The sequence below is a fragment of the Geotalea toluenoxydans JCM 15764 genome, from assembly GCF_001311985.1.
GTDB classification, from domain to species: Bacteria; Desulfobacterota; Desulfuromonadia; order Geobacterales; family Geobacteraceae; genus Geotalea; species Geotalea toluenoxydans.
On the sequence record NZ_BBCJ01000010.1, the window covers coordinates 1 to 115343 of the forward strand.

General features: G+C 50.8%; 109 protein-coding genes, 2 tRNA genes and 16 pseudogenes (1 of these 127 running past the window's edge). 97 read left to right on the top strand and 30 right to left on the bottom strand.

The annotated features are described in order from the left end of the window. Together JCM15764_RS07925 and JCM15764_RS07930 are read right to left on the bottom strand one after the other, a co-directional pair. Positions 1 to 750: CARDB domain-containing protein (locus tag JCM15764_RS07925; RefSeq protein ID WP_369412283.1), on the bottom strand; the 750-nt coding region annotated here is incomplete at its 3' end. Between the two features lie 271 nt (positions 751 to 1021). Further along, the gene (locus JCM15764_RS07930; protein WP_054694378.1) at positions 1022 to 3421 is read right to left on the bottom strand and encodes a S8 family serine peptidase; all 2400 of its coding nucleotides are present in this window, start codon (positions 3419 to 3421) and stop codon (positions 1022 to 1024) included. 371 nt (positions 3422 to 3792) lie between these two features. On the opposite strand from JCM15764_RS07930, the gene JCM15764_RS07935 reads away from it, so the two are divergent. The 31 genes and pseudogenes from JCM15764_RS07935 to JCM15764_RS08080 all read left to right on the top strand — a co-directional run bounded on the left by JCM15764_RS07935 (position 3793) and on the right by JCM15764_RS08080 (position 31612). Beyond that, on the top strand, positions 3793 to 3978 hold the full coding sequence (locus JCM15764_RS07935; RefSeq protein WP_243688580.1) for a hypothetical protein: 186 nt from the start codon (positions 3793 to 3795) through the stop codon (positions 3976 to 3978). Then, on the top strand, positions 3969 to 4226 hold the full coding sequence (locus JCM15764_RS07940) for a hypothetical protein (RefSeq protein ID WP_054694382.1): 258 nt from the start codon (positions 3969 to 3971) through the stop codon (positions 4224 to 4226). The genes JCM15764_RS07935 and JCM15764_RS07940 overlap by 10 nt, the downstream gene beginning before the upstream one ends. A gap of 48 nt (positions 4227 to 4274) precedes the next feature. Next, on the top strand, positions 4275 to 4772 hold the full coding sequence (locus JCM15764_RS07945) for a DUF3124 domain-containing protein (protein WP_054694385.1): 498 nt from the start codon (positions 4275 to 4277) through the stop codon (positions 4770 to 4772). 379 nt (positions 4773 to 5151) lie between these two features. Beyond that, a complete protein-coding gene (locus JCM15764_RS07950; RefSeq protein WP_243688581.1) occupies positions 5152 to 6816 on the top strand; it encodes a tetratricopeptide repeat protein in 1665 nt (554 codons plus the stop codon). A gap of 136 nt (positions 6817 to 6952) precedes the next feature. After that, positions 6953 to 8314: a TIGR03013 family XrtA/PEP-CTERM system glycosyltransferase gene (locus tag JCM15764_RS07955; RefSeq protein WP_054694392.1), complete on the top strand. Its 1362-nt coding sequence runs from the start codon at positions 6953 to 6955 to the stop codon at positions 8312 to 8314. 11 nt (positions 8315 to 8325) lie between these two features. Further along, entirely contained in the window at positions 8326 to 9192 is an 867-nt protein-coding gene (locus JCM15764_RS07960; RefSeq protein ID WP_054694395.1) for a polysaccharide biosynthesis/export family protein, read from the top strand. An 89-nt stretch (positions 9193 to 9281) separates the two neighbouring features. Next, on the top strand, positions 9282 to 10403 hold the full coding sequence (locus JCM15764_RS07965; RefSeq protein WP_243688583.1) for a Wzz/FepE/Etk N-terminal domain-containing protein: 1122 nt from the start codon (positions 9282 to 9284) through the stop codon (positions 10401 to 10403). After that, positions 10286 to 10783, top strand: a complete 498-nt coding sequence (locus tag JCM15764_RS22425) for a GNVR domain-containing protein (RefSeq protein WP_243688617.1) — start codon at positions 10286 to 10288, stop codon at positions 10781 to 10783. The genes JCM15764_RS07965 and JCM15764_RS22425 overlap by 118 nt, the downstream gene beginning before the upstream one ends. 45 nt (positions 10784 to 10828) lie before the next feature. Beyond that, a complete protein-coding gene (locus tag JCM15764_RS07970) occupies positions 10829 to 11392 on the top strand; it encodes a P-loop NTPase family protein (RefSeq protein ID WP_243688584.1) in 564 nt (187 codons plus the stop codon). Further along, entirely contained in the window at positions 11353 to 11673 is a 321-nt protein-coding gene (locus JCM15764_RS22430) for a P-loop NTPase family protein (protein ID WP_243688585.1), read from the top strand. Before JCM15764_RS07970 ends, JCM15764_RS22430 begins: the two co-directional genes overlap by 40 nt. Further along, on the top strand, positions 11670 to 12689 hold the full coding sequence (locus JCM15764_RS07975; RefSeq protein ID WP_243688586.1) for an XrtA/PEP-CTERM system-associated ATPase: 1020 nt from the start codon (positions 11670 to 11672) through the stop codon (positions 12687 to 12689). Before JCM15764_RS22430 ends, JCM15764_RS07975 begins: the two co-directional genes overlap by 4 nt. After that, complete coding sequence (locus JCM15764_RS22435) at positions 12683 to 12880, top strand: hypothetical protein (RefSeq protein WP_243688587.1); 198 nt, start codon at positions 12683 to 12685, stop codon at positions 12878 to 12880. Before JCM15764_RS07975 ends, JCM15764_RS22435 begins: the two co-directional genes overlap by 7 nt. A 1-nt stretch (position 12881) precedes the next feature. Next, positions 12882 to 14180, top strand: coding sequence for a TIGR03016 family PEP-CTERM system-associated outer membrane protein (locus JCM15764_RS07980; RefSeq protein ID WP_243688588.1), 1299 nt, complete (start codon positions 12882 to 12884; stop codon positions 14178 to 14180). A gap of 16 nt (positions 14181 to 14196) precedes the next feature. Further along, on the top strand, positions 14197 to 15126 hold the full coding sequence (locus JCM15764_RS07985) for an XrtA system polysaccharide deacetylase (protein WP_054694401.1): 930 nt from the start codon (positions 14197 to 14199) through the stop codon (positions 15124 to 15126). Continuing rightward, positions 15111 to 16145 (top strand): FemAB family XrtA/PEP-CTERM system-associated protein, encoded by a 1035-nt coding sequence (locus JCM15764_RS07990; protein WP_054694404.1) that lies wholly within the window; start codon positions 15111 to 15113, stop codon positions 16143 to 16145. Before JCM15764_RS07985 ends, JCM15764_RS07990 begins: the two co-directional genes overlap by 16 nt. Next, the gene (locus tag JCM15764_RS07995; protein ID WP_054694408.1) at positions 16142 to 17341 is read left to right on the top strand and encodes a DegT/DnrJ/EryC1/StrS family aminotransferase; all 1200 of its coding nucleotides are present in this window, start codon (positions 16142 to 16144) and stop codon (positions 17339 to 17341) included. The genes JCM15764_RS07990 and JCM15764_RS07995 overlap by 4 nt, the downstream gene beginning before the upstream one ends. A 34-nt stretch (positions 17342 to 17375) precedes the next feature. After that, on the top strand, positions 17376 to 17801 hold the full coding sequence (locus JCM15764_RS08000; RefSeq protein WP_054694412.1) for a hypothetical protein: 426 nt from the start codon (positions 17376 to 17378) through the stop codon (positions 17799 to 17801). Between the two features lie 71 nt (positions 17802 to 17872). Further along, positions 17873 to 18598, top strand: a complete 726-nt coding sequence (locus JCM15764_RS08005) for a glycosyltransferase (RefSeq protein ID WP_243688589.1) — start codon at positions 17873 to 17875, stop codon at positions 18596 to 18598. Positions 18599 to 18684: 86 nt separating this feature from the next. Beyond that, a pseudogene (locus tag JCM15764_RS22440) lies at positions 18685 to 19259 on the top strand (exosortase C-terminal domain/associated protein EpsI). A 64-nt stretch (positions 19260 to 19323) separates the two neighbouring features. Further along, entirely contained in the window at positions 19324 to 20142 is an 819-nt protein-coding gene (locus tag JCM15764_RS08020; protein ID WP_500778427.1) for an exosortase/archaeosortase family protein, read from the top strand. A 97-nt stretch (positions 20143 to 20239) separates the two neighbouring features. Then, complete coding sequence (locus JCM15764_RS08025) at positions 20240 to 21319, top strand: carboxylate--amine ligase (protein ID WP_243688590.1); 1080 nt, start codon at positions 20240 to 20242, stop codon at positions 21317 to 21319. Between the two features lie 15 nt (positions 21320 to 21334). After that, entirely contained in the window at positions 21335 to 22288 is a 954-nt protein-coding gene (locus JCM15764_RS08030) for a glycosyltransferase family 2 protein (RefSeq protein ID WP_054694433.1), read from the top strand. Next, positions 22285 to 23406, top strand: coding sequence for a glycosyltransferase (locus JCM15764_RS08035; protein WP_054694436.1), 1122 nt, complete (start codon positions 22285 to 22287; stop codon positions 23404 to 23406). The genes JCM15764_RS08030 and JCM15764_RS08035 overlap by 4 nt, the downstream gene beginning before the upstream one ends. 15 nt (positions 23407 to 23421) lie before the next feature. After that, complete coding sequence (locus JCM15764_RS08040) at positions 23422 to 24345, top strand: glycosyltransferase family 2 protein (RefSeq protein ID WP_054694439.1); 924 nt, start codon at positions 23422 to 23424, stop codon at positions 24343 to 24345. Between the two features lie 5 nt (positions 24346 to 24350). Further along, positions 24351 to 24563, top strand: coding sequence for a hypothetical protein (locus tag JCM15764_RS08045; protein ID WP_054694441.1), 213 nt, complete (start codon positions 24351 to 24353; stop codon positions 24561 to 24563). 81 nt (positions 24564 to 24644) lie between these two features. Continuing rightward, a complete protein-coding gene (locus JCM15764_RS08050) occupies positions 24645 to 25919 on the top strand; it encodes an O-antigen ligase family protein (protein WP_054694444.1) in 1275 nt (424 codons plus the stop codon). Positions 25920 to 25952: 33 nt separating this feature from the next. Then, a pseudogene (locus tag JCM15764_RS29450) lies at positions 25953 to 27112 on the top strand (glycosyltransferase). 42 nt (positions 27113 to 27154) lie between these two features. Beyond that, a complete protein-coding gene (locus JCM15764_RS08065; RefSeq protein ID WP_054694452.1) occupies positions 27155 to 28264 on the top strand; it encodes a glycosyltransferase family 4 protein in 1110 nt (369 codons plus the stop codon). 341 nt (positions 28265 to 28605) lie between these two features. Continuing rightward, a complete protein-coding gene (locus tag JCM15764_RS08070; protein ID WP_054694455.1) occupies positions 28606 to 29004 on the top strand; it encodes a hypothetical protein in 399 nt (132 codons plus the stop codon). 2 nt (positions 29005 to 29006) lie between these two features. Further along, a complete protein-coding gene (locus JCM15764_RS08075; RefSeq protein WP_054694458.1) occupies positions 29007 to 29753 on the top strand; it encodes a fibronectin type III domain-containing protein in 747 nt (248 codons plus the stop codon). 86 nt (positions 29754 to 29839) lie between these two features. Further along, the gene (locus JCM15764_RS08080) at positions 29840 to 31612 is read left to right on the top strand and encodes a hypothetical protein (RefSeq protein WP_054694461.1); all 1773 of its coding nucleotides are present in this window, start codon (positions 29840 to 29842) and stop codon (positions 31610 to 31612) included. A gap of 129 nt (positions 31613 to 31741) precedes the next feature. On the opposite strand, the gene JCM15764_RS08085 is transcribed toward JCM15764_RS08080, so the two are convergent. The 17 genes from JCM15764_RS08085 to asnB form a co-directional block, all read right to left on the bottom strand. Beyond that, a complete protein-coding gene (locus JCM15764_RS08085; protein WP_243688591.1) occupies positions 31742 to 32479 on the bottom strand; it encodes a glycosyltransferase family 4 protein in 738 nt (245 codons plus the stop codon). Beyond that, the gene (locus tag JCM15764_RS08090) at positions 32445 to 32720 is read right to left on the bottom strand and encodes a hypothetical protein (RefSeq protein WP_054694466.1); all 276 of its coding nucleotides are present in this window, start codon (positions 32718 to 32720) and stop codon (positions 32445 to 32447) included. Before JCM15764_RS08090 ends, JCM15764_RS08085 begins: the two co-directional genes overlap by 35 nt. A gap of 2 nt (positions 32721 to 32722) precedes the next feature. Then, positions 32723 to 32935, bottom strand: coding sequence for a hypothetical protein (locus JCM15764_RS08095; RefSeq protein ID WP_054694469.1), 213 nt, complete (start codon positions 32933 to 32935; stop codon positions 32723 to 32725). Next, positions 32925 to 33335, bottom strand: a complete 411-nt coding sequence (locus JCM15764_RS08100; protein WP_054694472.1) for a hypothetical protein — start codon at positions 33333 to 33335, stop codon at positions 32925 to 32927. Before JCM15764_RS08100 ends, JCM15764_RS08095 begins: the two co-directional genes overlap by 11 nt. After that, entirely contained in the window at positions 33332 to 33916 is a 585-nt protein-coding gene (locus JCM15764_RS08105) for a glycosyltransferase family 2 protein (RefSeq protein ID WP_054694475.1), read from the bottom strand. The genes JCM15764_RS08100 and JCM15764_RS08105 overlap by 4 nt, the downstream gene beginning before the upstream one ends. Positions 33917 to 33922: 6 nt before the next feature. Further along, positions 33923 to 34909: a glycosyltransferase family 2 protein gene (locus JCM15764_RS08110; protein ID WP_054694479.1), complete on the bottom strand. Its 987-nt coding sequence runs from the start codon at positions 34907 to 34909 to the stop codon at positions 33923 to 33925. A 76-nt stretch (positions 34910 to 34985) separates the two neighbouring features. Then, on the bottom strand, positions 34986 to 35981 hold the full coding sequence (locus tag JCM15764_RS08115; RefSeq protein ID WP_243688592.1) for a glycosyltransferase family 2 protein: 996 nt from the start codon (positions 35979 to 35981) through the stop codon (positions 34986 to 34988). Further along, positions 35963 to 36865 carry an ABC transporter ATP-binding protein gene (locus tag JCM15764_RS08120; RefSeq protein WP_054694486.1) on the bottom strand — a complete coding sequence of 301 codons (903 nt, stop codon included), beginning with the start codon at positions 36863 to 36865 and terminating at the stop codon, positions 35963 to 35965. Before JCM15764_RS08120 ends, JCM15764_RS08115 begins: the two co-directional genes overlap by 19 nt. Further along, the gene (locus tag JCM15764_RS08125) at positions 36838 to 37176 is read right to left on the bottom strand and encodes an ATP-binding cassette domain-containing protein (protein WP_054694489.1); all 339 of its coding nucleotides are present in this window, start codon (positions 37174 to 37176) and stop codon (positions 36838 to 36840) included. The genes JCM15764_RS08120 and JCM15764_RS08125 overlap by 28 nt, the downstream gene beginning before the upstream one ends. Before the next feature lie 20 nt (positions 37177 to 37196). Then, positions 37197 to 37982 (bottom strand): ABC transporter permease, encoded by a 786-nt coding sequence (locus JCM15764_RS08130; protein WP_054694492.1) that lies wholly within the window; start codon positions 37980 to 37982, stop codon positions 37197 to 37199. 22 nt (positions 37983 to 38004) lie between these two features. Continuing rightward, positions 38005 to 38976 carry a polysaccharide deacetylase family protein gene (locus tag JCM15764_RS08135; protein ID WP_054694495.1) on the bottom strand — a complete coding sequence of 324 codons (972 nt, stop codon included), beginning with the start codon at positions 38974 to 38976 and terminating at the stop codon, positions 38005 to 38007. Between the two features lie 14 nt (positions 38977 to 38990). Next, the gene (locus JCM15764_RS08140; protein WP_500778426.1) at positions 38991 to 39860 is read right to left on the bottom strand and encodes a hypothetical protein; all 870 of its coding nucleotides are present in this window, start codon (positions 39858 to 39860) and stop codon (positions 38991 to 38993) included. Positions 39861 to 40050: 190 nt separating this feature from the next. Beyond that, complete coding sequence (locus tag JCM15764_RS22445; protein ID WP_243688593.1) at positions 40051 to 40296, bottom strand: AMP-binding enzyme; 246 nt, start codon at positions 40294 to 40296, stop codon at positions 40051 to 40053. Positions 40297 to 40385: 89 nt separating this feature from the next. Next, complete coding sequence (locus JCM15764_RS08145; protein ID WP_243688594.1) at positions 40386 to 41663, bottom strand: class I adenylate-forming enzyme family protein; 1278 nt, start codon at positions 41661 to 41663, stop codon at positions 40386 to 40388. Positions 41664 to 41719: 56 nt separating this feature from the next. Then, complete coding sequence (locus JCM15764_RS08150) at positions 41720 to 42007, bottom strand: acyl carrier protein (protein ID WP_054694500.1); 288 nt, start codon at positions 42005 to 42007, stop codon at positions 41720 to 41722. Between the two features lie 42 nt (positions 42008 to 42049). After that, on the bottom strand, positions 42050 to 43051 hold the full coding sequence (gene nadE / locus JCM15764_RS08155; protein ID WP_279384331.1) for an NAD(+) synthase: 1002 nt from the start codon (positions 43049 to 43051) through the stop codon (positions 42050 to 42052). 24 nt (positions 43052 to 43075) lie between these two features. Then, the gene (gene asnB, locus JCM15764_RS08160) at positions 43076 to 45046 is read right to left on the bottom strand and encodes an asparagine synthase (glutamine-hydrolyzing) (protein ID WP_054694507.1); all 1971 of its coding nucleotides are present in this window, start codon (positions 45044 to 45046) and stop codon (positions 43076 to 43078) included. 411 nt (positions 45047 to 45457) lie between these two features. On the opposite strand from asnB, the gene JCM15764_RS08165 reads away from it, so the two are divergent. The 27 genes and pseudogenes from JCM15764_RS08165 to gltX all read left to right on the top strand — a co-directional run bounded on the left by JCM15764_RS08165 (position 45458) and on the right by gltX (position 69593). Then, a complete protein-coding gene (locus tag JCM15764_RS08165; protein WP_054694509.1) occupies positions 45458 to 45661 on the top strand; it encodes a hypothetical protein in 204 nt (67 codons plus the stop codon). After that, entirely contained in the window at positions 45658 to 46035 is a 378-nt protein-coding gene (locus JCM15764_RS08170) for a dockerin type I repeat-containing protein (protein WP_054694512.1), read from the top strand. Before JCM15764_RS08165 ends, JCM15764_RS08170 begins: the two co-directional genes overlap by 4 nt. 228 nt (positions 46036 to 46263) lie before the next feature. Then, positions 46264 to 47688 (top strand): PEP-CTERM-box response regulator transcription factor, encoded by a 1425-nt coding sequence (prsR, locus tag JCM15764_RS08175; protein WP_054694516.1) that lies wholly within the window; start codon positions 46264 to 46266, stop codon positions 47686 to 47688. Then, a complete protein-coding gene (locus JCM15764_RS08180) occupies positions 47660 to 48370 on the top strand; it encodes a Crp/Fnr family transcriptional regulator (protein ID WP_243688595.1) in 711 nt (236 codons plus the stop codon). Before prsR ends, JCM15764_RS08180 begins: the two co-directional genes overlap by 29 nt. Before the next feature lie 123 nt (positions 48371 to 48493). Continuing rightward, entirely contained in the window at positions 48494 to 48928 is a 435-nt protein-coding gene (locus tag JCM15764_RS08185; RefSeq protein WP_054694519.1) for a hypothetical protein, read from the top strand. Beyond that, positions 48925 to 49302 carry a holo-[acyl-carrier-protein] synthase gene (locus JCM15764_RS08190; RefSeq protein ID WP_054694522.1) on the top strand — a complete coding sequence of 126 codons (378 nt, stop codon included), beginning with the start codon at positions 48925 to 48927 and terminating at the stop codon, positions 49300 to 49302. The genes JCM15764_RS08185 and JCM15764_RS08190 overlap by 4 nt, the downstream gene beginning before the upstream one ends. Continuing rightward, the gene (locus JCM15764_RS08195) at positions 49303 to 50862 is read left to right on the top strand and encodes a bifunctional ADP-dependent NAD(P)H-hydrate dehydratase/NAD(P)H-hydrate epimerase (RefSeq protein ID WP_054694524.1); all 1560 of its coding nucleotides are present in this window, start codon (positions 49303 to 49305) and stop codon (positions 50860 to 50862) included. 16 nt (positions 50863 to 50878) lie between these two features. Then, positions 50879 to 51334 carry a CBS domain-containing protein gene (locus JCM15764_RS08200; protein WP_054694530.1) on the top strand — a complete coding sequence of 152 codons (456 nt, stop codon included), beginning with the start codon at positions 50879 to 50881 and terminating at the stop codon, positions 51332 to 51334. After that, a complete protein-coding gene (gene tsaE / locus JCM15764_RS08205) occupies positions 51331 to 51816 on the top strand; it encodes a tRNA (adenosine(37)-N6)-threonylcarbamoyltransferase complex ATPase subunit type 1 TsaE (RefSeq protein WP_054694533.1) in 486 nt (161 codons plus the stop codon). Before JCM15764_RS08200 ends, tsaE begins: the two co-directional genes overlap by 4 nt. A gap of 81 nt (positions 51817 to 51897) precedes the next feature. Beyond that, positions 51898 to 53119, top strand: a pseudogene (locus tag JCM15764_RS08210) (aspartate kinase). Between the two features lie 123 nt (positions 53120 to 53242). Then, a pseudogene (cimA, locus tag JCM15764_RS08215) lies at positions 53243 to 54828 on the top strand (citramalate synthase). Next, the gene (locus JCM15764_RS08220; protein WP_243688596.1) at positions 54825 to 55388 is read left to right on the top strand and encodes a ComEA family DNA-binding protein; all 564 of its coding nucleotides are present in this window, start codon (positions 54825 to 54827) and stop codon (positions 55386 to 55388) included. Before cimA ends, JCM15764_RS08220 begins: the two are co-directional and overlap by 4 nt. A 145-nt stretch (positions 55389 to 55533) precedes the next feature. Further along, positions 55534 to 55689 (top strand): transcription initiation factor IIB family protein, encoded by a 156-nt coding sequence (locus JCM15764_RS22450; RefSeq protein ID WP_012648007.1) that lies wholly within the window; start codon positions 55534 to 55536, stop codon positions 55687 to 55689. Positions 55690 to 55815: 126 nt separating this feature from the next. After that, entirely contained in the window at positions 55816 to 56865 is a 1050-nt protein-coding gene (locus JCM15764_RS08225; protein WP_054694537.1) for a DHH family phosphoesterase, read from the top strand. A gap of 41 nt (positions 56866 to 56906) precedes the next feature. Next, the gene (locus JCM15764_RS08230) at positions 56907 to 58046 is read left to right on the top strand and encodes an aminotransferase class V-fold PLP-dependent enzyme (protein ID WP_054694539.1); all 1140 of its coding nucleotides are present in this window, start codon (positions 56907 to 56909) and stop codon (positions 58044 to 58046) included. Between the two features lie 92 nt (positions 58047 to 58138). Then, complete coding sequence (locus JCM15764_RS08235; RefSeq protein WP_230198962.1) at positions 58139 to 58330, top strand: hypothetical protein; 192 nt, start codon at positions 58139 to 58141, stop codon at positions 58328 to 58330. Between the two features lie 20 nt (positions 58331 to 58350). Further along, positions 58351 to 59666 (top strand): annotated as a pseudogene (locus tag JCM15764_RS28035) (PhoH family protein). Positions 59667 to 59727: 61 nt separating this feature from the next. Further along, on the top strand, positions 59728 to 60753 hold the full coding sequence (gene tsaD / locus JCM15764_RS08245) for a tRNA (adenosine(37)-N6)-threonylcarbamoyltransferase complex transferase subunit TsaD (protein WP_054694545.1): 1026 nt from the start codon (positions 59728 to 59730) through the stop codon (positions 60751 to 60753). Positions 60754 to 60758: 5 nt separating this feature from the next. After that, positions 60759 to 61586: a 16S rRNA (adenine(1518)-N(6)/adenine(1519)-N(6))-dimethyltransferase RsmA gene (rsmA, locus tag JCM15764_RS08250; protein WP_054694696.1), complete on the top strand. Its 828-nt coding sequence runs from the start codon at positions 60759 to 60761 to the stop codon at positions 61584 to 61586. A gap of 102 nt (positions 61587 to 61688) precedes the next feature. Further along, a complete protein-coding gene (locus JCM15764_RS08255; protein WP_054694549.1) occupies positions 61689 to 63041 on the top strand; it encodes a UDP-glucose dehydrogenase family protein in 1353 nt (450 codons plus the stop codon). Between the two features lie 25 nt (positions 63042 to 63066). Beyond that, positions 63067 to 64004, top strand: a pseudogene (locus JCM15764_RS08260) (UDP-glucuronic acid decarboxylase family protein). An 18-nt stretch (positions 64005 to 64022) separates the two neighbouring features. Beyond that, positions 64023 to 64322 carry an FtsB family cell division protein gene (locus JCM15764_RS08265; RefSeq protein ID WP_054694552.1) on the top strand — a complete coding sequence of 100 codons (300 nt, stop codon included), beginning with the start codon at positions 64023 to 64025 and terminating at the stop codon, positions 64320 to 64322. Between the two features lie 279 nt (positions 64323 to 64601). Next, entirely contained in the window at positions 64602 to 66287 is a 1686-nt protein-coding gene (argS, locus tag JCM15764_RS08270; RefSeq protein WP_054694570.1) for an arginine--tRNA ligase, read from the top strand. Between the two features lie 11 nt (positions 66288 to 66298). Beyond that, positions 66299 to 66979: an SPOR domain-containing protein gene (locus JCM15764_RS08275; protein WP_054694572.1), complete on the top strand. Its 681-nt coding sequence runs from the start codon at positions 66299 to 66301 to the stop codon at positions 66977 to 66979. A gap of 16 nt (positions 66980 to 66995) precedes the next feature. Beyond that, entirely contained in the window at positions 66996 to 67913 is a 918-nt protein-coding gene (locus JCM15764_RS08280) for an NAD-dependent epimerase/dehydratase family protein (RefSeq protein WP_243688597.1), read from the top strand. Between the two features lie 64 nt (positions 67914 to 67977). Beyond that, positions 67978 to 68157, top strand: coding sequence for a DNA gyrase inhibitor YacG (locus tag JCM15764_RS08285; RefSeq protein WP_054694576.1), 180 nt, complete (start codon positions 67978 to 67980; stop codon positions 68155 to 68157). Between the two features lie 30 nt (positions 68158 to 68187). Beyond that, positions 68188 to 69593 (top strand): annotated as a pseudogene (gene gltX, locus JCM15764_RS08290) (glutamate--tRNA ligase). A gap of 129 nt (positions 69594 to 69722) precedes the next feature. Here the strand turns inward: gltX and JCM15764_RS08295 are convergent. Continuing rightward, the gene (locus JCM15764_RS08295) at positions 69723 to 70943 is read right to left on the bottom strand and encodes an ammonium transporter (protein WP_054694579.1); all 1221 of its coding nucleotides are present in this window, start codon (positions 70941 to 70943) and stop codon (positions 69723 to 69725) included. Between the two features lie 272 nt (positions 70944 to 71215). Here JCM15764_RS08295 and JCM15764_RS08300 point away from each other — a divergent pair, with 272 nt between their 5' ends. From JCM15764_RS08300 to JCM15764_RS08345, 12 genes are all read left to right on the top strand, one after another. After that, entirely contained in the window at positions 71216 to 72373 is a 1158-nt protein-coding gene (locus tag JCM15764_RS08300) for an acetoin utilization protein AcuC (protein WP_054694582.1), read from the top strand. Next, positions 72351 to 72821, top strand: coding sequence for a hypothetical protein (locus JCM15764_RS28040; protein ID WP_369412280.1), 471 nt, complete (start codon positions 72351 to 72353; stop codon positions 72819 to 72821). The genes JCM15764_RS08300 and JCM15764_RS28040 overlap by 23 nt, the downstream gene beginning before the upstream one ends. After that, positions 72779 to 73120 carry a hypothetical protein gene (locus JCM15764_RS28045; RefSeq protein WP_369412281.1) on the top strand — a complete coding sequence of 114 codons (342 nt, stop codon included), beginning with the start codon at positions 72779 to 72781 and terminating at the stop codon, positions 73118 to 73120. Before JCM15764_RS28040 ends, JCM15764_RS28045 begins: the two co-directional genes overlap by 43 nt. Positions 73121 to 73399: 279 nt before the next feature. Continuing rightward, positions 73400 to 74149, top strand: coding sequence for a tetratricopeptide repeat protein (locus JCM15764_RS08310; protein WP_243688598.1), 750 nt, complete (start codon positions 73400 to 73402; stop codon positions 74147 to 74149). A 7-nt stretch (positions 74150 to 74156) separates the two neighbouring features. Continuing rightward, positions 74157 to 74258 carry a twin-arginine translocase TatA/TatE family subunit gene (locus JCM15764_RS22455; RefSeq protein WP_243688599.1) on the top strand — a complete coding sequence of 34 codons (102 nt, stop codon included), beginning with the start codon at positions 74157 to 74159 and terminating at the stop codon, positions 74256 to 74258. Positions 74259 to 74326: 68 nt separating this feature from the next. Next, a complete protein-coding gene (locus JCM15764_RS08315; protein ID WP_054694585.1) occupies positions 74327 to 74764 on the top strand; it encodes a hypothetical protein in 438 nt (145 codons plus the stop codon). A gap of 22 nt (positions 74765 to 74786) precedes the next feature. Further along, complete coding sequence (locus JCM15764_RS08320) at positions 74787 to 75617, top strand: ABC transporter ATP-binding protein (RefSeq protein ID WP_243688600.1); 831 nt, start codon at positions 74787 to 74789, stop codon at positions 75615 to 75617. Continuing rightward, on the top strand, positions 75618 to 76613 hold the full coding sequence (locus tag JCM15764_RS08325) for a DmsE family decaheme c-type cytochrome (protein WP_054694592.1): 996 nt from the start codon (positions 75618 to 75620) through the stop codon (positions 76611 to 76613). Positions 76614 to 76648: 35 nt separating this feature from the next. Beyond that, positions 76649 to 78754 (top strand): hypothetical protein, encoded by a 2106-nt coding sequence (locus JCM15764_RS08330; RefSeq protein ID WP_054694595.1) that lies wholly within the window; start codon positions 76649 to 76651, stop codon positions 78752 to 78754. A gap of 142 nt (positions 78755 to 78896) precedes the next feature. Next, positions 78897 to 79718 carry an ABC transporter substrate-binding protein gene (locus JCM15764_RS08335; RefSeq protein ID WP_369412282.1) on the top strand — a complete coding sequence of 274 codons (822 nt, stop codon included), beginning with the start codon at positions 78897 to 78899 and terminating at the stop codon, positions 79716 to 79718. Positions 79719 to 79749: 31 nt separating this feature from the next. Next, positions 79750 to 80133: a response regulator transcription factor gene (locus JCM15764_RS08340; protein WP_012647980.1), complete on the top strand. Its 384-nt coding sequence runs from the start codon at positions 79750 to 79752 to the stop codon at positions 80131 to 80133. Between the two features lie 122 nt (positions 80134 to 80255). Continuing rightward, entirely contained in the window at positions 80256 to 80558 is a 303-nt protein-coding gene (locus tag JCM15764_RS08345) for a hypothetical protein (protein WP_243688602.1), read from the top strand. 6 nt (positions 80559 to 80564) lie between these two features. On the opposite strand, the gene JCM15764_RS08350 is transcribed toward JCM15764_RS08345, so the two are convergent. Next, positions 80565 to 81035 (bottom strand): YfcE family phosphodiesterase, encoded by a 471-nt coding sequence (locus JCM15764_RS08350; RefSeq protein ID WP_054694604.1) that lies wholly within the window; start codon positions 81033 to 81035, stop codon positions 80565 to 80567. 89 nt (positions 81036 to 81124) lie between these two features. On the opposite strand from JCM15764_RS08350, the pseudogene sppA reads away from it, so the two are divergent. The 7 genes and pseudogenes from sppA to JCM15764_RS22475 all read left to right on the top strand — a co-directional run bounded on the left by sppA (position 81125) and on the right by JCM15764_RS22475 (position 86787). Next, a pseudogene (gene sppA / locus JCM15764_RS08355) lies at positions 81125 to 82019 on the top strand (signal peptide peptidase SppA). 32 nt (positions 82020 to 82051) lie between these two features. Continuing rightward, on the top strand, positions 82052 to 83098 hold the full coding sequence (locus JCM15764_RS08360; RefSeq protein WP_054694607.1) for an acyl-CoA thioesterase: 1047 nt from the start codon (positions 82052 to 82054) through the stop codon (positions 83096 to 83098). Between the two features lie 94 nt (positions 83099 to 83192). Then, positions 83193 to 83464 (top strand): annotated as a pseudogene (locus tag JCM15764_RS29455) (aminopeptidase P family N-terminal domain-containing protein); the annotation flags it as partial. Continuing rightward, positions 83465 to 84301: a M24 family metallopeptidase gene (locus JCM15764_RS08365; RefSeq protein WP_243688620.1), complete on the top strand. Its 837-nt coding sequence runs from the start codon at positions 83465 to 83467 to the stop codon at positions 84299 to 84301. A gap of 242 nt (positions 84302 to 84543) precedes the next feature. Then, entirely contained in the window at positions 84544 to 85572 is a 1029-nt protein-coding gene (locus JCM15764_RS22465; protein ID WP_243688603.1) for a permease, read from the top strand. After that, the gene (locus tag JCM15764_RS22470) at positions 85569 to 86429 is read left to right on the top strand and encodes a hypothetical protein (RefSeq protein WP_243688604.1); all 861 of its coding nucleotides are present in this window, start codon (positions 85569 to 85571) and stop codon (positions 86427 to 86429) included. The genes JCM15764_RS22465 and JCM15764_RS22470 overlap by 4 nt, the downstream gene beginning before the upstream one ends. Positions 86430 to 86622: 193 nt before the next feature. Then, positions 86623 to 86787 (top strand): cupin domain-containing protein, encoded by a 165-nt coding sequence (locus JCM15764_RS22475; protein ID WP_243688621.1) that lies wholly within the window; start codon positions 86623 to 86625, stop codon positions 86785 to 86787. Between the two features lie 81 nt (positions 86788 to 86868). Here the strand turns inward: JCM15764_RS22475 and JCM15764_RS08375 are convergent. The 7 genes and pseudogenes from JCM15764_RS08375 to gap all read right to left on the bottom strand — a co-directional run bounded on the left by JCM15764_RS08375 (position 86869) and on the right by gap (position 91515). Continuing rightward, a tRNA-Leu gene (locus JCM15764_RS08375) sits at positions 86869 to 86955 on the bottom strand. 18 nt (positions 86956 to 86973) lie between these two features. Continuing rightward, positions 86974 to 87654 carry a Slp family lipoprotein gene (locus JCM15764_RS08380; protein WP_243688605.1) on the bottom strand — a complete coding sequence of 227 codons (681 nt, stop codon included), beginning with the start codon at positions 87652 to 87654 and terminating at the stop codon, positions 86974 to 86976. Positions 87655 to 87842: 188 nt separating this feature from the next. Further along, positions 87843 to 87929, bottom strand: a tRNA-Leu gene (locus JCM15764_RS08385). 56 nt (positions 87930 to 87985) lie between these two features. Next, complete coding sequence (secG, locus tag JCM15764_RS08390; protein WP_054694611.1) at positions 87986 to 88372, bottom strand: preprotein translocase subunit SecG; 387 nt, start codon at positions 88370 to 88372, stop codon at positions 87986 to 87988. 65 nt (positions 88373 to 88437) lie between these two features. Then, positions 88438 to 89193, bottom strand: coding sequence for a triose-phosphate isomerase (tpiA, locus tag JCM15764_RS08395; protein WP_054694615.1), 756 nt, complete (start codon positions 89191 to 89193; stop codon positions 88438 to 88440). A 34-nt stretch (positions 89194 to 89227) separates the two neighbouring features. Further along, positions 89228 to 90425 (bottom strand): annotated as a pseudogene (locus tag JCM15764_RS08400) (phosphoglycerate kinase). Positions 90426 to 90517: 92 nt separating this feature from the next. After that, positions 90518 to 91515, bottom strand: a pseudogene (gene gap / locus JCM15764_RS08405) (type I glyceraldehyde-3-phosphate dehydrogenase). A gap of 401 nt (positions 91516 to 91916) precedes the next feature. Between gap and JCM15764_RS22480 the strand changes: the two are divergent. The 17 genes and pseudogenes from JCM15764_RS22480 to JCM15764_RS08475 form a co-directional block, all read left to right on the top strand. After that, positions 91917 to 92210 (top strand): annotated as a pseudogene (locus JCM15764_RS22480) (ATP-binding protein); the annotation flags it as partial. Positions 92211 to 92389: 179 nt separating this feature from the next. Then, positions 92390 to 93838 carry an ATP-binding protein gene (locus JCM15764_RS08410; RefSeq protein WP_369412284.1) on the top strand — a complete coding sequence of 483 codons (1449 nt, stop codon included), beginning with the start codon at positions 92390 to 92392 and terminating at the stop codon, positions 93836 to 93838. 104 nt (positions 93839 to 93942) lie between these two features. Then, a pseudogene (locus JCM15764_RS08415) lies at positions 93943 to 94718 on the top strand (MBL fold metallo-hydrolase). 65 nt (positions 94719 to 94783) lie between these two features. After that, entirely contained in the window at positions 94784 to 96079 is a 1296-nt protein-coding gene (gene purB / locus JCM15764_RS08420) for an adenylosuccinate lyase (RefSeq protein WP_054694618.1), read from the top strand. After that, a complete protein-coding gene (locus JCM15764_RS22485; protein ID WP_243688607.1) occupies positions 96072 to 96491 on the top strand; it encodes a hypothetical protein in 420 nt (139 codons plus the stop codon). Before purB ends, JCM15764_RS22485 begins: the two co-directional genes overlap by 8 nt. Further along, the gene (locus JCM15764_RS08425) at positions 96440 to 97147 is read left to right on the top strand and encodes a mechanosensitive ion channel family protein (protein WP_243688608.1); all 708 of its coding nucleotides are present in this window, start codon (positions 96440 to 96442) and stop codon (positions 97145 to 97147) included. Before JCM15764_RS22485 ends, JCM15764_RS08425 begins: the two co-directional genes overlap by 52 nt. Before the next feature lie 2 nt (positions 97148 to 97149). Next, positions 97150 to 100134, top strand: a pseudogene (locus JCM15764_RS08430) (phosphoribosylformylglycinamidine synthase subunit PurS). 70 nt (positions 100135 to 100204) lie between these two features. Beyond that, positions 100205 to 100976, top strand: a pseudogene (locus JCM15764_RS08435) (phosphoribosylformylglycinamidine synthase subunit PurQ). A 70-nt stretch (positions 100977 to 101046) separates the two neighbouring features. Continuing rightward, on the top strand, positions 101047 to 102471 hold the full coding sequence (gene purF / locus JCM15764_RS08440) for an amidophosphoribosyltransferase (protein WP_012647962.1): 1425 nt from the start codon (positions 101047 to 101049) through the stop codon (positions 102469 to 102471). Continuing rightward, on the top strand, positions 102464 to 103012 hold the full coding sequence (gene pyrE, locus JCM15764_RS08445; RefSeq protein WP_054694620.1) for an orotate phosphoribosyltransferase: 549 nt from the start codon (positions 102464 to 102466) through the stop codon (positions 103010 to 103012). Before purF ends, pyrE begins: the two co-directional genes overlap by 8 nt. A gap of 78 nt (positions 103013 to 103090) precedes the next feature. Beyond that, the gene (locus JCM15764_RS08450; protein WP_054694623.1) at positions 103091 to 103780 is read left to right on the top strand and encodes a YkgJ family cysteine cluster protein; all 690 of its coding nucleotides are present in this window, start codon (positions 103091 to 103093) and stop codon (positions 103778 to 103780) included. A 58-nt stretch (positions 103781 to 103838) separates the two neighbouring features. Further along, a complete protein-coding gene (locus tag JCM15764_RS08455; protein ID WP_439645271.1) occupies positions 103839 to 104531 on the top strand; it encodes an AAA family ATPase in 693 nt (230 codons plus the stop codon). Continuing rightward, positions 104495 to 104779: an AAA family ATPase gene (locus JCM15764_RS29460; protein WP_439645272.1), complete on the top strand. Its 285-nt coding sequence runs from the start codon at positions 104495 to 104497 to the stop codon at positions 104777 to 104779. Before JCM15764_RS08455 ends, JCM15764_RS29460 begins: the two co-directional genes overlap by 37 nt. A gap of 211 nt (positions 104780 to 104990) precedes the next feature. Then, positions 104991 to 105611, top strand: coding sequence for a DUF58 domain-containing protein (locus JCM15764_RS08460; protein ID WP_243688609.1), 621 nt, complete (start codon positions 104991 to 104993; stop codon positions 105609 to 105611). 15 nt (positions 105612 to 105626) lie between these two features. Beyond that, the gene (locus tag JCM15764_RS08465) at positions 105627 to 107534 is read left to right on the top strand and encodes a transglutaminase TgpA family protein (protein ID WP_054694626.1); all 1908 of its coding nucleotides are present in this window, start codon (positions 105627 to 105629) and stop codon (positions 107532 to 107534) included. Between the two features lie 100 nt (positions 107535 to 107634). Continuing rightward, the gene (locus tag JCM15764_RS08470) at positions 107635 to 108615 is read left to right on the top strand and encodes a tetratricopeptide repeat protein (RefSeq protein ID WP_054694629.1); all 981 of its coding nucleotides are present in this window, start codon (positions 107635 to 107637) and stop codon (positions 108613 to 108615) included. A gap of 284 nt (positions 108616 to 108899) precedes the next feature. Continuing rightward, entirely contained in the window at positions 108900 to 109997 is a 1098-nt protein-coding gene (locus JCM15764_RS08475) for a tetratricopeptide repeat protein (RefSeq protein ID WP_243688610.1), read from the top strand. Here the strand turns inward: JCM15764_RS08475 and JCM15764_RS08480 are convergent. Next, positions 109983 to 110408, bottom strand: a complete 426-nt coding sequence (locus JCM15764_RS08480; RefSeq protein ID WP_243688611.1) for an energy transducer TonB — start codon at positions 110406 to 110408, stop codon at positions 109983 to 109985. The genes JCM15764_RS08475 and JCM15764_RS08480 overlap by 15 nt on opposite strands. 421 nt (positions 110409 to 110829) lie before the next feature. Further along, positions 110830 to 113081: pseudogene (locus JCM15764_RS08485) on the bottom strand (NADP-dependent malic enzyme). A gap of 314 nt (positions 113082 to 113395) precedes the next feature. Here JCM15764_RS08485 and JCM15764_RS08490 point away from each other — a divergent pair. From JCM15764_RS08490 to JCM15764_RS08500, 3 genes are all read left to right on the top strand, one after another. Further along, positions 113396 to 113731, top strand: a complete 336-nt coding sequence (locus tag JCM15764_RS08490; RefSeq protein WP_439645273.1) for an HIT domain-containing protein — start codon at positions 113396 to 113398, stop codon at positions 113729 to 113731. Between the two features lie 94 nt (positions 113732 to 113825). Beyond that, complete coding sequence (locus JCM15764_RS08495) at positions 113826 to 114782, top strand: ROK family protein (protein ID WP_054694637.1); 957 nt, start codon at positions 113826 to 113828, stop codon at positions 114780 to 114782. 25 nt (positions 114783 to 114807) lie between these two features. Then, positions 114808 to 115343, top strand: the 5' end (the start) of a protein-coding gene (locus JCM15764_RS08500; protein WP_054694640.1) for a 6-phosphofructokinase. It continues 550 nt past the right edge of the window; the window shows 536 of its 1086 coding nt (coding positions 1-536); its start codon is at positions 114808 to 114810; its stop codon lies beyond the right edge, outside the window.

Consider the following 115343-nt stretch of genomic DNA (forward strand, 5'->3'; position numbering starts at 1 on the left):
GTTGGACGCCCTGCCTTCCCCGATATTTTTTACCTTGACCACGACGGTCGCCTGTGGCGTGCTGTCGGTATCGGTGTCGATGACGGTCGGACCTGATACAGAGGTTACCACCAGGTCGGGACCTCTCAGTTCAAGCAGGTTTCCTGCCAGGCTGTTGTTGGTCTCATCAGCCTCGTACTGTACATTGGCGTAATCTGCTATCGCGCCGACATAGTAACTCCCCATGCTGCCGTTAAGAGTTACGGTGGTTGTCCCCGAAGAACATTGTCCTGCTGCAAGGGAAGCTACTGAACGGCTGCCAACGCGTGTATCGCTTGTGGCAATACTGTTGTCGGGTGAAAGGTATAATCCTACCGAAAAGGCATTGGAGTCTCCCGCACCGATATTGCACACGGTATCGGTTATGGTAGCCGAGGCTCCTGTTCCTGCTGTCGGAGGACCAGCGATTGTCTGCATCACCAGGTCGGGGGGCTGGAGACGATTAATACTCACACCCGTCGTTTGCGCATTACCGAGAGTATCGGTGGCAATGACGGTGAAGTTATTCATTCCCAGTGTCAGTGGAACCGTCAGTTCATAATATCCGTCGCTTGAACGGTAAGTGGCTTCCGTCCCGTTGACTGTAACCGAGGCGATTCCGGAATGGTCGGTCGCAGTCCCGTATATCTTCGACTCGGGGAGATACGTGTCATAGCCGTTCGAGGAGTTGGCGGTCAGTTCCGGTGGAACGTTTGCGTGGTGAAGCTGTATAGTCTTCCGCCGTTGTCGCTTCTTACGAGGTTTCCGGCCTCGTCGGTCGAATAAAGCTCATAGTAGTAGGTCTTGGCTTCTTTAAGGTTTCCAAGGCCGATACCATGCTGGGTTGACAGTTTGAAGTCGGATTTATAGGAGCCGAGGGCGCCTGTTTCGCCGTAGTTAATGGTAGAATCGGCCGGTTCGTCTGTCAGCCATGCGGCTGTTGCACCGATATCGGATATGGAATCAACGGTTACCGACGATATGACCGGGGGGGTGATATCGATCAGGCCGTAGCGGTTGCCGTGGCCGGAGACCCAGTACCGTCGTTGGCGTCCTCATAGGTACCGGTAACGGTGTTGCCCCCGATTACCTCAAGATAACCGTTGTTTGAGGCCGGAGCACCGAGCCTGAGGCCGACCGTGCCGGTAAAGATTGATGAGTCGGGGGTGGTTTCAACAAGTCTCACACGCTCGCCTGCCTGCTCCGTGTCGCTCTTTATGTTTACATATACTTCCTGAAGTGTTGTGCTGTCGGTATTGAGGTCGAGGTCGGCCACCTTTATCTCTATGGTGCCGGCTGCGTTGTACCTGTTCTTGTTGAGACTGATCATCCCTTTGGAGGTGACCCCGGAAGCGCCTGTAAGGACAAGGGCGAACGGTTGTGGCCCGTTCGGAATGTTATACCCGCTGATGGTGATGGTATAGGTGCCTTTATTCGGCGCTTTGATGAGGATCTGTTCTTCCACGTTCATCCTGTCGGCATTGCCGCCGGCCGCTGATTCGCCGTTGGAGAAGACGTTCCCGGTATATGTGGTCCCGTCTGGTGCCGTAATTGTCAGGTCCAGATCGTTGACGAGCGCCTTTGCGGCGCCTACCGCACCGGGATAGTCTGTCCAGACAAGGGTTGCCTTCAGGGCATGGTCGCCGGTGACAAAGTAGGGCTGACTCCAGCTTTCGCCGGTGGCCAACCCGGTGTTATTGTCCAGGATTTCCAGCGTATTCGCGTCACCGCTGAAGCTGAGGGTTTTTGAAATGTTGATCCTTCCCCACCCTTGACCGCTGGAAGGGATCACGTCGTCGGTGTTACTGCCGCTCATGTTCTGGCCGCTGTTCACCAGGGTTGCCTTGATGAGGGCGGCTGAGGGTGTGAAGGCATTAGCAGAACTGGCCGCTCCCCCTGGGTAGAAACCTTCGGTGTAATACTGCCTGACCAGTGCTGCTGCTCCAGCCACCGTGGGAGTGGCCATGGAGGTACCGCTATAGGCGAGGGTGCCGCTGTTGTTGCTGTTTTTGATTCCGTCGGAGTCAGCCGAGATGATATTGACTCCCGGCGCTGTTATTGTTGGCTTGATGCGGCCGTCTGCCGTGGGACCATTTGAGCTGAAGGAGGCGATATTTTCTGCACCTGCTCCATTTTCCGTGGCCCCGACGCTGACAACGCTCTTGGCTGAAGCCGGGTATCCCACACTGCCGACTCCGGGACCGGCGTTACCATTGGCGAAAAGGGCCAGGAAGTCTTTATGTTCCCACATGAAGCGGTCGGCGCTCATTGCAGCTGCATTATAGGAACTGCCGCCGCCCCCCCAACTGTTGGTATGAAGCCTGGCGCCTGCGTTATACGCAGTTATGAACATGAGACCCAAGTCTGAAGGTGGGTAGACATACCTTGTTTCACCGGGGCTGATATCCTGGAGAAAAAACTTGGATTTGGGAGCCATGCCGTTAGCGTTTGCAAGGCCGTCGACTGGGGTACGGTCGCCACCCACAGAGCCGGCCACATGGGTTCCATGACCGGAGTTGGAATCGTAATCATCGCCGTAGGTCGGATCGTAACCGACGACCTTCCGGTGCATAGGTCCGATGGTTGTACCTGCCGGATCACGGAACCAGGGCATGTCGTAGTCGATCCCGCTGTCGCTGATGCCCACGATCTGCCCTTCTCCGTGGAGTCCATGGTCCCATATCTTGGTATTATTCGAAGTGTAGGTCTGTATGACCCATTTGGAGGTGTCGTTAAGGAGCTGAAGATCAGTTGCTTCTTCGACGGAAAGCACTTCTTCGATCTGGGCCAACTGGGCAATATCCTCCTGGTTTACCTCCACCCGGAGTAAATCGCCGCTCACATCGAGGATTTTTCCTTTTTTCCCATGAACAATGGACAATACCTGTGATTGATTTTCCTTGCTGTCCAGCTTGATATGAAGCTTTACCTTCTTTCCTTTTTGTACTTTCAGCTCACCGCTCTCGTCCTTGAGATTCTGGTGAATCTTGTAAGCGGGCTTGTACCGCACGACGCCGCTTACGAATGGTAGCTTTTTCACCTCATTTGTCGTCTTGTTGTCCATGCTGACGATAAATGCGAAATCGGGGACATAATCTCCGATTCGGGCTCCAAGTTCGGCCAATTGCTTCTTGTCTGCCTCATGCACTGGGCCGTCGAACTGAACGATCCACTTCCTGTCGCTTCTTTTTTTGTGCCGTCCGTTCTCTGGCGGTCCCTTGTCAGGCTCCTGCTCGTCCGCAGTATCGAGTACTGCCGGAACGGAAGGTTCTCCTTCTTTCAGGTCGAAGTTGTAACCGTTGATCTGCACTCGGTTCTGGGCGTGTGAGATTCCCACCCCGCCGAGAATGATCAATACCGGCAACAACAACCCCAGCATCCTGCTTAGCCTGTACCTGTACATTGCATCCTCCTTTGTTTTTTTGCTGCTGCAGAAAATAACAAGCGTCAACACAACGCACTGTGGATCTTTTGGGTAATTTGGTGCAGCCGGCAGTAACGGTTTAGGTGAACAATCAAAAATAAGGGGATGGCATGAAGAATAACGGGAAGTGTTTAAGAATGGTTAATATAATTGTCGTAATTATAAATTGTCAAGCTTCAATTTGCGGAGCTGGATAATTACGCGCACAAATCATAATCGACGACGAACTGCACCGCCCGGAATACGCTGTTGGCATCTGTTTCACCTTTGACAAGAATGGGCGGTAGTTATATAGTTCGCCCGTGTTGGAAAAGTGTATATTCACATCTCGTTAAAGAGACCTGGAGGGTATGATGGGAAAAATTATTTTCGTTTTATTGTGGCTGATCCCGCAGCTTTCTCTGGCAGGCGAGCTGCAAACGACAAAGGAAGCTAAGGAACTGTCTGAAAATATTGTCGGTTTCTTTATCAAGCTGACTTCAAAAGGGGGCTGGAGCTGGCCAAACCATTCTGGCCTCTGCCGGAAGTGGAAATAGACGGGCTTGCAAATCAAATAGCAACCCAATGGCCGGTGGTTCAACAACGTTTCGGAAAGGCTACCGGCAAAGAATTTGTGAGAGAAGAGAGTATAGGAAAATCCTTCGTTCGCTATTACTATCTGCATAAATTCGAGAACCACTCGCTGCTTTGGCGTTTCACTTTCTATAAACCCTTGAATACATGGAAAATCAACGGCATTCAATATATCGATGATTTTGACTATCTTTTTGAAAGTAGAAACTGACAAATTGATTCGGTTCTGTATCATAGAATGAGATATCAGGAGACTCTTATGACATACCGATGTCAGTGCAACAAATTACTTACCATCTGTATATTCATTGTCATGCTTTTGTCAATTGGTCAAATCGCGTTTGCAGGAACAGAATACAGGGCTTCAAAAGGACAAATCTTATATGTGCCCGTTTATTCCAATATCTTCAGCGCCCCGAAAAAGATTCCATTCAATCTGGCAACTATTTTAAGTATCAGAAATACGGATATGTGGAATTCTATCAAAATTGTTGCTGCGGATTACTATGATACAAAGGGTAGGTTGGTGAGAAAATACTACCAACAACCAATAACCCTCGGACCTTTGGAGTCAACGGATATTTTTATTCCTGAGGAGGATACAACGGGCGGTACTGGCGCCAATTTTATCGTCAGATGGACTTCGCAGAAAGAAGTAAATGTTCCTGTCGTAGAAAGCGTGATGATCGGCATGAAGTCCGGACAAGGCATCTCCTTTGTAAGCTCGGGACAGGAAATAAAAGACACGACCCGTTGAACTACAACCTTGCATTTCTCCCGGAAATTTTCCCCCTACGAGCAGTGAGGGGGAAATCTCCCCATGGTGCCGCAATCTTCTCCTTACTCCGCGTAACCCCCCATTAGTAAAATCGGTTTGTGGCCATTGCCACCTTCCGTCCTTAAGTCTTATCAACACACCCTCTGTCATCCTTATTCTTTTCCTTTGACCTGCCTTGACATCGCACCGTGCTGCGGTAAATTAAATTAAGCTATTTAAATAAAAGAAAGATAATTAACTTGCTGGTCCCCCGCACGGGTTTGGTCCCTGAGGAGTCCTCGAGTAAACCGCCCAGATCACGTTGGACTTTCCGGTAAGGCGAAACACTGTTCACAATCCATGGCTGGAGGATTCGGTTTTGCTAAAGTTTCTCGTGTTGCTCGTCTTAATCTTCATCTTGTCCGGTTGCAGCGGCAAGGCAAAGGAAGAGCTATATGCCGAGGGAATCAGCCAGATCGGCAAAGGCAACGCCGGCGGTGCGATTGTGTTGTTGAAGAATGCCCTGGAAAAGGACCCCGCATATCTGAGTGCGCGATATCAGCTGGCTTTGGCTTATGTGAAGGCCAACAAGCACGAACAGGCGGAAAAGGAGTTCCTGCAGGTACTGGAGCAAAATCCTGCAAAAAGTACGGTACATCTGGACCTGGCAAGACTTTACAACACCACGGGAAAGCCTGGACAGGCCCGTGCCGAAGTTGAAGAATACCTGAAAAGCAATGGCCGTACCGCAGAGGCGCTGGGCTTGATCGGAGAAAGCTATGCCCTGCAGAAAAACCTTGAACAGGCCGAACGCTACCTGCTGCAATCCATGCAGGGGGACGCAAAAAACACCGGCGTAAAACTTGCCCTTGCAGGTATCTACATGGCCTGGCGGAAGCACCCGGAAGCACGGCGGCAGCTTGAGGAAACACTGGCCATGGAGCCGAAAAACAGCAAGGCCTGCTACCTTATGGCAGCACTTGAGAATACCTTGGGCAACAGCGACAGAGCCCTTGAGCTGTATCAGCAGATTGCCGGTTTCGATAAGGCCGACCCGGTTGCACCTTACAAAATGGGCCTTGTCTATCTGGACAAGCATGATGTGGAAAAGGCCCGGAAACTGGCAACTTACCTGGTGAAAACCTTTCCGGACAAGGGTGAGGGGAGCCGGCTGCAGGGGCTTGTCCAGTACTATACGAAGAACTACACGGAAGCTATCGCACTTTTGCAGGAATCCCTTAAAAAACAACCATCCATGGAAGGGTATTATTTTCTCGGGCTTAGCCTCTATAGCCATGGTGAACTGGAGAATGCCCTCAGCCAGTTCAGAAGAATAATCGATTACAACCCGTCATTTGTCCAGGCTCGCGTCCTCACCAGCTTGATACTTCTCAGGCAGGGGCGGACCGATGATGCTATCAGTGAAATCAAGAAGGTCTTGCAGGTTGACCCAGGTCATGCCTTTGCCCATAACGTCCTCGGCAGGGGGTATCTGGCGAAGGGGATGGATGAAGAGGGCGTGAGGGAGCTAAAGGCAGCGACCGGCCTGGGTCCGACAGCCACCGGCAACATGTTGAAAAGAGGGGGCGAAGGGGATCAATGGAATATTGAAACCCTGATGATGCTGGGTGATCTGAATGCTGGAAACAAGGACAACAAGGCAGCCATGGCAGCATTTACCCAAGCGGCGCGGAACAAACCCGACTATGCTCCTGCACTGTACGCACAGGGGGTATTGCTGGACCAGTCGGGACAAAAGAAAGAGGCGGCGGCAAAATACCGGGCAGCCCTGGAAAAGTCGGAAAACTATGTCCAGGCGCTGAACAACCTGGCTTGTCTCTATGCCGACGGTTATGGCGGCCTCAGTGAGGCCGAACGTCTGGCCATGAGGGCATACAAGCTTCAACCCTCCAATCCTGCCGTGATGGAAACCCTTGGCTATGTTCTGCTCAAAAACGGGCAAAAGCCCCATGCCCTCGAACTATTGCAAAAGGCGGCCGAGAGACTGCCGAATAATGCTATGCCCAGTATCATCTGGCTTTAGCCCTCATGGAAACCGGAAATGAAGCTCAGGCCGGATTGAAGCTGAAGAAGGCCCTTCAGCTGGGAAAATTCCCCGAACAGGACCAGGCAAAAAACCTACTTGCCAGTTGCGCAGGTCTGAAAAAAGGAATTAGCTCATGGTCAAAAGGGTCCTAATTTTGATAACCGGGGATGCGGTAGCGGCATGCCTTGCTCTGATCCTGGCCCATTATGTCCTTTACGGGTTTCTGCCGGCAGGCGAGGAACTCCGCGAGATTCACCTGGTAAGGGTAATTATTTTTATCTTTACCTCCCTTTTTTCTTCATTTCTTGTGGAGATCTACTACCTGAACAGGTTTCTCGGTGGCAAAGAAAGCGCCGTCCGTATAGGCACATCGGTCATTTTTTCATTTTTCGTGTTGTCGGTGATCTATCATTTCCGGCCGCTCCATATGTATGGAGGATGGATGTTGGTGCTGGCGCTGGTGCTGTTCGGGTCTTTACAGCTGGCCTGGCATTATCTCTGTTACTTGAGCTCCAGGTTCTCAGCCTTTGCCAGAAGGGTGCTGGTGCTCGGGACCGGCCCTCTGGCAAGGCAGATCGGCGGGCTCATCACCGCTGGTAATCAGAACTACGTTCTTTCCGGCTATGTGGACTGCACCAGTGAGACATTCGATCAAACATCGGCAGAGATTCCTGCCCTGGCTGTCCAACTTTACGAAAGGGTGAAGAATTCACGGGCACACAAGATCGTCATTTCCCTGTCCGAACGGAGAGGCATATTCCCCCTGCAGGAGGTCCTGACCTGCAAATTCAGCGGCATCGAGGTGGTGGATGCTCCCTCTTTCTACGAGCAGATGACGGGAAAGCTGCTTCTGGAGAATATCACTCCCAGCTGGTTCATATTCTCCCAGGGATTCAGGGTCACCATACTCCTGCGTATCATGAAAAGAGTGGTGGATATAGTGTGCGCCGCGCTCATTCTGCTGGCGTTCCTCCCTTTTTTGCCATTTATCGTGCTCCTGATCAAGCTTGATTCTCCAGGGCCGGTCCTGTTCAGGCAGCAGCGGGTGGGGGCCAGGGAAAAGCCGTTTACCATCTACAAGTTCAGGACCATGAAGGCGGATGCGGAGAAAGGGACCGGTGCCGTCTGGGCCAGCAAGGATGACCCGAGGGTCACGAAAACAGGTGAATTTCTCCGCAAAAGCAGGATCGATGAGATCCCCCAGCTTTTCAACGTGCTGGGAGGTTCCATGAGCCTGGTCGGCCCCAGGCCCGAGCGCCCGGAATTCGTGGAGAAACTGAAGGAGATCATTCCCTACTACTCCAGCAGGCATTTCGTCAAACCGGGGGTCACAGGATGGGCGCAGGTCAGCTATCCCTACGGCGCGTCAGTTGATGATGCCATAGAAAAGCTCAGGTACGACCTATACTATATCAAGAACCTGACCCTTATTTTCGATCTGATGATCATCCTGGAGACAATAAAGGTGGTTCTTTTCAGGCGAGGTGGAAGATGACAAAACGATGTATGGGATTGACGGCTTTTGTACTGACAGTTCTGATGTTACTGCCCCTGTGCGTGTTTGCCGGAGATTATGTCATAGGGGAGGGGGATGGCCTGGACATTTCCGTATGGGGGGTGAGGGACCTTAACGTATCGGTGCGGGTAAGGCCCGACGGGAAAATTACTATTCCCGGTCTCGGCGACGTCACCGCATCCGGTGTGACCCCCAGGGAGCTACAGTCCACCCTGGCGGTCAAATTCAAGTCCCTGGTGAAAAACCCGATCGTCTCGGTGGCGGTGCGGGAAATCACCAACAGCAAGGTCTATGTATTTGGCGGTGGGGTAAGCTCCGGCGTTTTCGATCTGAACCGACGAACGACCCTGCTGCAGTTGCTCTGCGCCATCGGCAATTCAGGTCCTGGCGTTGCGCCCGGCCCGGTAGCCAGGGGCCAAGGGGGTGGAGGAGTTGCTGCCAACTCGAGGGTGGCCGACTACAAGAATGCCTATGTGCTGAGAAACGGAGCCAAGATAAAGCAGGATTTTCATAAACTATTCGTGGATGGGGATGTGGGCGAAGATATGGTCATAGAGAGTAACGACGCCGTATTTATTCCGCAGCTTCTGGATAAGAACATCTATGTGCTAGGTGCTGTCAATGCTCCGCGCGTCATAGAGTACCGTGAGGGAATGACAGTCATGGAGGCTGTTCTTGAATCAGGCGGTTTTACCCGGTTTGCCAAACTGAATGATACATCGATTCTGAGAAAGAACGGCAAGAAAGATGTAACCATCTCCATCAAAGCAAAGGATTTGATAATGGATGGAGATCTGGCGCAGAACATAAAACTGAAACCTGGCGACTATATAATAGTCAAAGAAGGCATGTTTTGATTACCCCCTGCCACTTACGTTCGCTTCCGTCCTATGTAACAGGGTGGATTGAGAGGGTAGGTAAATAAAATAAGTCATATGGAGTTGTTATGCCGACAACGAATGATTTCGATTACAAGCGATATCTGAATCTGGTCAAGCAGCGCAAAACACTCTTTCTGGTGACGGCACTGGCAGTCATGACCATTACTGTTATCGTCAGTTATGTTCTGCCTGAAAAATATGAGGCAAAGTGCACGGTGTTTATCGAAAAAGCACTGATAAATGAGCTGGTCAGAGGCTTCGCAGTAACTCCATCCATGGAGGACAAGATCAAGGGCCTGAATTATGCCATGGCAAGCCGCCCCTTATTGCAGAAGGTCGTCAGCGATCTTGACCTGAATCTTGGCAAGAACGGCGATACTGACACATTGATAAGCCAGTTTCAGAAGGACACTAAAGTGGAGCTCAGAGACAAGGAAAATCTCTTCACCATTTCATACACAGGGGAAAACCCGAAGCGGGCCAGGGATTACGTGAACACCCTGGTAAGGCGATACATCGAAGAAAACTCTTCATCGATACGGGCCGAATCCTATGGCGCCAGCAAGTTTCTTTCGGAACAGATCACCGTATTGAAAGAGAAAATGGACAAGGCAGAAGCCGAAGTCAACAGGTTCAGAATGGAGAAGGGTTCCGTGGCCACTGCCGACCCGGCTGCATTGGAAAGGGAAATATCGGGTGCGCAGCAGAGAATCGACGAGATAGCGTTTCGAAAAGCACAGCTTGAAGCTTCACGCAACCAGCTGAAAAAGCACAATCCAGCCCAGATGCGATTACAGACACTGGAGAAAAAGCTGGAGGAGATGCGGGTTGAATACACAGATCGGTATCCGGAAGTCATGCGATTGAAGTCCGAAATAGAATCGGTGCGGGAACAGGCTCTTGCTTCCTCCGGCCAAGCGAGACTGGGTGGAGCGGAAATGCAGGAACTGGAAAGGATCGACGCCGAACTCAGGCACTCAGGTCAGCGGAGTCCAAGCAGTACGCCAATATTGCCTCGTCACGGGCTATGCTTCGCAACATTCCCGCAGCAAGGGCAGAACTGGAACAGCTGGAACGTGACAAGGCCAATCAGAAACAGGTCTACGACCAGCTTGTCACACGCCATGGGCAGTCGGAGTTCTCAAAACAGATGGAGGTGGAGGACAAGGGGACCACTTTCAGAGTAGTCGACCCGGCAGTGTTGCCGGTCAAGCCCACAAGCCCCAACAGGATCGCCATCATTCTCGGGGGGATTGCCGGGGGCCTTGCGGCTGCATTCGGCCTGGTGCTGCTCCTGGATTACTATGATGAATCGGTGAAGAGTCTGGATGGACTCAAGGCACTGGGATTGCCGGTGCTGGCGGTCATTCCCAAGATGCAGATCCCGGCAGAAATCAGGCAGCAGAAGGCTTACGATGTGAGGCTCTATGCCATTTCCGCCTGTTACTTTTCGCTCATACTTATTGTCCTGTTGCTGGAGCTCATGCAAATACCGCTCTTCTCATCGTCCCTGAATTCCCTCCAACTGAAGCAGTACCTGTCCCAGGCGGCGGGGCAATTCAAATGACGGTCGACAGGATGGTACGGAAAACTTCAACAGGAGAGAAATCTTATGAGCAGAATTGAGGAAGCACTGGAGAAAGCGGCAAAAATGCGGGGTACGGATGGCAAAGCAGCCATGGGCAAAGTGCCCGGCTCGCCATTGGCAGTTGCCCAGGGATCTGTGCATGCCTATCAGCAGCCGATGCCCAATGAAAGGCTGAAGGTGAAAAATCCGCTGGTGGTAAGCGTTACCGCACCGCAGACGTCCGTTGCTGAAGAATATCGAAAGCTGAAGTCCCTTCTGGTCAAGCTCACCAATGGCGACCGGTTCAGGAATACCCTCATGGTTACCAGTGCCTTTGCCAGTGAAGGGAAGAGCATAACGGCAATAAATCTGGCCGTGAGTCTGGCCCAGGAATTTGACCACACAGTGCTCTTGGTGGATGCAGACCTGAGAAAACCTTCAATTCATAAATACTTCGGTTTCGAGCCGAAGCTGGGTCTTACCGATTGTCTCACCAGGGGAATCGATGTGGGGGAGACGCTGATAAAGACCGGCATAGGAAAACTGTCGATCCTGCCTATGGGAAAAAGGTGGAGAATCCGGGGGAGCTGTTCTCCTCGTCGAAGATGAAGAGCCTGATAGCCGAGATCAAAAGCCGTTACCCTGACCGATATATCATCATCGATACGCCGCCGGTGCTGCTTTTTGCCGAAACCCGAACCGTCAGCACATTTGTCGACGGGATCTTGTTTGTGGTCAAGGAAGGGGCTGCCAGCGTCAAGGAAGTCAACGATGCCCTGACCGCCCTGGATAAGAGCAATCTGCTGGGGATCATTTACAACGAAACGGTGAATGAGAACCTCAACGGTCACTATCACGATTATTATCAGCATAAGCAGTATGCCTGGTGAAGGAACCGGATCAGCAGCAGAGACGTCCCATAAGGGGAGAAGGCATGTACGAATCCTATTTCAAGTTGACCAAAAAGCCGTTCGACCTGTTGCCCAATCCGGATTTCATGTACCTGAGCAAATCTCACAAAAGGGCACTGACCTATCTGAACTACGGCATCAAGGAGCGCTCTGGCTTTATCCTGCTCACCGGTGAAGTGGGTTCAGGCAAGACGACCATCATCAGGGACCTGATAAAGAAAAACCACGAAAGGGTGTTGTTGGGCAAAATCTTCAATACCAGAGTCAACTCCGAGCAGCTCATTTCCATGATCAATGATGACTTCGGCCTGCCGGTGCACGGTAAGGACAAGATAGAGCTGCTCAGGGACCTGAACGTTTTTCTCATCGAGCAATATGCCAAGGGAAACCAGCCGACCCTGGTCATAGACGAGGCCCAGAATTTGAGTGCCTCCCTCCTTGAAGAGGTGCGCCTGCTGTCCAACCTTGAAACCGATCACGCCAAGCTGATGCAGATCATACTGGTGGGCCAGCCGGAGTTACGCAAGACCCTGGCGCGTACGGAATTGCTGCAGCTCAGACAGAGAATCAGCATCAACTGTCACCTGCAGCCATTGTCCCGGCAGGAGGTCGAGGAGTACATCCATCACCGGCTGGATGTGGCCGGGGACCGTGCAGCCGTAATCTTCGAAACGGAGGCCCTGGATAACATCTTCACATACAGCAGGGGTATCCCCAGGCTGATCAATATCATCTGCGACTTCCTCATGCTTTCGGCCGCTGCCGAAGGCCTAAAGAAGCTTGACGGCCAAATGGTCCATGAGATCATCGGCGACCTGGACTTTGAAAACCAGTATTGGAAGACAACCATTGCCGAAACCGATAAGGCTCAGTTGATGGTGCGGGCGCCGGAAACAGTGAGAAAGAGAGTCAATTGGCTTCAGTGCTGGTCGATATCAGATCGAGGCTGGAATCCCTGGAAAAGGAATCCACCAGGTTCAATACCAACATGGTGAATGACATCGGCAACAGGATCAAATCCGTGCAGAACCTGGTCACAACCTATCGTGGCGAAACCGATCATTCCATAAGCGAGATCAGGCGCAAGATGGACAGCTACATGGAAAAATCCAGCCATGCTGCAAGTCAGCCGGTGATGCAGAAAGAAGAGAAATCCAACTTTATCCGCCGCATTTTTGGAAACTGAAATGAAAAACAAAGGCTTTCTTTACATTTGCCGTTTTCTGTTCTTCGGCCTCTCTTTGTCTGTTTTTGCCGAGGGTGATGCCCTTGCCGATTTCGAGATACATCCCGGCATTACCGTAAGCGAGGAGTTTACGGACAACGTCTACGAAAACAAGAACAACAAAAAGAGCGATTACATAACGCGGGCCATGCCCGGCATCCAGCTCAGGTATGAGGCCCCCATAGGTACGGTTGACGGGGAGTACCGGTATGACTACCGCTATTACCTGCGCCAGTCAAGGAAGGACGACGATACCCATTATGCCAATGTCAATGCACATTTGGCACTGATCGACCAATTGCTGTTCCTGGATGCGGGGGACAACTACCAGAGAGTTTCCCTGGATGTGTCGCGGGATGTGACCCAGGAAAGCCTGTTCGTCGGCCAGACCGACCAGAACAACCTCACCGCCACGCCATACTTCTCCTTCAATCTTTCGCCGAGAACCACAACCCGTTTGGGTTACCGGTATACCAACATCTGGTATCAGAGGCCTGATGAGGCTCAAATTGCGGCCCTGCGCCAGGTCGACAGCATTTCAAGAAGGGCGCATACGGGTTTCGGCGAGGTCGCCTACGAGTTCGCCAGGAATGCCAAGGTCAGCGCCGGATATTCCTTTACCCGTACCGACCGGTCCTCGGGAAGTTCCAACAAGCAGGACTCGTACCTTGGGGTGGAAAAGAAATACGGGCCTGACGATACATCGGTTATTTCCCTTAAAGGGGGCTGGACAACCATTCGCTACCGTCAGGGGCGACGGTACAACGCCCCGTTCTGGGTCGCAGAGATAAAGCATCAGATGGGCAACGTGGTAACTACCTTGAACACCAGGGTATTTTACGGCGAGGACCCCCTGAGAGCGGTCACCAAGGAGACCAGCTATTCCGGAGCGATAGATCTGCTGCTTTCCAAGGGACTGGTGGGCGGCATGATTTCCTATTCCAGATTTGTCGACACGGAACTTGACCGACTGGTAACCCAACGAGCTACAGCCGCCATAAGAGGACGGTATGAACTGTTGAACCGGCTGGCTGCCGACATGACCGTGGAAGGTTCCCGCTATGAGAACAACAGCCTGATTTCCATCAACAATCTCTCTACCAGCAACAACGATACCCACAGGTTGCTGGTCGCAACCGGCATCACTTATTCCTTCGGCGAGGGTATGTCTGCTTCCGCCCTCTATCGGTACGTCAACTATTTTTCCGGCTACCAGGGGGACGTAAACAGGATTGCCCTTGAATTCAGAAAGGTTTTCTGAGCCGCTACGGAGCCCCATGCACAACGCACTTACCATCGATGTGGAGGACTACTTCCAGGTGACGGCATTTGCCGGTCGCGTAAAGATGGCCGACTGGGACAATTTCCCCATACGGGCAAGGGAAAACACCCTTAGGATTCTGGAACTCCTGGAAACCCGCTCGATCAGGGCCACCTTCTTCATTCTCGGCTGGCTGGCCAACCGCCTCCCTGACCTGGTGCGGGAAATACGGTCCCGCGGCCACGAGATCGCCTGCCATGGTTACAGCCACCAACTGGTATATGAAATAGGCCGGGAGCGGTTCCGCCAGGATATCCGCCGGTCGAAAGCAATCCTTGAAGATATCACCGGTATGGCTGTCTGCGGTTACAGGGCGCCCAGTTATTCCATTACCGGCAGATCCCTCTGGGCACATGAGATCCTGGTGGAAGAAGGTTTTACCTTCGATTCGAGCATCTTTCCCATAGTCCATGATATTTACGGCATCCCCGGAGGCAACAGGTTTATCCATGACATAGAGACCAAATCCGGCAGGCTCAGGGAATTTCCCATCACCACATTGCCGCTGCAGTTTGGGAGGCGGAAATGGACCCTGCCGGTGGCCGGGGGGGGATATCTCAGGTTATTACCCGCCCAATTGGTGGCGTGGGCCATAAGGCGGGTGAACGAGAAAGAGCTGCAGCCGGCGGTCGTCTATTTTCATCCATGGGAAATAGACCCGGGACAGCCGCGCATAAAAGCCGGATTGAAGTCCTCCTTCCGCCATTACCTGAACCTTGAGCAAATGGAAGGCAAGGTGAGGTACCTGCTGGATAATCTGAAATTCACCAGTATGGGAGAGGTCCTGCAGCAGGAAATAATCGGCTCCGGGAGCGATGCCTACATCAACGCAGGCAGGTGGCTGCCCACTAGAAACCAAGGATTTTATCGATGCCAGTCAGCGTAGACTTGATAAAAAACGGTGATTCAGCCTGGGATGCCTATGTCCTGGGCCACGGTGAAGCAACCTGTTACCACCAGTTTGGATGGAAAGAGGTCATCGAGAAGAGCTTCGGCCATGAGGCGTATTTTCTGGCGGCCAGGGGCGACTCGGGAGAGGTATGCGGCGTATTGCCGCTGGTGAAGATGCAGAGCGCCCTCTTTGGCAGGTACCTGGTATCAGTGCCATTCTGCAATTATGGCGGCGTGCTCTGTGACGACACGGCAGTGGAGAGGCTGCTTATCAACAAGGCGAAGGAAATAAGAGAGGACATGGGGGTAACCCATGTGGAGTTGCGCCATCTGGACAAGTGCCTGAAGGGTATGGCGACCAGGAGCCACAAGGTGACCATGATCCTCACGCTGCAGGAAGATGAAACGGCGCAATGGAAGGTTCTGGATACAAAAGTGCGAAACCAGATCCGTAAGGCTGAAAAAAGCCGCTTGAAGGTGATCACGGGGCATGTGGAACTGCTCGATCCTTTCTACAGGGTCTTTTGCAGAAATATGCGGGACCTGGGGACGCCGGTGTACGGCAAGGAGTTTTTCAGGAACATCCTGGAAACATTTCCCCGGACGACGAAAATCGTTTCCGTACTGCTGGACGGCACCACCGTGGCTTCAGGCATCATGATGTGGTTCAGGGATACGGTGGAGGTGCCCTGGGCTTCGTCCATCAAGGAATATAGAAACCTTTGCCCCAACAACCTCCTGTATTGGCAGGCCATAAAGCATTCCCTGAAATTGCGGGCGCGCAGGTTCGACTTCGGCCGTTCGACGCCGGGAGAGGGCACGTACCGTTTCAAGAAACAGTGGGGGGCTGAGGCGGTACCCTTGTACTGGCAATATCTGATCGAGGAAGGGACTAGTCTGCCGCAACTTAATCCGTCCAACCCTAAATACAGGACCATGATCAAGGTCTGGCAGCGCCTGCCCCTGGCAGTTGCCAACTATGTGGGGCCTAAAATCGTGCGCGGCATACCATGAGAATCGGCAGATCGATACCGCCGGCAGCAGCGCCCATCTCTCTTGTGGATCTCTTGAACGGCATCCGCGGATTGTTCAATGGCCAACGGGAAATTGAACGGTTCGAGAACGAATTGAAGGAGTACTTCGGGGTGAAGCACTGCTTTCTCGTTTCATCGGGTAAGGCGGCTCTGACGGTAATCCTTGAGGCTCTGAAAGAGCTTTCCCCCGGCAGGGAAGAGGTGGTGATTCCTGCCTATACCTGCTATTCGGTGCCGGCAGCGGTGATCCGGGCCGGATTGAAGATCAGGCTTTGCGATATCGATGCAGGTAACCTGGGATTCGACTGTTCAAAGCTTGCGTCCCTGCTGGAGAAACGCCGTACCCTCTGCCTTGTTCCGACATATCTTTACGGCTTGCCGTGCCAAATGGAGCGGATCAAAGGTATGGCAAGGGACTGGGGCACCTTGGTTGTGGAAGACGCAGCCCAGGCCATGGGCAGTGAGGTTGACGGGATCAAGCTCGGCTGCGTCGGGGATGTGAGTTTTTTCAGTCTGGGACGCGGCAAGGCGTTGTCGACCGTGGAAGGGGGCATCATTATCACTGACCGGGATGACATTGCAAGGCCTTTGCACCGGCAGGTGGAAAAGCTCCCACCGTACAGCCTGGCCCGGAACATGATGCTGATTGTTCATGCTCTGGCACTGTTTCTTTTTCTGCGGCCATCCCTGTTCTGGTTGCCAAAGTCCATTCCGTCCCTGGGGCTTGGTAAGACAGTTTTCGACCCCGGATTTGACCTCTACGGCATGTCACCCTTCCAGGCAGGACTGGCAGGAAAGTGGGGTATGAAGATAAGCCGCTTCAGGATGGCTCGGCGACAGCTTGTCAATCGCTGGCAGGCACTGACCAATGCACACCGCTTTTTCAGGGGACTGACAGGTCAGGATTCTTCAGCGGATTTGATCCGTTTTCCCGTATCCATAGCCGATGAAAGTTTCAAGGAGAAGGTTCTGAATGAGTCTGAACGTTCCGGGCTGGGTATCATGGGAGGCTATCCCGCTTCCGTCAACCGGATAGAAGAGATTGCCCACCTCTTTCACGGAGAAACCTATCCTGCTGCTGAAAAAGCGGCACGGGAACTGGTGACATTCCCGGTCCATCCCTTGATCACCTCAAGGGATGCCGTAACCATTGAAAAGTTCGTTAAGGAATGGTGAACGATTGAATCGACGCAGGAATATCCCGATACTGATGCTCGCATACCACTATCCGCCGGTCGTTGCATCGGGATGTGCAAGGATAAAGCGTTTTGTCGACAACTTGCCGCTATTCGGTTACGACCCGCTGGTGGTGACGGTGGAAAACGGCAAACAGCCTGCAGCTTCCGATGGGGAGATGGTTTATCGTGCCCGTCAGTTTGTCTACGATAAGGTGGCACTGCTGGATGCGCTGGTGCGCAAGTCGTTTCAGCAGTTTGGGGTGAATTATAACTTCCGACTCTTTGACAGGCTGCTTCTTTTCCCGGATAACGCGGTAGGTTTTGTGCCCGGCGCCGTTGCCAAAGGGATGGATGTTTACAGGACCAGTGCCTACGGGTTGATATATGTTACATGTAAACCTTTTTCCACAGCCCTTGCTGCCGTTTCTCTGAAAAAAAACTCAATCTTCCACTGGTAGTCGATTTCCGCGATCCCTATGCCTATGATTACCATGAGAAGATTCCGCCATACTACTATTTCATGAAGAAAATGGTAGAAAGATATGTCTTAAAGCATACGGATTGTCTCATAGTCAATACCAAAGGGGGAGAGGAACTCTATAAAGCTCATTACAATAACATGAACATTACAACAATAACCAATGGTTTTGATTATAGATCCATTTCTTCGGTAGTACGTAATGACAGAATGATCATTTCCCATGTGGGGCACCTCTATGGCTTGCAACGGGATCCGGAGAGACTGTTTGCCGCCATGGCAAAGATGAAAGACTGCAGGATACTCTTCCGGTCCATCGGCGACACGTACAAGGGAATTATGGGAAAAGCGGCTCGTTTCGGCATCGAAGACATGATCGAGATAACAGGAAATGTGCCCCATGAACAGGCGCTGGCGCACATTCAGGCCTCCGACGTGCTGTTCCTTTCGCAACTGGCATACTTTGACCGTCATTTCTCCATATCCATCGCCAATAAATCCTATGAATACCTGGAAACGGGAAAGCCGGTCATTGCTGACCTGCCGGAAGGGGACAATGCAGATCTGTTCAGGACCTACTCGTCAAATTCCTATGTCATAACCGACAAGGACCCGGAAAAAATCCATCACGCCCTGAAAGACGTCTACGAAAAATGGAGCAGCGGCAATCTCAAGCCACAGATCAATCCGGCCTTCATCGACCGGTTCAACGGTCAGGCACTGACACAGCAGCTGGCCGAAGTCTTCGACTTTGTCCTCAACGGGATAAATCGATGACGAAATTCTACGTCATTATCTTTCTTACTCTGGCTGCATTTCTTGCCACAGGCAATCTAGTCCTGAAACTGCGTGCCCAGCCGGTGATGGAAAAGCATAAGGAGTTATATCTGCCCCTTCATATAAAGGGATGGGAAGGGCGCGAACTTACCCTTAATGACGCCACAGTCAATGTGATAAGGCCTGACAATTACCTGTTCAGGGATTACCGGAGAAACGGGGAGAACCTCAACCTGTACGTGGGCTATTACGGCAGTCTGAAGAAGTCGGATGCAGCCATATTCCGTCATTATGCTACCCGGCACAGGGTTGGCAGATATTGGAGAAGACCGACGTGATTACGGCAGTAAATGGCAGGAATCTCCGGTTTTCACGATTGAAGGTAAAGAAGGGCTCTGCATACGAACTGGTCTATTACGGCTTCAGGAACGCCCGCATGACAACGGGCAGCCTGATCAGCTTGAGAACTGACTTGGTCAAAAGCATGGTCATGGGCAAGGAAACGGAAAATGCCTTTATCAGGTTTTCAACGCCGGTAACCTCTGGTGGAATTGTAGTTGCGGAAGGCACATTGAAAGAGTTCATTGGTGAAACAAGCCCCTTTATTGATGAAATCTTCGTGAAAAGTGGTGGTGACGATGGGAAACCAGCGAATCTCTGAACCGGCCGGACGATGTCTTTCCTATGGATTTGCCGTCCTGGCGATCTTTCATACCGTTCTGTATATGCCGGTATATTGGCGTCTGGTCCAGGCGTGGCAAACAATGCCCCAATGTTCCCACGGCTGGTTCATACTGCCTTTGGTCGCCTGGTTGTGCTTTCAAAAAAGAAGATACCTGCAAGGCTGCTTATACAGCATGTCTTACAGCGGTTGCATGTTGACAGGCGCAGGGCTCTTTCTTTACCTGGCCGCAATGGTTTATGAATCCGACAGTTTTGTCTATCTCTCGTACATGATCAGCCTGACAGGCATAACGGTTTCCATGTTCGGTTATGCAGCCCTCAGAATACTGCGCGTTCCCTGCCTGTTTCTTTTATTCATGTTCCCCCTGCCCGATTACCTGTATCTGCGGCTTACCGGTCCGCTCAAACTCTTTGCCAGCAACCTTTCTGCCCAAATCATCTCGTCTGCAGGCATTCCGGTACTGCAGGAGGGTAACATCATTCAGCTTCCAAACCTGCAACTGAATGTTGTTGAAGCCTGCAGCGGGATACAGTCGCTGATTTCCTACATCATGATCGGTTGCCTGCTTGCATATTTACTGGCCGGGCCGGTCTGGAAAAAGGCGGTTCTTGTAGCTGCAACCGTACCCGTTGCGCTTGTGAACAACATTCTGCGTATTACCGTTACCGGGATTCTGGGAGAATTCCTGGGTAAGCCGGCCAATAGCGGTTTCTATCATGAACTTCTGGGTCTGGTGATTTTTGTCGTCGGATTTCTTGCTTTGGCTGGAGTTTACTTGTTGCTCGCCCGGCTCGACAGGAGGCCGTACCTCTTTTCCGGAGCGGCGAAGGCTTTGAACATGGGTGAAAAATGCCTGTAATAGTGACCAATGCCAGAACCAGAATGGCCTATGCCATTACCAGAAGCCTGGGGAAGAGATACATCAGGTTTATACCTCCGATTTTGTGCCGGGATCAATGTCTTTTGCGTCCAAATACAGTAGCGGGTCATTTCTCTATCCTTCGCCCTTCAGCCAACAGAGTGGGTTCGTCCAGACACTGATGGAAAAAGTAAAGCTCCATTGCTGCAATGTGCTGATACCGGTCGGGGAAGAAACCTATCTGATTGCCAAACACAAACAGAAGTTTCTGCAGCATACCAATATGGCTATCCCTGACTACGATCAGATCCTGATTGCCCACAACAAGGATCGTTGGGGGGCAATGGCGACAGAGCTCGGCATTCGCTGTCCTGCAACTTTCGAAATCAGTGACGTAAGGCAGGGCCGCGTCGATGGATTGCCGTTTCCGGTGCTGATCAAACCCAAGCAGGGGGGTGGGGGATGGGGAATAGTCCAGGTGGATTCGCCCCAGGAAATGGAAAGCCTGCTGAGCCGTGATGACCACTGGGGACGCCCTTGGGAACGCTTTTTCATTCAGCAGAAAATCGATGGCCAGACACACTGCGTGGCCATGCTCTTTCGACAGGGGGAGTACCGGGCAAAGGTGGGCTACAAACAGCTGCGCAGCTATCCCATCAAATGCGGGCAGGCCACCCTGAGGATCAGCGTCGAACACAAGGGAGCGGAAGAGAGCCTGCAACGGCTACTTGAGGAGATGAAATGGCATGGGGTTTGTCAGGCCGATTTCATTGTTGAAAAATGCAGCGGAGTCCCTTACCTGATTGACGTCAACCCTCGTTTCTGGGGCTCTCTGGCCCAAGGTATCGCCTGCGGGGTCGATTTTCCATACCTGGTTTACAAGATTGCGGCCAGGGGTGATGTTCCTTCACAGGCATCATTCAGCACTGGGGTCGTCACCCGCTGGATAGGGGGCGATCTGGCCGCCTTCATGCCGTCGTTGCGACAGGCCGAGAACAAGCTCGCTTTTCTCAGGGAATATTTCCGGCCGCACCGCAGGGCCAGTGATTACGACGATCTGAGTCTTTCAGACCCTTTGCCTTTCATGAGCTGGATGGCCGACGCCCTGTACCGATCGGTGAAAAAGCGGGGAACACAATCCAGAAGCCACGACTCCCTGGAAGGCATCTGGGAATAGCAGGAGATCCTGAACATGCCAGTCTCAGCCGCTGCACCGGTGCTGCATACCATTGTCGTCCTGACCTATAACAGAAAGGATGTTCTCGCCGAACTGCTGCTGCAGCTGCAGCGAATATCCCGCCCCGACGTCGAGGTGGTGGTGGTGGACAACTGCTCCACCGATGGTACGGAAGAGTTTGTCAAGGCATCGTTTCCAAATTTCACCCTGGTCCGGTTGCCGATCAATATGGGAGCTGTGGGACGGAATCGGGGAATGGCCATTGCCAGGGGAAGTCATGTGATCACCATAGACGATGACATTCTGGGGCTCGATGTCACTGCCCTTGAAGCGATCGCCAGCATGTTTGCCGTGGACTCCAGGCTGGGCGCCGTCTGCTTCAGGGTGATCGATCACTATTCGGGCCTTGTCTGCAACTGGTGCCATCCCAGAGATCCACAGCTCCATGGGGAAACCTCCTTCGAGACCAACGAGATAACCGAGGGGGCAGTGGCCTTTCGCAGGGAGGTACTTGACCAGGTGGGGCTTTATCCGGACGAATTTTTTATCAGCCATGAGGGGGCAGACCTGGCGGCCCGGATCATCGACCGCGGCTATGAAATCAGGTACACGCCCCAGGTGACCGTCAGCCATAAATACGCCCAGAATGCCCGGCCCGGGTGGCGCCGTTACTATTACGATACCAGGAATGATTTCTGGCTGGCCATCCGCAACTACAGCCCATTGTTCATCATGTTGCATCTGGTGCGGAGATTACCCGCAACTTTTATTTATGCGGTGCGGGACGGTTTTCTCCACTACTGGGTGAAAGCAGTCGGGGATGCTCTGCTGCATCTGCCCGAGATGATGAAGCAAAGACGCCCCATTTCCCGGGAAGCCCACCTGAAGCTGCGGCTTCTAAACAAGGAAAAACCTGGTTTGGGTTTTTACCTGAAAAAACGGCTCTTCGCCAAGCGAGTCAAGATATGAACAATGCAACCGGAGCTCCAATTCCCGTTCTATTCGTCTTGCCGACCCTTGGTACCGGCGGTTCGGAACGGGTCGTCTTCAATTTGTGCCTAAATGCCGGGCCCCAGTATTTTCCCGTTGTCGCTGCATTCCGTGACGGGGCTCTTCGCAGTGAATTTACCAGGGCCGGCATTTGCTGTCACGTCCTGGACCGGCGCGGCGGCATAGATGTGAGCCTGATCTTAAAGCTGTTGCAGTTGATGAGAAAATATGGGATTCGGCTGGTGAACAGCCATCACTTCGTTTCCCTCTTCTATGCCTTCTGGGCGGCACGCTGTCTGAGGCTGCCCCTTATGCATACCGAGCACTCCAAATGGGAGATGGAATCCAGAACCCCCTTCTGGAACGGCTGGTTCAGGTTCTTTCTCAGGAACATCCAGATGGTGAATGCCGTATCGGAAGCATCCTTCGCCCATTTGAAACAGGCGTACGGCGTCAACTCCAAGGCGGTGTTGACCTTGAATGGCATTGACGTGGAACTTTTTCAATCAAAATGCGACAGGGTGAAGCTGAGGGAGTCTCTGGGACTGAAGGCGAATGATGCTGTTGTGGGAACGGTTGGCAACCTGCGCCGGGAAAAGAACCAGGCCCTCCTTATTCGAGCCGTTGCCATGCTCAAGGATTGGGGCCGACCATGCAAGGCGGTTATCGTTGGTGACGGGCCCTGTCGCAAGGAGCTTGAAGAACTGGCGGCAACTCTTGGGGTGGGGGAAGAAGTCATGTTTCTGGGCACCCGCAATGACGTCCCATCGCTCTATGCCGCCTTCGATATGTATTGCCTCTCTTCCCGTTACGAAGGCCTGCCCTTGACTCTTCTTGAAGCCATGTCCGCCTCTCTGCCGGTTATAGGCACTGAAGTGATGGGGATTGCCGAGGTTGTATCCCATAATCACAACGGACTGCTGGTACCTGATGACAGCTGCCCCCATCTGGCTGCCGCAATCACCGTGTTGCAGAACGATGCCCCATTGAGGCAAAGGATTTCAGAGAATGGCCACCGTTTCGTCAAGGATAACTATCAGCTTGAAAGCTCCGTGAACCGTTACAAGGAGCTGTTTACCTCACTAATCTGCAAATAACGGTTCGGAGAGAGCATGGAAATACTGGCGTTTTTGTTCTGGGTTCTCATAATTCTCATTTTTTACCCCTATGTCATTTACCCGGGGATGCTCTTTCTGCTGGGACTTGTCCGCAACAGGAAAGTCGTTGCCGGCCCTGGGAAGCCGCTGGTGACGATCATAATCCCGGCCTTCAACGAGGAAGCCGTCATCGGAAAGAAGCTGCAAAACACCCTGATGCTCGACTACCCGCGGCAGCTTCTGCAGATCATCGTCATATCCGATGCTTCAACGGATGGAACCGATGAAATAGCCGGCAGCTTCGCCAAAGAAGGGGTGAAACTGCTGAGAAACGAGACGCGAAAGGGTAAAACCTACGGCTTGAATCGCGCCTGTGAAATGGCCAGGGGAGAGGTACTGGTATTTACCGATGCTGACTCCATGTTCCATAAGGAAATGCTCAATCTGCTGGTGCGTAATTTTGCCCACAAGGAGATAGGCCTGGTCACCGGGAGCACCCGCTATCTGAGTAAGGCAGGGGACGGCAGCATGGTGGCCACCATGGGCAAATATACCCTCTTCGAGAGATGGATCAAGGAACAGGAGAGTCGCATCGGCTCGTGTATCGGTGCTGACGGAGCCATATTCGCCATGAGAAGGGAGTATTACCGTCCCCTGGACGAAAAGGACATCAACGATTTCGTCATTCCCCTGAACGTTGTCCGGCAGGGGAAACGGGTAGTCCTAGACCGGGATGTCTACTGCCTGGAGGAGCATGCCGACGATGAGGGAATGGAGTTTTCGCGGCAGATCAGGATCACCAACCGGACCATCCGCGCCCTCATAAGTAACCGGGACATGCTTAACCCTTTCAGGCATGGCTGTTTTGCTGGATGCTCTGGTCCCACAAGATGCTTCGTTTTCTTCTGCCTTGGTTTGCCATATTGCTCTACGGAGTGATCGTCTTGCTGGCCCTTGCCGGTAGCCTTTTCCATCAGGTTCTGTTTTTCCTGGTTGCAGCTTTTGTCGCATCCTTCCTTGTTATCAAGCCGGGGGGCAATGCCATTCTCGCCCTGATGAGATCATTTGTTCAGATGAATGAGGCGTGTCTCCTTGCCTGGCTGAAAATATTCCGGAAGGAGACTATCGTGGTGTGGGACAAGTCGAATAACCCATAACGGCTACCTTTAAACCGGCGGGATTTACGTTTCTGAAAGGCTACCGGTTGATGGGACCAACGGACACGGTGACTTATGACGATGCCAAAACTGTTCATTCTCGGCCTGCTGTACATCAATATCGGCCGGCCACAGGATGTACTTACTTTTCTTAAACCCTTGAGCCTGGGATATATCTTCGGCGGACTGACATTGGCTTACCTGCTGCTCAAAAAGAAAGAGCTGGATCAAGGCCTGGAGGTCCAGGCTGAAGAAAATAAAGCAATTTTCCGGGTCTTGCTGTGGATACTCATCTCGGCCCCTTTCTCAATGCACCTGGGGCACACGGTCGGCACCATGACTGTCATACTTAAGAACCTGGTTCTCTATGGGGGATTGTATTACTGCTTCAAGACTGAGGAAGACTTCGAGCTTGTCAGCAGGACATTGCTGTTTTCCATCCTCACCCTTTCCTTGGGGGGCTTGTTCATAGGGGAGTCATCGGAAAGATCCAGTGTCGGAACTTTTTACGACCCGAACGACCTGGCTTTGGTCCTGACGTCGTGCATACCTTTCATCATGTATCACCTGAGGGACAGGAATATCGTGCTAAAAATCATTGCTCTCATAACTGCACTGGCGACACTCATGCAAATAGTGTTGACCCAGTCGAGAATGGGCTTTCTGCTGCTGGTCCTTGCTTCCCTGTTGACTATTCTGCAAAACAGGTCGTCGCTTCTGGGCTTGTTGAAGGGGGTATTCATAACGGGGGTTTTTGCCGTTTTTTTCATGGGCATGGTTACACCTGCATATCTGGAACGTATTCAAACTATTTTTATGAAAGGATCAACCGGGTCCGGCAGGACCTACATTTGGAAAAGGGCAGTGGAAATGGCCAATGCCAATCCTGTATTCGGTGTGGGCTTTGGAGCCTTCCCCTCGGCTTATGGCAGGCTTCTGGCAGACGGCAGGTTTTCAAAAGTCGATGACCATAAATACAATGTTGCCTGGAAGGTCTCCCATAACAGTTACCTCAAGGTTCTGGCAGAGACGGGCTATATTGGATTGTTCCTGTATTTGTTGCTGCTGAAGAAAGTGGTAATGAACATGCGATCGGTAAAGGCCTGGTTCCGGGAACAAGGTGATTGGAATGCAATACAGAAGGTGAATGCCGTGGAAGGTGCCCTATACCTGCTGCTGGTTGGCTCCTTTTTTCTCGACCAGGAGTTCAATTCCTTTTTTTTCACCCTTGTGTCACTGGGCATCCTTTTCCAGCGTGTCAGGGCGGTTTCTCCTGCGACAGCCCAGGCACCCGCAGTTGAGACGACAATGCTGCAACCCGGAGCCCTTTTTAACGAGCCGGCTAAATCAACTTGATCTTAAAAATTTGAGTTTTTCCTGGTGGTATAAATGGGATTGTCTCTGGAAGCCAGTACAATAAAAACCAAAGTGCTACACCTGATTGCATCGCACAAGATCGGGGGGGCTGAAAGGCTGCTTATTGCTTTTGCCCAGGCCGTGGACCTGAACAGGTTTGATGTGGTGCTGGGGATATTCGTCCGTCCCGATCATGAAAATGACCTCCTGTGGCAGGAAGCGAAAAAATTGAAAATTCCGCTGGAGCCGGTCGTCATTCGCTCTGCCTTCGATTTCAACCAGCTGCACGACATCTACGCCATTATCAAAAAGCACAAACCGGATGTCATCCATACCCATGGTTATAAAACCAATATCCTGGCCTTTTTATTTGCCAGACTTTTCAATATCAAAGCCGTATCTACGGTACATGGGTGGCTGCATGCGGAACGTTTCGTTACCCGATTCCTTCAACGGGTCAACTTTCTCTGCCTGAGAAGGTTCGACAGGGTCATAGCTGTTTCAGATGCGGTTAAAACAGGTTTGGAAAAGTGCGGTATACCTGCCGACAAAATCACAGTCATAAAGAACATTCCCAGCTTTTCTTCCTGTGATTCAACAGCTGGAGAATCTGTCAGGGATAACCTTGGCATTCCGCCGCAGGTAAAAGTGGTGGGATTTATCGGTCGGCTGGAGAAGGTGAAGGGTGGCGCTCAATTCATCCAGGCAGCCTTATGCGCCCTTGAGACCAGACAGGATCTTTTTTTCATTGTCATTGGCGAGGGTTCACAGAAGGCTGATCTGGAAGAGATGGTTGCAAAGTCCGGATTTGGTCCCCATTTTCATTTTTCCGGGTTTCTGAGCGACCCGACAAAGGCCTTCAGTGCCCTTGATCTTTACGTATTATCATCCCTGGATGAAGCATTCCGCTGACGCTGTTGGAAGCCATGTATTTCGGTGTGCCTGTCATTGCCACCAGGGTCGGCGGCGTTCCCGAAGTGGTTAGCAACGGCATAACCGGCATCTTGCTTCCTCCGGACGATGCTCCGGCCATGGCTGCTGCTATCTCCAATACTCTAACGGACCATGTCAAAAGAGACAGAATGGTTTCCAGGGCGAAAAAAGAAATAGCCATGAAATATGATGTGGGAACATGGATCGCAAAGATTGAAAGCTTGTACGAGTCTGGTGCCCAGAGCAGGCTGCATGGCTAATGATTATGGATCAACAGAAATCTTCAGACGAAGGAGCGGTCAATGACAGCCATTCATATGGTGACGCAAGGAAAGTCTTCCTCGGGACTGCCGGTCTATCTGCGTAACGGCTTGACCGATAATGGCCATGAAGTTAACTTCATCGATGCCCAATCCTGCCTTTTACCGAAGATCAGCGTGCTGCTGCAGTCATTCCATCCGAACAAGAAAAAATGGTTCCATCGCCGCTCCATGCTCGGAACCTATTCCGTCGCTGCCTGGCATCGAAACACGAGAATAAACGGGGCAATTCTCGACGGTGTTCTGAAGCCGGAGGACAAGATCCTGCAGATCGGCGGACTATATGCCCCACATCCGGCGTCTGCCGGGCTGGAATACTATCTGTTCTTCACCTACACCATGAAACTGGCCTACAGGGACGGCTACTCACCCTGGATCCCCGAACCATGGGAGCGTGAAGCTGTTGTCGAGCTCGAGACGCGTCTTTACTCTGAGGCAAAACATATATTCGTGGCTTCCAAATTCGTGCGCCGCCACCTGATTGCCGAATACGGTATTCCGGCAGATCGTATCACCGTCGCCGGTATGGGAGTGGATGATTTTTTCGTGCGCAACATGAGAATGCGGTTACCGGAAGAACCTGCAAAAAAATGCCTTTTTGTCGGTTATACTTTCCAGCTGAAGGGCGGGCCCGATGTACTCAAGGCATTCACCCTGGCAAGGAAATATGTGCCTGGCCTTGAACTGACCATCATCGGGCCAAATCACACCGAGGATATGGATCAGGAAGGGGTGCGCCATGTGGGCGCCGTAAGGGATCGTCAGGAGTTGCTGGAGTACTATCGAAGTGCCGACCTTTTCCTTCTTCCTTCCCGTTGTGATTCCTTCGGTTTTGTCTTCCTGGAAGCGATGACCCAGGGCCTGGTCTGTGTGGGCTCAAACATGAATGCCATGCCGGAGATTATAGCCGACGGCGAAACAGGTTTCATTGTCGAGCCAGGCGATCACGTCCGGATGGCGGAGTTGATTGTCACTTTTTATCAGAATTCCCATTTGAGAACAGCCATGGGAAACCGGGCCAGGGAGCGGGTATTGGAGCGATTCATCTGGCCCCGGGTAATAGAGATCATGGAACGAGAGATCTTTCGCTGATCAGACCTTTTCCCGCACCATACTGCTTCTCCACCCCCTGTTTTCCTCACTTCTGTCCCCCTGTCTTATAACCTCATCATCAAGCCTTCACGGCGCCTGTCCATCTATTTCCCCTCCGGTGATTCTTGTCACACCAATTAGAAGCCATTTCAGCCATAACTAGGAGCATGGAAAAACGGATCGTGACGCAGACGGCGACCACGGACCCGGCAACCAAAAACGTACGGAGGATCTTCAAGTTTTGATTGTGCATAGTTAATGGTTATCCACAGCGTAGCACAACTACATGTTTCAAACCTATTTTTGCTCCCCGTCAAAGGGCGCGGGTATGGAGGAAATACATGAGGAAAATCTTTAATCTAGTCGTTTTATCAGTTGTCAGCATGATAGCAGTCGGTTCAGCCAATGCAGCCATTATCGTGGCGGACCGTTTCGATATGGATCATGACTGGTCCGGAAAAACAGAGTCAGATTTGAAAGGCATCACATCTACCGATCAAAGTGGTAACGCATGGGGAGGAATTGGCGCTAATTACCCTGCTGTTATCAACGAGGCATCAAGATACGGGGATGCAGGCCGAGGACTTCGTTTTCAGCTTGCCCCCGGCAGCGGCAAAGAAACAATCGGTTGTGAAATGAGTGGCTACCCAAAAGCTCCATGGCAAGGACCGTCCCAGTTCATCGGATACTATTCGAAATCTCCGACAATACCAACTGGGGAACGAAAGGCAGCACCCTGAAGATGCTGCGCTTCAACATGGAGAAGAATGACGTCATTCCTGAGCTGGTAGGGGGGGCATACTCGGTTTTCATAGGTACTTCCAATGTTTTTAACGGCATCTACAGGCCTGACAACAACTGGCACAAGTATCTGTGGGAATTCACCGCCCAGTCAAGCTCGGCTGCTGCTGACGGTGTGATCAGACTGTGGGTTGACGATGCAGTGGTCTGGGAAAAAACCGACGTCAAGTGGAACAGCTATGGAACTATCGCCCATGGTACCCATTTTGACTATGGCTATACGACGAACTGGTACTTCTTCTTCCTGCAAGGAAACCTCTCGGCGACCTATAACGGCCCGGAAAAGTTCATGTACTGGGACAACTACATCATCGCCACGACCAAGGCTGAGGTGGACAGTTTTATCGGCACTCCGGCAACTGCCGCAGCCAAGGCAATGACCGGTGGCGCAACAGTCGAGGATAATCTTGCTCCCGATGATCCCACAGGACTCGCTGCAACAGCTTCATCGCCCAAGCAGGTGGATATCTCCTGGGGAGCAGCAGTGGATAACGTGGCGGTTACCGGCTACAAGGTCTATCGTAATGGTACCTATGTCACAACAGTTACCGGAACCTCCATGTCGGATACAGGACTGAACCCATCGACTGACTACAGCTACACTGTTTCGGCAATAGATGCCACAGGCAATGAATCTCAACAATCCATACCGGCAACAGCTACCACTGAATATGCGCCAGTGTCATAAGAAGTGGCTGCCAAATGGACTAACCCGTAGTCTCACAAAGACAAGGTGAGACAGTTTGTTATACTCGTACAACAAGGAGTTACTGCATGAAAAAAAAGGTTACAACGCTGTTTCTATCTGTATTATGTCTGTTCGCTGTCAGTTCTGCTAACGCCATGATTATTGTCGCCGACCATTTCAACATGGACAAAGACTGGTCAGGTATCACCGATGAGGCAACAAAGGGGATAACCTCCACCGACGCAAGCGGCAACAAGTGGGCTTCCCTTGGCGCGAACTATCCGATCGTCATTAACCAGGAATCCGCGTACGGCGGCGCCGGCCGAGGATTGCGGTTCCAGGTAGCGCCGGGCAGCGGCACTACAACCATCGGCTGTGAAATGGGGGGGTATCCACAGACCCCATGGCAAGGCAGGTCCCAGTATATCGGCTATTATTCCAAGTTGTCGGATAACTCCAATTGGGGGTCGAAGGGGAGCACCCTGAAAATGCTCCGTTTCAACATGGAGAAGAATGACGTTATCCCTGAGCTGGTAGGGGGTGCATACTCTGTTTTCATAGGCACTTCCAATGTTTTTAACGGCATCTACAGGCCTGACAACAACTGGCACAAGTATCTGTGGGAATTCACTGCCCAGTCAAGCTCGGCTGCTGCTGACGGTGTGATCAGACTGTGGGTTGACGATGTCGTCGTCTGGGAAAGGACCAATGTAAAATGGAATAACTACGGAACCATCAACAACGGAACCTATTTCAACTATGGCTATAACGGCAGCTGGTACTTCTTCTTCATTCAGGGCAATCTTTCCGCAACCTATAACGGTCCGACCAAGTACATGTACTGGGACGATTACATTATCGCCACCACCAAGGAAGAAGTGGACAAATTTATTGGAACATCCGGAACATCGCCTACACCTGCGGCGCCAGTAGAGCCAGCACCAGCCCCGGCACCTGTAGAACCAGCACCAGCACCTGCGGCACCGGCACCTGCTGCACCGGTTGAGACTGCAGGAGTAACCTTGCTTCAGGAAAAGTTCAACGATGCCCTGCTGTCTTCAAGGGGGTGGTTCGACGCAGGAGCAACCAACTCAAAGGTTGTGAACGACGCCACCAGGGGAAATGTTCTGGAATACTCGTACAACAGCGGCGCCAGCACTCCAACAACCGGTGCGCTGCGTAAGGAATTTACCGATGCCGATGACATCACCATCACCTATTACGTCAAATACGCATCGAACTGGCAATGGACAGGCTTGGGCTATGGACCCCACGAGCTCTACCTCCTGTCCAATCTGGACAGCTCATGGATCGGACCGGCGAAAACACATCTGACCACCTATCTTGAATCCATCGAAGGCAAGCAGACTATTGCCTTCCAGGATGCTCTCAACATCGACCAGAACCGGGTGGGAACTTCCCTGAAGGGAATCAGTGAAAATCGTGGCGTCTTCGGCTGTAACGGCAGTTCCGACTCCTATCCTGACGGCATCTGCTGGGGCACCCCCAAGATAAACGGAAAAACATGGAAGGCCTCCATGCCGGTCATTACCAACGGTGTATGGCATTCGGTCAAGGTCAGGCTGAAGATGAACTCCATCATCAACGGGGTAGGGGTGGCAGATGGCATCATGCAGTACTGGCTTGACGGCGTACCTTATATGGACAATAAAAACATCATGATCCGTACCGGTGCCAATCCAAACCTGAAGTGGAGCACCTTCATGATCGCCCCGTACTTCCACAACGGCGCCAAGCAGACCCAGAAATTCTGGCTCGACGATATCCAGGTCACGACCGGAACGTCGACTTCAGATACGCCGCCGGCGCCACCGACAGGACTGCGCATCGTCATGTAGGACGTTTGCCGGATAATACTGCACCAACAAAAAAGCTCCCTCTCGTTGAAAGACAGAGGGGGCTTTTTTCATAGTTTCCGTGATTTTGGGTGAAGGAGGCTGTCATTCAGAGTATGTGCAGAGAACGCTTTATTTCATCGCCAGTTCCAGGTAGCGACAGGCGGTCGTTTTCCAGGAAAAAGCACCGGCGATGGTATCGTACAGTTTGCCTCCCATCTCCTGCATCAATTGACGATCATCGAGAAGGTTCAGCATGGCCTGTGCCAGTGCCTGGGGATTGTCAGGGGGGACCAGCAGCCCGTTTCGCCCTGGGGTGATCAGTTCGGCAATGCCCCCCGCGTCTGAAGCGACGACAGCTTTTTTCACGGCTCCCGCCTCCAGAAGAACCAGGGGCACTCCCCCTTCGTAGCGTGAAGGCAGCACTACAAACATGGCGTTTGCCATAAGCTGCGGGATCCTCTCGGGGGCAACGTCTTTCATGATCGATACCGCGTGGGCGATCTCCAGGTCCGCGCAGATTGTTTCAACTTCAGGGAGAAAACTGCCGCTACGTCCCACCAGCAGCAGTCTGCAATCACTGTGGACCTGGAGAACATGTTTAAAGGCATGGAGCAGAACATCTTGCCCCTTGATCTTTTCGAATGACCCCACGTGCAGGATAATTTCTCCTTGAGGGAGTGCTGCGGGAGGGTTGTTCCTGTCATTTGCCAACCGGAACTTATCTTCGGCGACGCATTGTAGATGCAGGTGGTTCTCCCTGCCGTATCCGGGTCCACTTTCAAGAGTCTTGCTGCAAGGGAACGGCTGGGCACGGTGATATGATCTGCCGATCTCAATATCCAGCGCACAGCGGAGGTATGTGCTCATTCTTTTCAATGGCGATGACATCGCTGCCATGCAGCGAGATGGTGAAGCTGAAAAGACGGGGGAACAATCTTTTCAGGATGGCGAAGTGAGTGAGGAAGGGGCCCGGGTAATGGGCATTGACAACCCGTATTCGGTCACCTTTGATCAGTGTATATAGCTGCCGCAGGGTACCCGGCCAGCCAGCCAGAAAGGATGCGCATTTTTTCGGGAAATCTCTTCCCGGTGGCGGAGGCGCCGGCATTCTCAGATGGAGCTGTCCCTGCCGTCAAGGATCTGTCGAGTCAGCTTTCTGCATTCCCACCTGGGGATCAGGACAAGGGGAACGGCAATATGCTGTTCCTGGAATTCCCGATAGAGGTTCCTCACGACCTCGTTGACCCCTCCCACGAATGATAGATCCCAGGGGACGACCAACAGGTAACCGGGCAGGTGATTCCGGGTGTCTTCAGGCTTCATCTGTCTTAAGGTAGTATCTGCAGGACTTTATGACCCTTGCAGGGATAAAGGTCTTGAGAAGGGCGAACAGGGCCTTTCGTGTCGGCTGCAGCCCGAGAGAACTCATATATTCCTGACGAGCAGACTTCATATCCATGTTTCGGTACAGGTAGTAACCGTAATGGAAATGCTGGGCTGAGATCTTGCTCTTGTAAATGTCCTTTTCCTGCTTGGTAAGCAGTTTGGCGCTGCGCTTCAGGTTTTTTTCGTGTACCTCCAGGGACCCCTTGAAATATCCTGACAGATTATTGGTAATGTTGCTGTCGTGCCGCCTGTAATAGCTCAGTGGCTCCATAATGCATGCCATGGGGGTATTGAGGGCCAGTCGGAACCACAGATCCAGGTCCTCGCCGATCTTCATGTCTTCGGGAAACCATGTGCTTTGAGCCTCCAGGGCTGAGCGGCGTACCATGACGTTCTGGATGGCCAGGCTCGGGCAATGGGCGGACATGAAGTTGTAAAAATTGCCGTTGCACAGATAAAGTCCATCCCTTTTGCGGCTGAGGTAGTTGCCACATGATCCCGGAATTCGGCCCGTCCCAGGTAGCTGCCGCTCTCTTCTCCGTTTTCGTAAAGGTTTTTCACGTCGTGAAAGACCAGGTTGAGGTGCGGGTAGCGACGGAAAACGTCCAGTTGTTTCTCAAGTTTTCGGGGAAAGAACAGATCGTCGGCATCGAGGAAGCAGATGAATTCCCCCGATGATTGCCGTATCCCCACATTGCGGGCGATTGCGGGCTTTCCCGAATTCGCCTGGGAGAGGACGCGGATTCTGCTGTCTTTTTCTGCCAGAAACTTGACGATAGAAAGCGTGCCGTCGGTGGAGCCGTCGTTTACGACAAGCAGTTCCAGGTTCCGCACCCCCTGGCATAGTACTGATTCTATTGCCTGGCCGATGTAGCGCTCGCAGTTGTACGCGGGAATGATGACGGAAACTTTGGGCATGGGAAGTTATCCTTTCAGGCAGGTCTTGCAGAATCTGACGAAAGACCTGGGCAGCATGGTTTTGGCAACGGCAACCACCGCTTTTGTGGAATATCCCAGTTTCAGTGCATCCATATATTCTCTTCGTGCACGTTCCATTTCGTAGTTGCTGTACAGGAGATAGCCGTAGTGCCAGTGATACCCACGGATCTTCTCCTCGTACAGCTGCTTTTCCCCAGGGGTAAACAGGTGCTCCCCCCGCTTGAGATTCCGGCGGTGAACCAGGATCGATCCCTGGAGATAGTCGGCCATGTTGCTGGTGATGCTGGTACTGTGCTGCCGATAATAGCTGAGGATTTCATTCAAAAACGCAACACGGTTTGACAGTACCAGTCTGAACCACAGGTCGGCATCTTCGCCAATGGTGACGTCTTCGGGAAACCAGGTGCCTTGGTCGTCAAGGCACGATCTTCTGACCATGATCGACGAGGTATGGATAGTAAGGAAATATGCGGAAATGAAGTTGTAGAAGTTCTCCCGGCACAGGTAGATGTTTCCTTGTCTTGGCGCCATATAGTCCTTCGCCAACTCGGTGAATCCGGCGTTGCCCAGGTAGCTTCCCAGGTCATGCCGGTTGTCTTCATATAGATGCCGTACGTCATGGAAAACTAGGTTCAGCTCGGGAAACCGCCGGAAAATTTCCAGTTGTTTTTCCAGTTTTCCCGGCAGGAAAAGGTCATCTCCATCCAGAAAACAGATGTATTCTCCGGCGGCATGCCTGAGACCTACATTTCTTGCCACGGCAGGTTTGCCCGAGTTTGTCTGGGAGATGATCCTGATATTTTTATCTTTTTCGGCAAAAGCTTCTGCAACGGATAAGGTTCCATCGGTCGATCCATCGTTTACAACAATAATCTCAACATCCTGTACGCTCTGATTCAGGATTGATTTCAGTGCCTCACCGATGTAGGACTCACAATTGTAAACCGGGATAATGACAGATATTCTTGGCATAGATATAACCTCCTGTGTGAAGATCGGGTTGTCATATGCTGATGCCCTCCGTTATCGTATCAGTGTATTGAATACCTCAGACAGTCTGTCTTCTTGAAAATGTCTTGCACAATTTTATGATGTTCACGGGCAGCAAACTCTTAACAAAAGTAAACAAAGCTTTCAAGGTAATATTCAGTTTCAAACTATTGATAATCTCTTTTCTGGCTGCGGTCATTTCAAACTTACTGTACAAATAATAGGCCAGGTGCCAGTGCAGCGCGCTGATCCTGCTCTTGTACTTGGTTCTTTCCTCCCTTGTTAACAGACTGCGTCCCCGCTGGTAGTTCCGGTTATGGACTTCTATGGAACCTTTGAGAAAACTCTCCGGATTTTTGGTAATGCTCTTGTCATGGCGTCGGTAACAGCTCAGGGATTCATCGAGATAGGCAAAGCCACAGGTCATGGCAAGCCGGAACCATAAATCGATATCTTCGCCGATAATCATAAATTCAGGAAACCAGACCATTTGCGAGTCCAGACAAGCTCTTTTCAGCATGGGCGCCGACATGAGGATCGTCGCGCAACAGGCGGACATGAAGTTGTAAAAGTTCTTTCTGCACATGTAAACGTCATCTTCAACCCTGAAGATATAATCAGCGGCACTGGCTGGAAAACCTGCTCTCCCCAGATAGCTCCCGTCCATGGGTGCATGGCGATCCGTCTGCTCCAGGACATCATGGAAAACCAGATCCACGGAGGGATATTTACGCATTACCTCCAGTTCCTTTTCAAGTTTCCTCGGCAGATAGAAATCATCGCCATCCAGGAAACAGAGATACTCCCCCGATGAATGCCTGATGCCCACATTCCTTGTAACGGAAGGTTTGCCCGAATTCTTTTGGGAAACGATCTTGATCCTTTTATCCTGTCTGGCCATGGATTCAACCACGGCCAGGGTACGGTCGGTCGAACCATCGTTGACCACCACGATTTCGAAATCCTGCATGGTCTGGTTCTGGACCGAGGATAGTGCATCTCCGATGAATGACTCACAGTTATAAGCAGGTATTATTACAGAAATAATAGGCATTCTTTATCCAAGGGATGAATGAGTGGGCTGATGTGGGTAACCCCGTGCCAGCTTACCCGTTCTTCGACACTGAAATAGGCGATGTTCTTCACCCTGGTGAGAAATGTGGCACTGGGGTAATGATACAGGTGCATGGATATGGAATAGGCCCCCCGCAGCAGATTGATGTCGAAGTCGATGGCGCCGTCTGCCGTATCCCCATTGTTGTCAGACGTTTTTATGGAATTCAACGGCAGGTTGTAGTCGCAGATACTCAATCCATCGGACAACCGGTGGAGCAGAAAGCCCAGCTGGCACTCCTTGAAGGGCTTGAGGCATTTGATTTTGAAGGTCAGTCGGCACTTCTGTTCGGGATAACAGATGGAGACCAATTCGTTTTTCATGTTCAGCAGCTTGACATTGGAGATGGAGTTTTCAGTCAGGGTATCCACCGTATCTTCTTGATTGGAGCAGATATATTCCCTGATCGTTTCAGCGGTGTCGCCGATTTTCCTCAGGGCGCCCTTTTTGATCAATGCCGTTTTGCTGCAGAGAACATTGACCGACTCCAGGTTGTGGGAAACGAAAATAATGGCGATGTCCTTGTTCCTGAAGGAGAGCATCTTCTCCAGGCACTTCTCCTGGAACCACATGTCCCCCACGCTCAGCACCTCATCCACCAGGAGTATTTCCGGGTCCACATGGGCAGCAATTGAAAACCCCAGGCGGGCATACATGCCCGATGAGAAGCGTTTTACCGGTGTGTCGATGAACTCGGAGATGCCTGAGAACTCGATGATCTCGTCCATTCTCCGCTTGATCTCATCCTTTTTCATGCCGAGAATCGAGCCGTTGAGGAAAATGTTCTCCCGTCCGGTCAGGTCCTGATGAAATCCGGCTCCCACCTCGATAAGGCGCTCAGCCTGCCGTTAACGCTTATCTTGCCGGTGGTCGGGCGCAGAATCCCGCTCAGAATCTTGAGGGTGGTGCTCTTGCCGGAGCCATTCGGGCCGATGATGCCCAGGGCTTCTCCCCGGCGAACCTGGAAGGAGATATCGGTCAATGCCCAGAATTCCATGTCCGACAGTTCCGATGTCCGGTTACTGGAAAAGGTGTTTTTGAAAACGGCAGGGATAAGGTCTCTGAGCGAGTCGTAGCGCTCCCCCTTGACGAATTTCTTCCAGACGCTGTTTAATTCCAATGCTATCTCTGACACGATAATTGTTCCTCTTAAGGTTAAATGCGTTCGGCAAACAGGAATTCTGAACGGTGGAAAACGAACCAGCTGACGACAAAAAGGCACAAGCTAAAGGTTGCTGCATAACCAAGCCAGAACAGGTCGGGAGGTTGATGGAGAACGACCACGTTGTTGATGGCTTCCAGAATGGACCCCACTGGATTGATCAGGAGCAGGCTCGACCATTTGCCGAACAGGGAAGCTTCATAAAAAACCGGCGTAAAGAAAATGGCAAAGGTCAGGATAACCTCGACGATGTATTTAACGTCCCTGAAGAAGAGATTGGCACAGGAAAGGACAAAGGCAATGCCTGCTGTTAACAGGACCAGCAGGAAAAGCAGGACCGGAAGCCATAGAATATTCAGGCTTATGCCGATATTGCTGATGGCCAGGATCACGGCCAGGGCGCTTGCTGCTATGGCGAAATCGAAAAGATTGGCCAGAATTGCTGCCAGGGGAAATATCTCCCGTGGGAAATATATCTTGGACACAAGGTTGGAATTGGCTGTAAGACAGATGGTGGAAAATCTGATGGACCCGATGAAGAAGGACCAGGGCAGGGCCTTGACGGAAATGGATGCCAGATCCATGGCATTGAAGGGCTTGCCCGAGATGAACGAAAAAGCCAGTTTCATGATGATTCCGGCCGCGACAATGAGCATCGGCATGAACACCGCCCACATAAAACCCATGACTGACTGTTTATAGCGTATTTTTATGTCGCGCCAGGTCAGTATATACAGCAATTCCCTGTAATGGATAAGCTCGTTGATCATTTCTTTCATACGGTTTCCTTGTTGAAGGTTGTCACTGACACATGAGGTAGCGCAGATAATTGACGCTGCATTCGTCGCCGATACAGACCCTGGGCAGTTCGAAGCAGTCCGAGCCCTGGTCGACACGGTTGATTCTGGTGGTCAGGACCCCTTGATAGTTGGATTCGATGAGAAGATTCCGGTGAGCCCTGGTGAAGTCGTTTTCACCCCCATTTGGATAGGCGAAGAATTTTACCGGGCCGAAATGAGCCAGCTTGGTCTCGATGGTGTTTTTGGACTGGAGGATTTCCGTCTTGGCTTCTTTGTCGGACAGACGAGCCAGAATGGAATGGGACATGCCGTGGGAACCAATTTCTATCAAGCCGGAATCGCGCATGATCAGGATCTCGTCCCAGTCCAGATGGCCGAAACAGGATTTCAGCAGCGGCGTTTTCAGGTTCTCTTCCCCTATGCCGAAATAATTCATCATGCTTTTTATGGAAGCGGTTATTTCATTGGGATGCAGCGCCTTGAAGCGGTTCACTATCATCCGGTAGGCGACAGCCCTGTCTTGAACCGATTCTACTTTTACATCCACATCTTTCAGTTTAACAGTGACATTATCCAGGAGCGATAATATGGCAGCTATTTTGTCCGACCACGTGTATTCATCAGTGTCAACCAAACCTGCCGTTACAAAAATGGTAGCAGGTATTTTGTATTTCAATAATAAGGGATATGCGTTAAAGAAGTTATTGTGATAACCATCATCAAAGGTAACTACAACCGAATAGGGCTCGAAGTTTCCATCCTGTATCTGTTTTTGCAGGCTTTCAAGACTGATACAGCTAAAGTTTGAAGATAGAAACTGTAAATGTTGTTCGAAATAAAGATAATCCAGCTGGGTCCAGATAGGGAATGGCAGATTCCCGCTATGGATGCTGTGATAAGTCAGAATGATCGGTTTCATCTCTACCAGTGACTTTTTAATATTGAATTTGATATTTCTGATCAGGTTTCTCATTCTTTCCCTCTGAACTATAAAAAATCCGTATCCCCCAATACAAAGTTGAAACTTGATAAGCTATTTGATTGTTTTTTAAAATGATAATTGTTGTGTGACAGCATGAAACCGATATCGCTATCATTGCTTGAAAAGCCACATGACAGTAACTGGTTTCCCATTGTCGGCAAAGCGGCTGACTGTAATACAGCCACATCACTTGTATTTCTAAGATGTGCAGCCAGATGGACCAGAAGCATTTTCAGCGGCTGTTTCTCCCCCGGGGTATGGATAATGTCCATGATGAAACAACGGTTCAAGCCACTGTCTTTAATTATTTTGAAAATCAGGAAGCATTTCAGGCTGCCACCAAGGTAAACAGACGCAAAGTTATATTTTCTCCTGACAGACAGTTCATAGCGCCAGTTTAGAAATTTTTTCTCCTTTACAAAATATGCCTGTTCTTCATTTTTCGACTGACTGAGAATCTCATCAGCCTGGCTTGGGATGTTCGGCTCAAGTTTGAACGTGTAACTTCTGTCAGTAATTGTCAAAGCCCTGAGTTTGGCACTGATCAGCAATGACTTGCAGAAAGACCTTGATTTTCCAATCAGTCCCGCTTTAGCAGGCGCACTTATGAAACAGTAATAGTTCCTCAGGTGCGAACTTATATCTATCCAATTGGCCGCCGCAAAAAAACGTTTCGCATCTGAAGAAAGGTATGCCCCAAAATTCAATTCAGAACAGGAACATACTGCCTTGAACAACCTGAGTGTCGGCAACCCTCTGTATGCGTCATCCACATTGAAATCCACCAAGTGGCTGCAGGTCATCCTTTTGTTGCCGATGCGGAGGAGAAAAGGCCAGTATCCCTGGGTGCCGACCACCCTGTCATCATGCTCCATGATGAAAAACGGCGGTTCATCGGCATAGGGATGTTTGAGGAATTTCCATCGGAAATGTGCTCTGTCGAGACTCTTGTGCCCTTCGGGAAATATTTTCTCTCTGAAGGTAAACAACGCATCTTCATCGTCCGGAGTATATCGTCTGACTCTCAGGGCCATTGATCTCCCGTCTGCACCATTTTATTCATTGTTACTGCTGGGCCTGCAGAGGATTCGGGATATCTTCCTTCGACTCTGTCATTGTCTTTAATTTTTTCTTGTCGATTTTTCCACTTGCCGATTTCGGCAACACGTCGTGAAACTCGAGATATTTCGGGACCATGAAGGATTCCAGGTTTTTACTGCAGTGTTTCAGAACATCGTCCTGAGTCAATCTGGCTTCTTTTCCCGTAACCAGGAAGGCTTTTATCGCCTGGCCAAGAATCTCATCGGGCACACCTATGACAGCGGCTTCCACAATCCCGGGAAGGGAGCACAGGCAGTTCTCTATTTCCTTGGGACTGACTCGCTCGCCCCTGGTCTTGATCAGGTCATCTTTCCGGGCGACAAAATAAAGGAAGCTTCTTCATCCATGGTAAACAGATCGCCGGTGTAAAGAAGGGTCTCGCCCCGGTATCTGCCGGGCTTGAAGGTTTTTGCCGTTTCCTCCGGCCGTTTCCAGTAGCCTTGCATCACGTTGGAGCCTCGAACTACAAGTTCTCCCACCTCTTTCGGCCCGACCTTGTTGCCGTCGGCACCGACAATGAATACCTCTTCATTGGGTATGGCAATTCCCACCGACGAAGGTTTTCGTTTCAGCTCTTCCGGGGGGAGATAGGCGACCCTTTTGCACTCGGTCAGGCCATACATGGAAAAAATGGTCACATGGGGAAAAAAGTCCTGGAGTTTTTCTATGTATGAAACAGGGAGGGCCGCAGCGGTGTTGGTCATATATCTGAGGGAGCTGAAGTCATATTTGCCGAGGCTTTCCAGCTGCAGCAATATTGCCACCATGGTGGGCACAATGGGGAAACCGGTGACCTTTTCCTGCACCAGGCGTTCGATTACGGCATAGGGATAGGTGAAGGATTTTTCCAGGACCACCGTTCCGCCGAAAAGAGTGGCCATGACAACCTGGTAGAGGCCGTAGTCGAAGGAGAGCGGCAGTGTGTTGAGAATGATGTCGTCCTCCCGGTTGTTCAGGTACGAGGTGATGCTCGTGGCTGCTGCTACCATGTTGTAATGGGTGGAGACGACCCCTTTGGGCTCGCCGGTCGACCCGGATGTGTAGATGATGGTGGCAAGATCCACATCTATGCACCTGGGAAGCTTGTCCGTGGAGACGGAACCATGACTGCCCATGAATCCGCTCCATAGAGCTGTCTCCAGGTCGGGTCTGGTGGAGCGCTCCATCAGGTGCAGGTCCGTGTCTCCGTCTTCGCACCAGACGATGTTTTCCAGAGCGCTCGCATCCATTATGGCGTCATTGATGATCGCAAATTTGCCGGCGTGCCCGATTAACCCCTTCGCCTCGGAATCCTTCAGGATAAAGTTCAGTTTGTTGGCCTTCATGTCCGGGTTCAGCATGATGAAAACGCCGCCGGCCTTGAGAATTGCAAACATGGCAATAACTGACTCAACCGAGTTTTCCAGGAAGATGATCACCCGGTCCGATCGTGTTATGCCAATATCCACAAGGGTTACCGCCAGTCTGTCCGAAAGGATGTCCAGCTCTTTATAGGTCAGCCGCTCCTGACCGCAGATCAGCGCAGTGTTATCGGGCCTTCGTGCCGCAGAGTTGATGAGGAATTCATGTACCAGCATTATTTCGTTTCCTCCTTTTTCCGGCAAAAGATCAACAGTCAGTTTGGATGGATGTGTCAGATGGAAACCCATGCGCCTGCGCTACAGCAGTCCGCAGACGGAGTTTTTTTTCCCGACAGGTAATGGTGCATGTTGTCGATGGAATCGAGATTCTCCGGGACAAGCTCGTCGTCCCTGATGCGGATGGAAAATTCTTTTTCGAGAAACGCCACGAGTTCCAGAATGCCGGTGGAATCGATGATTTTCTTTTCCAGGAGCGAAGTGTCATCTTTCAGACCTTCATCTTCGCCGAAGAGAAAGTTCTCCACGATGTATTTCCTGATTGTTTCTTTTGTCTCTTTCATTTGTTTTCACCTTTCCTGAAATATATTCCTTTACCGGCATTGTCACTTTACCGACACTTCGGGCACTTCCTGGACCAGCAGGGGGGGGAGATGAAGATATCTGGTGGTGCTGCGCTTGTTGTCAATTTCGTTGTAAGTCTTCTGTACCTGCTCCACATTGAAATCGAGCAGCGCTGCCAGTTCTTCCGGTGGAACGCTTTTGTTTTTGCCCATCAGGCACAGATCCATGGACTGGTAAGGGAGCGAAAAATAAAACTCATCCTGCTTCTGTGAAAGGGAATATGTGTCTGTCGTCGGAGGTCTTTTTCTGATTTCCTCCGGAATTCCAAGATATCCAGCCAACTGGTAGACCTGAGACTTGTACAGATGGGCAATGGGTTTGATATCGGCAGCACCGTCCCCGAGTTTTACGAAGAAGCCCTGGTCATACTCTAGGCGGTTGGGGGTTCCGGCAACGGCGTAATGGAGACGATCTGCATGATAATATTCAATCATCTTGCGAATGCGCTGTTTGTAATTGGTGGCTGCAACTATGTGCAGATAGGGTGTCAGCGGCAGACGCTTCTTTATGGTGCAACCCGACTCCGACTGGGCCACCAGCGATGGCAGGTTGAACCCGTTGTTCTCGAAGACGCTGGAGGTGACGATCTTGGATTTCCAGCCCCTGCCGTATTCGGGAACTACCATCCTCACCGCATCATCGTAAAGCTGGTAGAAACCCACGGCTTCCAATATGCCGGTAATATCCACATGCTGGGATTCGACCCCCAGGTGCTCGATCAGCATTGAACTCAGCGTCTTTGTTTCATCTGCCGAATGCCTTTCAGGCATCTCGAGTGCATACACCCGTTCCCTGCCCAGCGCCCTCACAGCAAGAGCGGCTGTCACACTGCTGTCGATTCCCCCTGAAACTCCGATGACTATGCCTCTTCTTTTCAGATCTTCCTTGAGAATCGTGCGTAATTTTGTGCAGATACGCTCTGCTTCGTACTCAACGTCTGTTTTCAATGATTCCGCGGAAAAGGTGCCGTGTGGGCTCATCATTGTCTCCAGTTGTCAGATTTTGGGTTAATTGAGCCGAATGATCTTATTCACCTCAAAATTAGTAATGTCTGCAATGTGAAAATCTTCCATGAACTGCTGATAAAGGAGCTGTGTTGAGATGATTCCTGTCAGAGCCATGTTCTCCGTCTCACTCTCGCCCAGCTTATGTTTCTTTCTGAACTTGGCAACCAGAAAGCCCGTCTTGCCGGGATCGAAGATGCCGGTCTTTTTCAGATACCGGTCGGACAGCAGGTGATCGGCATAACCGGGCAGGTTCTGGAAGAATACATCCTGTATCGGCGCCCGGTATGGGTGCTTGGGACGATTGGTAATCCTGGGGGGCAGATTCCCGGCAAAGGTTTTTTTCAGGATGTACTTTTCGTTCAAGGCCTTGATCTTCCATTGGGGAGGGAGCCTCATGGCGAAATCGATGACCCTGAAATCCAGAAAAGGAACTCTCATTTCCACTGAATTGGCCATGGCTACCCGGTCTCCCTGGGAAGAAAGCAGGTAGTTGGAGAGGAAGATGCTGGTTTCCAGGTACTGGGCCTTTGCCAGGTAATCACGGCCGTTAAAACCATCGGGGAGTACTGCCTTCAACTCCTGATCGGGGTGATAGCTTGTGAGGGCAGTGGTCACATCCTCTGAAAAAAACATGACGTTTCTGCCGGTATTTTTCCAGCGGATGCCATGGGAGAAGAAAGGGTCTTCCGAATCGGCGGCGTCAACCCCATAGAATTTCTGAAGAAAAGTCCTTTCCCTGGCCGGGTTCTGGAAGATGTACGGGTAAAGCTTTTCCAGAAGAAGAGGGCGCACCCTTGACTCCGGCTGGTTTGCCCAGAATCGGCGAATCTTTGCCTCTTTGAAGATGTTGTAGCCGCCGAAGATTTCATCGGCGCCTTCACCGGTCAATACGATCTTGAAGCTGTTGTCACTGACCACCTTCGAGAGTATGAACAAGGGCACAGGAGCAGTTCTCAGCAGGGGCTTTTCACAATGCCAGATCACCTTCGGCAGGTTATCCCGAATGTCGGTATTCTTTATTCGCCGGTTCGTATGGCCCGTCCCCAGAAATCTGACCATCTCATCCTGAAAAAGAGTTTCGTCGAAGGGACTTTCGTCGAATCCCACGGAAAAAGTCCTTAAATTATTGTCGAACCTGCTTGAGATGAGGGAGGTGATTATGGAAGAATCCAATCCACCGCTCAGGTAGGCTCCGACCGGAACATCGGCACGCAGTCTCAACCTGACTGCATCCAAGAGTAACTCCCGTAGTTCTTCGCAGGCTTCTCCGAATGTTCCCTGCCACCTTTCTTCCTTTTGATAAAAGGGGAGGCTCCAATAGGCTTTTTCTTCCACTATCTTGCCGTCTCTGAAGACCATGAAATGGCCGGGACGCAATTCGTGGACATCTTTAAAGGCAGTTCTATCGCCGACTGTCGTCCAAAAGGTGAAGATCTGCTTCAGTGCCTGAAGATCCAGTTCCCTTTTTATGGCCGGGTCCTGAAAAATGGCTTTGATTTCCGAGGCAAAGACAAGCCGGTTGTCATTCCGGGTGTAGAAGAGCGGCCTGATGCCAACCCGGTCCCTTGCCAGAAAGAGTTCTTTCTTCCGGGTATCCCATATGGCGAAGGCGAACTGCCCATTGACCATGGACAGGGCATCGGAGCCATATTCTTCATAAAGATGCACCAGCACTTCCGTATCGGTCGCCGTCCGAAACACATGCCCCTTTTTCAAAAGCAGCGTCCGCAGTTCGGGATAATTGAAAATCTCGCCGTTATATACGATCCAGAGCGTCCCATCCTCATTGCAGATCGGTTGAGTGCCTCCCCCCAGGTCGATGATGCTGAGGCGGGCGTGTCCCATGGCCATGTCGGCATCCAGGAATATGCCCGACGCATCGGGCCCCCGGTGCCGCATGACGGCGATCATCCTTGAGACCAGAACTTCAGGTGAGCGTCCCGGATTGCATATGCCTGCTATTCCACACATTCAATACTCACTTTTCTTGGAAAAGGTGACGCAGGGTCTTCCTCTGCATCCCTCCACTATTTTAGTCGGGACGTCTCGATCAACGGCAGGAACCGGGATAGGGCAGGGTTTTGTAAGCAGCGCCAGAACCAGGTGCTTGAGCTGTCGTTAAGCGAAATTTATTAAATTATTTCCATAAAATAAGGCGTTGTCAACAGGTTCCGAATTTTTTGGCGGCAACCCGGCGGAAACCTGGTACCGCTGATTCCTGCAACAGCCTGCAAAGCTGGTGATTCTCGTCACACACCTGATTCAGCTTTGAGGCTAAGTTAGGGAACACAAGCTGAGCTGTACCTATAAAAGCAGGTGCGGGAAATCGGCAAAAGCCGGCGGTCCGGCGATTTAAATCCGTTAAAGTTAAAAGGAGTAACTATGAAAAAAAGCATTTGCCTGTTGCTTTTGGCTGTTTCCTGTTTCGGTGCAAGCGCACAAGTATTTGCCAAAGATGTAACACTCAACTGGGACCGTAATACTGAGCCTGACCTGGCAGGTTACAAGCTTTATTACAAAGCCGGTTCATCCACAGGAACCTTCGACGGTTCAGATGCGGTCCAGGCAAATCGCCGGTTGACGTGAAGAACCTGAATACCTTTACCCTGAACGGCCTTGATCCTGCTAAAGACTATTTTTTTGAAGTGACAGCTTACGATGCTTCAGGGAATGAAAGCGCTTTTTCCAACATGGTACAAGCCTATGCAGCAGTAGTTCCTCCTGCTGTGCCGGATACTGCAGCTTCTGGTGACGGTAATGGCGACGGAGCCGTCAACATTGCCGATGCGCTGGTGATTTTGCAGGCCAGTTTGAAGCCGGCACTGCAGACGCAGGCGATGAAAGCAGCCGGGGATGTGTGGCCCCTTGACGCCAATGGCAAGCCCAAGGGGGATGGTGTGATTAATCTGAACGATGCCCGCCTGATCCTGCAGCGGGCAGTGGGGCTGGTCAGCTGGTAATAGCTGAATATTGCAATGTTGCTTAAAAAGGGTGCCGGGAATAATCTCGGCACCCTTTTTCATTTAATACCGTCACCGTTACAAATATCTCCAGCTGTCATTGAATTTTCCCGTAAATAAATTATCCTATAGGAGTATATTATTATTAATTAATTAAATGCGCGATGCTGTGGGTCTGGTTTTAAAAGGGCGGTCTGCAGGTTGGCGAACAAGTCATCGGGAGAGACGATGAACAAACTGCTCATCATCGAAGACAACTGCGAGTTGCGCAAACAGCTGAAATGGGGAGTTGGAAAAGAATATGACGTCATGTTTGCAGGAAACTGTAAAGAAGCCATTGCTCTATTTTACAGGTATCGTCCTAAAGTAGTTACCCTGGGTATCGGCCTGTCTCCTGACGAGAATGGAATAGTCGAAGGTTTTCGCTGTCTGGAGCAGATTCTCAGTCATTCTCCCACTACCAGGGTAATAGTCATTACCGAACACGAACGCCGGGACATCGGGCTCAAGGCTGTGCAGACAGGCGCATATGACTTTTATCGGAAACCGATCCAGATGAGTGAACTGAGGGTGATCATCAACAGGGCTTTTAACCTGCTGGATATGGAAGAGAAGAACGCACGGCAGCCGTCGGCATTGGAACAGAAGGGGTGCGGTTTCGGCGGCATCATCGGCCAAAGTCCGCAGATGTTGCAGGTGTTTTCCATGATCAGAAAGGTATCTTCATCGGATGTAGCCGTGTTCATCACAGGTGAAAGCGGCACCGGCAAGGAACTGGTGGCAAAGGCTCTGCACAATATGAGCCTCAGAAAAAACGGCCCTTTCGTACCCATAAACTGCGGCGCAATCCCCGAAAACCTCCTTGAATCCGAGTTGTTCGGCACCGAACGTGGCGCTTTCACCGGCGCCCATGCCAGGATTCTCGGCAAGGCGGAATATGCCCACAAGGGGACCATGTTTCTCGATGAAATAGGGGAACTGCCAGGTAACCTCCAGGTAAAGCTTCTCCGTTTTCTTCAGGAAAAGGTTCTGCAGCGGGTGGGTGGAAGGGAAGACATAGCCGTTGATGCCAGAATAATTTCGGCAACCAACATGGACATTGCCAGGGCAATCGGCGAAGGTTTGTTCCGGGAAGACCTCTACTACAGGATTGCCGTCATAACCATAAATCTTCCCCCATTGCGGGAGCGGGGGGACGACATCATGCTGCTGGCAAACCTTTTCCTGAAAAGGGCGACGGAGGAATTCTGCAAAAAGACCAGAGGCTTCAGTACTTCATCTTTGAAAATCCTGAAAAACTACACCTGGCCCGGAAATGTGCGAGAACTTGAGAACAGGGTGCAGCGCGCGGTGATCATGTCCGATTCCCCACTGATAGAGCCGGCTGATCTTGGGCTTACTGAAAACAGCATGCCGCTGATGATGCCGCCTATGGGCTGTGTGACTTTGAAAGACGCAAGAGACAGGCTGGAAAGGGAGATGATCATCTCCGCACTTGGCCGCCAGGAAGGCAATATAGCTAAAACGGCTGAAGTTTTAGGTGTCAGCAGACCGACTCTTTACGACCTCATGAAAAAGTACAGCCTCAGCAGGCTTTCACCAACCCCCGAAAGGCAGGGCACAAATGACGGTATCCAATACGGCCAACAATAACAACAATGCTAAAACCTTTGCCTTTCTGAGAAGCATCCCTATATTTGCCTCACTGACGGATGATCAACTTTCTTCACTGATGGGCATTATCGAAGAAAAAAAGTTCTTCAGGAACAATGTCATTCTCTGGGAGGAAGATACCCAGCGATATATGTACATCGTTTCCTCCGGCAAAGTGAAGGTCGTCCAGACCAGTGAAGATGGCAAGGAGCATATCCTCGCCATTCACAAGAAGGGCGAATACTTTGGCGAAATGGCTATTCTGGATGGTAAAACCGCGCCGGCTACGGTTATTGCCATGGAAGATTCCCTGATCCAGCTCATAGCAAGGGAGAGTTTCGAAAAGTTTCTCCTGCAGAACGAAAAGGTCATGAATCAGCTTATCTCCATGTTATGCCACCGATTGAGAGAGTCATGGCTGATGCTGAAGGTGATGAGCTTTTCAAGCGCCGAGCAGCGGGTGAGAGCGGTTCTCGATCAATTGGGGAAATTGAACGGTGTACGGGATGAACGGGGCATCATCATCGCCCTGAAACTGATGCACAAGGATATCGCCGGCTATGCCAACGTTTCCCGCGAAACGGTCACCCGTCTTTTAAACCGGTTTGCAAAAGAGAGCAAGATCGAGATTCTGGACAACAAGTACATCCTCCTTAAAGAACATTCTGCCGAAAGCAGATAATCTTTCCTATCCGCAGAACCTGTCATTTTCCATGCATCCCCCAAAAATTGGGTTTAACAGAGGCGGTGAACGTGTTATAAGGTTCAAATATTCAAACCTTTATGCAGGATGTGGAGATATGACATGAATAAGTGGATTGTGGCGGTGCTTTTGATTGCGGTTGTTGCCGGGTGCGGCGTTGAGTGGTTTCCGGAGGATAGTACCACCTCGGGAAGCAAAAATAGTAATGTTTCCTTCTCTTTTGAGGGGACGAATAAGTGCAGTCAGTTGGCAGGCTCATTTGCGGACTCCGGTCCGATACAGATATTTAATCTCCAGACTTCGGCAACCATCAGCATATCCGGGACTGCAACGAGTAAGTATACGATAACCGACCAATCACCAAGGAGCGACCAAGGCGTTATCCGCCCAGGCGAAACCGTTTCTGTGTCCCATCAGAATGCGGCTCAGGATGCCACGTCAAAAATAACGATCACAACTTTAACGATTGCCGGAAAAAGTGCTTCCTTTAAATCTTCGATTGATCCTTGTCCACAAGGGACAACTACCATTCAATGATTCACGGCACCGGTGTCGACATAGTTGATATATCCCGCTTCCAGCGCTTCGTAACTGAAAACAACACCGCCCTCCTGGAACGGGTCTTTACCCGGCGGGAGCTCGATTACTGTTCCGGAAAGAAGCACAGCGCCCAGCACTTCGCCCTGCGCTTTGCCGCCAAGGAGGCTTTTCTCAAGGCTTTGGGCACCGGTCTCCGGGGTGGGCTCAGCTGGCAGCATATGGAGATCGTCAACGATCGGCTGGGGAAGCCGGAAATGCTCCTGGCCGGCAAGGCGGCTGAACTCTTTGCCGAAGCGGGCTTGCAAAAGATTTTTCTTTCCCTTTCCCACGACGGCAACATGGCTGTGGCTATGCTGGTATTGGAGAAATAAATGAAGGTCGTTACCGGCGAGACCATGCAGCAGCTGGACCGCAGAACCATCGATGAGTTGGGCATTCCCGGGCTGACCCTCATGGAAAATGCCGGCCGCTGCTGCGCTGAAGCCATAACTGCCGCTTATGGCGGCAACAAAAAACTTGTCATTGTCGCCGGCAAGGGAAACAACGGCGGCGACGGCTTTGTCATAGCCAGACTTTTATCAGGACAGGGCTGGCAGGTGCGGGTTTTTATCCTCTGTTCTCCGGAAGAGATCACTGGCGATGCGGCCGTTAACCTGCAGAGGCTTGATGAGACCATGGTCACCATCTGTCCCCGGTCCGGCGATCTGGCCCGGCACGGTTCTGCCTTCGCCGGTGCCGGTGTGGTGGTGGATGCTATTCTGGGAACCGGGCTGAAATCAGAGGTGAGGGGGGTTTATGCAGAAGCCATAGATCTGGTCAATTCGGCTTCGGCCCCGGTTTTTGCCGTGGATATTCCTTCGGGCGTTGATTCGGCTAGTGGCAAGATTCTGGGCAAGGCTGTCCGGGCAGATATGACGGTAACCTTCGCTGCTGCCAAGCTGGGCTGCATTCTCTATCCGGGGGCCGAGTTGTGCGGCAAGCTGAAGGTGGTTGACATCGGCATACCGGAACAGGTGATTGCCGATGCGCCCGGATGTGAATTTATGGACCATGCAGCTGCCCATAAACTGCTGCGGCCTCGGGGGAGGCAGACCCACAAAGGACAATGCGGCCATTGTCTCATCGTTGCCGGATCCAGCGGGAAAACCGGCGCTGCTGCCATGGCGGCCAACTCTGCGGTCCGTGCTGGTGCCGGCCTTGTCACCGTGGCTGTTCCGGCGATGCTTAATCCTACCATGGAGATCAAAACCACCGAGGCCATGTCTCTGCCTGTGCCTGACGGCGGAACCGGCTTTTTCTGCGGGGATGCTTTCAAGGGGATCATGACGGCTGCGGCGGGGAAGGGCGTTCTTGCCATTGGCCCCGGATTGTCACTGGAGCCCGAAACCGCCGACCTGGTACGGAAGATAGTGAGCCAAGCGGCACTGCCGCTGGTGGTTGATGCCGATGGACTTAATGCCGTTGCTGCACAGCCCGAAGCGCTGCAAGCTAGAAAATCGTCGGTTGTCATCCTTACACCACATCCGGGAGAGATGGCGAGACTTGCCGGAATAACCGTAGCCGATGTGGAAGGGGATAGAATTGGAGTTGCCAAGTCCTTCAGCAGCAGGTATAAAGTCTTTCTGATCCTGAAGGGGGCAAGAACGATCATTGCCTCCCCCGACGGAGAAATCGCCATCAACGGCAGCGGCAATCCGGGCATGGCTTCCGGCGGGATGGGAGATGTGCTGACAGGTGTTGTCACGGCACTGGTTGGTCAAGGTTACCCGCCATTTTTTGCCTGCTGCCTTGGAACATTCATCCATGGCCTCTCAGGCGATTTAGTCGCCGCTGAAAAAGGGGAGATCGGCATTTCGGCAGTGGATGTGCAGGAATCGCTGCCCTATGCTTTTAAAACACTGCTTTCCAATGCTATGAACGGTTCTTCATAACCAAGAGGAGATAAACATGCTGACTGCTGCCGATGTGATGACAAAAGACAATATTATTACGGTTACCAGGGATACGACCGTGCGGACCCTGGCCGAACTGTTCACCAAACACAGGGTGAGCAGTTTCCCCGTGGTCGATGAGAATAATCATCTGGTCGGCATTGTTACCGAGACTGATCTGATAGAGCAGGACAAAAGCCTGCACATTCCAACGGTAATATCTATCTTCGACTGGGTCTTATACCTTGAAAGCGACAAGAAATTTGAAAAAGAGCTGAAGAAAATGACCGGTCAGACCGTTGGTGACATCTTTTCCGAGGACGTTGCCAGCGTCAATGCTTCAACACCACTGAACGAGGTGGCGGACATCATGAGCAAAAGGCAGATTCATGCTCTTCCGGTGGTGGAAGGACAGAAACTGGTGGGTGTCGTCAGTCGCATCGATCTTATCCGCAGCATGATCGAGCCGTGACCTGGTCGCTTGTCAGCAAAAGCGTCGAAGAGACGGTCTCTGTTGGAAAAAGGCTGGGAGCCCTTCTTCAGGGGGGCGATTTCGTTGCTTTGCAGGGTGAACTGGGCGCCGGAAAAACCCAGCTCGCCAAAGGGATTGCCGAAGGACTGGGGGTCGATCCGTCCATCCCCGTAACCAGCCCGACCTATACCCTTCTCAATGTCTATTCGGGAAGACTTCCCTTTTATCACTTCGATCTGTACCGGCTGCATGGTGGCCAGGACTTGCTTGATCTCGGTTTCGACGAATATTTCCATGGCGATGGCGTCTGTCTTGTGGAATGGGCCGAGCGCCTGCAGGATATGCTGCCTGACGACTACCTTCTCATAACGATGTCTCATGTGGGTGATGACTGCAGAAGTCTTTCTTTTATACCTTCGGGAAGCAGGGGGGAACAATTGATCCGGCTTCTCATGGATGATGATAATGAAAAAATGTTTTGACCGGGAGATTGATTCTTGGTAATAAGGTTATTCCGAATAAATTAGGGCATGTTGCTCATTAAATAAGGGAGGAGGACTTGCATGGCACTGGTGGTCCAAAAGTATGGCGGCAGTTCAATGGGGACAATAGAGCGAATTCGTAATGTTGCCAAGAGGGTCGCTAAAACATATGATGCCGGCAACGACATGGTTGTAGTCGTTTCGGCAATGTCCGGTGAAACAAACAAGCTGGTCGCCCTGGCCAATGATATAAGTGAGTTTCCGGATAACAGGGAATACGACGTCCTGGTTGCATCGGGAGAGCAGGTTTCCATTGCCCTCCTGGCCATGTGTCTCAAATCCATGGGCTATAAAGCCAAGTCATATCATGCTGGCAGATTCCCATAATCACCGATAACGCTTTCAGCAAGGCTCGCATCGAAAAGATCGACGATACGAAGATACGTGCCGACATCAAGGATGGGACTATTCTCGTTGTAGCCGGCTTTCAGGGAGTAGACAGTGACGGTAACGTCACCACTCTCGGGCGCGGCGGCTCCGATACCTCTGCAGTGGCCATGGCGGCAGCCTCAAGGCCGACGTCTGTGAAATATACACCGATGTTGATGGCGTCTATACTACCGATCCCAATATCTGTGAGGATGCAAAGAAGATCGAGAAGGTCTCCTATGATGAGATGCTTGAACTGGCAAGCCTTGGGGCAAAGGTCCTCCAGATACGCTCCGTGGAATTTGCCAAGAAATATAACGTGGATGTGCATGTGCGCTCCAGCTTCAACGACAATCCAGGAACCATGGTTACCAAGGAGGATAAAGATATGGAAGCAGTTCTCGTTTCAGGAATAGCATATGACAAAAACGAGGCCAAAATTGCCGTGATGCAGGTGCCCGACAAGCCTGGTATTGCAGCCAAGATACTATCGCCCTTGTCCGAAGCCAACATTTCGGTTGATATGATAGTGCAGAATGTGAGTGCAGCCGATCTGACCGATTTCACCTTTACCGTGACCAAGGCCGATTTCAAGAAGGCTCTGGCAATCACCAGGGAAGCAGCCAAAGGCATCGATGCAAAAGAGGTTGTGACAGACGAGAATATCAGCAAGGTTTCCGTGGTGGGCGTCGGCATGAGAAGCCACGCAGGTGTGGCAACCAGAATGTTCCAGGCCCTGGCCAAGGAAGGGATCAACATCCAGATGATCTCCACATCGGAAATAAAGGTTTCGGTGGTAATAGATGCCAAGTACACCGAGCTTGCCGTGCGTGTGCTCCACGATATTTTCGGCTTGTCCGGTAAAGCTGCATAATCTGCAAGCCGATTCGTCATAAAGCGACATAACCTGAAAGGCACAGAAATGCAGAGATTCCATCGATGTTTTCTGTGCCTTTTGGTTTAACAGAAGAACTACAACGCATATAAAGGTGAAAACATGAGTCTGGTAAAAATCTACGACACCACCCTTCGAGATGGTACCCAAGCTGAAGATATCTCTTTTCTTGTTGAAGACAAGGTCCGCATTGCCCATAAACTGGATGAATTCGGTGTCCATTATATCGAAGGGGGATGGCCGGGCAGCAATCCCAAGGATGTGGCTTTTTTCAAGGATATAAAAAAGGAAAAGCTTTCCCATGCCAAGATCGCTGCCTTCGGTTCCACCAGGCGCGCAAAGATCACCCCGGATAAAGATCAGAACATCATCACCCTGATCCAGGCCCAGCCCGACGTTGTCACCATTTTCGGCAAGACGTGGGATTTCCATGTTCGCGAGGCGCTGCGTATTTCCCTTGACGAGAATCTGGAGCTGATCTTCGACTCCCTGGAGTATCTCAAGGCGCATGCACCTGAAGTCTTCTATGATGCCGAGCATTTCTTCGACGCTACAAGGCCAATCCGGAATACGCCATCAAGACACTCAAGGCCGCAGAGGAGGCAAAGGTCGATTGCATAATTCTCTGTGACACCAACGGCGGCACCATGCCTTTCGATTTGTCCGACATCATCAAGGACGTGAAAAAGCACATCAAGACCCCTCTTGGCATTCACGCCCACAATGATTCCGAGTGTGCGGTTGCCAACTCTCTTATGGCCGTCTCCCTGGGCATCGTTCAGGTGCAGGGGACCATCAACGGCTTCGGTGAGCGTTGCGGCAATGCAAACCTTTGCTCCATCATCCCGGCCATGCAACTGAAAATGCATAAGGAGTCGGTTTCAGGGGAAAAGTTGAAGAAGCTGCGCGAATTATCCCGGTATGTTTATGAACTGGCCAATTTTTCGCCCAGCAAGCACCAACCATACGTGGGAAATTCAGCCTTTGCCCACAAAGGGGGGGTACACGTCAGTGCCATACAGAGACACCCGGAAACCTATGAACACCTGCGGCCGGAACTGGTGGGCAACAGCACCAGGGTTCTGGTATCCGACCTCTCGGGCAGAGCCAACATACTGGCAAAAGCCGAGGAATTTCAGATCAACTTGGACAGCAAGGATCCCGTTACCCTTGAAATCCTCGATAACATCAAGGAAATGGAGAACAGGGGATATCAATTCGAAGGGGCTGAGGCATCCTTCGAACTGCTGATGAAGCGGGCGCTTGGCACCCACAAGAAATTCTTCTCAGTGATTGGTTTCCGTGTCATCGATGAGAAACGTCATGAAGACCAGAAGATGATTTCGGAAGCGACCATCATGGTAAAGGTGGGCGGTAAGGTCGAACATACCGCTGCTGAAGGAAATGGTCCGGTCAACGCGCTTGATAATGCCATACGCAAGGCACTGGAGAAATTCTACCCGCGGCTCAAAGAGGTGAAACTGCTGGATTACAAGGTCAGGGTTCTTCCCGCGGGTCAGGGCACGGCATCGGCCATCAGGGTGCTGATCGAGTCGGGCGACAAACAAAGCCGCTGGGGCACGGTTGGCGTTTCGGACAATATCATTGACGCATCTTACCAGGCTCTGATCGATTGCATCGAATTCAAGCTGCACAAGGATGAGGAAAACGAGGCGTCGAGAAAGTGACGGTGAGAAGCCAGCGCTTCATAGTCTGGCTCTTTGCTTTCTTTCTTGTTGCATCTCTTTTGTATAAAGGCCACTGCTTACGGACGAAAACCGGACCGGCAGTGGCCTTTCTTTCTTGGTCAACAGGCAGAGTCACTGTTAGAATTAAAGGAGATGTGTCGCGCTCAGGCGTTTATCGATTACCTGACGGTTCTACCATAGGGACCGTCACAAATATGACGATCCTCGATCCGGCCTTTCTTCCTGCATCCGATGTCAATCTTCAGATATCATTGAAACCCGGCATGATTTTGGATGTTAAGCAAAAAGGGCAAAATAAGTACGCGCTATCCATAAGTTATATGAAGGCTAAAGAACGTCTGATCCTGGGAGTCCCCCTTGACCTGGGATTAATGGAAGAGGATGATTGGGAAGCCTTGCCTGGTATCGGACCAAAAACAGCAAAAGATATCGTTGATTATCGTCAAGATAATGGCGGTTTTTGTCCCATCGAGGAACTGAAAAGCGTAAAAGGTATCTCTGAAGAAGGTAGAAAAAATTATGGGATTTTTTATGAGTAAGTAACTATGTAAAATTGTAAAAGATTTTTACTGTCGATTAAGTGTAGCTTTGCCTTTTCCACTAATCTGCTTTGTCGTGGCATGTATGATGAATACCACAGGGGACACTTTGATTAATTATTTCACCCTCTGGAGGTTATTTATTATGCAATGTCCCAAGTGTAAAGGTCGCATGTTTGCCGAGAAATACTATGACTTCGTCAGGTCTTTTGATGCCTGGAAGTGCACCTGCTGTGGTGAGGTGCTCGATCCCACCATTCTTGCCAACAGGGCAAGGAATCACAACAGCTTTCTAGGTTGAGATGTATAAATCTTCATGAAGATGAGGGGGCAAGTTGCCCCCTTTTTTATTGCTTTTTCTGGGCTGATATATTGTATCGGGGGCACCTTCAGATACAATTTAGTAATTGTTTTTATGGGAGTTTTCATGTCCATTGCAGCTGACTGCTCCAGCCTCAACGGGTTTGTGGAAGATATGTTGAGGTGGGTCAGGGGAAAAGGCAAAATCCTCATTGTTGTTCACGATAATCCCGATCCCGATTGCTTCGCCTCGGCAATGGCCCTGAATCATCTTTTTGTCATGAAGTTGAACAGGGAAGCGGTCCTCTCATTCTCGGGGATGATTGGCCGAAGTGAAAACCTGGCCATGGCCAAAGAACTGCAGATACCGCTTACCCCCCTTGCAATTCTGAATATAAGCGATTTTCAGGTGATTTGCATGGTAGATACTCAACCTGGCGTCGGCAACAATTCATTGCCTCCTGGCACAACAGTTGACATTCTTATCGATCATCATCCGGTAAGAGAAACCAGCATGAACTGTCGCTTTGTGGATATACGTCCGAATTACGGTGTGACGGCGACTATCCTCTATGAATATCTGGTGGCAGAAAACATTCCCATCGGTACCAAACTTGCCACAGCCCTTTTTTATGCCATTAAATCGGAGACCCAGGATTTGGGTCGCGAGGCGAATCGACCTGACAGAGAAGCGTACCACAAGCTTTTTCCCCTCACCAACAAACTGCTTCTCTATGAGATCTGTCATCCGAAACTCCCTGCTGAATACTTCCTGTCCTTGAACAATGCCCTCAAACATACCCGAATATACGATACTGTACTGGTGGCAAACCTGCGCATGGTTGTCTTTCCTGAAATAGTTGCCGAGCTTGCCGATTTCCTGCTCAGACTTGAAAAGATCGAGACCGTGCTTTGTATGGGACATTACAATAATGAGATGATTTTATCCATGCGTACCATACGCCATGATACCAATGTGGGAGAAATCATCAAAAAGTTGGTGGACGGGATGGGGACAGCCGGAGGGCATGGCATGATGGCGGGTGGCAAGGTGGATAAGGTCTCTGCGTCTGTGGAAGAAATGCTCAAGCTTGAACGGATACTCACGGACCGGCTTTTCAAGGCGCTGGCAATGTCCAAGGTAAAACCGGAAAAACTATTCAGTAAGCACCCATGAAAGAGTTGCCAAACATGCCTTAAAATGTTACTAGATTAAGAATGTCAGTTTACCTGGACAATGCGGCTACTACTTTTCCCAAACCTGACCCCGTCTATGGAGCCGTTGAGCATGCCCTCCGAGAAATAGGCGTCGGTCCTGGCAGGGGCGGTTATAAAAGAAGCTTGGCCGCATCAAGACTTGTTTTCGAGGCGCGCGAGATACTGGCATCTTTCTTTGGCATTACCGATTCATCCCGCCTGGTCTTTACCCACAGTGCTACCGAAGGACTCAATATCGCAGTCAACGGCTTGTTAAAGCCTGGCGACCATGTTGTTACGACGACAATGGAACACAACTCCCTTGTCCGCCCTCTGTATGCTGCAAAAAACAGAGGCGTGCAAATAACCTGGGTTACTGCCGACAGGAATGGGAGCATTGACCCTGCCGCGATTTATGCTGCACTTCGCCCGGAAACGAAGCTTATAGCCTTGTCCCACTGCAGCAATGTGACCGGCACTATCCAACCCATTGCCTCGATCGGTGACACGGCAAGAAAGGCAGGAGTTTTCTTCCTGGTTGATGCTGCCCAGAGCGCCGGATACCTGCCGATCAACGTTATCGACCAGAAGATAGATCTGTTGGCAGTACCGGGCCACAAAGGGCTGCTGGGTCCCCAGGGGACAGGTCTTCTTTATATCGCAGAACATGTCGAGCTGTCGCCGTTTCTTTTGGGCGGGACCGGAACTTCCTCGTCGGATACGGCACAGCCTGAGACGATGCCGGAAAAGTTCGAAAGCGGCACATTGAATACGCCGGGCATAGCCGGACTTAAAGCAGGTGTGGAATTCATTCTGAAAACAGGCATCGATAATATCAGGCAGAAGGAGATGAAACTGGTGTCCCTGCTGCTTGATGGTCTGAAACAGCTCCCACGGGTTAAGACTTTTGCAGCGGATAATGCCGAATCGCGCGGGGGGGCCGTATCCTTCACTGTCGAGGGTATTGATCCTGCAACCATAGGTTTTCATCTTGATGCCGATTTCGATATCAGCGTCAGGGTCGGACTTCACTGCGCCCCCATGGCCCACAAGACCATCGGTACTTATCCCCATGGGACTGTCAGGGTAAGTCCAGGGTTTTTCAACACCGACAAAGACATAGCCTTCTTGCTGGATGCATTGCACAGCATCATTCATTAAGGAAAGGATCGGTAATGAGAAGGATATTTTATTCCACACTCTGCCTTATTTTGCTCACTTGCTTCGGGTGCTCTCTACCTCCTGAGCGCCCGGTGAAAAAGGAAGAACTCTACCGTACCGGCATCTACAATTTTTACAGGATAAAGGAGTCTCCGGAACGTGTGCTTGCAGCATTGAACAAGGATGGTGAGGTAGTGCTGGATGCAGAATACAAGAAACAGCCTGTTTACCTTAAGATCCTTGCCACATCCAGGGGCTTGGTGCTGTCTGTCTCAGAAAGATAAATTGAATGGGAAAGGATTACATGAAACACTTCATACTGGACACCAACGTACTTCTCTATGATCCACAGGCTGTTTTCAAATTTCAGGAAAACAACATTATCATTCCCATCACTGTGATTGAAGAAATTGACCGTTTCAAAAAGGATATGAATGAAACGGGGCGCAATGCCAGGCAAATATCCAGGCTTCTCGACGACCTGCGCAAGCAAGGCTCGTTGTCTGAAGGGATAAAGCTGGAAAATGGCGGCAATATTCGCGTCGAGATCTATGAAGAGCAAGTGATGAAGAGGCTCCCTCCCGAGCTGCGCGAAGAGCGGGGCGATAACCGCATTCTTGCGGTGGCTTTTGACGTCAAGGCAAAAAATGAGAAAGAACCGGTCATATTCGTAACCAAGGATACCAACCTGCGCATCAAAGCAGATGCCATCGGCCTTGTTGCCGAAGATTACGAATCCGACAAGGTTGTGATCGAAGATCTCTATTCGGGATATATCGAAATCGAAGCTGAAGCTGATGTGATTGACCGCTTCCATGGCCAGGGCTGGTTATCCATGGAACAAAACTTCTACCCCAACCAGTTCGTGTGTTTCAAGGACCAGTTGAATGCTTCCCACACGGCTATCGGTAGATACGACGATAAGGAGAATAAAGTTTTTGCCATCAAAAGGTTGGTAAAGAAGGCATCTGGAGCATTCATCCCAGGAACCGCGAACAGGCTTTCGCCCTGGAAGCGCTGCTGGATGACAACATCAAGCTGGTAACTCTGGTCGGCAAGGCCGGTACGGGCAAGACACTGGTTGCCATCGCTGCCGGATTGCACAAGACTGCAGAAGAAAATATTTACAACCGGTTACTCGTCTCCCGCCCGGTATTCCCCATGGGAAGAGACCTGGGTTTTCTGCCCGGCGACATCGAAGAAAAACTCACACCATGGATGCAGCCCATATTCGACAACGTTGAACTTCTGCTTACCGGCCACGAAGGTGAAAAGCGCCATAGCAAGGGCTACAAAGAGCTGATGGCCATGGGCATCATGGACATAGAGCCCTTGACCTATATCCGTGGCCGGTCCATACCCAATCAGTATATGATCGTAGATGAGGCCCAAAACCTGACCCCCCACGAGATCAAAACCATCATCACCCGTGCAGGTGAAGGGACGAAAATTGTTCTTACCGGTGACCCTTACCAGATCGACAACCCTTATGTGGACTCCTCAAGCAATGGTTTAACTTATGTGGTGGAAAGGTTTAAAGGACAAGGCATTGCCGGACATATAACCATGACAAAAGGGGAACGTTCGGAGCTGGCCGAACTGGCAGCCAATCTTCTATAATCAGTAGGATCCCCAATAATCGAGAGGTGTAAGGGCGTGTAAAACCACGCCCTTCTAGTTTATGCTGCTTTTATCAATTGAATCTTCATGTGATGAGACTGCTGCATCCGTTGTCAGGAATGGCAGGGAAATCCTTTCCAATATCGTCGCCTCACAGATCAGCATCCATGCCGATTACGGAGGCGTGGTGCCGGAAATAGCCTCGCGCAAACATCTGGAAACCATTTCCATTGTCATTGAAGAGGCACTGCGCAAGGCAGATCTACCCATATCGGCCATCGAAGGAATAGCCGTCACCCGGGGCCCCGGCCTGGCAGGAGCGTTGCTGGTGGGAATATCCACGGCCAAAGCTCTGGCCTATGGACTCAATATCCCTGTAGTAGGGGTGAACCATATCGAATCCCATATCCTCGCCATTATGCTTGAAAGGGATGTGGAATTTCCTTTCATCGCCCTTGCCGTTTCGGGCGGCCATACTCATCTTTACGAGGTGCAGGCCATCGGCCGTTACAAGACTATCGGCCAGACCCTTGACGATGCGGCCGGAGAAGCTTTCGACAAGGTCGCCAAGCTGATGGGTTTACCTTACCCCGGTGGTGCCCTTATCGACCGCTTGGCGGCTGAAGGCGATCCCAGGGCGATAAAGTTTCCGCGGCCACTGATCCATGAGGATAATTACAATTTCAGTTTCAGTGGCCTGAAAACAGCTGTTCTGAATTATGTCCGTAAAAATCCCGCTGCCATGGAAGGTTCGGCACTGAACGACGTCTGTGCTTCATTTCAGGCCGCCGTCTGTGAGGTCTTGGTGAGTAAAACCAGGGCAGCCGTTATCCAAAGTGGCATCAAGAGACTGGTCGTTGCAGGTGGCGTAGCCTGCAACAGTGGATTGCGCAGGGACATGGCCACCTTTGCCGAAACAGAAGGCGCAGAACTGTTCATACCTTCGCCGCTTCTCTGCTCCGATAATGGAGCGATGCTTGCCGTTCCCGGCGACTATTATCTTTGCAACAATATTGCCTGCGGCTTTGAACTGGATGCCTTGCCCGTATGGCCACTTGATGCTATCTCTTTAACTGGAGGAAATTGATTCCCATGGAGAAAATACGTGCAAAAAAATCCATGGGGCAGAACTTTCTGGTTGATGGCAATGTGCTTTCCCGGATCGTGGAGGCAGTGGTCCTTGAGCCGTCCGACAGGGTGCTGGAGATCGGCCCCGGTCGTGGTGCATTGACCTCCCTGCTGGTAAAGAGAGCCGAACAGGTACTGGCTGTGGAACTGGATCGTCAACTGGTTCCATTACTGGAGAAGGAATTCTCTGGGGCAGACAACTTGGAATTTATCCAGGGAGATATCCTAAAGATTGAGCTTCCTGAAGTCTTGGGCAGCCGCTGGAACGGAAGATGGAAGGTCGCGGCTAATCTCCCCTACAACATTTCCAGTCAGGTGATCTTTAAATTTCTTGATAATGTATCGCTGTTTTCGTCATTGATTTTAATGCTGCAAAAAGAGGTCGGCGACCGGCTCATAGCTTTTCCAGGCACCAAGGAATACGGCATCCTGTCTGTTTTATGCAATCTGCACTTCAATATTTCTCGTGTGCTGATAGTGAAGCCCGGGTCTTTCAGACCAATACCCAAAGTAGATTCGGTGGTACTCAAATTTGTCCCGCTGGCTGCACCACGGCAGGATGTGGGTGACGAGACCCTGTTCAGGCAGGTGGTCAAGGCTTCCTTCAGTCAGCGTCGCAAGACCCTTGCCAACTGTCTGAGGTCAGCCCTGATTGCTGACAATGATGACTTGAATCTCATTTTGTCCCAGGCGGGTATAGATGGAGGACGCAGGGGGGAGACCCTTACCCTGGAAGAATACGCCCGACTTACCAGGCAAGTCCTGGCGTTTCAGAAAAGGCAAAGTCCATGAACTATTTAAAATTTCTAGTTTTTACCCTGAAAACGCTGGCGAAGTGACATCTTCTGTGGTATATAGAACTGCTAAACCACCTGCCTGAGGAGGCATCCTTCAATGAAAATCTGCATTATCGGAACAGGCTATGTGGGGCTTGTTGCCGGGACCTGTTTTGCCGAAAGCGGTAATGATGTCATCTGCGTTGATGTGGATGAAGCCAAGATTGAAGGGCTTAAGCAGGGTGTCATCCCCATATATGAGCCCGGCCTGAAGGAACTGGTCATCAGGAACTTCGCCGAAGGACGGCTATCTTTTACCACCGATCTGGCAGCCGCAGTCAAGGTTTCTTTGATAAATTTCATCGCTGTGGGGACTCCGCCAGGCGAGGATGGTTCTGCTGACCTGCAATACGTTCTGGATGTGGCCAGGGTAATAGGCCGCAATATGGAAGGCTTCAAGATACTGGTGGACAAGTCCACAGTGCCCGTAGGCACGGCAGATAAAGTTCGTGGCGTTGTCAGGGAAGAGCTCCAAAAGAGAGGTAGGGACATTGAATTCGACGTGGTGTCCAACCCTGAATTCATGAAAGAAGGCGCTGCCATTGACGATTTCATGAAACCTGACCGGGTGGTTATCGGCACAGACAATGTGCGCACCGGCGAGATCATGAAGGAACTCTATTCGCCATTTATGCGCAAAACAAACCGGTTGATCCTTATGGACATCCGTAGCGCCGAGATGACCAAATATGCAGCCAACGCCATGCTGGCGACCAAAATCTCCTTCATGAACCAGATAGCCAACCTCTGCGATCGCATGGGTGCCGACGTTTCGGCAGTCAGAGAAGGAATTGGTTCCGACTCGCGCATCGGCTACGATTTTTTATTTCCTGGGGTCGGCTATGGTGGCTCCTGCTTTCCCAAGGATGTCAAGGCTCTGGTCAAAACCGCCGAGGAGAACGACTATGATTTCATGCTCCTGAAGGCCGTGGAAGAGGTTAATGAGCTGCAGAAACTGGTATTGACCGACAAGATCATCCGCTGTCTTGGTGACGGCTCGACCGAATCCCTCAAGGGCAGGACCATTGCCATCTGGGGACTGTCATTCAAACCTCGAACCGATGACATGCGCGAAGCCCCATCCGTGGTTATTATAGGCCGCTTGCTTGAACTGGGTGCTAAGGTTTGCGCCCATGACCCGGAGGCTATCAAAGAGGCACGAAAGATCTTCGGCGATCGTATCACTTACAGCAACAACCAGTACGAGATACTCAAGGGAGCCGATGCGTTGGCCATTGTAACCGAATGGAACGAATATCGAACCCCTGATTTTGAAAGAATCAGGACCTTGCTCAAGAGGCCACTCATCTTTGATGGCAGAAATCTCTATGAACCATCACGCATCAAGGAAGCCGGCTTTGAATATCTGCCCATCGGCCGAAACGGCAAACATTTCAGCACTGCCTGTTGAATAGAGAGGGAACCAAGGATTCACTATGCGCATTCTCGTTACCGGCGGCGCCGGCTTTATCGGCTCGCATCTTTGTGAAAGACTTCTTGCTTCCGGCAATGAAGTTATCTGTCTCGATAATTTTTTTACCGGCAGCAAGAAAAACATTGAGAAGTTGTGTGATGACCGCCGCTTCGAACTCATCCGCCACGATATCACGGAGCCGATTCTGCTGGAGGTGGACCGCATTTACAATCTGGCCTGTCCGGCATCCCCCATTCACTACCAGTACAACCCGGTAAAGACCATAAAGACCAGTGTCATGGGCACCATCAATATGCTGGGTCTGGCAAAAAGGGTGAGGGCGAGGATACTTCAGGCCTCCACATCCGAGGTCTACGGTGATCCGCAGGTTCATCCCCAGCGTGAAGAATACTGGGGTAATGTGAACCCCATCGGTATAAGAAGTTGCTACGATGAAGGGAAAAGGGTGGCTGAAACGCTGATGATGGATTACCATCGTCAGAACGGGGTCGATATCCGGATCATCCGCATCTTCAACACCTATGGTCCCCGCATGGCCGTCAACGACGGCAGGGTTGTTTCCAATTTCATTATCCAGCGCTGGCCGGGGAAGATATAACGGTCTATGGAGAAGGGAAGCAAACCCGTTCCTTCTGCTATGTTGATGACCTGGTCGATGGCATGATGAGGATGATGGAATGCGAAGATTTTACCGGACCGGTGAATCTGGGAAACCCCACTGAGACTACCATTGTGGAGTTTGCACACAGGATCATTCAGCTTACCGGTTCCACATCAAAGATTATATACAAGGACTTGCCCGCAGACGATCCGAAACAGCGACAGCCTGATATTTCCCTGGCCCAGCAAAAACTGGACTGGCGGCCGACCGTTGACGTTGAGCAGGGTCTTAAAAAAACCATCGATTATTTTGCTTCCCTCCTTACTCAAGGTCGTTGATCCGGAGGACCTGACATCATGCGGAAGCGGATGCTTCTTATACCTGCCGGTATCATCGTCTTCATCCTGTTTTTTACCATCTTCGGTGATAGAGGTTTGTTGCGCATTTATCACCTCAACAAGGATAACAAGGAGATTCAGGAACATCTTCAATCGTTGAAGACAGAAAATGAGAAACTGAAGCGTGAGATCGAAGCCTTGCGCAGTGATCGTCGCTATCTGGAGAGCATAGCCCGGCGAGATTTCGGGCTGGTGAGGCAAAACGAGGTGATTTACCAGTTTCCACCGGAGAAGAAAGACCAGTTGACACAGAAATAAATTCTGGGGCCGCTCTTCCATAAGCGAGCCGGAACTGGTTACCCCCACGGACCTGTCTCAACTTGGTTCCATCTATTTACCGAGCACTCAAATCAAAGGATAAAATGTGAATATAAGAACCTCTCGGCAATTCTGCGCCATCTGTGCATGGCGTGAAAATTGCGCGAAAAAATTCTGTGTTTCCGACAATGGTGCCCATTGTCCGGACTTCACCAGGGATATTTCAATCAAAGATACTGTTCAAGAGGACAGTTCATCCAAAGATAAACAGGAGGAGTGATGAAGGAATTACTCCGCACTTTGATCACCCAAGGATTGGCAGGCTGCTATGCCGACGGAAGCCTTTCTTCCGGCGAATTCCCGTCAATCATTATTGAAAAGCCTGCCCATGCCGACCATGGGGATTTTGCGACAAATGTGGCGATGCTCCTGGCCAAGGCGGAAAAAAAAGCGCCCCGAATGGTTGCTGAAACACTTGTCAGCCATCTGGCCGACGGATCGGGAATATGTGAAAAAATCGAGATTGCCGGTCCCGGCTTTATTAATTTCCATCTAAAAGACGAAGCCTGGAGACAGACTCTGCAGGAGGTCGACCAGGTCGGCTCCGAGTACGGAAAAAGCGGGGTCGGTGGTGGGAAAAAAATCCAGGTTGAGTTCGTCAGCGCCAATCCCACAGGCCCTCTGCATATCGGTCATGGTCGCGGAGCTGCCCTGGGTGATACCATCTGCCGTCTTCTGTCAGCTACCGGATGGGATGTTACCCGTGAATTCTACTACAATGATGCCGGACAGCAGATTGCCAATCTGGCTCTTTCGGTGCAGGCCCGCTGTCTCGGCAAAGGTCCGGACGATCCCGGCTGGCCTTCCGACGGCTACCAGGGGGAGTACATCATTGACGTGGCCCGTGCTTACATGGCCCGCGAGACGGTCCATGCAGACGATCAACACGTGACCGCCGCAGGCGATCCCCAGGATCTGGAAGCAATCAGGCGTTTTGCCGTCGCCTTTCTCCGTCGTGAGCAGGACCAGGATCTGGCCGCTTTCGATGTGCATTTCGATGTCTATTCCCTGGAGTCGGACCTTTATGCCGATGGCAGCGTTGAAAGGGTTGTTCGGCGTCTCGTCGACAGCGGCCACACCTATGAACAGGACGATGCCCTGTGGCTTCGCACCACCTCCTTTGCCGACGACAAAGACCGGGTGATGCGGAAATCGGGGGGAGGCTATACCTATTTTGTTCCGGATGTGGCCTATCACCTGCGCAAATGGGAGAGAGGCTTTACCCGTGTCGTCAACGAGCAGGGGGCCGATCACCACAGTACCATTACCCGGGTTCGTGCGGGATTGCAGGCCCTTGATGCGGGAATTCCTGCCGGATGGCCGGAATATGTGCTTCACCAGATGGTGACTGTCCTGCGCGGCGGCGAAGAGGTGAAGATCTCCAAGCGCGCCGGAAGCTACGTTACTCTGCGTGACCTCATCGATGAAGTCGGTCGCGATGCGACCCGCTTCTTTTTCGTCATGCGTAAGCCCGACTCGCAGCTGGTTTTCGACATAGATCTGGCAAAGCAGAAATCCCTGGACAACCCGGTCTACTATGTCCAGTATGCCCATGCCAGGATCTGCAGTATCTTCGAGAATGCAGCAGAGAAGGGATTTGTCGTGCCCGGGGCCGACGGTGTGAATCTTGACCAGTTGATCGAGCCTGAAGAAATGGCCATAGTCAAGGCCCTTGCCTCCTTTCCGGAGGTGGTGGAGGGGAGCGCCGCCAACTTTGAGCCCCACCGGATTGCCAATTATCTTCAGGAACTGGCCGGACTATTTCATGGCTTTTATAACAAAAACCGGGTTATCACCGAAGACAGTCAGCTGACTGCCGCGAGGCTGTTCCTTTTGAAGTGTGTGGCACTGACCCTGAAAAATGCTTTGAACCTGCTTGGGATCTCGGCTCCTGAGAAAATGTAACAGAGGCTTGTATGGTGCTGGACTATTGTGAACGCAGGCCGGTCAGCAAAAACCGTCCCAAAAAACAACCGATTGGAATTCTGGTATTTATAGTTGCCGGGGCAGTCATTATCTCATTCGTTGGAGGTTTTGCCGGCGGGTGGTTTGTCGGCGGTCGAGCGGTCAAGAATACATATGAAAAGGCTGCTGCCAAACCTGCAGTAACACCTTCGCCCGCACCTCAAGCACAACCTGCAGGGCAGGATGTGCCGCTGACCTTTTATCAGACCCTGCCGAATGGGGCAAAAGCCGTTATAGGCAGCGGCCTTAATCCGGCGAAGGCCGGTGACGAACAAAACAAGGCGATACCCGGGCCACAAAACCTTCAGGAGCAAAAGCTTTTATCGCCAGGCGCCCCTCCTAAATCCGAGGCGAATACAGAGACAGCCGCTGTCCCTAAAACGCCTGCAAAGAGCCAGACATCCGGAGAAGGCACTTACTGCGTGCAAATTGCATCGTTGAGGGACAAGACGGAAGCTGAGGCCATCAGGACCAACCTGCTTTCCAAAGGACAGGCGGCTTACATCCTGGAGTCGAATGTGCAGGGCAAGGGAACCTGGTACCGGGTGCGTATGGGCAAGCATCTGAAACAATCGGAAGCAGGCGAACTTGCCGCAAAAGCAGGCAAGGGCGCCATTGTCATTGCCGAATGAGATATAAGGGGCTTTCATGCGGATATTGATAACAGGTGGCGCCGGATTCATAGGATCTCACCTGGCAGAGCGGTTATTTCTCTCCGGCCATGACATTATCATAGTAGATAACTTCAACGATTTTTACTCCCCTGCTGTCAAGAGGCGGAATTTTACAGAAACTGCCGGCAATGCCGCGGCTTGCGGACGTCAACTTCTCCTGTGTGAGGGCGATATTCGGGATGGGGAATTTATTCGTGCCATATTCACCCAGGAGCTGCCTGATGCTGTTATTCATCTTGCTGCTGCCGCCGGAGTAAGACCGTCCATCGACAATCCGCTACTTTACGAGGAAGTTAACGTGCGGGGGACAATGAATCTTCTTGAGGCCGCAAAAGCAATCGGAGTGCGGCTTTTTCTTTTTGCCTCCAGTTCTTCAGTATACGGAAACAATCCGAAAGTGCCATTTGCCGAGGCTGATCCGGTGGATAATCCCATTTCGCCTTATGCTGCAACGAAAAAGGCTGGCGAATTAATCTGCCATACCTATCATCACCTTTACGACATCAACATCGCCTGTCTCAGATTCTTCACCGTTTATGGGCCCAGGCAACGCCCGGACCTTGCCATCAGCAAATTTGTCAGGCTGATTGAGCAGGGAAACCCCATTCCTTTTTATGGAGATGGCAGCACCAGCCGAGATTACACCTACATCGGCGACATCGTTGCCGGGATAGAAAAGGCATTGCAGTGGGTAAATACGGGCGAGAAACGCTACGATATTTTCAACCTGGGTGGCTCCAGTCCAGTCGCTCTAAACCGTCTCGTTAAGATAATCGAGCATCAACTGGGTAAAAAAGCGGTTCTTGAGTGTCTGCCGATGCAGGCGGGCGACGTGGAACGTACTTTCGCCAATATTGAAAAATCGTCGTCCGTCCTAGCTACAAGCCGGTGACACCCATTGAAGAAGGCATTGCCAATTTCGTCCGCTGGTATCAAGACTCAGAGCAATCATTGCCATGAAAAAAACAGCTAAACATTTTTGCCCCCACTGTCAGAAGGAAGTGTCATGGCAGGACAATCCCCATCGTCCATTCTGCTCGGAACGTTGCAAAATGATCGACCTCGGTTCCTGGTTTTCCGAAAACTACAAAATTCCTGGCGAAAAAAAACCGTCTGAGGACGAAGAAGAGAACTAGTCTGTAATCTATCAATCGAAGGAGTTGAATATGTCACAAGTACGTCTCCGTTTTGCTCCCAGCCCGACCGGCTATCTTCATGTGGGTGGAGCGCGGACTGCTCTTTTTAACTGGCTTTTGGCCAAAAAGCAGCGAGGGACATTCATCCTCCGCATAGAGGACACGGATGTGGCCCGTTCAACCAGGAATCTGTTGATGCCATACTTCAGGGGATGGAGTGGCTCGGCCTTGACTGGGACGAAGGCCCGTTCTATCAGTCTGAACGATTTCCGGTTTACAAGGAATTTGTGCAAAAACTTCTTGATTCCGGAAAAGCCTATAAATGCTACTGCACGGCTGAAGAACTCGAAGCGAAAAGAGACCTCGCCTTCAAGGAAGGGCGGAAACCCAAATATGACGGCACCTGTCGCAATCTCCCTGCCGGTGCTCCCGATGACCGGCCCCATGTGGTGCGTTTCAGGGCGCCGCAGGATGGAGTGACAGCCTTCGATGACCTCATCAAGGGGAGGATCTCCTTCAACAATGACGAACTGGATGACCTCATCATCCAGAGGAGCGACGGTACCCCGACCTATAATTTCGTGGTTGTCATTGACGATGCGACCATGGAGATAACAACGGTTATCCGGGGCGATGACCATGTCAACAACACCCCCCGCCAGATACTTCTCTATGAAGCACTGGGGTACCCTGTTCCTGCCTTTGCCCATGTGCCCATGATCCTCGGCGCCGACAAGACACGTCTGTCCAAGCGTCATGGCGCCACCAGTGTCATGGCATACCGGGACATGGGATTTCTTCCTGAGGCGATGGTCAATTATCTGGTCAGGCTTGGCTGGAGCCACGGCGACGAGGAAATCTTCAGCAAGGAAGACCTTATTGAAAAATTCAATATTGAACAGGTCGGCCGTTCCGCCGGAGTATTTAACCCCGACAAGCTACTCTGGCTGAATGCTCACTATATCAAGACCGGCGATGAAAAACGCCTTGCCGACCTGCTGACTCCTTTTCTAGCCGACAAGGGTATCGATTTGACGGAGGGGCCGGATCTGATCCAGGTGGTTAAGACTCTGCAGGAACGGGCCAGAACCCTTGTGGAAATGGCGGAAGGAGCTGTGTTTTATTACCAGCGTAATTTCGTTTACGATGAAAAGGCGGTGGAGAAATTCTTCACCCCTGATACCGCTTCACTTTACCGTCTTTTGATAGGCAAACTTTCGGACTTGGATACCTTTGGCCATGACGGTATTGAGTCTGTTTTTAAAGATATCTGCGGAGAAAAAGGATTCAAGCTTGGACAGATAGCCCAGCCGGTCCGCATTGCCTTGTGTGGTGGCACAGCGGCTCCAGGTATTTACGAGGTGATGACTGTCCTGGGTAAAGAGGAAACCTGTCTGAGACTGGAGAGAGCGGCAGCTTTCATCGATAAAAAGTAACACGGGTGAAGCCATGTCTGGATAATGGTTACCGCCGGAGCGGTAACCATTTTTTATTTTATGTGCTTTCCTAAAAATAAAAAAGGCCCGTTTCAGGGGCCTTAGATTAAATAATTAAGGTTTTTCCCGTTACCGGACATGATCTTCCGGATATGCACCGATACTATGGATGCTCAAATCGGCTCCGGCAAATTCCTGTTCTTCATCCAGCCTGACGCCGATGGTTTTGGAAAGGCAGCCATAGACAATCAGGCTGCTGACAAGGGCAAAGGCAATTGCCAGCACCGATCCCATAAATTGTGACATGAAGGTGACTCCCCCCAAGCCCCCGAAAAATTTTTGACCGAAGATCCCGGTAGCGATTCCTCCCCAGGAACCAATCACCCCATGGAGAGGCCAGACGCCAAGCACGTCGTCGATCTTCAGTTTTTCCTGTTCCAGATGAAAACCGTAGACAAAGATAATGGAAGCGATGCATCCGGTGATGAATGCCGCCAGAGGATGCATGATATCGCTCCCTGCACAAACGGCAATCAGGCCGGCCAAAGCGCCATTGTGGACGAAGCCGGGGTCATTTTTGCCTGCTACAAGTGCCGCAAGAACGCCGCCGACCATGGCCATCAATGAATTTACCGCAACCAGCCCGGATATCTTCTCCAGGTGTCCGGCGCTCATGACATTGAAGCCGAACCAGCCTACGGCAAGTATCCAGGAACCCAGTGCAAGAAAGGGTATATTGCTGATTGGAATCGGATGGGATTTGCCCCGAAGATAGCGTCCCATTCGGGGTCCAAGAATGATCACTGCCGGCAGGGCGAGCCAGCCGCCAATGGAATGGACTACAACCGAGCCCGCATAATCATGAAATTCGGCTCCCCCATAGGTCTTGAAAAAACTCTGTAGCGGTGCAGAATTCTGCCCCCAGATCAGGGACTCGAAGATGGGATAGGTCAACCCGGCAAAAATTGCGCCGGCCAGCACCTGAGGCCAAAACTTCGCCCGTTCCGCTATGCCTCCGGAGATGATTGCCGGTATGCAGGCAGAGAAGCAGAGCAGAAAAAAGAAATGGGTAAGATCGTATCCCTGATTGGCGCCAAGGAGATCGGTGGCTGGCACCAGAAAGGAAATGCCGTATGCAATGGGAAAACCGATGAGGAAATAGACAATGGTTGAGACCGACCAGTCGGTAATGATTTTGACGAAGGCATTTACCTGGTTTTTCTTGCGAACAGTGCCCACTTCGAGAAAGGCGAAACCGGCATGCATGGCGAAGACCATGACGGCGCCAAGCATGAGGAAAAGGACATCGGAACTGCTGTTTAGATTTGCCAGCGTTGGCATTGCTTCCATTTATTACCTCCAGTGGTAAAGCTCTTTACCCGCCTTTGGGTAAGACACGGCTTTGCATAGCAACCTTTTTGCCAATTGTGCATGTCCCTGAAATCACAGGGATAAACTTTCAGTAGCTTTCTTTTTTATCTGCCAAGTGCTTAAAAATTCACCCCCAGTGCCTAAAAACATGACTGCATGAGCGGAAATAGTTGTTGACGCTTAAAAGCTTACATTGTAAATTCTCAACAATTCACGATAGTTCGCCACTGTGGCGACAGCCGGAGAGACCTTTGACCGCCAGAACCGCCCTGATCTATTCGCCGGACTGTGGCTCCTACTGTTATGGGACTGATCATCCATTCAAAGTCCAGCGGTATAAGCTAGCCTACGAGCTTATTCATGCCTATGGACTTACATGTCTTCCCGACGTCAGCGTATGCCGTTGTGGCACCATTACCGATGAACAGTTGCTGACCTTCCATTCCCAAGATTATCTGGCCAGGTTGAAGGAATTCAGTGCCGCAGAAGAATCCAGGGCCGATTTCCGTTATGGTCTTGGTGATACTGAAAACCCTGTTTTTAAAGGTGTGTTTGATTGGGCATGCATGGGAACGGCAGGCACTCTGGAAGGTGCCCGGCTGATCGTCGAGGAAGGTTACAAAGCTGCATTCAATCTTGCCGGTGGTTGGCATCATGCGCACCGCAGCAAGGCTTCGGGTTTTTCCTACCTGAATGACGCTGCTGTTGCCATCAACTACCTCCTTGCCCAAGGAAAGAGGGTGGTTTACCTCGACCTGGATGCCCATCATGGTGATGGGGTTCAGGAGGCTTTTTACGAAAATGATCAGGTTTTGACAATCTCCCTTCACCAGAGCGGGATATATTTTTTCCCTGGTACCGGTTTTGAAGAAGAGATCGGTACAGGGGCAGGCACCGGATATACAGTCAATGTGCCACTTCTGGAACATACCGACGATGCCATCTACATGAAGGCCTTTGATGAGGTTGCATTCCCTCTGATCGCTGCATTTGACCCGGATGTGCTGGTAACCCAGATGGGAGCCGATACCTTTCGCACCGATCCCTTGACAAAGCTGGAGACAACCACCCACGCCTACTCGTACATTGTCAGAAAATTAAAGGCACTGCAAATCCCCTGGTTGGCGGTGGGGGGAGGGGGATACGACAACATGAACGTGGCACGGGCCTGGACAATAGTTTGGGCAGTGATGAACGGCAAGGACCTGGCTCCATCTCTGCCGGGGCCCTTCGTGGAAATGATCAGGCAGATGGGGTTCCCGCACAGGATGCTTCTGGATGCAATGCACTGGGCGGAAGATGATGACCGCAATCGGGCATTGGATGCCATTGAAAGGACCATTGCCAAAGTAAGAAAATCCATTTTTCCTGTGATTATCGGACCATATGGCCAAACTTCCGGGAAATGAGCAGCTGACCGATTTAAGGGGGAATGCTCTCTTTTCCCTGAGAGACATCAGTTTTCTTGATGCCGTGGAGAAAAAAAGAATATATTCAAGGCTCATTCCTGACCGGCTTTATCATGTGCTTGGGATCAGGCCGGGAACCTTTGGCGAGGCAGAGGGTAATGCAAAAATTGAATTTATTGCACCCCGCGGCTTGGGCCTCATGCGAATTGAAGCCAGAATTAATTCTGCCGACAAGGAACGGGTCTTTTTTCTTGAACTGGCAGACACCCAATACCGGCAGATGGAACTATCCTTCTGCATCATCAACGACCTGTCCGCACCACGTTATAATGTGGACAAGGACGAATCGGGCGAAGACAACTGCTTTGCCAGCACCGGCAGGAACATCCCGGAGGAAATCAGGCCATGGAGGCCGGTCTTTTCCCCAACCAGACCCATCGTGGCCTGAGGATGTTCCGGGAAGTTTTCACTCTTCTGGAGTTGTTTGTGGATGGTTTGGGGATGGAAATGATCGTGGCCGAGCCGTTGACCTATGACAATGCCCTGCGTTATGAAAAATACGGATTCGATTACATTACGGGCAAGCGATTGATGCAGGATATAAACGATGGATTCAAGCCGGGGGGCATGTTGTATGCAAGACTTGATAACTCGACTCCCTTTCGCCGTCAGGAAATGGCGGCAACAGCCCTTGGCCGCAGCTGGTCCATCCATGACGGTATTATGGATGAGCCGTGGATGATGTGAAAATATACAAGATGATTGGCCGCTCAGCCGGCGTCAATACCTTTCCCGAGAGGGACAGACTGGAGAAATGACCATCAGACGCTTAACCATCACCGATATGACACCCGTTACAGGAATAGCTTATTACGAACCTTCGGCAGACGCCATCCTTGACGGACTAGATGGCAAGATTCATATTCCCATTGGCAGTATGCCCATTCCGCTACTCCCAGAGGATCACTCTGCCCTTGGCGCTTCTTCACCCGGTTATGACGCGGTGGGTAGGGCATATACCAGCTTTTGCGGGCCAACCCGGATGCCGTCGGCAGCAGCAATTATGCGAGCCTGTTGCAGCAAGCCTATCCCCACTACCTTTCCGAACTGGCAAGCCACATTGTCATGCTGGATCAAAAAGATGTGGAAGTCACATACCTGGACAGAAAAATAAATTATCTGAAGATATTTGCCTTGATTGAGCCGGAAAATGCGCAGTTTCCCTTCGAGATCGGCAAGACTTTGCTGGACAAAGGGTTGAGACTTTCCGCCTTGCATCTTTCGACAGTTTCCCTTTACCGTGCAGCGGATTTTCTCGAAAAGGCACGTCAGTTTGATCCTCAGCATCTGCCTGCACGAAATACCTTGGGCGAGGTCTACTATCTGCTTGGGAAGTATGATAAGGCATTGTCCTGCTGGAGCGGGATCATTTCAGAGATCGACAAAGTTGAGGCTGAAAAGCTGGAGGCACGTCTCAAAAAAATCGAGGCGGGCGAATTCCCGCGCATACCAGTAGTCGATTATCTGGAAGCCGTGGCGGTGGCCATGTCTCTCTTTGAGGCAGGCCAGTACGAAGAGTCGGCGGCCATTTACCAGGATATTATCGATGATGCCGCTTTCTGCCAGCAGTTTCCCCTGCCGGAATTATATTACTACCTGGCGTTATGCTGCAAGAACATGGCAATGCCCAAATATGCGGAAGAATATCTGCAGGAAGCACTCACAATTAATCCGGCCTATGGCGAGGCCCGTGCTGCATTAGACCAGCTGTATTAGGAGATTTATGTTCGGTTTTAGCTCGGGAGACTGGCTGTTCATAGCCCTGGTAATGGTTACAATATTCGGTTGTGTGGCCATCAGCGATATGAACAGGAAAAACAAGTGAAATGTTCCATTGTAACATCGGGCACGACAGGCAGTACAGGAGTTCACCCCCCTTAAAAGGATATTTTGATGGTAGACAGTGAAGAATTGCGCCGCCCTTTGGGATTGACACTTCTGACCGGGCTCTATTTCTTTTTTTTCCTGGTTTCTGTTTCAACCTTCGGCAATCCTTATCCGTTCTTAGGCGATATCTATACAGATTCTTCGGCCAAGGTGCTGGTTTTCATGGACTGTCTGATGTGTCTGTACCTTTTTCTTGGAACGATGAAGCGTCAATTGCTTACGTGGTACATGCTGATTCTTTACAACCTGTTCCAGGTGGTCAACACCATAATCAATCTCACATTCATAAAGCCCCAGGAGGTTGAAAAGCTAATCGGTTCCAGGGTCCAACTGGAGTCATTGTGGACTAATAATATTGCCGCTTCGTTGGCCATTCTTCTTCTGACCCAGTTTATCTACCGCCACAAGCATTATTTTACCAACAGACATAAATATCTGTTTTAAGTTTAGTCCCATGGGAGCTTCTGTGTTTGAAAAAATAAAGCATGGCCTCACCGGTTCCATCTTTGACAATGAGATGGAATGCAATGTCAACCTTAATGACACCCGTGGTGTAGACATCAGGATCGACAAACTGAACAAGTATTTTGGTGAAAAGCACGTTCTCCAGGACATCGATCTGGAGATAAAGGCCGGTGAAACCTTCAGTATAATCGGTCCGTCCGGCACCGGGAAAAGTGTTTTATTGAAACATGTGGTAAAGCTTGAAACACCCGACAGCGGTGAGATCTATATTGACGGCAATCCCATTTTCAACAGGATTAAAAGCAACTCCATCAGAGACTACCGCTACAGTATGGTCTTTCAGTCCTCTGCGCTTTTTAATTCCCTGACAGTTGGCGAAAACGTCGGTCTTTGGTTGCGCGAAAAGCGTATCTGCAAGGAAGTGAGGATCAGGCAGATCATAACTGAAAAACTGGAAAAGGTAGGGCTGCAGGACACGGAAAATTTGAGGACCTCCGAACTTTCGGGAGGGATGAAAAAAAGGGTTGCCATTGCCCGTTCCCTGGCCATGAACCCTGATCTGATACTTTACGACGAGCCTACTGCCGAGTTGGACCCGGTGACTACCGACGAGCTTGCCAACACCATCCTGAAGCTCAAGGAAACCACCAAAAATACGACCGTTATAGTCACTCATGACTTGAACTTTGCACTCTACATTTCTGACCGTATTGCCATGATGCATGGAGGCAAGATTATCGAGGTAGGCTCTCCGGCACAGATCAAAAAGAGTGAGAATCCGATCGTAAAGGGTTTCATCTACACGACAACCAAGGGAATACGAGGGGATTAGATGACAGTCAACAGGGGAATGCTGTGCCGTGTTTTCATTGCCGTGGCTGTTGCTGTGCTGTCGGCAGCCTGTTCCCAGCTGAAGCAGACAAAACCGCTTCTGCCGGTTTCTGACTATGAAAGAATGATCGTCGGCAGGTTTGATGCGGATTATGTGGGAACCGACAATTGCGTTGCCAAATGCCATGCCCATGACAAGATAACCGACGATTTCAGGCACAGCGTCCATGGTGAGCAGATAAAACCGGGAACAGGACTGCCGCTGGTCAACTGCGAATCTTGCCATGGTCCGGGAAGCCTTGCCATAATGGACCTTCCTGAAGACCCTGAATTGAACGACGCCAGGAAAACAAAATGCGATTCCAAGACATTCCTCAATATTCTGAACCTCCCCGCCCAGGCCCAGTCACTTATCTGTCTTAAATGCCATTCCGCAGCTTCCATCCCGACCCTGGCCCACTGGAATGCCAGTGCCCACGCATTGAGTGACGTGAGTTGCCTTGATTGCCATAAGCTGCATCAGGGGCCACAGCAGAAAGTCAAGCATGAAGAAATGGCAGAGCTATGCTATGGCTGCCATCCACAGGTAAGGATTGAAAACAACTTGTATTCACATCACCCCCTGGTGGAGAAAAAGATGGCCTGTGCCGACTGTCATGATGTCCACGGGTCCACACAGGAAAGCCTTCTTAAAGGCGATACTCCAAAGGAAACATGTACGAAATGCCACATGGAGAAACAGGGTCCCTTCGTCTTCGAGCATGGCGATGTCACTGAGAATTGCAACAATTGCCATTCCCCCCACGGGTCAACCAACAACCAGCTTCTGAATACAACGATGCCGTTTCTTTGCCTGCAGTGCCACGCAGGGCATATGGCTGGAACCACTGGAACAAAACAGCTCTTTTCCAATCGCTGCACAGATTGCCATTCACAGATTCATGGAAGTGATATTCCGTCAACTGGTGTAACCGGCCTGGGCACAATGCGTCAGTAAAAAAACCGTTCCGTTTGCGCAGAAGGAGATTGCTGGTGATAAAGCTCTTAAGATTGACCTGTTTGCTTGCGGCAGCATTCGTCACTTTAAATCTCTCTGTTATCAATGCCTTGGCTTCGGAGAAACCAGATACTTCGACCGAGACAGAAAACCATCTTGCTGACGGCTCCGAATTATTGGAGCTGGATGAAGCCCTGCTGCAAGAGGCATTTCCTGCAAAAGCTGCAGAGACCCATTCTTTGCTGGAGGGATACACCGGATACAGATTTCTGACCGTCGACAACTATGGCGGACGCGCTTCCAAATACAATTATCTGCACTCAGGTATTATTGGCGGTGCCAGTTACAACAGGCTGGGGCAGGACCTTAAATTTACCCTGGATGGTAACTATCTTAACGACAAAGATTATTATGGCGATCTGAATTTCGACTATGCCGGTGAATACCGCTTTCATCTGCGCACCGAGGCTCTGTTTCACAATACGACCGGAGAAACACTATTCAGCGAACCGATTGATTTTCCAGGTATCGCTTATATTCCCCATCAGGATTCTTCCCTGACCGGGTATGGCCTGAAAACCGAGCAGGATTCGGCCAGCCTGCGTTACAAAATCCATGACTTTCCACTGCATGTGAACTTGGGCTACTGGCGCATGGTAAAAGAAGGTACAAGTCAGATCCGCTTTGCTGATATTGCCTTTGAAGGGACGCTGAACAACTTCTTTGCCAGGTCCAGATCCGTAAACCGTGAGACACATGAGGGCAAGATAGGCTTCGATACTCATCTGGGTCCGATCGACCTGATATACAACTTCCAGATCAGGCAGTTCAGCAATAAAGCCGAACAACTCAGGGATAATTATGTCGAGCGCAATATCTTTGACAGCATTCACAGGTCTGGTGTACAGGAACATAATGAAGATACGGACAGCCGTTATTTTGCCCATACGGTTAAATTACACACTTCACTGGCAGGCGGCCTTGTGGGGGCAGGATCATACACCTACGGCAAGAGGGACAACCTGTCACGGTTGAACGACACCACGGGAGCCGATCAGACTTCGGCAAATCTGCATAATTACGCAGGTGATCTGGTTTATACGCCGTTCAAGGAGCTGTCGTTAGGGTTTAAATACCGGCGGCAGGAGGTGGAGAACAGCAACCCCTCCACCATCACCAACAGTTTTTTTATCGATAACATCCTGGCTGTTCGCCCTTCCATTAGCACAGAAAAGGACGTAATTCTGGCGACTCTGTTGTTTCGTCCCATCAACCAGCTTACGATCAAGGGTGAATACAAAGGTGAATTCCTGCATCGCAACCTGGTTCATTACCTTGACGAAACCCTCAACTGGTATCTCAATGAAAACGAGAGTACCCACAAGGGGTCGATTTCCGTTATCAGTCGCCCCTTGAAGGGACTCAGGGTGACTGCCCGTTATGGCTATACCTCAACCGACCACCCATCATACGGCACGTCTTTCGCCCGGAAGCATGAAGGGGAATTGACCTCCAACTACAACCTATCCGGAAGGCTCGGCTTCACGGCAAGCTATCGCAACAGCCGAGAATTCAATGATGAGATTCAAAGAAGGGTTATTAGTTCCTCCACCCCTCCCGTTGAATACACCCAGTTCTCTCCCCTTTTATCCAGAGACAAGACCACCCACAACTTCACGACCGCCGTGTGGTTCAGCCCTTTTCCAAAACTTACTGTTACCGCCAGTTACGGGTTTCTGCAAAACGATATGGATCAGGGAATGATGTTTTCCATAACCGGAGATGGCAGCCTGGCAGCATCCAATTACAGGTCCGCGTCCCATCTTTATTCTTTGGGTACGGCCTATCGATTCACCGAAAAAGCGGATCTTTCCCTGACCTTGCAGGAGGTGCACTCGCTCTCGGAGTTCAAGCCTGAAAACAAGACATTTCCTGATCCTTATGGATACACAAGCGGTATTACCGAGCTTTCACGGTCAAAAACGGTTGAGACCTCCTTTTCTGCCCGTGGCAATTACAGGTTTACCAGAAACCTGACCTGCTCGATGGAATATATGTTGCAGGATTACTATGATAAATTTTATTCCCAATTCGATGGAACGGTTCATTCCATAACGGCTTACGTGAGTGCCAAATGGTAGAGTGCCTGTGAGAAGCTGTTTTTATCTGATACTGTTTTTACTGTTATTGACATGTGTTTTACCGTCATATGCCGGCAGGAAGCTTGTTGCGGCAGTTCTGACAAGCGACATCACCCGCTATAAAGAATCCCACCGGGCTTTAGTGAAAACTCTGGCCCTGAAGGGCCTTGACCAGAGTAAAGTAGAACTGGTCGTTCAGACACCAAACCCTGACCCCATTTCCTGGGCAAACACCATCAGAAAATTCAACGGCATCGGTTCCGACATCATAATTACCTATGGAGCACCGGTTACCCTTGCAGCCATTCGGGAAGTGGATAATATTCCCATTGTCTTTGTCGATGTCTATGGGCCTGTTGAAGCCGGTGTCACACGAAGCATGGCTGCTCCCGGCAGAAATCTCACCGGTGTCAGCTCCAAAGTGCCAATGATCACCCTGATAAAAGCAGCCAATGACATCAAACACATCAAATCGCTGGGTATTCTGTACAATGGAAGGGAAATCGGTTCCGTAATCCAGCTGAAAGAGATAAGACGTCTAGCTGCACAAATGGGTTTTTCGGTGGTTGAGCTTAATGTGTCTTCGGCTAATATGCTGGATTCGGCACTTGGTACCTTGACCTCATCGGGTGTCGATTTTATCTATGCTGCCGAAAGCACGCTGGTGACTCGCAGCCTGGAAAAAGTCATTTTAAGGGCCAGGGATCACGGTATTCCAGTGATTTCCCATATACCTGAAGCCGCCGACAAAGGTGCTCTGGTTACACTGGAAATTAATACCTACGAGCAGGGACAGCTGGCCGGAGAATGTGTATCAGCTATCCTTCAGGGAAAGAAGCAGGGGCAGATTCCTGTGGCGACACCGAAAAAAGTAGATCTGGTGATAAATTTGAAAGCTGCCAAGTTGCTTGACCTGAATGTTCCTATCCAGGTGTTGAATATTTCGACCAAGATTGTAAAGTAATTGAAAGTTGCAAAAGGGATCAGAGGTTTTAATGGGTAAAATTTTGATAGTTGACGATGACGCCACTTTCCTGGATATTCTGGGTAATTATATAAAAACCTACTATCCACTTTTAGATGTGGAAACCTGTACCAGTCCGGTCAAAGCCTTGAATGCCATCAGGAAGCAAAAGATCGATCTGTTGCTGGTGGACCTGGAAATGCCCATGCTGGATGGCGCCAAGATATTCAAATATGCTACCGATGCCGGAATCGACAAAAACAGGATTGTCATCCTGTCTGGCCGGGATGCCGATTACCTTCACGAGCACTTTCCCATGGGGACATGCCTTGCCGTGCTTAACAAGTATGAAGCCAAGCAAAAAGACGTGCTTAACATGATCTTCAGCTCTATGCAAAGGAAAGCGGCGAGCTGAAACAACAAAACGACAAAAGGTGAGGTTTGTAGATGGCAGGAAAAGATATATTGATTACATTTTACCGGCAGGATCACATTAGACCTGACTGGAAGGTAGATACTTCCAGTGCGTATTTCCAAATGTTCCTGATTGAGTTGACCGATGATCTGCAGAAATTCGGCATAAAATTGCAGCATGCTCAGAATAATGAGATGGTCATTAACGTGAACAGCTATGCGGATGTGCTTAACGCCGTAAGAATATCCTCACCTGCCGACAATATCGGCAATACATGTGTCGGACACATCATTGACAAAAGTCCCAACCTTGATCTTATGGAAGATCTGAAGCGGGCCGTGAACAGGGTGGCATTTGCCCCCGAAACCATTGCGCCGGAAGCACATAACCGCAAGGTCTGTCATAATTGCGGCTGTGGGTGCTAATCTTTCTCAGGCAACAGGGACGATTCTTGCGGTCACCTTTCCGCAAATTATACTGAGCAGGGCATAGGTGGTGTTCTGGCAACTTTGACTGAGGCAGCCGGGGTTTATAAACAGTACCTCGTGCACATTCTCTATCAGAGGGAGATGAGTGTGCCCGAAGAGAACAACGGATGCACCTCCATCCAAGGCCTTTCGGTAAAGGCCATCCAATCCGGATTTGACGCTGTATCTGTGGCCATGGGTGATAAAGATGCTCTGGCCTGCAAGGCTTATGATAGCGTCTTTGACTGCTGAGCTGCTGAAGTCACAGTTACCGATAACCTTGGTCATGGGTAGCCCGGTAATATCCTCGACAATCGCCGCATCCTCCAGTCCGTCACCCAGATGGATGATATGATCCACCGGACCAGCTTCGTCGACGGCTTTAATTGCCAAAGGATAATTACCGTGGGTATCTGAAAGCAACAGTATATTCATGACCGTCTTTAACCCTTTGTTGTTTCGAATGTTTCGCTTTAATCGTATGATATTGCCACTCTTGATGGCAAGGGAATTCTGGGAATTTTATGAAAAATAAGTGGCTCCTTGTTGCACTGGCTGTCGTAGTCATGACGATACTTTTTTCCCTGATTTCAGTCTTCGTTCTGAAGAGCCTTCTTTCCGATACGGATGAAGTCACCCATAGTGAAGGCGTAGGCCTTATAGAGGTGAAAGGAATTATCCTTGATTCCCAGGAAACGGTAAAACAGCTGCAGGCTTTACGAAAAAACGAAAAGGTGAAGGCTGTCGTCCTTAGAATAGATTCTCCCGGCGGTGTAGTGGGTCCTTCCCAGGAGATTCATGACGCGGTGAAGAAACTCAATTTGAAAAAGAAAGTGGTTGTTTCCATGGGAAGTCTTGCTGCCTCAGGAGGGTACTATATTGCTGTGCCGGCATCAAAAATATTTGCCAATCCCGGAACCATTACCGGCAGCATTGGTGTATTGATGAAGTTTTCCAATATTGAGGGGCTGATGGACAAGGTCGGCATGAAGGCCTTCACCTTGAAAACCGGCAAGTTCAAAGATGTGGGTTCACCTGCCAGGACCATGACCGACCAGGAAAAAGAGATGCTGCAAAGTGTTATTGACAGCACCCATGGGCAGTTTATAAAAGCCGTTGCCGAAGCAGGAAACTGCCGGTGGAAGAGGTTCGGACCCTGGCCAATGGCCGGATCTATTCAGGTGAACAGGCCCTTGCGCTCAAGCTGGTTGACCAGCTCGGAACCCTGCAGGATGCGGTGGAAGAGGCCGGCAGGCTGGAGGAATCAAGGGAGAACCTGAAATCATCCGCCCACCGAAGAAAAAAAAGGTATTTCTCGATTTGTTGGTGGAATCGGCAGCGGAGAGGATAAGCAGTTTTGCAGTTCAGGAAAAAGGGCTGACCGTGAATTATGAGATGAATGGCAACTATGGATATTAAACACGAATAGGAAGTATTATTCAGGAGTTCATATGACCACACCTGCTGAAACCTCTTTCTACCAAACCTTGCCGCTTTCAAGCGACCTTAAGCTGCGTCGCCGTTTCATGGTGGTAGACGAGCCGCTGCTTGGCAACCTTCGCTTTGGGCTTCTCCTTGAGGTTTTGGACAAGGTGGCGGAGGAAGCCTCCCTTAAGTATGTGAATCGCTTTCATCCGGAGGCGAGGGTGGTTACGGCTGCCATCGACAATATCTTCGTCCGCCGCCCAGCAGATGTGACCAGGGATATAGTCTGCCACGCCCGCATCAATCATGTCGGCAAGTCATCCATAGAGGTGGGGATCCGTGTTGAACAGCCTGGCGAACCTGCAAATCATATCGCTTCCTGCTATTTCACCATGGTTGCCCGCTCCGGAATGGGGGAAGGGGCGGTGAGCGTTGCTTTGCCGCCCCTTGATTATGCTGACGGCCATGAAAAGGAACGTTTTGGCAAGGCTGTCGCTCGCAGGCAGGAGTACAAGCAACAGCAGGCAGCCCTGCACGAGCCACCAAGCCGAAAAGAGTATGAAATGCTAACCCGGCTCCATGATGCCCAGGAAAATCCGGGCTTTTGCGGGCATTTGGCTGGGCGGCTGGTGACAGATGCCTGGGAACGTATGTATCCCGAACAAGAGAATGTGCCGCAAAAGATTTTCGGTGGGTATCTGATCAGGCGTGCCTATGAGCTTTCCGCCATCTGTTCCGAACTTGTTGCGCCCAACCGTTCCATAATTGCCGCCGTCAACCGCATCAATTTTTTTCATCCGGTGCGGATGGGGGACAAGCTGCATTTTACCTCTAGAGTCGTCTATACAAATGGCAGTTTCGTCTGCGTCGAGGCTGGCATCGAGCGTATCAGCCGCGACCGCACGGCAAGCGCGCTTTCAAATTCCTGCCTCTTTACCTTTGTCAATGTGGATGACAAGTTGAATCACCAGCCTGTGCCACAGGTATTTCCGACAACCTATGCAGAGGATGGCCGCTATCTGGCAGCACACCGCAGCTATCAGGCCGTGGTCGAGCATCATTCAATAATATGAGATGGGTAGTGATTGAAAACGGGGGAAATAACGCATGCTGATAAAGATGGAATCGGAACAACGGATCATCAGGTTGCAGAAGGCGTTGAATAAAATGGAACTGGATGGGGCACTGTTCGTCTATCCCATTGATGTCTATTACTTTACCGGCACCCGCCAGAATTCAACCCTCTGGGTTCCCACTGAAGGTAATCCCATGCTCTTGGTGCGTAAGAGCTATGCCAGGCTACTGCCGAGAGTCTCATCGAAGATACCAGGCCTTTTCCGTCAAGCAGGGAATTCCCCAACCTGTTCGATCCCCAGATCAAAAGAATAGGTTTCACCTTTGACATTTTGCCAGTGCAGCAGTATCAGTACTATTCAAAGATGTTGCCTGGACGCGAATTTACGGATATTTCACCAATCAACCGGGAACTTCGTTCGGTAAAGTCAGAGTGGGAGCTGGAACAGATGCGCCATAGCGGCGACTGCCTGTGCAGTGTGTTTGCCCAGGTGCCTGAATTCCTCAAGGAGGGCATGCGAGAGCTCGACCTGGCGGCGGAATTTGAGTGCCGACTCAGGAAAGCCGGGGGAGAAGGATATGTAAGAATGCGTGCCTTCAACCAGGAACTCTTCCACGGACTGGCTGTCAGCGGTGCCACCTCCGACAAGCCGGGCTTTTTTGACGGTGCGGTAAGCGGTCGTGGACTTTCTGCCGCCTCTCCCCAAGGTTCTTCTGTGGAAAAGATTGTCGCCGGCAGCCCGGTTCTTCTTGATTACACAGGTGTTTTCAACGGCTATATTGTGGATATGACGCGAATGTTTGTTTTTGGCCAACCGAAGCCCGAGCTGGAAAAAGCCTTTGCCACCGCAATTGCCATTCAGCAATACCTGGTCGAAAATCTGAAGCCCGGAATGATCTGTGAAGACCTTTTTCTTGTTGCTGCATCCATGGCTGAAGATGCCGGCCTCGGCCGCAACTTCATGGGGGCACCTGGTGAAAATGCGCGTTTCGTTGGTCACGGTGTCGGGCTGGAGCTGGACGAGTATCCAGTGCTGGCTCAGGGATTCAAGGTCCCACTTCAGGCTGGACAGACAATAGCCATAGAACCCAAATTCGTCTTGCCCGGGCTGGGTGCGGTGGGTATTGAGAACACTTTTGCTGTGAGTAGCGGTGGGGGAATAAAGATCACCGACATGGCTGACGAAATGATAAGTCTTTAGTTCAAATGCCGTGGGGCAACAGCCTGGTCCATCTCCAGTTGTTGCCCCCGATCCAGAGCCAGTGCCCCCATCTATTGAACTGCAGCTTATTTCCTCCCTTTAAAGTTGTCTACTGATCATAAAAATCCATTTTCATACTCCTGATTCAGTTCTTGCGTTGACTGCTGCGCAAAAAACCGGTTATATATCTGAGATTATTTTACTCAGAACGGAACACTGAAATGAACTTGGGCCTGTCTTTTATGAAGAAAGCTGATGCATGTGGGGTTCACGGGGCATCGTCCAAAGCAGCCAATCGGACATTGTTGTGGATGATAGCTGCATCCTTGAGCCTGATTGTCTGGCATGTCTGGACATACGGTCCAAGCGGCCATTGGGCTGCCGGTGACGCTGTTGATAAAGCTTTCCCACTTCTCCTCTGGGGGGAGTTGCTGGACCTTGTTTTCAACAATCATGGCATCCTGGCAGAGCTCTGGGATATATTGCCTTACTTCCTTGTCGGTCTGCTTCTGGGCGGTTACCTGCGGACCTACAAAGTGGCTGTGAAGCTTCAGGCTTCTCTTCGACGCTATGGTATCGCCAGTGTCTTTCTTGCCTCTCTCATCGGCATCATCACCCCCCTTTGCGCCTGCGGTACTCTTACTACTGCCATAAGCCTGCTCTTTGCCGGGCTGCCGCTAGCTCCAGTCATGTCTCTACTTGTCACCTCTCCGCTGCTGAGTCCCTCTGCATTTCTCCTTACTCTCAACGACCTGGGACCGGAATGGACAGTCATCAGGACGGTTTCTGCCTATGCCATGGGGGTTTTTGCCGGACTGGTGGCCCACCTGCTCCGGAACAGGGGGTTCAAGACCAAGGAGCTTTTCGTTGAAGGGGCTATAGTCCGTGGCGATTTTCACGATGATGACTATCCGGACGAGAGGCTACGCTGTAATTGCCGGGAGAAATTCGGCAACAGGGTGGCTGTAAAGACCAGCAACAAATTCCTCATTTTCCTCGCCAAATCGGCAGAAATGTACTGGCCTGTAGGTAAGTATATCCTGTTGGGCGTTGCAGTCGGTTCCATTGTCGAAAGATACATGCCTTACCAGTGGATATACCATCTCTTCGGCAGCAGGGATCCTTTAAGCATCGTCTGGGTGACTCTTGGCTCGGTCCCGCTTTTCTTGCACCAGATCAGCGCCTCCAGCATTCTTGCCCACATCAAGAGCTCTCTCCATGGCACTTTGGATTCTGGCGCTGCTCTAGCTTCATTGTCGGCGGGCCTGTGACTGCTATACCTACCTTGGCGCTCTTCTGGTCCGTTTTCAAAAAGCGTGTCTTCGTCCTGTATCTGGTGATCTGTATCGTCGGCACGATTCTTATTGCCTATGGGTCCAAGGTTCTTGTCTTTGTGCCAGGTGTAGATACTGGCAATGCACTGTTCAGAGGGGTGGGGCATCTTTCGGGTGGGCCGTCGGCAGTTATTGAAAAGAAAGGACCCAATGTGAGGGTTATCCTGGACGTCAAGGACAGGAGGACGATCGCCGTTGCCGACAGCGATCCCATTGGCGGGCAAGGCGGGATTATTTTCGACGCTGCTCTGGACCGTCTTAAAGATGCCGCCCGGCTTGATAACCTTATTTATTTTTCCAATGCTGCCCAATGGCTCGAACAGGACGGAATCAATTCGAAAAAAACAATTCTCATCTATGGTAGCTGGCGCCATGGCGGAAATGGTACGATCAAGTTTGAACCCCTGCAGAATGCCCTGCAGAAACATGGCTTCACCGTTAAAGTTATCGATCGCAGCCAAACACACCATCTGACCAACAAACACCTTGCCGATTATAGCCAGATTTGGATGATTTTCGGTGAATCCACAGCCGATAGCAGATTGAAAGATGACGAGATCAGGGCGCTCAGCGATTTCTCTTCTGACGGCAAGGGATTACTTATTATAGCTGGGGCCGGAGAAGGTGACGAGCATGATATGGGTGCGGCCAATCAGCTTTCTTCGAAACTGGGTGCAACATTTTCCAGTTATGGCGAATATCAGAAAGAGATAAAAGTGGCTAATGGCTCAGATTTTTTCAATAAAGCCTCGGCGTTAATCGGCAGGGTACTGAAGATTTTTCACAAGGCATAAAAAAAACGTTATGAATCAAAACCTGGAAAAGGAGGAAAAATGGCAGAGGTATTCGAAGTAGCCAAGCTGAAAAAAGTTCAACGATGAAAAGAGGCATCATGAAATCATCTGGAGTGATGACCATGCCAAGGTCAGCCTGCTCTGCCTGAAGCCGGGGCAGGAGGTTATTACCCATACCCACCATGGCAGCCACATCTGGACGGTGATAGAAGGTAAGGGGGAGCTTCTTTGCGGCAAAAAATCACAGCCCATCGGTGTCGGTCAAATTGTCGTGGTGCCTGCTTTGGAAGACCACGGCATAAGGAATTCTTCCAGCGACAACTTGGTAATTGCGTCAATTACCGGGCAAGGCGACTAAGGCAGGTACTGGAAAATCAGCAAAGATAAAAAGCAAACAAGAAAAGGGCTTGCGAATGTTCGCAAGCCCTTGATCTTTTCATGGTGCCGAAGACTGGAATCGAACCAGCACGAGGGAACCCCCACTAGAACCTGAATCTAGCGCGTCTACCAATTCCGCCACTTCGGCAATGAGACAATCTGTATATCATTCTTTTTGGCACTCTGCAAGCAAAATTATATTTTTGATTTTGAAATCATTGGCGGAAGACCGGTCCGGTCGGGCGGTACCAGAGCGGAACATCGTGGCTGAAGTCATAGGGGTTGTAATTATTATAGAAAGAAGGGGCGGGGGAGTGAATCCTTTTTCGTCTTCATTCTGTTTCCATGCGAAAATTTCTTTTATGCCGATAACTGGGAACGTATATTCTGCGCCGTCAACTGTCCCGGTTTTTTTGCCCTTGACTTCTCCGGCCAAGGTGACGAGCCTGCCGGCCTTGTAGATGATCGGATCAATAAAATCAGGACTGGTGGCAATGAAGCGACCGGCAGATCTTGAGACTTCAATGGGGAATCCGGTATTGTCCAAGGTGAACTGTACTACCTCCATTCGCCCCCCTTCATTATAATTCCTGACACCAGCAATTTTCCCACCAACCAGTATCTTCTTGCCGATGAACGCATCCGCACTCATTTTTACATCACTGAAATCAATATTTTTATCAACCTGTTTCCTGGTTTCTTCGCTTATGACATGGGCGCAACCGGGAAGGGTCAGGGCCAGAACCAACAAAAGACTTAGTTTATCCATCGTTCCCTCCATAAAATTGCAAGACGCTTTCATTATATCCAATTTTTTGAAATTTGTCTGCTTTGGATTCCAGTGCAACCGAACCTGCAGTGGGAATTGTGATGATGCCTGCCATGATATTTTAGAAGATTACATTAGCAGATATATGAGCTTGAAGAATTTTTTTGGAGTAAATTAAAAGGGGTTCCAGTGGGAGGGTGTCAACTTAAAAAAAAGGCTTTCTCCTGTGCTATTGCACACGAGAAAGCCTTTTTAAAATTTATAGTTGGTGCCGAAGGCGAGAATCGAACTCGCACGGGCTGTCGCCCACCACCCCCTCAAGATGGCGTGTCTACCAATTCCACCACTTCGGCAAGGAAGAAAACTCTTTTATCATTAACCAACCATCAAGTCAATAAAAATTATTAGATTATTTCGGTGTAACCGGGGCCTGTGGCGTCGGTTGAGTCTGTGGAGGTTGACTCGTCAACGGCTGGCCCGATGGCTGCTTCTGTGCAGGCGCTTGTGCAGGCACCTGCTGTGCTGGTTTGGCTTTTTGTTTGGAGGACATTATGGATGAGCTTCCACCTTTGCCTGAGAGAAAAGCAAGGGTAAGTGAAGTCAGCATGAAAATGATGGCTGCGCTGGTGGTCAGCTTGCTGAGAAAGGTAGTACCACCCCCTGCACCGAAGACAGATTGACTTCCTCCGGCACCGAAGGATGCGCCCATTTCTGCGCCTTTTCCGGACTGCAGGAGAACGATTACTATCAAAGCCAGAGAGACAATGATGTGCAAAATAACTAATAGAGTGGTCATCTACGCTTTTTCCTCCGAAATGATAAAAGACTCTTTTAACATAATTGCACAGCAAAAGCCAAGGGTTATTTACCCAACTTGGCAATGGCTGCGAATGAATCGGCCTTGAGACTTGCTCCGCCAACCAGGGCTCCGTCGATATCGGCTTGGGCCATCAAGCCACCGATGTTTTCCGGTTTTACACTTCCACCGTAAAGAATTCGAATTTCTTCTGCTGCATCCTTGTCATATAAACCTGCGATAACACCACGAATGAATTGATGAGCTTCCTGAGCCTGGCTGTCAGTGGCAGTTTTTCCTGTACCGATGGCCCAGACTGGTTCGTAGGCAATAATCACTTTTTTCAGCTGTTCCTGGGATAGGTCCCTCAGCCCCTGTGTAACCTGACGCTTCAGGACATCGAAGGTCTGCTCCCCCTCACGTTCCTGGAGAGTCTCACCAATGCAGAATAAAACGGTCAAACCTGCCTTGATGGCAGCTTTGATTTTTTTATTTACCGTATCATCCGTTTCACCGAAGAATTGTCTGCGCTCCGAATGGCCGATAATGACATGGCTGCAGCCCGCATCAATCAGCATGGTGCTCGAAATTTCGCCGGTAAAGGCTCCTTCTTCCTCCCAAAAACAATCCTGGGCAGAAAGATGAATGTTCGACCCGGCGAGAGCATCGGCAACTTTGCCAAGTACGGTAAATACAGGAGCGACAACAATTTCAACCCCTTTAGTCTGGGCGACAAGCGGGAGCAGGCCGCCAACCAGTTCGAGTGCCTGGCCCGCAGTTTTGTAAAGCTTCCAATTTCCAGCAATCACAGGCGTTCTCATATGTCCTCCATAAATGCTTTAGTGCAAGATTGTGTTATTTCCCGCTCTGCTCAAGGACTTCGACGCCGGGCAGCTTCTTTCCTTCAAGCAGTTCAAGGAATGCACCGCCGCCGGTGGAGATATAGCTGACTTTATCGGCTACTCCGGCTTTGCGGACTGCGGAGTCGGTATCTCCACCGCCAATGATGGTGGTTGCATTCTTGAGACCGGCAACGACATTGGCGAAGGCAAATGTCCCCTTGGCGAAACGGTCCATCTCGAAAACTCCCATCGGACCGTTCCATATTACGGTTTTAGCTTCTTTCAAGGCATCTGAGAAACGCGCTGTTGATGCGGGGCCGACATCAAGGGCCATCCATTCAGAGGGGATGTCATTAACTGAAACGGTCTTGCAGTCGGCATCGGCGGCAAACCTGTCGGCGACTACGCAATCTTCGGGGAGTAAGAATTCAATGCCCCTTTTCGCAGCGTTGTCGAGGATCCTTTTCGCAGTGTCGATCAAATCGTCTTCTACTAAAGACTTCCCTACCGAAAGGCCCCGAGCTTTAAGAAAAGTGAATGCCATTCCACCGCCGATTATTATTATGTCGACCTTGCCGACCAGCGTCTCGAGAACCTCCAGCTTGCCTGAAACCTTTGCTCCTCCGAGAATGGCCGCCAACGGACGGACCGGGCTGGTCATCGCTTTTCGAAAAAGTCATCTCATTCTTCATCAGGAATCCTGCTGCAATAACGGGAATGCATTTTGTAATGGCATGTACCGAGGCATGGGCCCTATGCGACACTGCGAATGCATCGTTCACATAGATCTCGCAGCCATTTGCCAGTGTACAGGCGAAGTCGGGGTCGTTCTTTTCCTCGCCCGGGTAAAATCGCACATTCTCCAGCATGAGGACATCGCCGGGCTGGAGGGCAGCAACCATGGCGTCGACATCAGGGCCGAAGCAATCGGAAGCTTGTTTCACCTCTTTCCCCAGCAGTTCCGACAGGCGTCGTGCCGCAGGGGCCATTGTATATTTCGGCTTTTTCTCACCCTTCGGTCTGCCGAGATGAGAGGCGAGGATCACCTTTGCCCCATTCTCAATGGCGTATTTTATGGTCGGCACAGCGCCAACAATTCGTGTGTCTTCAGTTATATTCCCATTATCGTCCTGCGGGACGTTAAAATCGACTCGTATAAATACAAGTTTTTCACGTAAATCCTTGATCTCGTCAATGTACAGAATAGACATCATCCCCTCCTCATGTGAAAATGGTTCTTGGCCACTGGGCAAAACAAAAGGGGAAAATTTCCCCCTTTGCTTGAAGCGTGGCAGTGAATGACTTAAGGCAGCAGAATCTTCATCAGGTCCACGACCCGTTGTGAAAAACCACTTTCATTGTCATACCAGGAGATAACCTTGGCCATATTTCCTTCGATAACTTTGGTGCTGAGGCTATCAACTATTGAGGAAAGGGGGTTGCCATTATAATCGATGGATACCAGCGGTTCATCCGAATATCCGAGAATACCTTTTAGTGGGCCTTCGGCAGCCTTTTTCAGTGCGGCATTGATCTCGTTGGCATCCGTCTTTTTGGAAAGTGTTACTACCAGGTCTACCACTGAGACGTTGGGGGTTGGAACACGGATAGCCATGCCGTCCAGTTTGCCTTTCAGTTCGGGAAGCACCAGTGATACAGCCTTTGCTGCGCCGGTTGTGGTGGGGATCATGGACATGGCGGCAGCTCTTGCTCGGCGGAGATCCTTGTGGGGTAGATCCAGGATGTTCTGATCATTGGTGTAGGAATGGATGGTTGTTACCAGGCCTTTTTCAATACCGAACGTTTCCTGAAGCACCTTTGCTACCGGCGCCAAACAGTTGGTTGTACAGGAGGCATTGGAAATGATATTGTGTTTTTTTGCATCATAGAGTTGATGGTTGACACCCATGACGACGGTGATGTCTTCATTGGTAGCAGGGGCGGAGATGATTACTTTCTTTGCGCCCGCCTGCAGATGCAACTCGGCTTTTTCCCGGGCAGTGAAGAGTCCGGTGGATTCCAGAACCACATCTACCTTTTCGTCTTTCCAAGCAGCTCAGCCGGGTTTCTGACTGCATAAATCTTGATGGTGATACCATTTACAACAAGCGCGTTTTCCTTTGCCTCTACTTTACCGGGAAAAATTCCATGTACGGAGTCATATTTAAGAAGATGAGCCAGTGTCTTAGCGTCTGTGAGATCGTTTATTGCGACAAATTCGATCCCTTTCTCATTGACAGCCGCCCTGAGAACGGAGCGTCCAATCCTGCCAAAACCATTGATTGCAACCCTTAAAGCCATTGTTGCCTCCTAGTAGAGAGATTAATTAGAGTAATTTATAAGTACTTACTCATAACTCAAATTATTTAACAAATAAAGGCTCTATGGTCAAGATTTTATTTAATAAATTCAAAAAATGTAAAATCTATCAACAAGGTCCACATGCGGAATAATGGGCAAGGTGCCAGACCCTGAAAAAAATTCATCTTTTTCTCAGAGGCATTTGTGGTAATATTATGCTTCTGCTTAAAAATAGCCTAAATCAGAGCAAAATGAAAAGAACTCTCGAAAAACGAATTATACTTTTCTCGTTTCTGATCCTGTTTCTGACTATTCTAGTCAGTGCAGGTCTGGATATTATCGGATTCAGAAAGGATTATATAAACGCACTGTTTCTTAGATCACAGAGCCTTAGCGCATCTATGAAGGGGAGCATTGAGAAAGTCCTTAATCTGGGGCTCGATATTCGTGATATAGCAGGAATTTCCGAGAAATGTCGAGAGCTTGTGGATGGTAATCCAGATATAGCTTATTGTATAATAACCGACCTGGATGGCAACATTTTATATCTGAGTGACCCCAAATTCCAAAATCTAGCCATCAGGGGAGCGAGTCGTTCCTACATATCCAATCCAGCCGTTCAGATAAACCTCGTCGGCAAAGATCCCGCTTTTTATGATACGGTAACAATTGTCAAAACTGCCGATGGAAAGCCCACAGCACAGGTCCATATAGGTTTTGAGGAATCGATCATATCTGCCAAGGTCAAAGGTATGATTCTTCGCTCGGTCTTTCTGCTGCTGGTTTTTCTGCTCTTTTCCTTTTCCCTGGTAGTGATTTTCATGAAAAAAGCATCATTCAACCTGTTTCTGTTCTGCTTAAGGGCGTCAAACAGATCTCTGAAGGTGGATTCGATGTGCGGATCCAGGAAGTGCCTGTTTATGAATTCAATGAACTGGCCAAAAACATCAACGTCATGTCCGCATATCTCAAAAACCGTGATGAGGAGATCAGGAAAAACTATCAAGAGCTTGAAAGAACCCACAGTGAACTCCATTCCTCGTATCTTAAACTGGAGCACCTCAGCCATGAGCTGGAGAAATCGGAAGAGCTTTACAAGTCTTTGATGGAGGACGCCAGTGATGCAATTGTCGTGGTAGGTGAAGACGAGTCCGTGAAAATGGTAAACAAAATGGCTGAAGAATTTTTCGGTTACAGTGCACGGGAACTGGTCGGCCTGCCGTTGACAAAGATGCTGCTCCTGTTGAACATAGAAAATATTCCAAAGATACATAAGATATTCAAAGATGCTTCCCAGGGGCTGCATATTGCGGAGGAAATGCAGATTGTTAAAAAAGGTGGGGCACTGGTAGTTTCCAGACTGCATGCCAGCAGCATCGAAAGCGGCAATGACCGTCTTGTTCAGGCCATATTCCGGGATGTAACCAAAGAACGGGAAATCATGATGAATCTGGAAAAGAGCGCCGCCGACCTTGTCAGGCTCAACAAAATGAAGGATTCTTTCCTCGGTCTGGCCTCCCACGAACTCAAAACTCCTCTGACGGTTATCATGGGGTATGCCGAGCTGATTACCACAGACATGGCCGATAAAGTCGATCACACGGTACTTGAGATGGTGGGAAATATCTCAAGTGCCGCCATGCGCCTGGACAATATAATCAAGGATATGGTCGACGTCTCCATGATTGACGAAAAGAGGCTGCAGCTAAAAATAGATGATGTCCATGTGAATCAGCTGGTACGGGATGCAGTAAAGGAACTTGCCTTTTTCTTCTCCATGCGTAAGCAGAAATTGACCCTCCAACTGGATGAAAGCATTCCTGCAATCAAGGGGGACATGTTTCGGCTCGTACAGCTTTTTTCCAACGTTCTCGGCAACGCAATCAAATTCACTCCCGACGGGGGTGAAATTACAGTGACCACAAGCGCGAAATACCTCCTGCGCAGCAAGCAGTCTGCCGACAGCGTCCAGGGCCAATCGATTGTAAATATAGGTAAGGAACACCACCTATATGTAGAAATAGCTGTTGCCGACACCGGCATCGGCATCGACCGCGAGGATCAGGTACGTATATTCGACAAATTTTATGAAGCGGGAAACATCGAAGAGCACAGCACCGGCAAAGTTGCATTCAAAGCCAAAGGCGCCGGGCTCGGACTGTCTATTGCCAAGGGAATCGTCGATATGCACGGTGGAGAAATATGGGTTGAATCTCCAGGGTATAATTCAGATAGCGGTTCCGGTTCCATCTTTCACATACTTCTGCCGTTGAATCCACTGGTGGGGGATTCGTCACTTGATTACATGAATCTGCTCCACTGATAACATTAGAAAATTGGCCTTGAATCCATTCCTGTTTTCCTGTATATATACGAAGTTTTCCTGCCGATTTCCTTGCCGTAAAAAAACTGCTCAGGAGTCTTTATATGCGAGCCTGCCTGCTTGCCAGTGGCAGCAAGGGCAATTCTCTTTTCATCGAAAACGGTGAAACGAAACTTTTGCTTGATGCAGGCCTTTCCGCCGTTGAGATCTTGCGCAGGCTTCATGCAATAGGAGTTGAAGGCAGCGAACTCGATGCGATCATGATCAGTCATGAGCATCAGGATCATATCAGAGGGGCGGGAGCCTTGCACGCAAGCTAAAGATTCCTGTCATTCTCAGCTATCCGACCCACAAGGAAGCATCGCGCTATCTGGCCAAAACGCAGGTCATTGAATTTGAGTCAGGTTATTCTTTCTGCTTCAGAGATCTTGCCATCGACCCGTTTCCCATTACCCATGATGCCTGTGATCCGGTAGGCTTCATTGTCGAAAGCAGTGACGGGCCCATGGGGGTTGCTACCGATCTTGGCATTGCCACAAGGCTCGTTGTTGATAAACTGCAGAAATGCCGCATTGTCATAGTTGAATCAAACCATGATGAGGACATGTTGATGAACGGGCCATACCCCTGGCATCTGAAACAGCGTATCAGATCCCGTCATGGTCATCTTTCCAACAATGATTCTGCCGCCTTACTTGAAGAAATACTCCATCCTTGTCTCGAAGGTGTTTTCCTCGCCCATCTTTCTGAAGTCAACAATGATCCAAGTCTGGCCCACAGCGCTGCCACAACCATGCTTGCGTCGACTAATATCTGCTCACCCAAGCTGATAGTCGGCACTCAGGACCAGGTGAGTGCGGTCTTTTGTATCAATGGCTGATTCAGCCACGCTTACTGATTACAGACCTTGTCGTCTGATTATTAATTTCACAGGAGAATCATAAAGTGATCGAACGTTACAGCCGCCCGGAAATGACCAGGATCTGGGAACCCGAGAACCGTTACCAGAAGTGGTTGGAGATTGAGATATACGCCTGCGAGGCCCATGCCCAGCTTGGGAATATTCCCCAGGAAGCGGTAGACCGGATCAAGGCCAAGGCAAAATTTGACGTTCCCCGCATAGACGAAATTGAAAAAACGGTGAAGCACGATGTAATCGCTTTTCTTACTTCAGTAGCTGATTATATCGGGGACGATTCACGTTTCGTTCACCTTGGGCTGACTTCTTCGGATGTGCTTGACACATCCCTGGCAATGCTGCTCAAGGAAAGCAGCGATCTGATCATTGCGGACATCAAGAAGCTGATGGAAGTGATAAAGAAAAGAGCCATGGAGCACAAGGATACCCCCATGATGGGGAGATCCCACGGTATTCATGCCGAGCCGGTGACGTTCGGCCTGAAAATGGCTCTCTGGTATGACGAGATGCGCCGAAACCTGAGGCGCATGGAAGCAGCGCGTGAAACGGTCGCCTACGGCAAGATTTCCGGTGCCGTGGGTACTTTCGCCAACATAGATCCGAAGGTGGAAGAATTTGTCTGCGCCAAGGCAGGTCTGAAGCCGGCTCCGTGTTCTACGCAGGTGATACAGCGTGACCGCCATGCGGAATTCTTTTCTGCCCTGGCCATCATTGCTTCTTCAATCGAAAAATTCGCCGTTGAAATCAGACACCTGCAGCGTACCGAAGTTCTTGAAGCCGAGGAATTCTTCAGCAAGGGACAAAAAGGCTCTTCAGCCATGCCCCATAAGCGGAACCCGGTGCTTTCGGAAAATCTTACCGGCCTGGCCAGGCTCATCCGCGGTTATGCCGTTTCCGCCATGGAAAATGTTGCCTTGTGGCACGAGCGGGACATCTCCCATTCTTCTGTTGAACGTATCATCGGCCCCGATGCCACCATTCTCATGGATTTCATGTTGAACCGCTGCATTGGCCTGATAGACAATCTGGTTGTTTATCCGGAGAACATGATGAAAAACCTGAACTTGATGCGTGGCCTGATATTCTCCCAGCGAATACTGCTGGAGTTGGCCAATAATGGCGTTTCCCGCGAGAACGCCTATGCACTGGTGCAGAGAAACGCCATGAAGGTCTGGGAAGAAGGGAAGGATTTCCAGACCGAGTTATTGAACGATGCCGAGGTCCGCAGTACTCTTTCGGAGGAGCAGATCAAGGAAGCCTTCAACCTCAATTATCACCTGAAGCACGTAGATACCATTTTCACGAGGGTATTCGGTGGATAACCTGATACGGTTTTTTCAACTTGAGGCGGCAGACGGGCTGCTCCTTTTCTGGCTGAAGGAAACCCTTATTGCCGTCATCATATTTGCCTCTTTTTATTTGCTTGCCCTGATGCTTGGGCATGTGCTGGTAACCTGGGGGCCTCGCTTCACCTCCTTTACCAAGACCGATCTTGATGACCGGATCCTGCGGCGTGTGACGCCGCCGACGTCTCTTCTGCTCATGTTCGCCGGCCTCTATTTTGCGGTAGCCTCACTGCCGTTGCCCGAAAAGGCCCACGTTATCACCTCGGGGATTCTCTTCGTCATCAATATGATAATCCTCACCATCATTGCATACAGGGCTGCCGATGAGTTTCTCCAGTGGTATGCCGCCAGGATGACCGGCGTGGAGAGCAGCGCCTGCGGCAATTGATACCATTGGTTGAAAAGCTGATCAGCATCTTTCTCATCGGCACAGCGCTGATAATTACCCTCAAACATTTCAATTACGACATTTGGTCCATAATTACCGCTCTCGGTATCGGTTCTCTTGCCATAGGTCTAGCGGCAAAGGACACCCTGGCCAACATGATCTCCGGATTCACCCTGATGCTGGATCGCCCTTTTCACATCGGTGACCGCATTCAGCTTGCCGGCGGTCAGATTGGCGATGTAATCGATATTGGCCTTCGCAGCACGAAGATCAAGACCCTTGACAATACCTATCTGATTATCCCCAACTCGGAGTTGTGCAACACGGTGCTGATCAACATGGCTTTTCCCGATGTCCTCAGCAAAGGGCGGATCAACCTGGGGGTTGCCTACGGGAGCGACATTTCTGCCGTCAAAGCGCTGCTGGTCAATACTGCCCTTGAGATACCACATGTCCGCAAAGATCCTTCTCCGGAGGCTTTTTTCGTCTCCTTTGGCGACAGCGCATTGAATGTTTCACTTTTTTTCTGGGTAGAAGATTACACAAAGGTTTTTTCAGTTACCGATCAGATTAATTGTCTGATCGCAAAAAGATTTCAGGAAAACGGCGTACAGATACCGTATCCAACGAGAACGGTACTGATGGAAAAGGACTGATAATGGCCCATAGAATAGAAATAGCTTTGAAGGATAACGTTCGCGACGCGCGGGGAGAACGGATCAGGAGCGAGATAGAGCACTTTCTGGACGTACCTGTCAAGCAGGTCAGGACAATAGATGTGTTTACGGTCGATGCCGGTCTCACTGCCGCCGAGCTCGAACTGGCAGCTGCCGGTCCTTTTTCCGATCCTGTCATTCAGGATTTTGCCATCGATGTGCCTATCGGTCGCAATTTTGATTTTGTCGTGGAGGTGGGTTTCCGGCCCGGTGTTACAGACAACGTGGGCAGGACCGCCAAAGAGGCTATCGAGTACATCATTGGCCGCCCCTTTCGGGAAGGTGAAGGTGTCTATACATCTGTCCAGTACCTGTTCACCTGCGGGTTGGACCTCAAGGAGATGGAAGGCATAGCTACCGGGCTTCTCTGCAATACACTCATCCAGCGCTACCAGATACTCGATCACGCATCGTTTGTGGCGCAGAAAGGTATGCAGGCTTATGTGCAAGGTTGCCGTTCACGCCACAGGCACTGTTAAAGAGATCGATCTGAATGTGACCGATGAGGAGTTGCTGCGTATCAGTCGCGAAGGCGTTCTTGCTCTCACTCTAGATGAGATGAAGATTATCCAGGCACATTACCGGGACGAACTGGTTCTCGCCGCCCGCCGCAGTCAAGGCTTGGGTGACCGGCCGACTGACGTGGAACTGGAAGCCCTGGCCCAGACCTGGTCCGAACACTGCAAACACAAGATCTTTTCCGGAACGTCGAATATATGGATGAGAAGGGAAACCGGGAACAGATTTCTTCTCTGTTTAAAAGCTTTATTCAGAGGACCACGGCCACGGTCCGCGAGAACCTTGGCGACAAGGACTTCTGTCTGTCGGTATTCAAGGATAACGCCGGAGTAATCAGGTTCAATGATGACTACTCCCTGGTATTCAAAGTGGAAACCCACAATTCGCCCAGCGCATTGGATCCTTACGGCGGAGCGCTCACCGGCATCGTCGGCGTCAACCGTGACCCATTCGGTACCGGCAAAGGAGCCAGGCTCATTTTCAACACCGATGTCTTCTGTTTCGCCTCGCCCTTCTACGATAAGCCGCTTCCTGCACGGCTGCTTCATCCGCGCCGTATCTATGAAGGGGTCATCGAAGGGGTTGAGCACGGGGGAAACAAGAGCGGCATTCCCACGGTCAACGGCTCGCTGGTCTTCGATGACCGCTTTGCCGGCAAGCCCCTTGTCTTCTGCGGCACCGCCGGCATCATGCCGGCCGTCATCAACGGCGAACCATCCCATGTGAAGCGGATAGATCCCGGTGACCTGATCGTTATGACCGGCGGACGCATCGGCAAGGACGGTATCCACGGCGCCACTTTTTCATCCGAGGAGCTGAATGAATCATCTCCGGTTTCAGCGGTACAGATAGGGGATCCCATCACCCAGAAACGGATGACCGATTTTCTCCTGCGGGCCAGGGACCGCGGTCTTTATAATTTCATTACCGACAACGGCGCCGGCGGCCTTTCTTCTTCAATCGGAGAGATGTCCGAAGAGTGCGGCGGCTGCCGTCTGGACCTGTCCAAGGCGCCCCTCAAGTACGCCGGGCTGGATCCATGGGAAATCCTCATTTCCGAGGCCCAGGAGCGTATGAGCCTTGCCGTTCCTCCTGCTAAAATCGATGAATTCCTGGCTCTGGCCAGGATTATGGGAGTTGAGGCGACGGTGTTGGGAGAATTTACCGATTCCGGTTATTTCCATATCCTCCATGGCGAAACAACAGTGGCCTTTCTGCCGATCAGCTTCCTTCACGGCGGATTGCCTCCCATGGAGATGCGGGGGGTCTGGGAGATCAAACATCATGAAGAGCCGAAGCCGGCCGGCAAGAGCGACTACACCGAAGACCTGCTCAAACTGCTCGGCTCGCTGAATATCTGCTCAAAAGAGTCGGTGGTCCGCCGTTACGACCACGAGGTGCAGGGGGGGAGCGTCGTCAAACCCTTTACCGGTGTCGATAATGATGGTCCTTCGGACGCTGCTGTCGTCAGACCCATCCTCGACTCCTTCGAGGGGGTCGTTGTCGGCCACGGCATCTGCCCGAGGTACAGTGACATAGATGCTTACCATATGGCCGCCAATGCCATTGACGAAGGTCTGCGCAACTATATCGCTGTCGGCGGCTCGCCGGACCTGGTTGCCGGTCTGGACAACTTCTGCTGGTGCGACCCGGTCAAATCGGAAAAGACTCCCGACGGTGAATACAAGATGGCCCAGCTGGTGCGGGCCAACAAGGCCCTGTACGATTACTGCGTGGCCTTCGGCATTCCTCTTATCTCCGGCAAGGATTCCATGAAAAACGACTTCTATGACGGGACCACCAAAATATCCATTCCTCCGACGCTGCTCTTTTCAGTCATAGGGAAAATGGAAGATGCCCGCAAGGCTGTGACCATGGATGTCAAAAGACCTGGTGACGTGGTTTATATACTGGGGGAGACAGCTGACGAGCTGGGCGGCTCTGAATACCTGGCAGCCAAAGGCTTTACCGGTAACAGAGTACCACAGGTCAACGCCGAAACCGCCTTGAACAGTTACCGGGCCTACCATGCCGCGGTGGTGGAAGGATTAGTCGCTTCCTGCCATGATCTTTCCGACGGTGGACTTGCCGTCGCTGCTGCTGAATCCGCTTTTGCCGGAGGTTTCGGTCTTGCGGTGAATCTTGATGCGGTGCCCATCAAGGCGAGTGCATCACTGGATGACGAGGCCATCCTTTTTTCCGAATCAGCATCACGGCTTCTTGTCACGGTAGATCCCGGCAAGTCAGCAGCATTTGAAAATGTGATGTCCGGTCAGGCGGTTGCCCGCATTGGTCAGGTCACGGCAGATACCACTTTAACCATCACAGGCGTTTCTGGTAAGGTAGTCGTTAAAGCTGAGATTGCCAGTCTTAAAGAAGCATGGCAGTCTCCGCTGCAATCACTGTAATAGTTTCGGGAGTTTTTTAATGGCTAAAGCAAAGGCGTTGATCATAACGGGTAACGGCACAAACTGCGAGATGGAGGCTGCCCATGCCTGCCGCCTCGGAGGGTTCGATGAAGCCCGGATTGCCCACATTTCCGACCTTCTCTCCGGCGAAATAAGGCTGGACGATTTTCACTTTTTGAATCTCACCGGCGGCTTTCTTGACGGTGACGACCTTGGAAGCGCAAAGGCCCAAGCCAATCGCCTTCGTTATGCCAAGACCCAGGGCGGCAACGAACATCTCTTTGAACAGTTGCAACGCTTTATCGATGACGGAAAGCTGGTGCTGGGTGTTTGTAACGGCTTTCAACTGCTGGTAAAGATGGGTCTATTGCCGGGTTTTGCCAATAATGGCCGCCAGCAGGTGGCAACCCTCACCTTTAACGACAGTGGACGTTTTCAGGATCGTTGGGTCTATCTTAAAAACAACACCGCCTCCAACTGTATTTTCACCCGCGGTGTGGAAAAGGTCTTTACCTGCCATCAGGCACGGGGAAGGTAAATTTGTCGTGGATGGCCCGGAAACGCTGGAGCGGATCGAGAAAGGCAATCTTGCCGTGCTCGTTTATTCCGATCCAGCATATACGTCTGCCACCATGGAATTCCCCCTCAATCCCAACGGCTCGGTCAATGCCATTGCTGGCATAAGCAGTGAATCCGGCAGGATCATGGGACTGATGCCCCACCCCGAGGCTTTCGTCAACCGCATCCAGCACCCCCGCTGGACTAGGGAAGACCTGCCGGAAGACGGCGACGGTCTTGTTCTTTTCAGGAACGCTGCAGAATATGTGAAGAACAACTTCTGAGCTTTGCGGTGCACCTCTACAACGAACATCCCTTGAAGATCCCATTCAGGGGAAGGAGTACGTTTACGTTATGAAGTTACAACGACCAGAAGAAGAATGCGGTATTTTCGGAATATTCAACCATCCCGAGGCGTCCAATCTGACTTATCTGGGCCTCTATGCTCTGCAGCACCGTGGGCAGGAAAGCTGCGGTATCGTTTCCTCGGACGGCTCTTCTCTCCATGCCCATAAAAGCATGGGTCTTGTGGCGGATGTCTTCGGCAACCAGGAAATATTCAAATCACTGCCCGGAAAATCGGCAATCGGCCATGTACGCTACTCTACCACCGGTTCCTCAGTCATAAAAAACGTTCAACCCATCATGGTCGACTACTCAAGAGGGTCCATTGCCGTTGCCCATAACGGTAACATTGTCAATGCCCAGATCATCAAGGATGAGCTGGAAGCATACGGCTCAATATTTCAGACGACCATGGACACGGAGATCATTGTCCATCTGCTTGCCACCTCAAAGGCCAATTCTCTCCTCGACAGGATTTCCGACTCGCTGAACCGCATCAAAGGGGCCTATTGCCTGCTCTTTCTCACGGAAACGAGAATGGTTGCCGTCCGTGATCCTAACGGTTTCAGGCCCCTGTGTCTGGGCAAGCTGGGCAGTTCCTATGTGGTCGCGTCGGAAAGCTGCGCCCTTGACCTCATCGACGCCGAATTCATCCGCGAAATTGAGCCGGGAGAGGCGATCATCATTACCAATGAGGGGATGACCTCTTACTTCCCGCTGCAAAAGGCGAATCCCACCCCGTGCATTTTTGAGTTCGTCTATTTTGCCCGTCCGGACTCATATATCTTCGGCAAGAACGTTTATCAGGTACGCAAGGAAATGGGTCGCCAACTGGCACGGGAACATCAGGTGGATGCCGACATTGTCATTCCCATTCCCGATTCCGGAGTGCCATCCGCTCTCGGTTACGCCGAAGAATCGGGAATACCCTTTGAGCTGGGGCTGATCCGCAACCATTACGTGGGACGCACCTTCATCGAGCCTCAGCAGGCGATCCGCCATTTCGGGGTGAAGATCAAGCTGAATCCGGTAAGGGAGGTCCTCAAGGACAAACGGGTAGTTGTCATCGACGATTCCATAGTCCGCGGCACCACTTCACGCAAGATCGTCAAGATGATCCGTAATGCGGGAGCCAAAGAGGTCCATGTGAGAATCTCTTCTCCCCCAACCAGTTATCCCTGCTATTACGGCATTGACACCCCCAACCGCAAGGAATTGATCTCTTCATCCCATACCATTGATGAGATCCGCAAGTATATAACTGCCGACACCCTGGGATACCTGTCGGAGGATGGTCTGATCAGTTCTGTCGGGACCGAAAATACCAGCTATTGTCGTGCCTGCTTCACCGGGAGCTATCCCGTTAAATTCCCTAAGCTGGGCATTGCGCCACAGCTAGACCTATTTGAAAAGGAGCTTCCAGAATATGAGTGACAAGGCTAGGCTAAAACAGATCATCCTTGAGCTATCCTATGAGAAAAGAAAGGTCGTGCTGGCCTCGGGCCGGGAAAGCGATTTCTATTTCGACGGCAAGCAAACCACTCTTCATCCTGAAGGTGGCTATCTGACCGGCAAGCTTTTTTTCGAAGCGATAAAGGACGTTGAACAGCTTGAAGGGGTAGGGGGATTGACCCTTGGCGCCGATCCCATTGCCACTGCTACCTCTGTCGTCAGCTTTCTGGAAAAGCAGCCGATTCCTGCGTTCATCATCCGAAAAGAGCCGAAAGGCCACGGGACGGGCGCATGGCTTGAAGGACGGAAAAATTTCAAACCCGGAGCACGGGTGGTCATCGTTGAAGATGTTGTCACCAGCGGAGGGTCTTCTATCAAGGCCATAAAAAGGGCGGAAGAAGAAGGTCTTAAGGTACTCGGCGTTGTAACACTCGTGGATCGCGAAGAGGGTGGACGTGAAAATATAGAGAAAGAGGGATACTGGCTTAAATCAATCTTCACCAAGTCCGAAGTGCTGGCTTGATCTGATGCATTTACGATAACTGTTCAAAGGGTGGCGAATTGATTCGCTGCCCTTTTTCATTGAATACAGGACATTTTCATGCAGGTTGACAATATTCTTACCCTATACGGTCAGCTTCTTTCAAGGGTTGACGCCTGGTTCGGGCGTTGTTTATCAGCGGCTCCCGAAGATATTCACTGCAGCAAAGGCTGTTCCCATTGTTGCCGAGGTCTCTTCGACATTACCCTTCTCGATGCCTGTTTCCTGAAAAGCGGATTCGACAAGCTGGAGCAGGGGGTGCAGTACAAGGTGGCAGACCGGGCAAGATCTCGCCTTGAAGCAATCAGGGCTATCTGGCCCGAGTTTGCACCTCCCTTTACCCTGAATCACCGTTCAGACGAGGAATGGGATAAAATCATGCCCAATGAGGATGAAACGCCTTGTGTTCTCCTTGATGAAAATGGTCGATGTCTGGTCTACGAGCATCGTCCCATGACCTGCCGGCTCCACGGACTGCCCCTGGTTGATATGGGAGGCGAAATCATGGACCCGGCACTTTGCAGCCTCAATTTCGTCGGCAAAGAACCCATTTCCCTGCCGCAAATCCGCTTCGAATTCATCCGGCTTTTTCAGGACGAACTGTCGTTGTTCGGGGTATTTACTGGTGAACTGTTAAAGTTTCAGTTGAATGAACTCGATACCGTGATTCCGGCTGCCATCCTCCTCACTTTCGATGCTAACCAGTGGCAGGAGTGGGGCCGGTTGCTTAATGTCCGACCGGACCATTGAAAAATGATGGCAGCACTGTATCCTAAAACAGTCGACAGTTTTGAGAGAAGGTTTTTAAATGCAATCTGCAACAAGGGATAAAATTGTAAGTGTCGTGGATACCCTGTCTCTGCGGTATCTGAAAGGCAAGGCTCACGCCGTGAGGCTATGCTTCGTTGCTTTGTTGAGCGGCGGACATGTGCTTCTGGAGGATATCCCCGGGCTGGGCAAGACGACCTTGGCCCTTGTCCTTGCCAATTCCATGGGTTTATCCTTCGGCAGGATACAGTGTACCAGTGATCTGCTGCCGTCGGATATAACCGGGCTCTCCATTTTTAACAGAGAGTTGAACTCCTTTCACTTCATTAACGGGCCGGTTTTCAACAATATTCTGCTGGTGGATGAGATAAACAGGGCCATGCCGAAGACCCAGAGTGCTCTGCTGGAGGCCATGGAGGAGAGACGGGTGACGGTGGAAGGGGTAACCTACCAGCTTCCTGAGCCTTTTCTGGTCATCGCCACCCAGAACCCGGTAGAACAGGTGGGAACTTATCCGCTTCCGGAATCCCAACTGGACAGGTTCATAATCAGGACCGGTATCGGCTATCCACCGGAGGACATGGAAAAATCAATTATCAGGTATGGCAGCCTTCGAGATGAGATCCGAACCATCCAGCAATGCTCACTCAAGAGGATATTATTGCCGCACAGGGAGAAATCAGGGAACGAGTCCATTTGGCCGATAATATTGTTGGCTATATTTTTGCCATAATTGCCGCGACTCGCGACCACCCCCTGGTACTGTCAGGTATATCCACCAGGGGAGGGATCAATCTGGCCGACGCAGCCAGATCGGTGGCATACCTGGAGGGACGGAATTTCGTCATCCCGGAGGATGTGAAGGAGATAGTCGTCGCCGTCGGTTCCCATCGGCTCATCACGAAAGAAGAGAGCCAAAGCCTCGACAAGGAGGAGTTGTTACGGTCAATCGTAAAAAAGATACCCGTGCCGCTGTCTTAAGGATAACAAAGGGAGGTGGCATTTATATAGCATTGACGCTGTTTCTCGGTTTTGCCGCGGTGAATACCGGCAATAATCTTCTTTTCCTTATAGTATCCGCCATGCTCGGATTCATGCAGTATCCGGTGTTGCCGGTTGGGCCAATATAAGGGGCCTGAAACTGCAGTTAGTTCTCCCCGAGGAGATTTACGCCGGTGCTGAAACTCTTGCGGTGATTAAGCTTACCAACACAAAACGGCTCATGCCGTCATTCCTTCTGCAGATCATGGTCTGTGGCAAGTCTATGGATTTCAACTACATAAGCAGCTCTTCCACCGAAACAGATTCCGTCGTCGTCAAATTCACCCATAGGGGGCTACAACCCATGGGAGAGGCGCTGGTATTTTCCCCTTTTCCGGTCAATTTTTTCGTCCGATGCAACCGTCTACGCCTTGAAGATGAATTCATTGTGTTTCCAGCCCCCATCCATGCCTCTTTTGCAACTGCAGCCGAACAAGGTCAACCGAATACCGATCCTTTGCCGCTGAGCAGAGGGATGGAGGGAGAGGTGAACAGGATCAAGGATTATGCCGGTGGCGATCCACTTAAAATGATCCATTGGCGCCTTTCGGCAAAACACCCGCTGTTAAAGGTCAAAGAGATGAGCGCTGGGGGGGGAGAGCCTGTGATCCTCGACCCTCGCCTGTTACCAGGTTCGACCCTGGAGGCGCGCCTTTCCTCTGCAGTATTTCTCATCAACCGTCTTATCCGTGACAACCGCCCTGTCGGCCTCAGGATCAGTGACAGGATAATCAACCGAAGGCCTCAAAATCACACAGGCTCCGTTTGCTGACGGAGTTGGCGCTCTATGATCAGAATTAGGATCCCCCTTCTTTTTCTTACCTTCTGCATAGCCCTGCTCGGTTTCATACCTCTTTTCCCGTACATTGAGCCAGCCCCCAGATTCCTCTTTTTAGCTGCCTTTGCTGCAGGGATCCTTGCCGATTACCGGAACCGATATCCGGCAGCATCTATTACCACCCTGGTTTCTATCCTTTTTTTTGCATTCTATATGGTGCAGTTCAGTAGAGACAACGTGCTTTCCCCTGCGGCGAATGCCATCATTCTACTGCTCGGGGTAAGGCTCATCAGTGAGAAGAGTGGAAGAAACCATCTGCAGGTTTTCGTGCTTGCCCTGATAGCACTTGCCGCTTCTTCGCTCTATAGCCTGGATGCGGTTTTCCTTGTTTACCTGCTCGTTCAGTTGGTGCTGATCACGGTTTCCATGGTGCTGCTGACTTTTCACGGGAAGGACCCCCAAATGAATATCAGCCGCCCGGGGATGAAAAAGATATTGACCTCTTCCCTGCTAATGTCTTTGGCTATCATCCCTCTGACGGTTTTTTTCTTTCTTATACTCCCAAGAACGCAGTATCCGCTGTGGCATTTGGTTCAGAAGCCATCTGCCAAGGTCACCGGTTTCAGTGATAAAATAGAACCGGGTACGGCTTCCACTGCCGCAGCCAAAATAGTAGCCTTCCGGGCCGAAAGCAGCCGAGTGGAACAGAGTCAGCTGTACTGGCGCGGCATCGTCCTGAATCAGATCGCAGGTAATACCTGGAGCAGAATTGAACCTCCGGCCGGTGAAGTTTCCAGGGTTAAAGCTGGACCAACCATACGGCAGACCATTTATCCTGAACCTTCCCAAAACAGGTACCTGATCACGTTAAACATTCCCCGGCAGCTGTCAGGAACCAGGGCCATCGCGTCCAGAGATCTGGTTTTCTACAAATCCTATCAGTCGCAAAGGCGCATCAGCTATAGTGTCGAATCCATCATGGGCGACAGGATCGGTGTTGTCGGGGGGATACACCACAAATTCTACCTGAAGCTTCCGACAGGCATATCTCCGCGTATGAAGAACCTGGCCAGTGACCTGAGACGGCAAAGCCGGGACCATCATCAGTTGCTTTCCCGCTTGGAAGACTTTTATAGGGGAAAAAGCTTCATTTACCTCACCAGCGACTTACCGACCGGTTCATCTTCAATCGACACCTTTCTCTTTGATAAACGCAGTGGAAATTGCGAGTTTTTTGCAGTTTCTGCAGCAACTTTGCTGAGGCTGGCAAAAGTGCCGACACGCCTTGTGGGAGGGTATCTTGGTGGCGAGTATAACCCCATTGGCCGCTATTACACGGTAACTGAAGACATGGCCCATGTCTGGATGGAGGTGTACCTGGCAGGGGAGGGATGGGTAACGGTTGATCCGACCCGCTGGGCGGTGAATACCGTACGCAGCAGTGATGCGGGCAGGCAGGGGATGATGCGCCAGTTGCAAGCCTACCTGGACCTTTTTGGTTACTACTGGAACAGGGCAGTCATTACCTACGATCTTGAGAGCCAGATTTCATTGGCTGGTGCAGCCAGTCGCAACCTGAAACAACTGAAGATAGCCGACTTGAAGATTTTTGTTGTTTTGCTGGTAGTTGTGGCAGCTGTTGTCTTTGCCCGATTGATCAGCACAAAGCGAGTCAAAACCAGGGAAGAAAGGCTCCTTTCCGACTTTCTCAGGATTGTCGGCAAGCAATATCCGCTCACCAAAGAACCAGGTACCTTTGGTTTATATGAGTTGGCTGACGAGACTGGGGACCCATGGGTGAAGCATTTTGCTTCAATTTACGGGGAAGCTGTCTACCATGAACAGCCTTTGACGGTTCAACAAATCAAGCAGCTGGAGCATATTCTCTCTCTGCTCGAAAAGGACCGCCAAGGATAAGTATTCCAAAGGTTTAGGCTTCATAAGCCTTGACATGGCGCAGGGTTTGAACTAATTTGACTAGCGGTAATATATCTACTTTAACGGTGAAGGTGCTTCTTTGGCTTCAAATAGAGAAAAACTTCTGGAAAGTGCACAGAAATTTATCCTAAAGGGACAGCTCGATCGAGCGATCAAGGACTATCAACAGGTTGTAGCACTAGATCCCAAGGATACCCGCCACAGGCAGCGGCTTGCAGAGCTTCTGGTCCGTTCCGGGCGCAATGATGAGGCCGTAACGGAATATGAGGTTATAGGCAAATTCTACGATGACAATGGCTATTATCTCAAGGCAATAGCCGTCTACAAGCAGATACAGAAGCTTACTCCCGATAATATCAAGATAACCGTCATCCTGGCTGCACTTAACGGCAAACAGGGACTGACCGGTAATGCCCTCGACGAATACAGGACCGCCGTCAATTTCTTCGAAAAGAACTCCCAACTGGCCGATGCCGTCAAGACAGTCGAAAAAATGCTGGAGCTGGATCCTGAAAATCTTGCCACCTGCCAGAAACATGCTGAGCTTCTCTTTGCCAGGAGAGAGCCGGACGCTGCCTTTGATGCATATACGAGACTGACAAACCTGCTGAAGACCACCGGCAATCAATCTGCTGCCGAGAAGATGGAAGCAAGAATCGCCAACCTTTTCCCAGATCGTGCGAAGCTTTCAGTCGAAGACCTTGCCGTCCTGGTGAAATCCGATGTGGATAATGCCATTGGCAAACTAAGTGGATTGATAAAGCAGGACAGCACGAACCTCCCCCTGTGGAAACTGCTCATCCAGGCTTACCAGGTCAAGGAAGACCATGAAAAACTGAGGCTCACCTATGACCTGATAATACGCCTCTTTCCCGACGAGTTATTTGCCCGTGAAGGAATTATCCGTTCCGCCATGGCGGAACAAAAATATGCGGAAGGGGTAGAACTGTTAGGCAAACACTCTGGCTTCTTCCTGGCGCAGTCTGCTTTCGGCACCCTGGAAGCCTGTACATGGCTCTTCGGGAATGGTCAGACGACGGAAGGATCGTTTCAGGGCTAAAGGAACTCTACCAAAAAAGTGGCGAGGCGGAAAAGCTGACCTTGCTGGAAAATAGTATTCAACAGGTTGAACCTCAGCCTGAGGAAACTTTTCCCCTGGAAGAAGAGGCAGCCGAATCTGCAATCGGGTGCATGGAAAATCCGGGAATTGAAAGCATGCCCGCTGGACCGGCAGAATCTTCCGATTTTGTCGTAACTGCTGAAGCTTCTGAAATTGAATGCGGGGGAGATTGGGAAGAGGATATCTATCTTTCCATAGATGACGGGGAAGATGTTGCTGCCGAGTTGGCAGCTCTGGAAGAGGATGCTCTGCCATCTGAGGACGATATACTTTCAGCTGGGGAAGAATTATTGCCCGGAGAAGAAGATTTAACGTCAGCGGCAGAAGAGATTGATCACTCTGATCAAGATGTGCTGGCAATTGACGAAGATGTCTTGTTGTCTGAAGAAGTTCCATTCGATGGGAAAACTGAAGCGGAAACACTGAACCTTGCTGAAGAAGAATTTTCAGCAGTGGATGTGGTCCTTGATGAGCCGGAAATGGAGCTTTCGGCAGAAATCTGCGAAGTTGTTGATGATGCTGAATCCCTGTCACTGGAGCTTGCAGAGGAGCTTGGAGAACCTGAAGAACTGCATGGTGTATCTGATGCTGGAAACCTGCTTGAGCTGGACTCGACCGGTCTCACGGAGCACGAGCATCTTGTTCTGCTGCCGGAAGAAGCCGAAGATCTGCCCGAGCTTTCTTTGTTGGATATTGAGGATGAGCTGCCAGATGGCGAACAAGACAAATTTGGCATCGACATTTCCAAAGGAATCGATCAGCTTTTCGACGAATTCGAGGAGTCTCTTACCCTGGCGGAAGAACCGGCTGTCAGCGTCAAAGCTGCTAAATATTCATGGGACGGGATGCTGACTGAAGCGGATGAACAGACCAATCAGGGAGATGCTGAAACCCATTTCGATCTCGGCATTGCATATAAGGAAATGGGGCTTTATGATGATGCCATTGGGGAGTTCAGGCGTGCTTCTGCCAGCCCCAAAAGAAAGTTGGACTGCGCTTCCCTCCAGGCTGCCTGCTATCGGGAGAAAAATGATTTTGAACAGGCTGAAAAGATGCTGCTTGAGGCGATGTCACTGGAAGAGGCAACTGACGAAGATATGCTCGGACTTAAGTATGAGCTGGCCTTGCTTTGTGAAACATCTGGTCGGTCCAGCGAAGCTCTTGATATTTACAAAGAAGTGAAAAAAGTTAACCCGGATTTTCCCGGAGTGGCTTTGAAGATAGCTTCATTGGAGGGAGGACCGGATTCCCTTGAGCTGATGGAGCTTGACTATGAAGAACTTGAAGAGTTGGTGGAAACTCCGGAATCAGGAAGCCAATAAATTCAAGGGAGCAACCAGACGGATGGGGGCGAGAAAAAAATCGCCATTGTAGGTCTCGGGCAGGGGGGGAAGAGATCCGGCGCCTGCCAGAGCCTTCAGTACCGCCTTGTCATAACCTGTATTACCCGAACTGTGCACAAGCTCTTTTGCAACGATAGTCCCATCTCTGGCGATGACGATATTCATCACCACCTCCTTGATTCCCATCCTGTCGATGTCTTTATCAAGCCACCACTTCTCGTTGATGTTCTGCAGTAACTCAAAGTAGTATGCCTGTATGTCCTCTCGGAGGGTTTCTCCATCACCGAGGCTGCGGAAATAACCCCGCGTTGCCCCCAGCCCGACTGAAACCTGTTGTATGGCACTGGCGCTGCCGGATGCCTGCAGGTTCTTCTCTATTTTTTCCTGCATGTAGCTCAGCTCAGACGGGTCAGAAATCGCTCTCGCGGGTATCTGTTGGGGAATGGCAGAGTGTGTATCTCTGAAAACAGAAGCGGATGCTTCAGGGCTGGCTGCAGGATAAGACATGGTCATATCCAGGAAAGCGATGTTTTTTTCCCCGACCCTGCCGTATTTGCTGCCTGTCAAGCCTGCAAAAACTGTCAGGTGCAAGAGAATAGACAGGACAACCGTCAGGCGGAAAGCTTGATGCCTGCGGGGCTGAAGGATGGAGGCATTACCTCCAGTGCCTGAGCCATTGGTTTTGACCCTCCATGGTTATTGCTGAAAAACTTGGAAAATATAGCAGATTCAATGCAAAATTGACAACTGCAAAGAAAAAAAGGCCACCATCGGGGGGCGGCCTTTTTTGCAGAGATCGATGTAGCTTCTGTTATGAATTCTGGGCGTCAACCACGGCGATGGCAGCCATGTTGAGAATATCGGTTACATCATCGCCCCGCTGCAACACATGTACCGGCTTGTCCATTCCCATGAGTATGGGACCGATTGCTTCAGCTCCCCCCAGTCGGTGAAGGAGTTTATAACAGATATTCCCGGAGTTCAGGTCGGGGAATATGAGAACATTTGCCGGACCCTTGAGGGCGCTGAACTGGTAGTTTTCAAGCAGTTCAGGAACTACAGCAGTATCGGCCTGCATTTCACCTTCGATTTCAAGGCCGGGAACCTTCTCTTTGACGATCTCCACTGCCTTTTTTACCTTAAGGGCATCGGGATGCTGAACCGAGCCGAAGTTGGAAAAGGAGAGCATGGCCAGTTTAGGCTCAATGTCCAACATGCGCACTTTATCTGCGGCCAGAATGGCGGTTTCAGCCAATTCTTCCGCATTTGGATCAATTTCCACGGTGGTGTCGGACATGAAGAATATGCCTTTCTTGAATACCATCATGTAGAGGCCATGGACGCTGCTAAGCCCGGGCTGCTTACCGATGACTTCAAGGGCAGGCCTGATTGTTTCCGGATAATGGGTATCGATTCCGGAAAGAAGTGTGTCGGCATCACCCATCCTTACCATCATACAGCCGAAGTGGGTGCGGGATTTTCTTCTCATGATGCGGCGTGCTTCCGAAAGGGTCAAACCTTTACGCTGACGCAGCCGGTAAAGTTCCTGGGCATAGCTTTCGGTCTTCTCATATTCATCGGGATCGATGATAGTAAGGCCATTTGAATCTATGTTCATCTCTTCCATTTTTTGCAGAATCTTCGAACGGTTGCCTATCAAAAGAGGTGAGGCAATACCCTCCTCCACCACAAGCTGCGCCGCCCTGAGTATTTTTTCGTTGTCACCTTCAGGGAAGGCGATACGTTTTGGATCGCACTTCGCCTTGTTGATGATCATGCGCAGTGTTTCCTTGGCTTTTCCCTGCAGGATTCCAGATGTTCGACATATTTATCCATATCAGGTATGGGCTGCCTGGCAACGCCTGAATCCATGGCCGCTTTTGCAACGGCCGGGGCGACTCGTAGCAGTGCTCTTGGGTCGAATGGTTTGGGAATGATATAGTCACGACCGAAGGCAAACTTGACATTGCCATAAGCTCGGCAGACAGAATCCGGGCACTCCTCTCTTGCCAGATCGGCGAGAGCCGCAACGGCAGCCTTTTTCATCTCTTCATTGATGGTGGTGGCCCTCACATCCAGGGCGCCACGAAAGATGAAAGGGAAGCCGAGAACGTTATTTACCTGGTTGGGATAGTCGGATCGGCCGGTGGCGATGATGATGTCTCCACGCACGGCATGAGCTTCTTCGGGGGTTATTTCCGGGTCGGGATTGGCCATGGCGAAAATAATAGGATTAGTGGCCATTTTGCGTACCATTTCGGGGGTAAATGCCCCTTTGGACGAAAGACCGAAAAGGACGTCGGCACCACTGGCCGCCTCTTCAAGAGTGCGAAGAGAGGTATCGACGGCAAATCTTTCTTTATATTTATTCATCCCTTCGGTACGACCTTTATAAATAATACCTTTTGTGTCGCACATGATCAGGTTTTCCCGCCTGACTCCAAGGGAAATGGCCAGGTTTGCACAGGCGTTGGCGGAAGCACCGGCGCCATTGACGACAATTTTTATATCCTCGATCTTTTTATTCACCAATGTAAGAGCGTTGATCAGTGCCGCCGATGAAATGATCGCTGTGCCATGCTGATCATCGTGGAAAACCGGTATGTTCATCGTTTTTTTCAGCTCTTCTTCGATGTAAAAACATTCCGGCGCCTTTATATCCTCCAGATTTATGCCGCCGAAAGTCGGTTCCAGAAGTTGACAGACCTTGATCACTTCTTCTGGATTTTCCGAATTGATCTCCAGGTCGAAAACATCTATGTCGGCGAAACGCTTGAAAAGAACGCCTTTCCCTTCCATAACCGGCTTGCCGGCAAGTGCGCCAATGTTGCCGAGACCAAGGACGGCGGTTCCATTTGAGATTACGGCGACCAGATTGCCCTTGGCAGTGTATTTGAAGGCGTCTTCAGGGTTCTTTTCTATTTCGAGACAGGGTTCAGCGACCCCCGGTGAGTAAGCCAGAGAAAGATCACGTGACGTGAGACAGGGTTTTGAAGAAATGACTTCTATTTTTCCTTTGCGACCGGTGGAATGGTACTCCAATGCATCCATTTTTTTTGTCATACGGCCCTCCCTTGGTGGCTATCCTTTTACTTTAATTTAAAATTTGCCTTCTCTAAAATTCTAACATAGTTTTAGAAAAACGTTGTGTGGCCAGCAGCTGCCTACATTAAGCACTTTACTTATTAGTTGTCAAGAATTTAATATAGGTAAAATATAAAATGATTTTATTGGAACGAAATAGTAATGGCAAAGATTGTAAAATCAAGGTATTTAGTAATAATTCAAATGATTACATTCAAGGACGGTGACATATGGAACGGCTTTGGGCTCCATGGCGCATGGAATACATTGAAAATTCAAAGTCTGAGGGGTGCGTGTTGTGCATTGGACCTGACGAAGCCATTGACCGCGACAGGCTCGTACTCTACCGAACCAAACTGTCACTGGTCATGCTGAACAGGTACCCATATACAAATGGTCATCTCATGGTTGCCCCGTTGCGACATACGGCCGATATGAATTCTCTGAGTGACGAAGAGATGCTTGACCTGTTCAAGGTGTTACAACTGTCTCGCAACGTTGTGGAAAAGGAGGCATCACCCAGGGCTACAACATGGGGCTCAACCTGGGGCACGCAGCCGGCGCCGGGATTGACGATCATCTTCACATTCACCTGGTCCCCAGGTGGAACGGTGACACCAACTTTATGACGGTGATATCTGATTTGCGGGTAATGCCGGAAAACCTCCTGACCACCTATGACAGGCTGCTGGCAGGATTTACTGCGGCCGGAAAGGTCGAATTATGACAAAAGAAAAGGTCTGCATTGCCATTGATGTGGGTGGGACAAATCTAAGGTTTTGCCTGGTTGATCAAGCAGGGAAACTTTTATTCAGAGAGCGCCAATCGACGGAAATAAACAGGGGACGGGACGACTTTCTTGCCCGTCTTTACTCAAGCATTGATTATCTGAAAAAAAAAGGCACGGCTGAAGGTTGGCAGGTTGTTGGCATCGGCGTCGGGGTCCCAGGCTTGATTTCCAATGAGGGGCTGGTGTACTCCTCGGTTAACCTGCAGCCACTGGAGGGACTCAACCTCCGCCAGCTGATTTGCCAAGCCACTGGGCTGCCGACGATCGTTGTCAACGATGCCAATGCCTGGGCATGGGGCGAGAAGTGTTTTGGCGCCGGCAAAGGCATGGCATCCTTCCTCATGCTCACACTTGGCACAGGCGTTGGTAGTGGCCTGGTGCTGAATGATAGACTGTGGACGGGAGTTGACGGCGTGGCTGCTGAATTTGGTCATGCAACAGTTGAACCTGAAGGCAGGCTGTGCCGGTGTGGCAACCACGGCTGCCTGGAACAGTATTCATCGGCAAGCGCCATAGTGTCAGCCACTATGGATGCATTGCATCGGGGGGGCAGCAGCTGTCTTACCCACATCCCCCCCGCGGAAATTACCAGCGCCATCATCGCCGAGGCGGCCGCTAAAGGAGATTCACTGGCCCGGTCTATATTCGAGCAGGCGGGTCGTTATCTTGGTATTGCCTCGGCTTTGGTGGCAAATCTTTTGAACCTGGACGGCATCATTCTTGGGGGCGGGGTGGCGGCAAGCTTTGACCTGATTGCCGAACCCATGCGCCGGGAGATTGCTGCCAGAGCTTTTCCCATTCCGGCACGGAGACTTAAAGTAATCAAAAGTGAGCTGGGTGATGATGCCGGCATTCTCGGCGCCGCAGCAATGGCAATGGCTTCCATTTAATGCATGCTATTCAGGAGGAGCATCCATGAAAAAACGGATCGGCGTACTTACCGGCGGTGGAGACTGTCCGGGGCTTAATGCGGTCATCAGAGGCGTCGTTAAAGCAGCCATTATTCAACACGGCTGGGAAGTAGTCGGTATTGAAGACGGTTTCGACGGATTGCTGACCGGCAGATGCCGTCAGTTATCCATCGATGATGTGCGCGGTATCCTCCCCCGTGGAGGGACCATTCTCGGAACTTCAAACAGGGGTAATCCCTTCGCCCGTCCGGTTGAAAAGGGGGGCAAGATCGAATACGTTGATTCTTCCGATGAAGTTGTTGAACGAATAAAATCTCTTGGCATAGGGGCGCTGGTCGTTATCGGCGGTGAAGGCTCCCTTAAGATTGCAGTGGATTTGATGAACAAGGGCGTGCCCATTGTCGGCGTACCGAAAACCATCGATAATGACCTCATGGAAACGGATGTGACCTTCGGTTACAATACTGCCCTTGAAACGGCAACCGATGCACTGGACAAGCTGCATTCCACTGCAGAGAGCCATCACCGGGTGATGATCAT

Excerpts from the sequence above, each read along its gene's own strand:
- JCM15764_RS07930 (WP_054694378.1), bottom strand. The coding sequence starts at position 3,421 with ATGTACAGGTACAGGCTAAGCAGGATGCTGGGGTTGTTGTTGCCGGTA.
- JCM15764_RS07935 (WP_243688580.1), top strand. The coding sequence starts at position 3,793 with ATGATGGGAAAAATTATTTTCGTTTTATTGTGGCTGATCCCGCAGCTT.
- JCM15764_RS07945 (WP_054694385.1), top strand. The coding sequence starts at position 4,275 with ATGACATACCGATGTCAGTGCAACAAATTACTTACCATCTGTATATTC.
- JCM15764_RS07955 (WP_054694392.1), top strand. The coding sequence starts at position 6,953 with ATGGTCAAAAGGGTCCTAATTTTGATAACCGGGGATGCGGTAGCGGCA.
- JCM15764_RS07960 (WP_054694395.1), top strand. The coding sequence starts at position 8,326 with ATGGGATTGACGGCTTTTGTACTGACAGTTCTGATGTTACTGCCCCTG.
- JCM15764_RS07965 (WP_243688583.1), top strand. The coding sequence starts at position 9,282 with ATGCCGACAACGAATGATTTCGATTACAAGCGATATCTGAATCTGGTC.
- JCM15764_RS07970 (WP_243688584.1), top strand. The coding sequence starts at position 10,829 with ATGAGCAGAATTGAGGAAGCACTGGAGAAAGCGGCAAAAATGCGGGGT.
- JCM15764_RS22435 (WP_243688587.1), top strand. The coding sequence starts at position 12,683 with ATGGTGAATGACATCGGCAACAGGATCAAATCCGTGCAGAACCTGGTC.
- JCM15764_RS07980 (WP_243688588.1), top strand. The coding sequence starts at position 12,882 with ATGAAAAACAAAGGCTTTCTTTACATTTGCCGTTTTCTGTTCTTCGGC.
- JCM15764_RS07985 (WP_054694401.1), top strand. The coding sequence starts at position 14,197 with ATGCACAACGCACTTACCATCGATGTGGAGGACTACTTCCAGGTGACG.
- JCM15764_RS07990 (WP_054694404.1), top strand. The coding sequence starts at position 15,111 with ATGCCAGTCAGCGTAGACTTGATAAAAAACGGTGATTCAGCCTGGGAT.
- JCM15764_RS07995 (WP_054694408.1), top strand. The coding sequence starts at position 16,142 with ATGAGAATCGGCAGATCGATACCGCCGGCAGCAGCGCCCATCTCTCTT.
- JCM15764_RS08000 (WP_054694412.1), top strand. The coding sequence starts at position 17,376 with ATGCTCGCATACCACTATCCGCCGGTCGTTGCATCGGGATGTGCAAGG.
- JCM15764_RS08005 (WP_243688589.1), top strand. The coding sequence starts at position 17,873 with ATGGTAGAAAGATATGTCTTAAAGCATACGGATTGTCTCATAGTCAAT.
- JCM15764_RS08020 (WP_500778427.1), top strand. The coding sequence starts at position 19,324 with ATGCCGGTATATTGGCGTCTGGTCCAGGCGTGGCAAACAATGCCCCAA.
- JCM15764_RS08025 (WP_243688590.1), top strand. The coding sequence starts at position 20,240 with ATGTCTTTTGCGTCCAAATACAGTAGCGGGTCATTTCTCTATCCTTCG.
- JCM15764_RS08030 (WP_054694433.1), top strand. The coding sequence starts at position 21,335 with ATGCCAGTCTCAGCCGCTGCACCGGTGCTGCATACCATTGTCGTCCTG.
- JCM15764_RS08035 (WP_054694436.1), top strand. The coding sequence starts at position 22,285 with ATGAACAATGCAACCGGAGCTCCAATTCCCGTTCTATTCGTCTTGCCG.
- JCM15764_RS08040 (WP_054694439.1), top strand. The coding sequence starts at position 23,422 with ATGGAAATACTGGCGTTTTTGTTCTGGGTTCTCATAATTCTCATTTTT.
- JCM15764_RS08050 (WP_054694444.1), top strand. The coding sequence starts at position 24,645 with ATGCCAAAACTGTTCATTCTCGGCCTGCTGTACATCAATATCGGCCGG.
- JCM15764_RS08065 (WP_054694452.1), top strand. The coding sequence starts at position 27,155 with ATGACAGCCATTCATATGGTGACGCAAGGAAAGTCTTCCTCGGGACTG.
- JCM15764_RS08070 (WP_054694455.1), top strand. The coding sequence starts at position 28,606 with ATGAGGAAAATCTTTAATCTAGTCGTTTTATCAGTTGTCAGCATGATA.
- JCM15764_RS08075 (WP_054694458.1), top strand. The coding sequence starts at position 29,007 with ATGCTGCGCTTCAACATGGAGAAGAATGACGTCATTCCTGAGCTGGTA.
- JCM15764_RS08080 (WP_054694461.1), top strand. The coding sequence starts at position 29,840 with ATGAAAAAAAAGGTTACAACGCTGTTTCTATCTGTATTATGTCTGTTC.
- JCM15764_RS08085 (WP_243688591.1), bottom strand. The coding sequence starts at position 32,479 with ATGAGCACATACCTCCGCTGTGCGCTGGATATTGAGATCGGCAGATCA.
- JCM15764_RS08090 (WP_054694466.1), bottom strand. The coding sequence starts at position 32,720 with ATGCCGGCGCCTCCGCCACCGGGAAGAGATTTCCCGAAAAAATGCGCA.
- JCM15764_RS08095 (WP_054694469.1), bottom strand. The coding sequence starts at position 32,935 with ATGAAGCCTGAAGACACCCGGAATCACCTGCCCGGTTACCTGTTGGTC.
- JCM15764_RS08100 (WP_054694472.1), bottom strand. The coding sequence starts at position 33,335 with ATGAAGATCGGCGAGGACCTGGATCTGTGGTTCCGACTGGCCCTCAAT.
- JCM15764_RS08105 (WP_054694475.1), bottom strand. The coding sequence starts at position 33,916 with ATGCCCAAAGTTTCCGTCATCATTCCCGCGTACAACTGCGAGCGCTAC.
- JCM15764_RS08110 (WP_054694479.1), bottom strand. The coding sequence starts at position 34,909 with ATGCCAAGAATATCTGTCATTATCCCGGTTTACAATTGTGAGTCCTAC.
- JCM15764_RS08115 (WP_243688592.1), bottom strand. The coding sequence starts at position 35,981 with ATGCCTATTATTTCTGTAATAATACCTGCTTATAACTGTGAGTCATTC.
- JCM15764_RS08130 (WP_054694492.1), bottom strand. The coding sequence starts at position 37,982 with ATGAAAGAAATGATCAACGAGCTTATCCATTACAGGGAATTGCTGTAT.
- JCM15764_RS08135 (WP_054694495.1), bottom strand. The coding sequence starts at position 38,976 with ATGAGAAACCTGATCAGAAATATCAAATTCAATATTAAAAAGTCACTG.
- JCM15764_RS08140 (WP_500778426.1), bottom strand. The coding sequence starts at position 39,860 with ATGGAGCATGATGACAGGGTGGTCGGCACCCAGGGATACTGGCCTTTT.
- JCM15764_RS08145 (WP_243688594.1), bottom strand. The coding sequence starts at position 41,663 with ATGCTGGTACATGAATTCCTCATCAACTCTGCGGCACGAAGGCCCGAT.
- JCM15764_RS08150 (WP_054694500.1), bottom strand. The coding sequence starts at position 42,007 with ATGAAAGAGACAAAAGAAACAATCAGGAAATACATCGTGGAGAACTTT.
- nadE (WP_279384331.1), bottom strand. The coding sequence starts at position 43,051 with ATGATGAGCCCACACGGCACCTTTTCCGCGGAATCATTGAAAACAGAC.
- asnB (WP_054694507.1), bottom strand. The coding sequence starts at position 45,046 with ATGTGTGGAATAGCAGGCATATGCAATCCGGGACGCTCACCTGAAGTT.
- JCM15764_RS08165 (WP_054694509.1), top strand. The coding sequence starts at position 45,458 with ATGAAAAAAAGCATTTGCCTGTTGCTTTTGGCTGTTTCCTGTTTCGGT.
- prsR (WP_054694516.1), top strand. The coding sequence starts at position 46,264 with ATGAACAAACTGCTCATCATCGAAGACAACTGCGAGTTGCGCAAACAG.
- JCM15764_RS08180 (WP_243688595.1), top strand. The coding sequence starts at position 47,660 with ATGACGGTATCCAATACGGCCAACAATAACAACAATGCTAAAACCTTT.
- JCM15764_RS08185 (WP_054694519.1), top strand. The coding sequence starts at position 48,494 with ATGAATAAGTGGATTGTGGCGGTGCTTTTGATTGCGGTTGTTGCCGGG.
- JCM15764_RS08190 (WP_054694522.1), top strand. The coding sequence starts at position 48,925 with ATGATTCACGGCACCGGTGTCGACATAGTTGATATATCCCGCTTCCAG.
- JCM15764_RS08195 (WP_054694524.1), top strand. The coding sequence starts at position 49,303 with ATGAAGGTCGTTACCGGCGAGACCATGCAGCAGCTGGACCGCAGAACC.
- JCM15764_RS08200 (WP_054694530.1), top strand. The coding sequence starts at position 50,879 with ATGCTGACTGCTGCCGATGTGATGACAAAAGACAATATTATTACGGTT.
- JCM15764_RS22450 (WP_012648007.1), top strand. The coding sequence starts at position 55,534 with ATGCAATGTCCCAAGTGTAAAGGTCGCATGTTTGCCGAGAAATACTAT.
- JCM15764_RS08225 (WP_054694537.1), top strand. The coding sequence starts at position 55,816 with ATGTCCATTGCAGCTGACTGCTCCAGCCTCAACGGGTTTGTGGAAGAT.
- JCM15764_RS08230 (WP_054694539.1), top strand. The coding sequence starts at position 56,907 with ATGTCAGTTTACCTGGACAATGCGGCTACTACTTTTCCCAAACCTGAC.
- tsaD (WP_054694545.1), top strand. The coding sequence starts at position 59,728 with ATGCTGCTTTTATCAATTGAATCTTCATGTGATGAGACTGCTGCATCC.
- rsmA (WP_054694696.1), top strand. The coding sequence starts at position 60,759 with ATGGAGAAAATACGTGCAAAAAAATCCATGGGGCAGAACTTTCTGGTT.
- JCM15764_RS08255 (WP_054694549.1), top strand. The coding sequence starts at position 61,689 with ATGAAAATCTGCATTATCGGAACAGGCTATGTGGGGCTTGTTGCCGGG.
- JCM15764_RS08265 (WP_054694552.1), top strand. The coding sequence starts at position 64,023 with ATGCGGAAGCGGATGCTTCTTATACCTGCCGGTATCATCGTCTTCATC.
- argS (WP_054694570.1), top strand. The coding sequence starts at position 64,602 with ATGAAGGAATTACTCCGCACTTTGATCACCCAAGGATTGGCAGGCTGC.
- JCM15764_RS08275 (WP_054694572.1), top strand. The coding sequence starts at position 66,299 with ATGGTGCTGGACTATTGTGAACGCAGGCCGGTCAGCAAAAACCGTCCC.
- JCM15764_RS08280 (WP_243688597.1), top strand. The coding sequence starts at position 66,996 with ATGCGGATATTGATAACAGGTGGCGCCGGATTCATAGGATCTCACCTG.
- JCM15764_RS08285 (WP_054694576.1), top strand. The coding sequence starts at position 67,978 with ATGAAAAAAACAGCTAAACATTTTTGCCCCCACTGTCAGAAGGAAGTG.
- JCM15764_RS08295 (WP_054694579.1), bottom strand. The coding sequence starts at position 70,943 with ATGGAAGCAATGCCAACGCTGGCAAATCTAAACAGCAGTTCCGATGTC.
- JCM15764_RS28040 (WP_369412280.1), top strand. The coding sequence starts at position 72,351 with ATGGCCAAACTTCCGGGAAATGAGCAGCTGACCGATTTAAGGGGGAAT.
- JCM15764_RS28045 (WP_369412281.1), top strand. The coding sequence starts at position 72,779 with ATGGAGGCCGGTCTTTTCCCCAACCAGACCCATCGTGGCCTGAGGATG.
- JCM15764_RS22455 (WP_243688599.1), top strand. The coding sequence starts at position 74,157 with ATGTTCGGTTTTAGCTCGGGAGACTGGCTGTTCATAGCCCTGGTAATG.
- JCM15764_RS08315 (WP_054694585.1), top strand. The coding sequence starts at position 74,327 with ATGGTAGACAGTGAAGAATTGCGCCGCCCTTTGGGATTGACACTTCTG.
- JCM15764_RS08325 (WP_054694592.1), top strand. The coding sequence starts at position 75,618 with ATGACAGTCAACAGGGGAATGCTGTGCCGTGTTTTCATTGCCGTGGCT.
- JCM15764_RS08340 (WP_012647980.1), top strand. The coding sequence starts at position 79,750 with ATGGGTAAAATTTTGATAGTTGACGATGACGCCACTTTCCTGGATATT.
- JCM15764_RS08345 (WP_243688602.1), top strand. The coding sequence starts at position 80,256 with ATGTTCCTGATTGAGTTGACCGATGATCTGCAGAAATTCGGCATAAAA.
- JCM15764_RS08350 (WP_054694604.1), bottom strand. The coding sequence starts at position 81,035 with ATGAATATACTGTTGCTTTCAGATACCCACGGTAATTATCCTTTGGCA.
- JCM15764_RS08360 (WP_054694607.1), top strand. The coding sequence starts at position 82,052 with ATGACCACACCTGCTGAAACCTCTTTCTACCAAACCTTGCCGCTTTCA.
- JCM15764_RS08365 (WP_243688620.1), top strand. The coding sequence starts at position 83,465 with ATGTTGCCTGGACGCGAATTTACGGATATTTCACCAATCAACCGGGAA.
- JCM15764_RS22465 (WP_243688603.1), top strand. The coding sequence starts at position 84,544 with ATGAAGAAAGCTGATGCATGTGGGGTTCACGGGGCATCGTCCAAAGCA.
- secG (WP_054694611.1), bottom strand. The coding sequence starts at position 88,372 with ATGACCACTCTATTAGTTATTTTGCACATCATTGTCTCTCTGGCTTTG.
- tpiA (WP_054694615.1), bottom strand. The coding sequence starts at position 89,193 with ATGAGAACGCCTGTGATTGCTGGAAATTGGAAGCTTTACAAAACTGCG.
- purF (WP_012647962.1), top strand. The coding sequence starts at position 101,047 with ATGAAGTTACAACGACCAGAAGAAGAATGCGGTATTTTCGGAATATTC.
- pyrE (WP_054694620.1), top strand. The coding sequence starts at position 102,464 with ATGAGTGACAAGGCTAGGCTAAAACAGATCATCCTTGAGCTATCCTAT.
- JCM15764_RS08450 (WP_054694623.1), top strand. The coding sequence starts at position 103,091 with ATGCAGGTTGACAATATTCTTACCCTATACGGTCAGCTTCTTTCAAGG.
- JCM15764_RS08455 (WP_439645271.1), top strand. The coding sequence starts at position 103,839 with ATGCAATCTGCAACAAGGGATAAAATTGTAAGTGTCGTGGATACCCTG.
- JCM15764_RS08465 (WP_054694626.1), top strand. The coding sequence starts at position 105,627 with ATGATCAGAATTAGGATCCCCCTTCTTTTTCTTACCTTCTGCATAGCC.
- JCM15764_RS08480 (WP_243688611.1), bottom strand. The coding sequence starts at position 110,408 with ATGCAGGAAAAAATAGAGAAGAACCTGCAGGCATCCGGCAGCGCCAGT.
- JCM15764_RS08495 (WP_054694637.1), top strand. The coding sequence starts at position 113,826 with ATGACAAAAGAAAAGGTCTGCATTGCCATTGATGTGGGTGGGACAAAT.